We start from the raw sequence: 113,673 nt of genomic DNA, 5'->3' as shown, positions 1-113,673 counted from the left end.
AACTGCTTTTGAAAAATAAATTGACAAAAAATTCGATAACGTCGATGCTCTGTTTACGGGTGGAGGAGACGATCATCCGCACGCCATGCTCCTCAATGCAGGAGACGGGGCTTTTAGAACGTCCCTTGCGGTGCGCCGCCATGTTGCTGAATTTCTGATCTGGGAGGAGAACGGAATGAAGAAGTCATTGATTGCGGGCGCCCTTGTCTTGGGTTCCCTCAGCGCCGCGGTTTCGCCGGCGCTTGCGGCATCGGGGCCGATCAAGATCGTGCTGGCGGAAGAGGCGGACCTGCTTGAGCCCTGCATGGCCACCCGCTCCAATATCGGCCGTATCATCATGGAAAATGTCAGCGAGACGCTGACCGAGCTCGATGTGCGCGGCAAGAAGGGCGTTCAGCCGCGCCTTGCCGAGAAGTGGGAGCAGAATGCCGACGGAAGTTGGCGTTTCCACCTGCGTGAAGGCGTGAAGTTTTCCGACGGCACGACATTTGACGCCAAGGATGTGAAGCACAGCTTCGAACGCATCATGAGCGACAAGAACGCCTGCGAGTCCCGCCGTTATTTCGGTGGCATGACCGTGACCCCGTCGATCGTCGACGACCACACGATCGACTTCAAGACTGAACCGGCGCAGCCCATTCTGCCGTTGTTGATGTCGCTCGTTACCATCGTTCCCGAAGAAACCAAGATGGAATTCATTCGCGAACCTGTGGGCACCGGGCCCTACAAGCTGACCAACTGGACGCCGGGCCAGCAGATTGTGCTCACCGCACGCGATGATTATTGGGGAGCCAAACCGCAGGTGACGGAAGCGACCTATCTTTTCCGCGCCGATCCTTCGGTTCGCGCCGCCATGGTGCAAACCGGCGAAGCCGATCTTTCGCCTTCCATTTCCCAGCTCGACGCCACCAATGCGAAGACCGACTTTTCCTATCTCGACAGCGAGACGGTCTATATGCGTCTCGATCACAATATAGCGCCGCTGAACGATGTGCGGGTGCGCCGCGCGCTCAACCTTGCCATCGACCGGCAGGCCTTCCTCGGTACACTGGTTCCGGAAGGTGCCGTGCTGGCCACCGCGCTCGTTCCGCCGACCACGCTTGGCTGGAACCCTGACGTCAAGGTCTTCCCTTATGACCCCGATGGCGCAAAGAAGCTGCTCGAGGAAGCCAAGGCTGCCGGCGTCAAGGTGGATACGCCGATCACCATCATCGCGCGCACGGCGAATTTCCCTAATGTCACCGAGATCATGGAGGCGATCCAGCAGCAATTGCAGGAAGTCGGCTTCAAGATAGACCTGAAATTCGTGGAAGTGGCCGAGCACGAAAGCTATTATTCCAAGCCCTTCAAGGAAGGCCGCGGTCCGCAGATTGTCGCCGCCATGCACGACAATTCAAAGGGCGACCCGTCCTTCACCATGTTCTTCAAATATGCCACCAAGGGCACGCAGTCTGGCTTCTCGGACAAGAAGGTGGATGATCTGATCGAACGTGCATCCGCAGCCGTGGGTGACGAACGCGCCAAGCTCTGGTCGGAACTCATCGCTTATCTGCACGACGACGTGGTGGCTGATGTGCTGCTGTTCCACATGGTCGGCTTCTCCCGTGTCTCGGAACGGCTGGACTTCAAGCCCACCATTGCAACGAACTCGATGCTGCAGCTTTCGGAAATTGGCATCAAATAAGACCCCGCGTCTTGTCAATTGAGAAGCGGCGGCGCAGCGAAAGCTACGCCGCCGCATTGAAAAACCGGAGGCAACCATGCTGAGCTTCATCCGAAAACGTTCCGTTGCGAGCCTGATCTCCCTGATCGGCCTCATCGTTATGGTTTTCTTCCTGTCCCGCCTGACGGGGGACCCGGCCGCGCTGTTTCTGCCGGTGGAGGCTTCGGAGGAGTTGAAGCAGCAGTTTCGGGCGCTGCACGGGCTGAATGATCCGCTGATGGTGCAGTTTCTGCGTTATGCGGGCGATGTGATGACGGGGGATCTGGGCGAATCGCTCAGAAAAGCCCGCCCGGCACTGGATGTTGTGCTGGAGGCTTTCGTCTGGACGCTGTGGCTTGCGGTCATCACCATGTCGCTGGTCACAACCGCCGCAATCGTCGTGGGTTCGCTTGCGGCTTTCCGCTCCGGCGGCTTTTTCGACCGCATGGCCTCGAGCATCTCGCTCATCGGTGCATCCGTGCCGGATTTCTGGCTGGCGATCGTTGCCATCGTCGTCTTCTCCGTTAATCTTGCCTGGCTGCCCACGTCAGGCACGGGCTCCGTGCTGCACTGGATATTGCCGATCGCGGTCCTGTTCGTGCGCCCCTTCGGTATTATCGTGCAGGTGGTGCGCGGCTCGATGATCGGCGCTTTGTCCTCGGCCTATGTCAAAACGGCGCGCGCCAAGGGCGTGAAGTCGGGTCCGATCATTTTCATCCATGCCTTGCGAAACGCCATGCTGCCGGTCATCACCGTCATTGGCGACCAGGCGGCAAGCCTTCTCAACGGTGCGGTCATCGTCGAAACCATCTTCGGCTTTCCCGGTGTCGGCAAGCTGATGATCGATTCCATTCTTCAACGCGATTTCAACGTCGTTTTGGCCGCCATTCTCGTGACCGCGCTGGCGATCTTCCTGATGAATCTTCTGATCGATATCGCCTATGCGCTCCTCGATCCGCGTATCCGGCACTGAGGAGGCCCTTCAGCCATGAGCCTTTCCAACGCCGACACCGAGATCATAGCCGAACCCTCCTTCGCAACGCGCATGCTGCGCATGTTGTGGGCGGATAAATTCGCGCTCTGTGCCGCGGTCTTCCTTATCATCGTCGTTATCCTCGCTTTTGTCGGCCCGGCATGGCTCGGTGATCTCGCGACGAAACAGAACCTGCGCGGACGCAATCTCGCCCCGTTCGACTGGCAGCGCGAGTGGTATTTCTGGCTGGGGGCGGATGCGCTCGGCCGTTCGCTTCTCGCGCGCATCGTCGCCGCTACGCAAAATACGATGATGATTGCGGCCGGCGCAGTGCTTCTTTCCGCCATAACCGGCACCGTGCTCGGCCTGATTGCCGGTTTTTCCTCAAACCGTGTCGGCCAGATCATCATGCGGCTCGCGGATGTGATCATGTCGTTCCCGTCGCTCTTGATCGCGGTCATCGTGCTTTATCTGCTCGGCTCCTCCATCCTCAATCTGATGCTGGTTCTCGCCATCACCCGCATTCCCGTTTACATCCGCACCACAAGGGCCGAGGTTTTGGAAGTGCGCGAACGCATGTTCGTGCAGGCAGCGCGCGTGATGGGCGCATCGGGCAAACGCATTCTGTTCCGCCACATATTGCCCGTGGTGCTGCCAACACTGACGACTCTTGCGACACTCGATTTTGCCTATGTGATGCTGGCGGAAAGCGCGTTGTCTTTTCTCGGCATTGGCATTCAGCCGCCGGAAATCACCTGGGGCCTGATGATTTCGCAGGGGCGGCAATATCTCACCAATGCCTGGTGGCTCTCTTTCTGGCCGGGGCTCGCCATCATCCTCACCACCTTGTCGCTCAACCTGCTTTCCAACTGGCTGCGCATCGCGCTTGATCCCGTGCAGCGCTGGCGGCTGGAAATGAAAGGCCGCAAACATGGCTGACCATCTTCTCGACGTGCGCAACCTTTCCGTGGAGTTCCACACCGCAAGCGGTATCGTCCATGCGGTGAAGGATGTCTCCTACCATATCGACCGCGGCGAAACGCTGGCTATCCTCGGCGAAAGCGGTTCGGGCAAGTCGGTATCATCGTCGGCCATCATGAACCTTATCGACATGCCGCCCGGGCATATCAGCAGCGGCCAGATACTGCTCGACGGTCAGGACCTTCTGACAATGCCGGTTGAAGCGCGCCGCGAGATTAACGGCCGGCGTATCGCCATGATCTTTCAGGACCCGCTCAGCCATCTCAATCCCGTCTATACCGTCGGCTGGCAGATCCGCGAGGCGATGACCACCCATGGCATGGACAAGGCAAAGGCCGAAGCGGAGGCGAGGCGGCTGGTCGCGCGCGTCGGCATTCCCGATCCCGACCGGGCGCTCAAGAAATATCCGCACGAATTTTCCGGCGGCCAGCGCCAGCGTGTGATGATCGCCATGGCGCTTGCGCTTCGGCCTGATCTCCTGATCGCCGACGAGCCGACCACCGCGCTTGACGTGACGGTGCAGGCAGAAGTGCTTTCGCTGCTCAAGGAATTGCAGCGGGAGACCGGCATGGCCGTGCTCATCATCACCCATGATCTCGGCGTTGTCGCCGAAATCGCCGACCGGGTGGTGGTGATGGAAAAGGGCGTTCTGGTTGAGGCCGGCACGGTTCGTGAGGTCTATCGCAATCCGCAGCACCCCTATACCCGCAAGCTCATCAGCGCCGCACCCGGCAGAGGCGAAATGCACGAGCCGCAGGCGGCGGGCGAAGCGCTGCTCAGCGTGCGCGACGTGCGCAAGCGTTACGGCGCCTTCGAGGCGCTGAAGGGTGTTTCCTTCGATCTCATGGCCGGGGAAACCATTGCCGTTGTCGGCGAAAGCGGTTCTGGCAAATCGACGCTCGCGCGCATTCTCCTTCGGCTCGACGAGCCGGATGCGGGCAGTGCTTTGTGGAAGGGGCGGGACCTCTTCCAGCTCTCGCCTGCGGAACTCTTCGCGCTCAGGCGCGATCTGCAGATGGTGTTTCAGGACCCCACCCAGTCGCTCAATCCCCGAATGACGGTGTTCCAGCTTATTTCCGAAGCCTGGGTCATCCATCCCGATATATTGCCCAAAGCGAAATGGCGCGAACGGGTCGCGGAATTGCTGCATCAGGTCGGCCTTTCGCCGGAACATATGCGCCGCTATCCGCATCAGTTCTCCGGCGGCCAGCGGCAGAGGATTGCCATTGCCCGTGCGCTGGCGCTGGAGCCGAAGCTCATCATCTGCGACGAGGCGGTCTCGGCGCTCGACGTTTCGGTTCAGGCGCAGGTTATTGCGCTTCTGGACAAGCTTCGCCGCGAGATGGGCCTTTCTTTCATCTTCATCGCTCATGACCTGCCCGTGGTCCGGGATTTTGCCGATCACGTCATGGTCATGCAGCGGGGAGAGGTGGTGGAGTTCGGCACGGTTCGGCAGGTTTTCGAGGCGCCGCGCGAAGCCTATACGCGTGCGCTCCTTTCGGCCAGCCTCGATCCCGACCCCGATATGCAGCCTACGCGTCGTCCGGCCGGCGCCGATCACACTATTGGAAATCCAAGCGGAGTTCTTTCATGACCAAACAAGCCTTCGTCGCGCTCGTCACCTGTTTCAACGAAGACGAAACCATCAATTACGAGGCGACACGCGCGCAGGTGCGCCGCCAGGTGGCGGCCGGCAACAACATCATGTGCGCCGGTACCAATGGCGATTTCACCGCGCTGACGCACGAGGAGAAGGTCCGGCTGACCGAAGAGGTGGTGGACGAAGTGGCAGGCCGCGCCCGGGTTATTGTCAATGCCGGCATGCCCGCCACTTACGAAACCCTGCAGCTCGCCGAGGCCTTCGACCGCATCGGCGTCGATGGCATCGCCGTCATCACACCCTTCTTCATCGCCTGTACGCAGGACGGGCTGATCCGCCATTTTTCGACGGTGGCCGACGCCGTTGAAACGCCGATCTATCTCTACGACATTCCCGCCCGAACCCAGAACCACATAGAGCCGGAAACCGCCCGCAAACTCGCGGCCCATGGCAATATCGCCGGTATCAAGGATTCCGGCGGCGCACAGCAGACGCTGGAGGCCTATCTTCAGGTGGCAAAGGAGATGCCCGGTTTCGAGGTCTATTCCGGCCCGGACCACCTCGTTCTCTGGTCGTTGCAGAACGGTGCCGCAGGCTGCATTTCCGGCCTCGGCAACGCATTGCCGGATGTGCTCGCCGGCATTCTCAGTGCTTTCAACGCCGGTGACATCGCTGAGGCCGAACGCCAGCAGGCAATCTACGCCGACTTCCGCACTGATCTCTACGCACTCGGTTTCGCACCGGCCATGGTCAAACGCTCGCTTTATCTTCAGGACTCTTCCGTCGGCGCCAGCCGCCAACCGGCTCTTCTGCCGGATAAAGAGCAGGATGACAGAATCGTGGAAATCTTGCGGCGTTATCAACGGCTCTAACGCCGCTGCCGAATATGACGCGCACCGTCGCGGTTCGTGCGCGTCACGTCAAAATATCCGCCAAAAACAGCCAGAAGCCGAAGCATTTCCCCAGCCTCATCCATGACGAATAATTTGTGACACAAACACGAAATTCCCCTTGTCAGTCACGCCATTGATGTTTAAGAGGAGCGCGCAACGCAAGCGTTCGCGCATGCGGAGAGGTGGCAGAGTGGTCGAATGCACCGCACTCGAAATGCGGCATACCTGCAAGGGTATCGTGGGTTCGAATCCCACCCTCTCCGCCATAGGACGCTTCGTTTCGAAGGTCTTTCACTGAGAAAACAAGCTCGCCAGTTATTGCTGGCTCGCCGCACCGGGATAATCATTGGGACAGCTCAACGGTCTATCTTGTGTCCGTTTCAGAACCCATTCTCAGCGAGAAACGCCCTGCTGGCCGCCAGATCATCCAGAACGCCGCCGGCATTGCGCGGATCGCGCTCCTGTTCGATGGTGATATAGCCGCCATAGCCGAGTTCCGTCAAAAGGCTGCGGATGGCCGGATAATCGATTGAGCCGCGACCGATCGGGCACATGACGCCTTTGGCGCAGGCGTCGAAGAAGCGGATACGTTCTCCCATAACCGCATCAAAAACCGTGGCGTCGATATCCTTGAAATGAATATAGTCGACACGATCCCAATAGCGGCGAAGCGTGGCGACGGGATCCATGCCGGAATAGGCCATATGGCCGGTATCGAGGCAGAGGCCAGCCAGATCTGCGGGAATGTCCTCAACGATCTGCTGCAACTCATCGGCAAATTCGATGTAGCCGCCGGCATGGGGATGGATGGTGGCGCGCACGCCGTATTTTTCACGGGCGAGCGTTGCGATGGCGCGGATGTTTTCCACCATGCCGTTCCAGGCGTTTCCATCGAGGCGCGGCGCGCGGTCGGAATGGCCGGCGGCATAGTCCCGCTCGTCATGTCCCCAGTCCATCACCGTCAGATAGGGGGCGGGAAAACGCTGGCCGGCATGGGTTTCGGGTTTTGGCAGGCGGGTGATCAACGCACAGATCTCGTCGGTCTGGCGCAACAGGTTGCGGCGGTTTTCCGGTGAGACCAGATCGTCGAAGATCGTACCGGCGACGATCTTCAGGCCGCGCTCATTGAGCGCCTGTGAAACCCGCTTGAGATCGAGCGGCAGATAACCGTAGGGGCCGAGTTCCAGACCGCCGAAACCGGCGGCCTTCGCCTCGCCCAGCACCTTTTCCCAATGGGGTAGATGGGGATTTTTGACGTCGTCGACGCCCCAGCAGCAGGGAGCGGTGGTGATGGTGATCTGGTTGGTCATGGCATCCTCGTGGCGCAATTGACGCCGGGCCGCCTTCTGCGGCCCGGAGCAGGTTTCAGCGGCTGATGGTGGCTTGCAGGGCGTCGATGGAGGACTGGATGCCCGCCTCGGTGGACATGGTGAAATCTTCCATTTCGAGGCTCACCCAGCTATTGTAACCGGCCATGCGCACGACGGAGAAGAACTCCTTCCACCATTGCAGGTCGCGGCCGGCGCCTACCGCCACATAGTTCCAGCTGCGATTGGCGACGTCAGTCACCTCCTTCAGCTCCAGCAGACCGTTCACATCCGCCAGTCCGCGTTCGATGCGGGTGTCCTTGCCATGGCAATGGTGGATTGCGCCGCCCAGTGCGCGGGCCGACGCGATGGGATCGGCCCCCATCCACATCAGATGCGACGGATCGAGATTCATGCCCACCGTCGGGCCGACTTCGTTGCGCAGGCGGAACAGGGTTCCCGGGTTCCAGACGAGCATGGCCGAAAAATTCTCGAGCGCATATTTTTCGACGCCCGCTTCTTTCGCGAGCTTCACGAGCCCATGCCAGAGGGGGAAAGCGCGATCTTCCCACTGGTAACGGTCGCGCTCTGGCATCTCGTTCGGCCAGCTCTTGGTGTAGACGAGCCAGTTCGGCACGGTATCGCCGGGCGCCGCCTCCGGCAGGCCGGACATGGTGACGATCTTCGTCACGCCGATTTCACCGGCGAGCCGAACGGTGTCCTGCATTTCCTTCAGGTGGCGCTTGCCCATATCGCCGGGATCGAGCGGGTTGGCGGAGCAATTGAGGGCGGCGATTTCGAGGCCGCGGGCCTCGATTTCCTTGAGCTTGGATTTGAGGAGCCCCTTGTTCGCCAGAAGTTCGTCCGCCCGGAAATGCGGGCCACTGGACCAGCCGCCTCCGGTCATCTCGATGCCTTCGACGCCAAGCGCGACGCATTTGTCGAGCATATCTGTGAAGGACAAGTTCGCCATGACATCAGTACAAATCGCGAGTTTCATCGTGTTGTCTTTCCGAAAAATATGGGGACGCGCGTGAGGAGGAGGACGGGAGAGTGGTCCGGCGCGCCCCCGAACTGGTTATGCGAAGTCGACCCAGGCGGCGCCGGCATCGGCCGAGCGGACGCAGTTTTCCAGCCAGCGAACCCCTTCGGTGCCGGCCGTGATGCCGGGATAATGGTGGGTTTTCAGAAAGGCCCTGTCACCGCGATTTGCTGCGTCGATCGCCTGGGCGATCCAGAGGTAGATGTTCGACCAGCTGTCACCGAGGCCTTCGGTATGCAGCGCCCCCATACGATCGATGGCGAGGCTTTCCTGTTCCAGATAAGGCATGCCGTGGTGTAGGATGCGGCCGGGTTCGCCCTGAACCTCGTAGATCAGTTGGTCGGGGTGGGAATCAGACCATTCGAGCGAGGCCTTGGAGCCAACGAAGCGGTAACGCTGCGATCCCATATTGCCGGCATTGACGGAGGAGACCCAGAGGCGGCCGCGTGCGCCATTGTCATAGTGCATCAGAACGGTGGCGTGGTCTTCCAGCGGGGCGCGGGTGGGGATGAAGGCCTTACGGTCGCAGAGCAGCCGTTCCACCTTCATATGCGGCAGCACGACTTCCGAGAGATAATAAAGATGCGTGCCGATATCGCCCAGCACGAAGGTCGGGCCGGCGGTACGGGGATTGGTGCGCCATTTGACGGCCTCGCCCGCGCCCACATCGTCACCGGCATTGAAGCCGTGGGTATATTGCAGGTCAACGATACGGATGTCGCCCAGCATTCCCTTTTTGACCATGGCCGCCATCTGGTGGACGAGTGGATGGCCGGTAAAGCCATAGGTGACGCCGACGATCAGGCCCTTCTGTTCGGCGAGCCGCGCCACTTCATCGCATTCCGCCACGGTGAAGAACAGCGGTTTCTCGCAGACGACATGCAGCCCGGCTTCGAGGCAGGCCTTGGTGATCTCATAATGGGTGAAATTGGGGGTGGCGATGGAGACGACGTCCACGCCGTCTTCACGGGCGGTTTCACCCGCGATCAGCGCCTTGTAATCCGCATAGCAGCGCTCCGCCGCCACGCCGAGATTGACGCCGAAATCGCGGCCCCTTTCGGCATCGAGATCGAAGGCGCCCGCGACGAGCTGGTAGTTGCCGTCGCGCAATGCGCCGGTGCGGTGTTTGTAACCTACCTGTCCCGTGCGTCCGCCGCCCACCATGGCCCAGCGCAGCGGGCGTGAAATCAGTCTTTCTCCGTTGATCATGTCAATCGCCTTTCAATTTGATGTTCCGAATGGTCTGTCGCGTGAGGCAAGGCCTGCCTCGTCATCAGCGCCGGTTTGCCGCGTTATTTCTTGAAATAGAGGTCGATATAGTCCTGCATCTTGGCTCGCATGAACTTGCTCGATTCATCCGCCCTGTCCTCCCAGGCGAAGACGCAGGAGGTCATGATGCCGTCGAAACCGATTTCGGAGAGCGTGCCGAAGAAGTCGTCCCACGGCACTTCGCCCTGGCCGATATTCAGATGCTGATGCACTCGCGCCTGCGTGCCGGGCGGGTTGAGAATGTAGCGAAGCCCGGAACTGGCCTTGTGGTTGAAGGTATCGCCAACATGCACATGCGCCAGCACATCCCTGGCTTCCCGCAGCATCGCCTTGGTGTCGTCACCGAAATAGAAGGTGTGCGGCGCGCAATAGAGGAATTTCACATTCTTCGAATTGACGGTGCGGATGATGTCGAGCGCCGGCTGCAGGGTCTCGCACCAGTCTTCCGGATGCGGCTCGACATGCAGGTTGATGTTTTCGCGCTCGAAGATCGGCACCAGCTCTTCCATCGAGCGCCACCAGGCATCCTCGCAGGCCTCGATCATCGAGCCGGTATGGCAGCAATAACAGGAGCCCTTGTCGGGATGCGGACCGCGGCCGAATTCGGAGTTCATCGTGTCGACCTCCAGTTCGATGGCGATCTCGATGGCGCGTTTCCAGTGTTTGACCGCCGCCTGCCGTTCGGTCTCGTCATTGGAGGCCCAGCGATACATTGGCAGCAGCGAGGCGATGCCGACATCGGCCTCCTTCAAAGCCTTCTTGAAGGACCGGATGCGCTCGGGAAACACACGCGGCGCCTTGAACCATTCGAGGAAATCGGCGCGCGGGCTGAGCTCGATCCAGTCGAAGCCGAGTTCCTTCACTTTGGCCGGGAGGGCTTCGAGGCTGCTAAAACGGTGCATGTGGGGGTCGATGGCGATTTTCATCGGTCTTGATCCTTCTCAATGTTTCAATTGGATGGCGGCGGCGGATGGTCGTCATGACCGGCCATGTAATTTTCCACCTCTGCGCTTAGATCGGCGAGCGCTTCACCACCGGCCATCAGATCAGTGATTTCCTCGCGGGATTTCTCGCCCTTGCGGAAGTTGGCGGCGACCGCGCCACGGATAAGCACGGCGAAATGGTCGCCGACGGCGATGGCATGGGTGACCTGATGGGTGATGAAGATCACCGCTATCCCGCGCTTGCGCGCTGCCAGCACAATGCGCAGAACGTGGGACGCCTGTTTCACGCCCAGCGCTGCCGTCGGCTCGTCAAGGATGAGAACACGTGCGCCAAAATGCACCGCGCGGGCGATGGCGAGCGATTGCCGTTCGCCGCCGGAGAGCCCGCCGATTAGGCGGTCGCCGTCATCGATGCGGGTGATACCGAATTCCTGCACGGCCTTGACGGCGATTTCATTGGCTTTCTTGCGGTCGTAAATCCGGAAGGGCCAGAAACCTTTGGTCGGTTCGGCGCCAACGAAGAAGGAGCGGCCGATGCTCATCAACGGAAAGGTTCCGCCGAACTGATGAACAGTGGAAATCCCCATGCGCTGTGCGTCGCGCGGCCCGTCGAAATTGATCGGCTTTCCATCCATCAACAATTCGCCTGAGCTGGGCTGGTATACGCCAGCCAGCGTCTTGATCAGCGTGGATTTTCCAGCGCCATTGTCTCCCAGCAGGCACAGCACCTCGCCCGCGCGCACCTTCAGCGAGATATCGTGCAGAACATCGATGGGGCCGAAGGATTTATTGACACTCTTAAGTTCGAGAATGGGTGTCGTCATCGTCCGTCCTCACTTCTTCTTCGGTGAATAGGTGAGCGCCATGACGCGGAAGGTGTTGTTCATCAGCACCGCCAAGAGCAGCATGACGCCGATGATGAGGCTTGACCAGTTGCGGTCGAAGGCGGTGAAATAAATGCCCTGATTGACGATGGCGAAGGTGATGGTGCCGAGAAAAATGCCAATCACCGAACCGAAGCCGCCGGTCAGCAACACCCCGCCCACGACGACCGCGATGATGGAGTTGAAGATGAAGGTCATGCCCGCCGAGACTTGGGCGACATTGAACAATATGGCCTGACAGACGCCGACGAAGGAGGCGCTGACAGAGGAAAGGACGAAAAGCGTCACCGTCAACTTGTCGGTGGGAATGCCGGCGTTGCGAGCGCTCACCCGGTCTCCGCCCATGGCGAAAATCCAGTTTCCGAAAGGCGAATAATGGACATAGAAGACATAGATCGCCGTCAGCAGCAGCCACCAGATGATACTGACCTGAAAACTGCCGCCGATGAACTGTCCGAACAGGAATTTGGCGATTGGGCCGGATTGGGCCGGACTTAGCGCCACACTGGTCGTTCCAGTCAGCAGCACCGAAAAACCGAGGATCAGACCCTGCACGGCAAAGAGCGTGCCGAGCGTCACGATCAAGGATGGCACCACGGTTCTTATGACCAGAAAGCCATTGATCAGCCCGACAAGTACACCAAGGCAAAGCGCGCCGATGATGCCGAGCCAGATCGGCATGCCGTAATAACCGGAGATAATGGCGACCGTCAGCGCGCCGGCCGGGATCATTGCGCCGATGGAAATATCCAGCTCGCCGGAAATCATCAGCAACCCGACGGGAATGGCGACGATACCAAGATTGGCAGCGACATTCAGCCAGCTTGCGGCGCCGGCGGGTTTCAGAAATTCGATGCTGCCGAAGACAACAAAGAAGGCAAGAACAAAAACAAGGCCGAGAAAGGCGCCCGATTCCGGACGGCGCAAAAGGTCGCCCAACGAGAGATTTTTCACGTCGTTCACTCCACTATTAGTCAAAGGTTTCGAGGCGGTGTCCTTTGCCCGTCAGGTCCCGATCCCCGGTACGGCGGGGGTCGGGGCAGGGCGTGTCTCACCGCTCAGCGCGCACCCTTGGCGACGCCGGCAAGCGTGGCTTCGATGTTGGATTTGTCGACGATGCTCGGTCCGGTCAGCAGTGGGGCGGTCGGCAGATCGGTGCCGAAATCGATGGCCGAGGCCAGAAGCGTCACCGCCAGCAGCGATTGCAGGTAGGGCTGCTGGTCGATTGCGAAACCCTGCGTTCCGTCCTTGATCCGGTCGAGGCCGGACTGGTTGAGATCGAAAGTGCCGAGCAGGGCGGTTTCGGTTTTGCCGGCCTGCATGACGCCGATGGCGGCCGAATCCGCGTCACCTGCCGAAATGGTAAGGACGCCGTCGATCTTGCCGTCCTGAAGCAGCGTGGCCTTGATCGCTTCGGCGACGGCGGTGGCATCGCCGAAGCTGGTGGCGGGAAGCGGCAGCTGCTTGCCGGTGCCGCCGGCCTTGGTGATGCCGTCAAGGACCCCTTTGCATCGTGCTTCGAGATTGGCGGCGCCAGGAACGGTGTTGACACAGATAACGTTCTTTTTGCCCTGCCTGGCGAAATATTCGCCGCCGGCCACACCGGCCAGATATTCATCGGAGCCGACATAATTGATCGCGCCAAGTTCCCTGGCCTTCTCGTGCCCCCCGGCATTCATGAGAATGACCTTGATGCCGGCATTGATGGCTTCCCGGATCGCTGGGTCCTCGCCTTCCGGAACCCAGTTCGGAATGACGAGGCCGTCGACCTTCTGACTGATGGCGGTCTGGATCAGCTGCACCACATCGGGTGCAAAGTTGTCGTAGGTTTGCAGGCGGAGATAGTTGACCTTGCCACCATTCGCCTCGACCACGAGGCGTGCGTCGTCGACACCTTTTTTGATGAGGTTCCAGAACGCATCGTCATTCTTGCCGCCGACAACGGCGATATTGGCCGCAAACGCACCGGATGCCATCACAAGCGACGCAGCGCCCGCGACCAGAAATTTCCTGAAAAATGCCATTGTTTCCTCCCTGCCCATTCTCCCAACGGGCTCTCATGATGGGATGATTTATACCTTTCATTTTCATAAAAATGGAATTTATATTTCATTTAATGTTGCATTTCGTATCATTATATGTCATTCAGGAATGATAGGATTGTGAGGCGCCATGAACCGACCGACCATCACCGATCTTGCGAAGGCCGCGGGCGTCAGCATCTCCACGGTGAACCGGCTGCTGCACGGTTCGACCGCCGTGCGACAGGATACGATCGACCAGATTCTCAAGGCGGCGGAGGAAATCGGTTTTTATGGTCTCGGCACCATCAAGGACCGTCGTCGCGAGGCTATGCCTCACCACAGGCTCGGCTTTCTGATGCAGCAATCCCACCGGCCGCTCTATCGGCTTTGGGCGGAAGGGATCATTGCCGCCGCACGCCAGCGGCCGGATAGCATTATCGAGCCGGACGTTGTTTTCGAGGACGATCTTTCGCCGGAGGCCGTCTCCGCCAATCTCCTGAAGATGGGGCAATCCTGCAGCGCAATCGCGGTGGTGACGGCCGACCACCCGCTTGTCAGCCAGGCGATCGACGAACTGCGGGGCAGGGGCGTTCCCGTGGTGACTTATGTGTCCGATCTGTCCGCGGCGAGCCGGGCGGGCTTTGTCGGGACCGATAGCTGGAAACGCGGCCGCACGGCGGCGTGGTTCCTTAGCCAGACGGTGAAGGGCGAGGGAACGGTCGTGCCGCTGATTGGCAGCAATCGTTACCAGTGTCAGGATGTTTCTGATGCGAGTTTTCGCTCCTATATGCGGGAGAACACCCCCGAACTTCAGGTCGCGGAAACGCTGCTGACCCACGAGGAGCCGGAAAATGCCTATGTCATCGTTCGGGACATGATTGCTGCCGAACACGGGCTCAGGGGGATTTATGTCAATGGCGGCGGCATATCTGGTGTTCTGCGCGCACTTCGAGAACTGCCTGTCGAGCGGCAGCGCGGCATAAAAATCATCTGTAACGATATCGGCCCGGAAACGCGCAAGGGCCTCAACGAAGGGCTGATCACCGCATCGCTGCCGCTTCCCCTCGACAGGATGCCGCAGCAGTTGATCGACGTAATGTTACGGCGCATCGAAAACGGTGGTTCGTCCTCCGTCGAACAGCGGATTGTGCCCTTCGAAATCCTGACACCCGAAAGCATCTGGACCTAGCTCGGCATGCTCACCGGAATTTGGAGGCTCATCCGGGCAAGATCGTCCACGGGCTTTCGGCAAAAGCGCACAGCATGATGACTGGACGGAGCGTCGCCTCGAGGCGGCTCCGCACCATGTCGCCAGCGCGATTGCGGAAACCGTTCTCATCGCCCACAAGACCGGCAGAGAGTAACCTCTTCCACATCCTGTTCAGCCAGATTTCTACCGCAGCAGTCAACCCGCGTCGGCGCGTATCCCTGCATGCGTGGTCTGCAGTATTTCCCGCGCAGCAGCCACCAAGTTGTTGAGCGGCCGGTCGTCACGGTAAAAGGGCACTGTCGTCCGGATACGCTGGTGGAGCGTATCGGTGCCGGGTGCACGGCCGGCTTTGTCTGGTTGCATGTCGTAAGCCTGCGCCGCGCTCATGATCTCGATCGCCAGAATGGTTTCCAGATTGCCGATAATCGAAAGTGTCTTGTCGGCAGCGGCGGTGGCATGAGTGAGTATGTCCTCCTGCAGAGCGGAGGTGATGCCGCCATCGAGGCTGGCGGGAACGGCAAGGCGGCGATTTTCTGCGGCAAGCGCTGCGGCCGTGTACTGGATGATCATGAAACCGGAACAGACACCGTCACTTTCTGCCAGAAAGGCAGGCAGCCCGCTGACAAGCGGGTTGACGAGCCGGTCGATACGGCGCTCGGAAATCGCGGCAAGTTCGGCTGCGGCCGTTGCCAGCCCATCCATGGCAAGCCCGAGTGCCGCGCCAACTGCATGGGCCTGGGAATGGACCTCGGGCGCCTGCGGCGTGCCGGTGACAACAGGATTATCCGTGACGCTCGCAAGCTCGCGGTTCACGACGTCGGCGATCTGCGCGACGCTATCCCGAACGGCGCCATGCACCTGCGGCACGGCGCGCAGGCTGAGCGGATCCTGCGTGCGCGATCCGGCCGACCGGGCAAGAAGCGGGCTTCCGGCCAGGAGTTGGCGCAGGTTTTTACCGACGGTCTGGATGCCGGGCGAGGCGCGTAGCGCAAGCGGCTCTGCGGCGAAGGGGTCCGCCTGTGCGCCAAGATTTTCATAGCTCATAGCAGCTGCCGCATCGGCCCAGTCGATAAGGGAAGTGGTGCGGGCAAGTGCGAGGCTGGCGAGACCGGTGGCGCAGGGTGTGCCGTTGACGAGGCTCAGCCCTTCCTTTGCCTGCAGGACCATGGGTTCGAGGCCGAGCTTTTCCAGCCCTTGTCTGCCGCTGATCAATTCGCTCCCGTGGCGGGCCTCGCCCTCGCCGATCAGCAGGAGGCCTATGGCCGCGGCATGGGTGAGGTAACCCACCGACCCCTTCGAGGGAATGACGGGAAGAATATCGCCATTCAGCAGGGCCAGCAGCGCTTCAACCGTTTTGACCTGCACGCCGGAGTAACCATGCGCGAAGTTGTTGATCTGGGCAGCCATGATGGCGCGCGTTTCTTCGCGCCCGAGCGGTTCTCCGACGCCGCAGGAATGGCTGAGCAGGATGTTTCGGGAGAGGGCCTGCTGTTGCGGAATATCCACGATCACATCGCAGAGCGCACCGACACCCGTGTTGATGCCGTAACCGCGCACGCGTTTTTCGACGAGTGCATCGACGATGGCGCGCGCCTTGGCAATACGCTGCCACGCCGCATCCGACAGGGAAAGCGTCGCACCCTTTGCGACAGCGGCGATCTCTTGCCAGGTAAGGGGACGATCGATGGTGATCGTATCAGCCATGCTGGGCTTCCCCCGCACCTGCGCGGCGCTCCACGAAACGGGCGACATAGTCGTTTGCGGGGCTGTTGAGGATCTGGTCCGGTGTTCCCACCTGCACCAGTTTTCCGTCCTTCAGAATCGCGATCTGCGCACCGATGCGGAGCGCCTCGTCAAGATCGTGGGTGATGAAGACGATGGTCTTGTGCAGGTTCTTTTCGAGCTGGAGCAACTGGTCCTGCATGTCGGCGCGTATCAGCGGGTCGAGCGCTGAAAAGGCCTCGTCCATCAGGATGACATCTGTATCGGCCGCCAGCGCGCGGGCGAGACCCACACGCTGTTTCATGCCGCCGGAAAGCTGGTGGGGAAACTTGTCCTCGTAGCCTGAAAGGCCGACAGTCTCGATCCACTTCATGCCGATGGGCCGTGCGTCGGCCTTGGTCAGCCCGCGCACGCGCTGGCCATAAATGACGTTCTGCAAGACGGTGCGGTGCGGCATCAGGCCGAAATTCTGGAACACCATGCTGACGCGCCGGTTGCGGAAATCCCGCAGCTCCTTCGCCTTAAGGGCGAGAACATTGTCGTCTCCGACGAGAATCTCGCCGCTCGTCGGCTCGATAAGACGGTTGATGTGGCGCACCAGCGTCGACTTACCGGAGCCGGAGAGGCCCATGATCACGAAAATGCGGCCGCCCGCTATATCGAGGCTGACATTGTCGAGGCCGACGCTGCATCCCGTCTTCGCCAGGATTTCGCTCTTTTCCGCGCCCTGCTGCGCCATGGCGAGCGCAGCCTTCCAGTTGCCGCCGAAAATCTTGGACACGTTACGGATATGGATATCAGTCATTGCCCATTTCCTTCCGGCTGGATCGGCCAAAACCCTGGGTGATACGATCGAGCACGATTGCGAGAATAACGATGCCGAGACCCGCTTCGAGGCCCTTGCCGACATCAAGCGTCTGGATGCCGTTCAGCACCTGTTCGCCAAGACCGCGCGCACCGATCATCGAGGCGACGACGACCATGGAAAGCGCCATCATGATCGTCTGGTTGAGACCGGCCATGATCGTGGGTGTGGCAAGCGGCAATTCGACGCCGAAAAGGATCTGTCTCGGACTGCCGCCAAAGGCGGTCGCCGCCTCCACCACTTCCCGGTCCACCTGCCGGATGCCGAGATCGGTCAGGCGGATCAACGGCGGCACGGCATAGACGATGGTGGCAAGTACGGCCGGGACTTTGCCGAGGCCGAACAGCATGATGGCGGGGATGAGATACACGAAGCTCGGCATGGTCTGCATGACATCGAGGATCGGCAGGGTGATACGCCGGGCCCATTCGCTTTTGGCAAGCAGGATACCCATTGGCACGCCGATGACGATGGAGATGAGGCTGGCAATCAGCATCAGCGCCAGCGTCTGCATCGTCAGGTCCCAGAGACCGAGCGCACCGACGATGAAAAGCATCACCGCCACCATGATGACGAGCGAAATCTTTTTCGCCGCGAACCAGGCGAGCACCAGGAAGACCAGAAAAATGACCCACCACGGCAGACCGCGCAGCGCCCATTCCACGAAGAGGATCGCCTGCAGGATCGTCTGTGAGATCGCCTTGAAAAGGTAGCCGTAGTTTACCACCAGCGAGCGCACGATCTCATTGATCGGGCCGCGGATGGAAATATGGAAAACTTCAGGAAACATTGGTGTCGTCCTCGCGCCTGCCGACCCCATTTCCGGGAGGCCGGCCCCTGTCCTGACGGGAAAATGCGCGCCGGAAGTCCGGCGCGCCTGCGATGTTTACTTGACGGCGGCTTCGATACGCGCCTTGGCGTCCGCAGAAACCCAGCTGCCCCAGATATCGGCCTTGGTCTGAAGGAAGGTCTTGGCGGCGGCTGTCGCATCGACCTGCTTGTCCGTCATGTAGGCGAGGCTGGCGTTGATTTCCGTCAGTGGGAAGGTCGCTTTTTCAAGGATCGCGATGATCTCAGGCGCTTCCTTGGCAAAGGTGCTGTTCACGCCATAGGCCACCTCGACGGAGGGGAAGGCGCAACCGGCGTCGCGCTTTCCATCCGCGCTTGTCAGCTCCTTCCAGCAGGCATCGCTATAGGTCGGCTCCTGTAGCTGGACGAGCTTGTATTTGCCCATGATTGCCGTGGGGCTCCAGTAGTAGAACAGCATCGGCTCACCCTGGAGATAGGCGGCGGCAATTGCGGCATCGAGCGCAGTGCCGGTGCCGGGGCGGAAGTTCACATAGTTTGCTTCCAGTTTGTAGGCCTGCAGCTTGGCGGTGTTGACGCCTTCACAGGTCCAGCCCGACGGGCAATTGAGGAAGCGGCCCTTGGTGGGCTCTTCCGGGTCCTTGAACAATTCGACGATCTTCGGATCGGAAAGCTGGTCGACGCTCTTCAGGTCCGGAGCCTTGGCTTCGATGCCTTTTGCGGGGTCGCCCTTGATCAGATATTCCGGCACGAACCAGCCTTCGGCGGCGCCGACGAAGGTCTTGCCAACTGACGTGACCTGGCCTGCTTCCGCAGCCTTGTTCCAGACGTCGGAGCGGCCGATCCATTCTTCAGCGAAGATCTGCACGTCATTATTGGCGGTTGCCTGTTCCAGCGTCACGGAGTTGCCGGGAATGGAATCGACCTTGCAATCATAGCCCTTGGAAAGGATTTCCTTCATGACTTCGGTGATGAAAGCGCCGCTTTCCCAGTCGATGCCGGCGAAGGTGATGGTCTTTCCTGCGCTGCAATAGCCTTCCGCCTTGGCCGCGCCTGCGGATGCTCCCATGATGAGCGCGGTGGTGGCCAGCGCGATTTTCAGTTTTGAATTCAGCATTGCATTCCCCTTTTGGTTTGATGATTGGCAATTTGCTGGCATGCGTGAGACGGGCGCGCCCTGGGCAGGTGTTTGCCCCTGAGCCCGGCGGTCATTGGTGCATTTCATATCCCGTCGAAATCGGCGGCCGGGCGCTCATCGAATCAATATGGAATTCGATGTCCACCTCGAAGCGGTGTGTCGGAAGTTCACTATACAACTTTGGGAAATTCGTATGGGGTGCGCGTATCGGCGACTTTGGGTCGAACGCGCCTGCGGCTGGCCGGTTCTGAAAAGGATGAGCTTTCAGCGCATATTGCCCAAGCGAGCCTTCAAATACAGCTTTAGCTCCGGCATGGCAGCTGCTGCCCTTGCGCTGAGCGGGCATTTGAATATCGCTCCGACCGTCGGCGGGAGACTTGCGGCTGCCAGAGATCGAGTCTTCGCTCGCCATTATTTTCCCCTCAAGTTGTATATGTAACTTCACATATTTGCGAAAGACAAGCAAGATAGGATGTGATAATTTTGTGCTTGCGCGGATTCTGGCTGCGTTTTGTGCAGTCGCCCGATTTTTAGGAGTTTTAATGCTGCCCGTCATCGAAAGCGAGTTTTCTGTCTCGGGCGATCGTTCCTCCCTGCCGCTGTATGAGCGGGTGAAGGAACAGATCAAGGAAAAGATCGCCAGCGGAGAGTGGTTGACGAACCACAGGATACCCTCAGAAAACGAGATGGTCGACATGCTGGGTGTCAGCCGCATGACGGCAAACCGCGCCTTGCGGGAGCTGGCAACCGAGGGGGTGATTGTTCGCGTGCAGGGGCGCGGGTCTTTCGTCGCTCCTAAAAAGCGCAGCGCCGGCATGATGGGCGTGCGCAACATCGCCGACGAGATCAAGGAGCGCGGTTCAACCCATCGGCCAAGCCTGATCCTCGCCCAGACGGAAGTTTGCGGTCCGGATCTCGCAACGGCGCTCGAGATCACCGTGGGAGCGAAAGTTTTTCACTCCATCATCGTGCACCATGAAGATGACGTGCCGATCCAGCTCGAAGATCGCTTCGTCAATGCGGAGATCGCTCCGGATTATCTGATGCAGGATTTCAATACGCTCACGCCGAATGCCTATCTGACGGCGGCGGCACCCATTTCCCGGACCGAGCAATTCATCGAGGCGGCGTCGCCCCAGCCGTGGGAATGCAAGCTGATGGCCATCAGCCGAAACGAGCCCTGCCTTCTCGTGCGCCGCAGAACCTGGTCGTCGAGCCGTGCCGTCACCTCCGTGCGGCTGCTCTATCCCGGTTCCCGATACCGGCTTGAAAGTCAGGAATAGAGGTCCGCGGCCGCGTGCAGTGATGCCTATGCCAGCAGCCCGCGCATGATCAGTTCGAGATGAATCTTCAGAACGGCCTGCCTGTCCAGAATGCGCCGGTCGTTGAAAATCAGCCGAAACACCAATGTTCCAACCATGGGCGACATCACGACCTTGGCGAGTTCTGGGGGATTGGCCCTGAACCTTTTTTTCGCCACGCCTTCCTCGAGGATCGTATTGATGCGCTCGAAGACCGGCGCCATCAACGTGTCATGATGTTGGTCGATGAGATCGGGGAATTTTGCGCCTTCCGCAAGGATGAGGCGGAACAGTTCGCGCATTTTCTTGTTGTCGACGAGTGCGTCGAACATGAATTCCAGTAACAGGCGCAGCTCCTCGACGGGGTCGTCGGATGTATGCGCATAGGCCTTGAACGCTTCCTGGAATGGCTGGGAGGCGTGCTTGACCATTGCCTCGAAGAGCGCCTCCTTGGTTTCGAAATAGACGTAAACCGTCCCTTTCGTCACACCCACCCGTTCCGCGATGTCTTCTACCCGTGTCGCGGTAAATCCCCTTTTGGTGAATTCCTCGAATGCGGCATCGAGAATTTGCAACGGACGTTGTATCTTCTGTTCAGCACGTGTCAGTTTTGCTTTCGCCATGGCCCCGGATCCCTTTGTTTTTTCGGCGCGTGCCCTTCTGTCCGTCGCGATAGGCGGAAATGAGAGATGGTTTGCCTATAGCACCGGCGCAAAAACCGGAATGGATTTTTGTGAAGGCGCGCATGCTTCAATATGCCGGAACATTGCCGATGCGCCCGCAAGGATATGCCGGACGAAGTGGAATGATCATTCGGGAGGCTGGCCCGATGTTCCGGACAGATCCCCGATCGGCGGCATAAGAATTTCATTGACTATTCAGTCAGTCAAATATTATAGGATGAGGCGAAGATCAAGAGGTCACCATGAAAACCATCCTTATCGCGGCGGCGCTTGGCGGCATTTTCGCCCTGTCGTCCTGCAGCAATGAAGAGCCGCCTGCCGAAAAGCCGCTGCGCACCGTCGGCGTGGTCGCGGCTGAGAAGAAGCCCGTCGATCGCGGCAGCGTCATAACGGGTGAAGTGAGGGCAAGGGTCCAGACGGACCTGTCTTTCCGAGTCAGCGGCAAGATCACCGAGCGGCTGGTGGATGTGGGTACACGGGTCAAGACCGGGCAATTGCTTGCCCGCATGGATCCTGAAGAGCAAAAGGCCGATCTCGATGTTGCGCTCGCCAACCTGCAATCCGCAGAAGCGCAGCAGACGCAGGCGCAATTGACGTTCGACCGTCAGCAAAGCCTGTTCAGGACGCAGGTGACCTCGCGTTCGGCAGTCGACAAGGCCCAGGAAACCCTGCTCACCACGCAGGGCGCGGTGAGATCGGCGCAGGCGCAGCTCGACACGGCGCGGGATGCCCTGTCCTACACCGAACTCAGGGCCGATGCGGACGGCGTGATCACGGCGCGCAATGTCGAAGTCGGCCAGGTGGCGCAGGCCGCCCAGCTTGTCTTCACGCTGGCGCATGACGGGCCGCGCGATGCGGTCTTCGATGTCTATGAATCCCTGTTTCTCGAGCGCGACATCGACAATCTCGTCAATGTCAGCCTCCTGTCGGATCCCACCCGCAGCGTTGCGGCGCCGGTGCGGGAGATTTCTCCGACGATCGACCCCGACAATGGAACGATCAGGGTCAAGGTGGGTCTGAACGGTGATCTGACCATGCCGCTCGGGGCGCCTGTATCCGGCCATTTCCGCTTCAAGCAGGTCGATGCGATTGAGCTTCCGTGGTCGGCGATGACGTCGCAGGACGGCTTTCCCGCCGTCTGGGTGGTCGATCCGCAATCCTCGGAAATCGCCATGCGGCGCGTCGAGGTCGCTGACTACGAGACCGGTCAGTTCGTCATCGCGCAAGGACTTAATCCCGGCGATCTCGTTGTCACCGTCGGGACCAAATTTCTCCGCACCGGTGAAAAAGTCGCCTATGAAAAGGGGCAGGCACAATAATGTCCAGTATATACAGAAGCTTGTTTTTGGTGGCTGTGGCGATTGCGGTCTCCTCCTGCGAGGAGAAGCAGGAAGCCGCCGCCGAGGCGCCGCGTCCGGTACTTTCCGTCGTCGTGGAAGAGAAGCCCGCCGATGCGCTGCGGCTGACCGGCACGGTGGAATCGCGTATTCAGACCGATCTCGGTTTTCGTGTTCTCGGTCGGATCATCGCCCGCAATGTCGATGTGGCCGATCTGGTCAAGAAAGGCGATGTGGTCGCGTCGATCGATCCGCTGGCGCTCGAGCTTGCGGTGAAGAGTGCGCAATCCGATCTTTCCAATGCGGAAGCGCAGCTGGCCAACGCGGTCACGACGGAACAGCGTCAGCGCGTGCTGGCTGAAGCCCGCAGCGGCACGGAAGCCGCACTGGAAGAAGCCGAACAGGCAACACGCACCGCCAACGCCGCCGTCGCCAAGGCCCGCGCCAATCTGGACAAGGCCGAGGAGCAGCTGGGTTATGCGCAGCTGCATGCGGAATTTGACGGCGTGGTGACGGCAACCTCAGGCGAAATCGGTCAGGTTGTTTCGGCCGGCCAAACGGTCGTGACGATTGCCCGGCCGGAAGTGCGCGATGTGGTGGTCGATGTTCCGCAATTTGCGGCGCAGCGGCTCGAGATCGGTTCCGCCTTCGAGATCGCCCTGCAGCTTGACCCGAAAATCCGCACCACCGGCGTGGTGCGCGAGATCGCTCCGGAAGCCGAAACGGCAACGCGCACGCGCCGCACGAAGATCAGCCTGCAGGATGCGCCGCCGGCATTCAGGCTGGGTTCCGTCGTCACGGCCTCGGTGCTTGCCGCATCCGAACCGCAGATCATGCTTCCCGCATCAGCCCTGCTGAAAACAGATAGTGGGTGGGGTGTCTGGATCGTCAATGCCGACAAGGCAACGGTGACGTTGCGCCCTGTCACGATAGAAGGTGAGCCGACTGAGGGCGGCAGCGTGCGTATCACCGACGGCGTCAAGCCCGGCGAGCGCGTCGCTAGCGCCGGTGTTCACAAGCTCAAGGATGGACAGGCCATCAGGATCGATCAGGAGGTCCGTCAGTGAAGAAATTCAATCTCTCCGACTGGGCGCTCGAACACCGTTCGCTCGTCTGGTACTTCATGCTGGTCTTCGTTCTCGCCGGCGTTTTCTCCTATCTCAACCTCGGCCGTGAGGAAGATCCGAACTTCACCATCAAGACGATGGTGATCAGCGCGCAATGGCCCGGTGCTTCCGCGGAGGAAGTGGCCCGGCAGGTGACCGACCGGATCGAGAAGAAGCTCGAGGAGCTCGACAATCTCGACCATCTGCGCAGCCAGACGGTGGCTGGCCGCACCACAATCTTCGTGGAACTGGTGCCGGAAACCAAGGCACGCAATGTCGAACCGACCTGGGTGCGGGTGCGCAACATGATCGGCGACATCAAAGGGGAGTTTCCCTCCGGCGTGGTCGGCCCCTTCTTCAATGACCGTTTCGGAGATGTCTATGGCAATATCTACGCCTTCACCAGCGATGGTCTCAGCCAGCGGCAATTGCGCGACTTGGTGGAGGATGCCCGTGCAAAGGTGCTGACCGTCGACAATATCGGCAAGGTCGATGTCATCGGCGCGCAGGACGAGACGATCTATCTGGAGTTCTCCACGCGGCAGATCGCAGCCCTCGGCATCGATCAACAGTCGATCATCAAGACGCTGCAATCCCAGAACGCCGTCACGCAATCCGGCTTCGTTAATGCCGGGCCTGAGCGTGTGGCGCTGCGCGTCAGCGGCCAGTTCACCTCTGAAGACAGCCTGCGGTCCATCAATCTGCGGGTCAACAACCGGTTCTTCCCGCTGACGGAAGTGGCGACGATCAGGCGCGGTTATGTCGATCCGCCGTCATCGCTGTTCCGTTTTAACGGCCAGCCGGCTATCGGCCTTGCGATCGGCATGAAAACCGGCGCGAACCTGCTGCATTTCGGCGAGGCGCTGGATGCACAGATGAAGCGTGTGGTGGCGGATCTGCCTGTTGGTGTCGATGTGCATCGTGTGTCCGATCAGCCGGCCGTGGTCGATGAAGCGGTCTCCGGCTTCACCTCGGCGCTGTTCGAGGCGATTGCAATCGTTCTCGTCATAAGCTTCATCAGCCTTGGCCTCAGAGCTGGCATGGTGGTTGCCGTTTCCATTCCGCTCGTGCTGGCGATCACCTTCGTCTACATGGAATACACAGGCATTTCGCTGCAACGTATCTCGCTCGGCGCCCTTATCATTGCGCTCGGGCTTCTCGTCGACGATGCGATGATTGCCGTCGAGATGATGGTCGCGCGGCTCGAGGTCGGAGACGATCTCAGAAAAGCGGCGACCTATGTTTACACCTCCACCGCTTTCCCGATGCTGACGGGCACGCTGGTCACCGTGGCAGGCTTCATTCCGGTCGGTCTCAACAACTCCGCGGCGGGTGAATTCACCTTCACGCTTTTTGTGGTGATCGCCGTTTCGCTCATCGTATCGTGGATCGTCGCCGTCCTGTTCACGCCGCTTCTCGGCGTCACGATCCTGCCGAAGACGATGAAATCGCACCATGAAAAGAAGGGCCGGTTCGCCTCCGCCTTTTCCTGGCTCCTCGGGCGGGCGCTGCGCTGGCGCTGGGTGACGATCATCCTCACCATTGCCCTCTTCGGCCTTTCCGTCGGCGGCATGAGCCTCGTGCAGCAGCAGTTCTTCCCGTCATCCGACCGTGTGGAGTTGATCGTCGACTGGAACCTGCCGCAGAACAGCTCGATTGCCGAAACCAACCGGCAGATGGCGCAGTTCGAGCAGGAAATGCTGGCGAAAAATACGGATATCGACCATTGGACGACCTATGTCGGCGAAGGCGCACCGCGTTTCATCCTGTCCTTCGACGTGCAGACACCTGACGTCACCTTCGGCCAGACGGTCATCGTCACCAAGGGGCTGGATGTGCGCGACAAGGTGCGTGCCGAGCTGCAGGATTATCTGGACCGGACATTCATCGGCACCGACGCCTTCGTGAAATTGCTCGATATCGGTCCTCCCGTCGGGAAACCGGTCCAATATCGCCTGAGCGGTCCTGATATCCAGAAGGTCCGCGAACTCGGTCAGCAATTGTCCGGTATCGTCGGTGAACATCAGCTGCTCTCGAACCTCGTGATGGACTGGAACGAGCCGACGCGCGTGGTGAAGGTCGATGTCATCCAGGACAAGGCCCGGCAGCTCGGCGTCTCCTCGGAAGATATCGCCAATGCCATGAACAGCATTGTCGAGGGTTCTACCGTGACCCAGGTCAGGGACGATATTTACCTCGTCAACGTGGTGGCGCGCGCGCAACTGGCAGAGCGGGGGTCCATCGAGACATTACAGAACCTGCAACTGCCGGCGACAAACGGCAAGGCCGTGCCGCTCTCGGCGATTGCCAATTTCCGCTACGAACTGGAGCAGCCGACCATCTGGCGTCGTGACAGGATCCCGACAGTCACCGTCAAGGCCGCGATTATCGGCCCAACACAGCCAGCCACGATCGTGGAGCAGCTGAAGCCGAAACTCGAGGCTTTCGAGAAAACGCTTCCCGTCGGTTACAAGATGGAAGTCGGTGGCTCCGTGGAATCCAGCGCGGATTCGCAGGCTCCGATCGTTGCCGTGGTGCCCTTGATGCTGTTTGCGATGGCGACGATCCTGATGGTTCAGCTGCAAAGCTTCAGCCGGCTGTTCCTGGTCTTCGCCGTCGCGCCGACGGCCTTGATCGGCGTCGTGGTGGCGCTGCTCTTCTCCAATGCGCCGATGGGCTTCGTTGCCATTCTCGGCGTGCTGGCGCTGATCGGTATCCTGATCCGCAACTCGGTCATTCTGGTGGTGCAGATCGAGCATCTGAGAAGCGAAGGGGTCTCGGCATGGCATGCCGTCATCGAGGCGACCGAGCACCGCATGCGGCCGATCATGCTGACGGCGGCTGCCGCCACCCTTGCCCTCATCCCCATCTCCCGGGAGATATTCTGGGGTCCGATGGCCTATGCGATGATGGGCGGCATCGTGGTGGGTACGGCGCTCACGCTGCTTTTCCTCCCCGCGCTCTATGTCGCTTGGTTCCGCATTCCGCGTGAGGATGACAAGCCGGAGGGAACAGAAATCAAGGCGTGACATCGGTGCGGGGCGAGGGTACGGCGTCGTTGTCCCCTCGCTCCAACAAAAATATCCACCGTCGTTGTTCCCGCGGTCAGGATAATGTTAGGAAGGTCGGCTTAGCTGCGAGAGCGGCGGCCGTCCTTTTGCGTTTGGACGGTTGTCTGGTTTTGCGTTGATATTGCGGACATATTGAGAGTGCGGAGGGTTTAAAGATGGGCGGGTTGTCGGATTGGCTTGCGGATGGGCAGCCGATCAATCGCAAGAATGCCGCAGAAGCGGTGTTCGATGATATCCGTTCCGCCATCACCTCGGGGCAGCTTGCGGTCGGCATCCGGCTGCCTTCGGAAGCCCATCTGGCAGCGCGATATGGCGTCAGCCGGCCGATCATTCGCGAGGCGCTGCGCTCGCTCCAGACCCTGGGGTTGACGCAGACCCGCACTGGAAGCGGCACCTATGTGATGACGCCGACGCCACCTTCCGAATTAAATTACGGCGCCTATTCCGCCCGCGATCTGATCGAGGCCCGCCCCTTCATCGAGGTGCCGGCGGCCGGTTGGGCGGCGTTGAGGCGGACCGATGCCCAGCTGGAGGTCTTGCTTGACCTCTGTGATCGGATGGAAGCCGAAGAAAGGCCGCATCCCTGGGTGCTGCTGGATGGGCAGTTTCATTGCGCCATTGCGGAAGCTTCGGCCAACAGGCTGTTCGCCAAGGTGGTGGCCGATGCCCGTGAGGCCCTATCCCAGCAATCCGAGATGGTGAACCTGATGGCCGGCCGCCGCGTCGCGTCGAATTTCGAGCACCGCCGGATCGTCGAGGCGATCCGACGGGGTTCAGCGCCAGAGGCGCGGGAGGCGATGGAGCTTCACCTTGGGCAGGTGAAGCAGGTGGTGACGACGATCATTGGCGAAGATCGGCTTCGCCAGCCGTGACGGCAGGCAGGTTGGCAAGGTGTCGCGGGCTCAGCGCCTGCTGCAATTGCGCATCGGTGAGATAACCGCGCTCCAGAACCACCTGTGGCACCGTGCGGCCGCTGGCAAGCGCTTCCTTGGCTACTTCCGTTGCCGCATAATAACCGATCAGCGGGTTGAGCGCGGTGGCGAGACCGATCGATTCTTCCACACGCTGCGCCATGATGGCGGGATTGGCCACGATGCCGTCGACGCAGCGTTCCGCCAAGGTGCGGCAGGCGGCGCTGAGCTGGCTGATGCTCTGTGAAAGTGCGCGCACGATGATCGGCTCGAAGGCGTTCAGCTGCAGCTGCCCGGCTTCGGCGGCCATGGTGATGGTGATGTCGTTGCCGATCACCGCATAGGCCACCTGATTGACCACTTCGGGAATGACCGGATTGATCTTGCCCGGCATGATGCTGGAACCGGCCTGAACCGAAGGCAGGGTGATTTCGCCGATCCCGGCGCGCGGGCCGGAAGAGAGCAGGCGAAGGTCGTTGCAGGTTTTCGACAGCTTCACGGCGACGCGCTTCAGCACGCCGGAGAGATGCACGAAGGCGCCGGGGTCCTGTGTGGCCTCGATCAGGTCGGCGGCCGTTACCAACGGTCGTCCGGTCAGTTCCGCCAGATGCTGGCAGGCGAGCGCCGCATAACCGCGCGGTGCATTCAGCCCGGTGCCGATGGCGGTGGCACCGAGATTGATCTCGTGCAGCAATGCCGCGGATTCGATCAGGCGCGCCTGATCTTCGCCGAGCATCACCACGAAAGTGCGGAACTCCTGGCCGAGCGTCATCGGCACGGCATCCTGCAATTGCGTGCGTCCGATCTTGATGAAGCCGGCAAATTCCTGCGCCTTGCGGTCGAAAGCGTCCTTGAGAACGCCCATGGAAGCCGCTAGATCGTCGATCGCCTCGATCAGTCCGACATTGATTGCGGTCGGATAGGCGTCGTTGGTCGATTGGCTGAGATTGACATGATCATTCGGGTGAAGGCGGGCATAATCGCCTTTTTCGTGGCCAAGCAGTTCCAACGCGCGGTTGGCGATGACCTCATTGGCATTCATGTTGGTAGAGGTGCCGGCTCCGCCCTGAATTTCATCCACCACGAATTGCTCACGCAACGCGCCGGCGCGGATTTCGCGGCAGGCCTCGGCGATGGCTTCCATTCGTTCGGTGTCGAGCAGGCCGAGCTCGTGATTTGCGCGTGCCGCCGCCTCCTTCACATAGGCCAGTCCCTGGACGAGATAGGGGTTGTGGCCAATGGTCACCCCGGTGATCTTGAAGTTTTCCACAGCGCGCGCGGTGTGCACGCCCCAATAGACATCCGCGGGAATTTCCTTCGTTCCGAGCAAATCATGCTCCCTGCGCGTCACGCTCACTGTGTCCTCCACTGGCTTTAAGCGTTGCAAAATCTGTAAAGCTGTCTTACAGATTTGATGACCATATTCCCAAGGAGGGGGAAGGTCAATATTGCCCGGTGGCTCTTGACGAAAGCCAGTCTCTGCAATTAAGAGGGCAAAATCTGTCATGCAGCTTTACAGCATGCGCGCATTCGCTGGCCATATTTCCAGCCTTGGGGACGACGCCAGTTCCACTTTGATTTCCGGCTTATTGCCGATTACAAGCGTTTTATCGGGAGGATAAATCCATGCATTCTGGAAAAACGGCACCCGCCGAACGTGAGGTCTTCATCGAAGAGGACCTCGGTTACCATAAGGCCCTGAAGCCGCGCCAGATCCAGATGATCGCCATCGGTGGCGCTATCGGCACGGGCCTCTTTCTGGGTGCGGGCGGGCGTCTAGCGCAGGCCGGTCCGGCGCTGGTGTTCGTTTACGCGCTCTGCGGTTTCTTCGCATTTCTGGTGCTGCGTGCGCTCGGCGAGCTTATCATGCATCGCCCGAGTTCCGGTTCCTTCGTCTCCTACGCCCGCGAGTTCTACGGCGAGAAGATGGCCTTCGCGGCCGGCTGGATGTATTGGCTGAACTGGGCCATGACCTCGGTGGCTGATGTGACCGCCGTCGCCCTCTACATGAATTTCTTCAAGCAATACGTGCCGTGGCTGGCGGGTATCGATCAGTGGGTGTTCGCGATGACGGCACTGGTCGTCGTGCTGGCGATGAACATGCTGTCGGTGAAGGTCTTCGGCGAGCTGGAATTCTGGTTCAGCCTGATCAAGGTGCTCGCGCTCGCCATTTTCCTCGTCGTTGGCGTCTATTTCGTCATTTTCGGCACGCCCATCGAAGGCCACGTTACCGGCTTCAGCCTCATTACGGATAATGGCGGCTTCTTCCCGAATGGCATTCTTCCAGCCTTCGTCATCATACAGGGCGTGGTGTTCGCCTATGCCTCGATTGAGCTGATCGGCACGGCGGCGGGCGAAACTGAAGACCCGCGCAAGGTCATGCCGCGCGCCATCCGCGCCGTGGTCCTGCGTCTCGTCGTGTTTTATGTCGGCTCGGTACTGCTGTTCACGCTGCTTCTGCCCTACACCGCTTACAAGGCCGGCGAGAGCCCGTTCGTCACCTTCTTCGGTTCCATCGGCGTTGAGGGTGCCGATGTGATCATGAACCTCGTCGTTCTGACCGCCGTGCTGTCCTCGCTCAATGCCGGTCTTTATTCCACCGGCCGCATCCTGCATTCCATGGCGGTTTCCGGCTCTGCTCCGGCGGCGCTGGCGAAGATGAACAAGAATGGCGTGCCCTATGGCGGCATTGCGGTCACGGCCGTCGTCACCGTTCTCGGCGTGGCCCTGAATGCGGTCGTTCCCTCCGCCGCTTTCGAAATCGCGCTCAACCTGTCGGCGCTCGGCATCATCTGCGCATGGGCGGTCATCGTGCTTTGCCAGCTGAAGCTCTGGCAGCTTTCCAGGCGTGGCGAGCTTGCACGTCCGGATTTCCGCATGTTCGGCGCGCCCTACACCGGCATTCTCACGCTCATCTTCCTGTTCGGCGTGCTGGTTCTGATGGCCTTCGACTATCCCGTCGGCTCCTGGACCATCGCCTCGCTGCTCGTCATCATCCCGGCGCTCGTCATTGGCTGGTATCTCTTGCGTGAGCGCATCCACCGTCTGGCGGCCGAGCGTGCCGGTGCAGGAGCGTCGCATTGAGCGGGCAGGGCGCAACGCCTCTGGTGGCGGTCATCGCCACCGGCGGCACCATCGCCAGCCGGCGTAGCGCCGATGGCGTCAGCACGCCCAGCCTTTCGGGTGAGGACCTGCTGACGCTGGTTCCGCAAATCAGCGCCCGGCTGAAGCCGGTCGATCTGATGGCGAAGGATTCCTCCAGCCTGACATTGGCAGACATGCAGCGCATCAGCGATGCGGTGGGGGCAGAGCTTGATGATCCCGCCGTTGCCGGCATCGTGGTTCTGCATGGCACCGACGCCATGGAAGAATCCTCGCTGCTCGTGCATTTGCAGCAGGCCATCACAAAGCCGGTGGTCTTCACCGGCGCGCAGTTTACGGCAGACCATAAGGACGCGGACGGGCCGGCCAATCTGGCCCGGGCCATAGAAACAGCGCTCGATCAGGCGAATGCCGGGAAGGGCGTGCTTCTCTCCTTCGGCGGCCGCTGTCTGCCTGCCTGGGGGCTTTACAAGCTGAGCGCGGACGAGGCGGACGCCTTCCGCTCGGCCCGGCCGCTGGCTGCTGCCGCAACGCTGCGGCTTGCCGCCCCGGTAACCGATCAGCGCGTCGATATCGTCGCCATTCATCCCGGCTGTGATGCCACCCATATTGATGCAAGCCTGCAGGCGGGCGCGAAAGGTATCGTTCTTGCGGCGCTTGGTTCCGGCAACGCCAATCCGCGTATCGCCGAAGCCGTGAAGCGCTGCGCCGAACGCAACGTTCCCGTCATCGTTTCCAGCCGCGTGCCCGAAGGGCGGCTCGTGGCAAGTTACGGCGGCGGCGGCGGCGGGCATGATCTTGTCGCGGCGGGCGCCGTACATTCATCCACGCTTCGTCCGGGACAGGCCCGCATTTTGCTGGCCGCGCTGCTGGCCGATAAAAGTCCGGCGGAAACCATCATGTCCGCTTTCAGCGACAGCCCGCTCTCTTAAGTAGCGGCAGCGATGTCCGCGACCGGCGGGCGTCGAAATTCCTATAGGATTCCTATTTTATTGCCTCTGTGGCCGTCTCGAACCTTTATGCGGTTCGGGTGCATTCTTCTGTGCGGGAAGGGATGGTGTTCCCTTCTCAGCCAGAAAGATTGAAAAGCGACGTCCCACATGACGGCGCTTTTCTTCCTGTCCGGCTCCTCGAATAAAAAGGAGTCCCATCGATGATGGATGTTGTTCTGATCGGTGCAGCCACGGTGTTTTTCGCCCTCTGCTTTGCCTATACGCGCGCCTGCGACCGGCTTTAGACGGGAGGCTGCGATGACATTCGACTATATCTTGAGCGGCGCCGTCACGGTCTTTATCGCCGCCTATCTCACCTATGCTCTCATTCGCCCCGAACGTTTCTGATCGGGAAACGACGGCTATTGAAAGTTCAATACCATGACCCTCAATGGATGGTTTCAGGTCCTGCTTTTCTGCGGGATCATTTTTGCGCTGGTGAAGCCGCTCGGCTTCTATATGGCGCGTGTTTTTAATGGCGAACGCACCCTGTTGTCGCCGGTTCTCGCACCCGTCGAGCGCGGCCTTTATGCCCTTGCCGGGACAAGCGAGCGCGAGGAGCAGCACTGGACGACCTATGCCTTCTCCATGCTTCTCTTCAACCTCCTCGGTTTTGCCCTGCTCTATGCCCTGATGCGTTTTCAGGCCGTGCTGCCTTATAATCCGCAGGGAATGGCGGCGGTTGGGCCGGAACTCTCCTTCAATACGGCGGTCAGCTTCGTCACCAACACCAACTGGCAGAATTATGGCGGCGAAAGCACGCTGTCCTATCTGACCCAGATGGCCGGTCTCACCGTGCAGAACTTCGTTTCCGCGGCGACAGGCATGGCAATCGCCATCGGCCTCATCCGCGCTTTTTCACGCGCCTCCGGCAAGGCGATCGGCAATTTCTGGGTGGATATGGTCCGCTCAACGCTCTACGTGCTTTTGCCCCTCTGCATCGTGCTGACCCTCATCTATGTGTGGCTCGGCGTGCCGCAGACCCTTGGCGCCTATGTGAATGCGCAGACGCTGGAAGGCGTGCAGCAGACGATTGCCGTCGGTCCCGTGGCGTCGCAGCTGGCGATCAAGATGCTGGGCACCAATGGCGGTGGTTTCTTCAACGCCAATTCCGCGCATCCCTTTGAAAACCCCGACGCCATTTCCAACATGATCCAGATGGTGTCGATCTTCGCGATCGGCGCCGCCTTCACCAATGTTTTCGGCCGCATGGTTGGCAACCAGCGCCAGGGCTGGGCGATCCTCGCCGCCATGGGCGTTCTGTTCATCGCCGGCGTCGCCGTTACCTATTGGGCGGAAGCGGCCGGAAATCCGCTGATGCACAGCTTCGGCCTTGCTGGCGGCAATATGGAAGGCAAGGAAGTCCGTTTCGGCGTGGCGCTCTCGTCGCTCTTCGCGGTCATCACCACCGCTGCGTCCTGCGGCGCGGTCAATGCCATGCATGGCAGCTTCACGGCGCTGGGCGGTCTTGTTCCCCTCATCAACATGCAGTTGGGTGAGGTGATCGTCGGCGGTGTCGGCGCGGGCTTTTACGGCATCCTGCTCTTCATCGTCATCGCCATCTTCGTGGCGGGTCTGATGGTCGGACGCACGCCGGAATATCTCGGCAAGAAGATCGAGGCCAAGGAAATGAAAATGGCGGTTCTGGCCATTCTCTGCCTGCCGCTCGCCATGCTGGCTTTCACGGCAACGGCCACCGTCCTTCCCTCGGCCGCGGCGTCGATCGGTACGGCGGGACCGCACGGCTTCTCCGAAATCCTCTATGCCTATACCTCCGCGGCCGCCAATAACGGCTCCGCCTTCGGCGGGCTGACGGGCAATACCACCTGGTACAACATCACGCTTGGCCTTGGCATGCTGATGGGTCGTTTTCTGGTGATCATTCCGGCGCTTGCCATTGCCGGTTCGCTGGTCGCCAAGAAGACCGTCCCGGCCTCAGCCGGCACCTTCCCGACGGATGGTCCGCTCTTCGTCGGCCTGCTTGCCGGCACGATCCTGATTGTCGGTGGTCTCACCTTCCTGCCAGCGCTCGCGCTCGGCCCCGTTGCTGAACATCTTGTCATGGCGGCGGGCCAGCTCTTCTGAGGTGATGCCATGAATGACGAAAAGTCCCGAAGTAACCGCATCGTCTCCGCCCGCAAGGGCGCTCCCGGCAAGGGGAGCGCCACGCCCGGCGGCTGGTGCGCCTCCAATCTCATTCTTGCGATGATGGCGGCTCTGTTCGCCGCCGTCGTCGCTCTCGAAGTTATCACGGGCTGATCGATCCTTATCGGTCGCCCTGTTTCAAACGCTGGAGCCTCTTCATGAGCCAGTCCAAACAAGCGAGCATCCTTGATTCTCGCATTCTCGTGCCGGCCATTGCCGCCGCATTCAAAAAGCTCAACCCGCGCACATTGGCGCGCAACCCGGTCATGTTCGTGGTGGCGACAGTGTCGGTGCTGACGACAGTGCTGTTCATCCGCGATCTCATCACCGGTGGCGCCAATCTCGGCTTTTCCTTCCAGATCAATCTCTGGCTCTGGTTCACCGTGTTGTTCGCCAATTTCGCGGAAGCCGTCGCCGAAGGGCGCGGCAAGGCGCAGGCGGATTCGTTGCGCCGGACCCGCACGGAGACCCAGGCGAAACTGCTGACCGGCGATGACCGCAGCCAATATAAAATGGTGGCGGGCACCAGCCTGAAGGTGAACGATGTCGTTCTCGTCGAGGCGGGCGATATCATCCCCTCCGACGGTGAGGTCATCGAAGGTGTCGCCTCCGTCAACGAGGCTGCCATCACCGGCGAATCCGCCCCCGTCATCCGCGAATCCGGTGGCGACCGCTCGGCGGTCACCGGCGGCACGCAGGTGCTGTCGGACTGGATCAGGGTTCGCATCACTGCCGCTGCCGGTTCCACCTTTCTCGACCGGATGATTTCGCTCGTCGAAGGTGCGGAACGCCAGAAGACGCCGAACGAGATCGCGCTCAATATCCTGCTGGCCGGCATGACGCTGATCTTCGTTCTGGCCACAGCCACCATTCCGAGTTTCGCGGCCTATGCCGGAGGTTCGATCCCGATTATCGTGCTGGTGGCACTGTTCGTGACGCTCATCCCGACCACCATCGGTGCACTTCTGTCCGCCATCGGCATCGCCGGCATGGACAGGCTGGTGCGTTTCAATGTGCTGGCCATGTCCGGCCGCGCCGTCGAGGCGGCCGGCGATGTGGATACGCTGCTGCTCGACAAGACCGGCACCATCACCCTTGGCAACCGTCAGGCGACCGAGTTTCGTCCCGTTGCCGGCGTTTCCGAGCAGGAACTGGCCGATGCGGCGCAGCTTGCCTCCCTTGCCGACGAAACGCCGGAAGGCCGCTCGATCGTGGTTCTGGCCAAGGAAAAATACGGTATCCGCGCCCGCGACATGCAGAAACTCCATGCGAATTTCGTACCTTTCACCGCCCAGACCCGCATGAGCGGTGTCGATTTCGAAGGTGCTTCCATTCGCAAGGGCGCGGTCGACGCCGTTCTTGCCTATGTTGATGGCGGCGCTCCGCAACAGGGCAATGTGGCGCTTGCCGTTAAAACTGAAACGGACGCCACGCGCGGCATCCGGACAATTGCCGAAGAGATCGCCAAGACCGGCGGCACGCCGCTCGCCGTCGTTCGCGATGGCAAGCTGCTCGGCGTTGTGCAGCTGAAGGACATCGTCAAGGGCGGCATTCGCGAGCGTTTTGCGGAGCTTCGTCGCATGGGCATCCGCACCGTCATGATCACCGGCGATAATCCCATGACGGCCGCGGCAATAGCGGCGGAAGCAGGCGTCGATGATTTCCTCGCCCAGGCGACACCGGAAAACAAGCTGGATCTGATCCGCGAGGAACAGGCTAAGGGCAAGCTTGTCGCGATGTGCGGCGACGGCACCAATGACGCTCCCGCGCTGGCCCAGGCCGATGTCGGCGTTGCCATGAACACCGGCACGGTGGCGGCCCGCGAGGCCGGCAATATGGTCGATCTCGACAGCGATCCGACCAAGCTCATAGAGATCGTCGAAATCGGCAAGCAATTGCTGATGACGCGCGGTGCGCTGACGACGTTCTCCATTGCCAACGACATCGCCAAATATTTCGCCATCATCCCGGCAATGTTCCTGGCGCTCTATCCGCAGCTTGGCGTTCTGAACGTGATGGGGCTTTCGACACCGCAGAGCGCCATCCTGTCGGCCATCATCTTCAACGCGCTCATCATCATCGCGCTCATCCCGCTGTCGCTGAAGGGCGTCAAATATCGTCCGATCGGCGCGGGTGCGCTGCTGTCGCGCAATCTGGTCATCTATGGCCTCGGCGGCATCATCGTTCCCTTCATCGGCATCAAGGCCATCGACCTCGCTATTACGGCGCTTGGTCTCGCCTGAGGAGTAAAGACAATGTTTAGACAGCTTCGTCCCGCACTGGTGCTCATCCTCGCCACCACCGCCATCACCGGCCTTGCCTATCCCTTGGGCATGACAGGTCTCGCGCAGGCGATCTTCCCCTTTCAGGCAAATGGCAGCCTGGTAGAAAAAGGTGGTGCCGTGGTGGGTTCGCAATTGATCGGGCAGGCCTTCACCGGTGAGAAATATTTCCACGGAAGGCCGTCCGCTGCCGGCGATGGTTATAATGCCGCTTCGTCTTCCGGCTCCAATCTCGGGCCGACGAGCGCCAAGCTCATCGACCGGGTGAAACAGGATTACGAGGCCGCAAAAGCCGAAAATCCGGCGGCCGAGGTTCCCGCCGATCTGGTGACGGCTTCGGGGAGCGGCCTTGATCCACATGTTTCGCCTGAAGCCGCCTATTTTCAGGTTCCCCGCGTCGCCAAGGCGAGGGGCATGGATGAGGCGTCCCTGCGTAGCATCGTCGAGCGCCATGTCGAAGGACCGGAACTCGGCTTCATGGGAGAGCCTGTCGTGAATGTGCTGGCACTCAACATGGCCCTTGACGCAGCCGGCTCATGAATTGAAATGGCTATGGCTTGTTCGCAAGCCATAGCCTCGACCACTGGTGGGTTAAATGCCTGACGACAATCGTGATATGCCGAGCCGACCATCGCCCGATGCGCTGCTGGAAAACGCCCGGCGCGAGGCGCGGGGCCGGTTGAAGATTTTTCTGGGCGCAGCGCCCGGCGTCGGCAAGACCTATGAAATGCTGATGTCCGGCCGGGCGAAGCTGGCGGATGGTGTGGATGCCGTCATCGGCGTCGTTGAAACCCATGGCCGGCGGGAAACCGAAACGCTGGTGCAGGGTTTCGAGATCATCCACCGCCGTCGCATCGATTATCGCGGTCAGGTGCTGGAGGAGATGGATCTCGATGCCATTCTGGCCCGTCGTCCCGCTCTGGTTCTGGTCGATGAACTGGCTCACACCAATGCCACTGGCAGCCGCCATCCCAAGCGTTATATGGATGTTCAGGAGATTCTGGCGCAGGGCATCAACGTCTATACGACGCTGAATATCCAGCATGTCGAAAGCCTGAATGACATCGTTGCGCAGATCACCCGCATCCGTGTTCGTGAAACGGTGCCTGACAGCATCATCGACCGGGCCGACGATGTCGAAATCATCGATATTACTCCGGACGATCTGATCAAGCGTCTTCAGGATGGCAAGGTTTACCTGCCCCGCACCGCCCGGCGCGCCATCGAGAATTATTTTTCGCGCGGTAACCTCACGGCCCTGCGAGAGCTTGCGCTCCGGCGCACTGCCCAACGGGTGGATGAGCAATTGCTCAACCACATGCAGTCCCATGCCATTTCCGGCCCCTGGGCGGCGGGAGACAGGGTTCTGGTCTGTCTCGATCATGGCGGCAATGGTCCGGGGCTGGTGCGTTACGCCCGCCGACAGGCGGATCGCCTGCGTGCACCCTGGACGGCGCTGCATCTCGATACCCCGCGTTCGCAGCAATTATCGGAGGCGGAAAAAGACCGGCTGGCGGGCACCATGCGGCTCGCGCAGCAGCTTGGCGGCGAGACGGTGACCCTGCCGGCACTGGACCTGACCCGTGAGATCATCTCCTACGCCAATGCCAATAATTTCACGCACATCATCATCGGCCGCCCGCGAAAATCCTGGTGGCAGCGAATTTTCCAGCGTTCGCTGACGCATGATCTGATCGACCACGCGGGCGATATCAGCGTGCATGTCATTTCCGGCGACAAGAGGGAAGAAAAGCAGGGTCAAGCCGTAAAGCCCGCACCGGCGCGGTCACGCCAGTCCTTCCGGTCCTATCTCAACAGCACCCTGTTTGTTGGGCTGGCGATCGTGGTCGGCATCGTGCTCGATCAGACGCTCGATGTGCAGAACCTCGCGCTTGTTTTCCTGATGGCCGTTCTGGCGGCCGCCGTGCGCGGCGGTTTGGGCCCGGCGCTTTATGCTTCGCTGCTTGGCGCGGTCGCCTTCAACTTCTTCTTTCTGGAGCCCCGTTACACGCTGACGGTCAGTTCTCCGGACAGCCTTGTCGCTCTTTTGTTTTATTTTGGCGTGGCGCTCGTCGCCTCCAACCTCACCGTCGCGGTGCAGCGGCAGGCGGCCTCCGCGCGGGCAAGGGCACGAACGACGGAAGATTTGTATCTGTTCTCCAAGAAGCTTTCGGTGACCGGAACGCTGGACGACGTGTTGTGGGCAGCCGCTTTCCAGATGGCCTCGATGCTGAAGGTTCGGATCGTTCTGCTTCTGCCGGAAAACAATACGATAGCGGTCAAGGCGGGATATCCGCCTGATGATACGCTTGTCGATGCCGATATTGCTGCCGCCCAGTGGGCCTGGGAACACAACAAGGCTGCGGGCAGGGGCGCAGATACGCTTCCCGGCGCCAAACGTCTTTATCTGCCCTTGCGCACTGGCAGTGGCGCCGTCGGCGTGGTGGGGCTGGACGATGACCGGCTCGGCCCGCTTCTGACGCCGGAGCAGCAACGGCTGTTTGACGCATTGGCGGATCAGGCGGCACTCGCCATCGAGCGGATTCAGCTCGTCTCTGACGTCGACCGGGCAAGGCTTGCTGCGGAAACCGACCGGCTGCGCACCGCGCTGCTGACATCCATTTCACATGACCTCAAGACGCCGCTTGCGGCCATCCTGGGTTCGGCCGGAACACTGAAGGATTTCGCCGAGGACATCCCGCCGGATGCGCGTGCCGAACTGCTTTCAACGATTGTCGAGGAATCCGAGCGGCTGAACCGTTTCATCTCCAATCTTCTTGATATGACGCGGATCGGTTCGGGCGCGATGGAGCCGAACTATGGTCTGCATTTCCTGGGCGATATGGTCGGAACCGCGCTGTCGCGCGCAGCTAAAATCGTCGTCAGGCATGAGATCGTTCTGGATATTCCATCCGACCTGCCGATGCTGAAGGTCGATCCCGTGCTTTTCGAACAGGTTCTGTTCAATCTCATCGACAATGCCGCCAAATACGCCCCCGAACATACGACCATCGAGATTCGCGGCTGGCGACATGGCAAGAATATCTTCCTGTCTGTGGCCGATGCGGGGCCGGGTATTCCACCCGATGATACCGAGCGGGTGTTTGACAGTTTCTACCGGGTGCGCAAGGCGGATCATGTGCAGGCCGGAACGGGTCTCGGGCTGTCCATCTGCAAGGGGTTTATCGAGGCCATGGGCGGGTCGATCCGCGCGGAAAACAGGCCGGGTCGCACCGGTGCGCAGTTTACCGTCAGTCTGCCGGTTCCTGCCGATGCGCCTGTGATAGATCATGATTAAGGCACGATTGCCGGCGACAAGCGGCTATGCCGCTGAAGGAGATCGGGAATGACCAATTCCGCCGTTCGTATTCTGATCATCGACGACGAACCGCCGATCCGCAAGCTTTTGCGCGTGGGGCTGTCGACTCAGGGATATTCGGTGAGCGAAGCGATGAATGCGAAGGTCGCCATGGAGCTGGTCAGTGAGGACAAGCCCGATCTCGTCGTTCTCGATCTCGGCCTGCCGGACATGTCGGGGCATGATCTCTTGGCGAAATGGCGCGGCGAGGGCCTGGCGCTACCGGTTATCATTCTCTCCAGCCGCACGGATGAGGCGGGTATCGTCAAGGCGCTGGAACTGGGGGCGGATGACTATATCACCAAGCCTTTCGGCATGAACGAACTCGTCGCCCGTATCCGCGTCGCTCTGCGCCATCGTCTGCAAAGCCAGGGAGAGAGGCCGGTGTTTCAGACCGGCGACCTTTCCGTCGATCTGGTCAGACGCATCGTCCGGGTGGAGGACCGGGAGGTGAAGCTCTCGCCGAAGGAATATGACATCCTGCGGGTTCTCGTGCAGCATGCCGGCAAGGTTCTGACCCACCGTTTCCTGCTGGAGCATGTGTGGGACGAACTGACCGACGTGCAATATTTGCGGGTTTATGTGCGCCAGCTTCGCCAGAAGATCGAAAAAATTCCGGATCAGCCCCGTTATATCCTGACGGAAACCGGTGTCGGTTACCGGCTGCAGGAGGTGTGAGGGCGTCGCGATGCGACGCCCTGATATTTCAGACGGCAGCGCAGATCGACAGGAATTCGTCCACATCGGCCTCGGTTGTCGCGAAGCTGGTGACCATGCGGATTAGCACCTCGTCCTTGCCGACTTCTTCCGGCATGTCGCGCGGCTCCAGCCAGTCATAGAACTTCGCACCCTTTGCCGTGGCAGCTTCGGCGGCGGCCTTCGGCAGAATAGCGAAAACCTCGTTCGCCGTGGTCGGCCAGGCAAGGCGGGCGCTGTTTAGCGAAGCGAAACCGGCGCGGAGCCGGTTGGCCATGGCATTGGCGTGGCCGGCGAGACCGAGCCACAGGTCGTCCTGCAGATAGGCCTCGAATTGTGCGGCAATGAAGCGTGATTTCGAAAAAAGCTGGGCGGTGCGTTTGCGCAGGAAGGAAAAGTCCCGGGCGAGCGAGGGATCGAAGAAGACGATTGCCTCCGCGCACCAGCAGCCGTTTTTCGTGCCGCCGAAAGACAGGACGTCGACGCCGCGTTTCCACGTCATTTCGGCGGGCGTGGTGCCGAGTGCGGAAAGCGCATTGGCGAAACGCGCGCCGTCCATATGCAGCGGCAGGCCGTTGTCTTTTGCGATTTTGGCGATGGCGTCGATTTCATCGAGCGTATAGACGGTGCCGGCTTCGGTTGCCTGCGTCATGGTGATGGCTGCGGCGCGGCCGTGGTGCACGGCATCCTGCGGATAACGGGCAATGCGTTCGATCAGGTTTTCCGGCAGCATCTTGCCGTTCGGTCCCTCGACTGCGACCATGCGCATGCCGGAAAAGAAATCCGGCGCACCGCACTCGTCCTCGATCACATGCGCTTCGGAATGACAGAAGGTCAGGCCGCCGGCGCGGGCAATGCTGGCCAGTGAAAGCGAATTGGCCGCCGTGCCGGTCGCGACGAAAAACACCGCGACTTCGCGTTCGAAAATCTCGTTGAAGCGCTTTTCGATGGAGAGATCAAGTTCGCTGGTGCCATAAGCGGCGGCAAAGCGTGTGGATTCCCGCGAAAGCCGTTCGTTGACGGCCGGATGGGCGCCAGCCCAATTGTCTGAAGCAAAAAACATCTCTGAAGGCTTTCCGATAGCTGAGGTTCTGTTCGGGCTGTTCGAAGCGATAACGGGAAAGTTCTAGGTCGGAACATTGAGATTGGCAAATCCGGTAATGAAAGCAACGGGTCGGGCTGCTTTGCGACAAGAAAGTTTCGCACAATAGGTCAGTATCGAAACTTCGCTGCAAAATGGGGCTTTCACTAATTGGATTCGCACCCTTGCAAAATTCGCCCGTTTCTGTCAAAATCCTCGTGAATTGAGACAGCTTTGCTGTCCTAAATTTGATCGAGCCGGGTTGAATACGGGTTTTGCGGGAAGCGAAAATTCGTGTCGAGCCGGATCTTCGCATGAAACCATGCAAGTAATTTTGCAGGAGGGACAAAAATGACGAACAAGCCGCAGGCAGAGATCGCCGCTGCCACCATGACCACAGACTGTCCCACCGCGGCTGCGGCCGCACCCGTTTCTGCGAAAGCGCGTTTCGCGGGCGGCTTGCCGGAAAGGCAGGGTCTTTACGATCCCGCCAATGAACATGATGCCTGCGGCGTCGGCTTCGTTGCCCATATGAAGGGCGTCAAGTCGCACCAGATCGTCAAGGACGGCCTGTTCATTCTCGAAAACCTGACGCATCGTGGTGCCGTCGGTGCCGATCCCTTGATGGGCGATGGTGCGGGCATTCTCGTGCAGATCCCCGATCGGTTCTTCCGCGAGGAAATGGCCGGACAGGGCGTGACGTTGCCAAAGGCTGGCGAATACGCCGTCGGGCACATTTTCATGCCGCGCGATCCTTCCCGCATCGAGCACTACAAGAAGGTGATCGTTGACGTCATCGGTGAGGAGGAGCAGCAGTTCCTTGGCTTCCGTGATGTGCCTGTCGATAATTCCTCGCTCTCCAAGGCGCCGGATATCGCAGCGACCGAACCGCACCATGTTCAGGTCTTCATTGGTGCCGGGCGCGACGCTGCCACCAATGCCGATTTCGAGCGCAAGCTGTTCCTGATCCGCAAGGTTCTCTCCAACCGCATCTATGATGAGGGCGGCGGCAAGGAAACGCAGGATTTCTACCCTGTCTCGCTGTCCTCCTCGACCATCGTCTACAAGGGCATGTTCCTCGCCTATCAGGTTGGCGCCTATTACAAGGATCTGGCGGACCCGCGTTTCGAATCCGCGGTTGCGCTGGTGCATCAGCGTTTCTCCACCAACACCTTCCCTTCGTGGAAGCTGGCGCACCCCTACCGCATGGTCGCCCATAACGGTGAAATCAACACGCTGCGCGGCAACGTCAACTGGATGGCGGCGCGTCAGGCGTCTGTTTCCTCCGTGCTGTTCGGCGACGACATCTCCAAGCTCTGGCCGATCTCCTATGAAGGTCAGTCGGACACCGCCTGCTTCGACAACGCGCTCGAATTCCTCGTGCGCGGCGGTTACTCCATGGCGCATGCCGTGATGATGCTGATTCCGGAAGCTTGGTCGGGCAACCTGTCCATGTCGGCGGAACGCAAGGCGTTTTACGAATATCATGCCGCGCTGATGGAGCCGTGGGACGGCCCCGCCGCCGTCGCCTTCACCGACGGCAAGCAGATCGGCGCGACGCTCGACCGTAACGGTTTGCGCCCGGCGCGTTATCTCGTCACCGATGATGATCGCGTCATCATGGCGTCCGAAGCCGGCACATTGCCGGTGCCGGAGGAGCGCATCATCAAGAAGTGGCGTTTGCAGCCGGGCAAGATGCTGCTGATCGACATGGAAAAGGGCTCTATCATTTCCGATGAGGATGTGAAGCACGAGCTTGCCGCCAAGCATCCTTACCGCACCTGGCTCGACCGCACCCAGCTCATTCTTGAGGATCTGAAGCCCGTGGAGCCGCGTGCGCTGCGTCGCGACGTGTCACTGCTCGACCGTCAGCAGGCCTTCGGTTACACCAGCGAAGATACGAAACTGCTGATGTCGCCGATGGCGACGACGGGTCAGGAAGCTATCGGCTCGATGGGCACCGATACGCCGATTTCGGCCATGTCGGACAAGTCGAAGCTGCTTTACACCTATTTCAAGCAGAACTTCGCACAGGTCACCAACCCGCCGATCGACCCGATCCGCGAAGAGCTGGTGATGAGCCTCGTTTCCTTCATCGGTCCGCGCCCGAACCTTCTCGATCACGAAGGTGCGGCCCGCGCCAAGCGTCTGGAAGTTCGCCAGCCGATCCTGACCAATGGCGATCTGGAAAAGATCCGCTCCATCGGCCACACGGAAGACCGTTTCGACACCAAGACGCTCGACTTCACCTATGATGTGGAGCGCGGTGCGGAAGGCATGCCTGAAATGCTCGACCGCCTGTGCGAGCGGGCGGAATCCGCCGTTCGCGGCGGCTACAACATCATCGTTCTCTCCGACCGTCAACTCGGCCCGGACCGCATCGCGATCCCGGCGCTTCTGGCGACGGCCGCCGTGCACCATCACCTGATCCGCAAGGGTCTGCGCACCTCGGTCGGTCTCGTCGTGGAAACCGGTGAACCGCGCGAAATCCACCATTTCTGTCTGCTCGCCGGTTATGGCGCGGAGGCGATCAACCCCTATCTCGCCTTCGATACGCTTCTCGACATGCACAAGCACGGTGCATTCCCGAAGGAAGTGTCCGATGATGAAGTCGTTTATCGCTACATCAAGGCAGTTGGTAAGGGCATCCTCAAGGTCATGTCCAAGATGGGCATTTCCACCTACCAGTCCTATTGCGGCGCGCAGATCTTCGACGCCATCGGCCTGTCTTCGGAATTCGTCGAGAAATATTTCTTCGGCACCGCCACCTCCATCGAGGGCGTCGGTCTGACTGAAATCGCCGAAGAAACCGTAACGCGCCACACGGCTGCCTTCGGCAAGGATCCGATCCTTGCCAACACGCTCGATATTGGCGGCGAATATGCCTATCGCATGCGCGGCGAAAGCCACGCCTGGACGCCGGATGCCGTTGCCTCGCTGCAGCATGCCGTGCGCGGCAACAGCCAGGATCGCTACCGCGAATTCGCCGGCATGGTGAATGAGACGGCGCTGCGCATGAACACCATCAGAGGTCTGTTCAAGGTCAAGTCTGCGGAAGCGCTCGGCCGCAAGCCGGTTTCCATTGATGACGTCGAACCGGCGGCTGACATCGTCAAGCGCTTCTCGACCGGCGCCATGTCCTTCGGCTCCATCAGCCGCGAGGCGCATACGACGCTTGCCATCGCCATGAACCGCATCGGCGGCAAGTCCAACACCGGCGAAGGCGGCGAAGAATCCGACCGTTACATGCCGCTGTTGAACGGCCAGCCGAACCCGGAACGCTCGGCCATCAAGCAGATCGCATCCGGCCGTTTTGGCGTCACGACCGAATATCTGGTCAATGCCGACATGCTGCAGATCAAGGTGGCGCAGGGTGCGAAGCCCGGCGAGGGCGGACAATTGCCCGGCCACAAGGTGGATGCGACGGTCGCCAAGACCCGTCACTCCACACCGGGCGTCGGCCTCATCTCGCCGCCGCCGCATCATGACATCTATTCCATCGAAGATCTGGCGCAGCTGATCTACGATCTGAAGAACGTCAATCCGGAAGCTGATGTTTCGGTGAAGCTGGTATCGGAAGTGGGTGTCGGCACGGTTGCGGCCGGTGTCGCCAAGGCACGCGCCGACCATATCACCGTTGCTGGTTTTGATGGCGGTACGGGCGCTTCGCCGCTCACCTCCCTCAAACATGCGGGTTCGCCCTGGGAAATCGGCCTTGCCGAAACCCAGCAGACCCTGGTGCTGAACGGCCTTCGCTCGCGCGTTGCGCTGCAGGTGGATGGTGGCCTGAAGACCGGCCGTGACGTCATCATCGGCGCGTTGCTCGGTGCTGATGAATTCGGCTTTGCCACCGCACCGCTGATTGCGGCCGGCTGCATCATGATGCGCAAGTGTCACCTCAACACCTGCCCAGTGGGCGTCGCCACGCAGGACCCGGTTCTGCGCAAGCGCTTCAAGGGCACGCCGGAACACGTCATCAACTACTTCTTCTTCGTTGCCGAAGAAGTGCGCGAAATCCTTGCATCGCTTGGTGTTACCAGGCTGGACGAGATCATCGGCGCTTCCGAACTGCTGGAAAAGGATGAGATGCTGGCGCACTGGAAGGCCAAGGGGCTGGATTTCAGCCGCATCTTCCACAAGGTCGAGGCTCCCAAGGAAGCGACCTTCTGGACCGAGCGCCAGAAGCACCCGATCGACGATATTCTCGATCGCAAGCTGATCGAGAAGTCGCTGCCATCGCTGGAAAACCGTGAGCCTGTCGTGTTCGAAGTGCCGATCAAGAACGTCGACCGTTCCGCCGGCGCCATGTTATCAGGCGCGCTTGCCAAGCGCTGGGGCCACAAGGGCCTGAAGGATGACACGATCCACGTGACGCTGCGCGGCACGGCGGGCCAGTCTTTCGGTGCGTTCCTGGCTCGCGGCATCACCTTCGATCTGGTGGGTGACGGCAACGACTATGTCGGCAAGGGGCTTTCGGGTGGCCGCATCATCGTGCGTCCGCCGGAAAACACCCGGATTGTTGCGGAAAACTCGATCATCGTCGGCAACACCGTTCTCTATGGTGCGATCACCGGCGAGTGCTATTTCCGCGGTGTTGCGGGTGAGCGCTTTGCGGTGCGCAACTCCGGCGCCGTCGCGGTTGTCGAAGGCGTCGGCGATCATGGTTGCGAATATATGACGGGCGGCATCGTGGTCGTTCTCGGTGAAACGGGTCGTAACTTCGCGGCCGGCATGTCCGGTGGTGTGGCTTACGTTCTCGATGAGAAGGGCGATTTCGCCACCCGCTGCAACATGGCCATGGTCGAGCTGGAGCCGGTTCCGGAAGAGGACGACATGCTGGAGAAGCTGCACCATCACGGCGGCGACCTCATGCACAAGGGACGTGTCGACGTTTCCGAGGACATGACGCGTCACGACGAGGAGCGTCTCTACCAGCTCATCTCCAACCACTTCCACTACACGAATTCGTCGCGTGCCAAGGATATACTCGACCGCTGGAGCGAGTTCCGTCCGAAGTTCCGCAAGGTCATGCCGGTCGAATACCGTCGTGCGCTTGAGGAAATGGAACGTATGCGCATGGGCGTGGCGGCGGAGTAATCCGCCGCGTGAGGACACTACACCAACTGGTCTCGCTGATGATCGCGGTCGCCGTTCCCACGGCGATCTATTGGACAAGCGGCGAGACCGGATTTGAATTCATCGTATTGGGGGCGGTTTTCGGTTTCGCCACCTGGTACTGGGGCCCGACAGGCGCTCCGCTTTGATGTGAGGACATATACGTGGGCAAGGTAACAGGTTTTCTGGAAATCGACCGGCAGGTGGGCAAGTATCAGCCCGCATCGGATCGTATCCGCCATTTCCGCGAATTCACCATTCCGATGTCGGATGCCGAGGTGCAGAAGCAGGCGGCACGCTGCATGGATTGCGGCATTCCCTATTGTCATGGTCCGACGGGCTGTCCCGTGCACAACCAGATCCCCGACTGGAACGATCTGGTCTATAACAACAACTGGGAAGAGGCGATCCGCAACCTCCATTCCACCAACAACTTCCCGGAATTCACCGGCCGCGTCTGTCCCGCACCCTGCGAGGAGGCCTGCACGCTGAACCTCGAGGATGCGCCGGTCGCCATCAAGACCGTCGAGCAGGCGATTGCCGACAAGGCTTACGAGCTGGGCTTCATCGTTCCGAAGCCGGCGACGATCCACACCGGCAAGAAGGTTGCCATCATCGGCTCCGGTCCCTCGGGCATGGCCGCTGCGCAGCAGCTTGGCCGCGCCGGTCACGAGGTTCACGTCTATGAGCGTGAATCCAAGCCCGGCGGATTGCTGCGTTACGGTATTCCGGATTTCAAGATGGAGAAGAACTTCATCGATCGCCGTGTCGAGCAGATCAAGGGCGAAGGCGTCACCTTCCATTGCGGCGTTAATGTCGGCGTGGATGTAACGGTCGAAGCGCTTCTGGCCGATCACGATGCGGTTCTTTATTGCGGCGGTTCGGAAACCCCGCGTCCGGCCGGTATCGGCGGTGCCGATTTTAATGGCGTTTATGATGCCATGCCTTATCTCGTGCAGCAGAACCGCCGTGTCGGCCGTGAAAACATCGACAGCATCGGCTGGCCGGCCGATCCGATCCTCGCCGGCGGCAAGCATGTCGTCGTTGTTGGTGGTGGTGATACGGCCTCTGACTGCGTCGGCACGGCTTTCCGTCAGGGTGCAGTGAAAGTCACGCAGCTCGACATCCGCCCGATGCCGCCGGAAAAGGAAGACAAGCTCGCGGTCTGGCCCTTCTGGGCAACCAAGATGCGCACCTCGTCCTCGCAGGCCGAAGGTGCCGTTCGCGAGTTCCAGGTCGCCACGCTTGAATTTGTTGGCGAAGATGGTGTTCTGACTGGCGTAAAGTGCTGTCAGGTGGATGATCGTCGCAAGCCCATCGCCGGGACGGAATTCATCATCAAGGCCGATCTCGCCTTCATCGCCATCGGTTTCTCCGGTCCTTTCACGGACAGCGTGCTGAAGGAAATGGACGGCAAGCTGTCGCTCAACACCGATCGTCGCGGTTCCACCAACGTGATCGCCAACGAAACGGACTACAAGACCTCGGTCGATAAGCTGTGGGCGGCGGGCGACGTTCGTCGTGGCCAGTCGCTGGTGGTCTGGGCGATCCGCGAAGGCCGTCAGGCGGCGCGTGCGATCGATGAGGCGCTGATGGGGGCGACCGTTCTTCCGCGCTAAGCACCGAAGGTAGTACGAACGGAAAAGGCCTGTTTGCGTCTGCAACAGGCCTTTTCTTTTGTCTTCGAAAATGAGGGATTCTTCGTCAGCAATAGGGAAGGGTGATACGGAAGCAGGCGCCACCGGTGGAAGCATCGCTGATGGTAATCTCTCCGCCATGATAGCGGATGATCTCCTGCACGAGGTTGAGCCCGAGCCCGGTGCCGCGATCTTTAGGCCGCAGGCGGTGGAAGGCATCGAAAATCAGCTCCCGTTCCTCTTCGGGAATGCCATTGCCTTCGTCAGCTATCTCGATCACCCGGTTTGCCGCGACCCGCATCGTGATCGTTCCGCGATTGCCGCCATGTTCGATGGCATTCTGCACGATGTTCATCAGGGCGCGCTGCAACGAGGCGTCGTCGGCAAGGGCGAGGATCGGCTCTTCCTCCGGCTCAAAGGAGAGCGCATATCCCTGTGATATGGCGAGCGGGGCCATATCGGCGACGACCGACCTGCAAAGGCCGACAAGATCAAGCGGCACCAGAGGCGCTTTCTGCCCGCCGAGACGTTGTAGATCCAGCAATTGTTCGGCCAGCACGGCAATGCGGCTGGCATCCGCCAAAATTCTGTTTCTGGCCGGGCCGTCCAGCAGCGTTTCAACGCGGGTCTGGAGAATGGCGACGGGGGTCCGCAATTCATGGGCGGCATCGAGAATGAAGCGCTTGTGCCGTTCGTAGCCGTCATCCAGCCGTTTCAGCGCGCCGTTGACGGCATGCACGAGCGGTTGCACCTCTCGTGGAATATCGCCATCCGGCAATCGATATCCACGTCTGTCGATATCTATGGTTTCCGCTGTCCGGGCAATGGCGGAAAGGGCGCGAAATTCCCTGCGGATGAGCCAGGGAATGGCGACGATCGTCACAATGGACATGAGAATGAGGACCGGCATGATCAGTATGTTTGAGAACAGCAGGACGGGGAAAGTCATGCTGAACGGGCCGCCCTTGCCGATCATGACGAATTCTCCCGCTGGCCCGGAGGCGCGACGAACGACGGCGATGCGCACCACGGCAAGATAGGAATAGGAAAGCGCCGCGTCGCGTACGTCCGAGATCCTGACGTCGCTAAGCTGTTGATCCATGTTGCTGAAGGCCTCAGGCACCTGCCCGCCCTGAACGATCTCGCCTTTTTCGCTGACGGCGACAAACCAGAAATCAGAGGTGCCGTTGCGCAGGTCGATGAACTCAGGTGTTTCCCTGAGAACCAGCCGATTATCCTTATCCCGCACGATCGCATTGGCGGTTATCTGGGCTGCCTCAGGGCTGAGCAGTGCGCTGCCCGCACCGCCACTCGACATATAGGTGATGATGGCCGCGGTAACGATGAAAAGGCTGCCGATCTGGAACAGCAGCAATTGAATGGTGAGGCGACGTTTGAGGGATTTTCTTTTGGCCGGCTTCATGCGGTCGCCCTCAGCAGATAACCGACGCCACGAATGCCGTGGACTTCGAGACCCGCATTTGCGGCTGCCAGTTTGCGGCGCAAGCGGGAAATATGGGAATCGAGCGCATTGGACTGGATCTCATCATCGAAATTATAGACAGCGTCCTCGAGCAATGAGCGCAGCACCGTTCTGCCCTGCCGCCGCAACAGGGCTTCGAGGATCAGCAGTTCCCGTCTTGTCAGTGGGAGAAATTCACCCATGATACGGACTTCACGGGTTTCGAAGCAGAATTCCAGCCTGCCGAGCTTTGCTGTCATCGTGACCGCACCCGCCGGCCGGCGCATCAGGGCCCGGATGCGGGCAAGCAATTCCTCGACGGCGAATGGCTTGGCCAGATAATCGTCCGCGCCGAGATTGAGGCCATTGACCCGATCCGCAAGTGAACCCTGCGCCGTCAGCACGATGACGGGCGGGGTGACGGGCAGGAGGCGCAAATCTTCAATCAGCTGGATGCCATCGCCGTCAGGCAATTGCCGATCAAGCACAACGAGGTCGTGAACACCATCCATGATGGCGTGACGGGCAAGATCGAGCGTGCCGACGGTATCCACGATAATATCGAACCGGTGGAGCGCGGCGGACAGGGCTGCTGCCATTTCGCGTTCGTCTTCAACAAGCAGCAGGCGCATGAATTCATCTCGGCATTGTCCGGCGTACCTTCCGGGAAGAAGGGGCGCGGGCGAAAGGCAAAAAAAGACGGCGCCGCTGACGCTACGGACGAGCGAGGCGTCGCCGTCAAATAAATATCGCCATGCAAAAGGGGGACCGGGGGTGGTGGATGGCCAACCCCGCATTCCTGCAAAGCTGTACCTACCCTGTCATGCGCGGATTGCCTAAACATTACGCCCGCTGCGGGGCGGTCAGGCCGCTGCGAAAGTGCTTATTGTTTGGCCTGTGTGGTATCCGGCGCCACACGATAATCATCGATGCGGCCTGCCGGTGCATCGGCCATCTCGCCGCGCTTGCTCAGCCTTTCGCGCGGCGATTCCACAACGGATACGCGTGTCGGTCCGGCGGTCAAAGGGGCGTCGCCAAGCAGCTTGTCGCCGCCATCGAGATTGGGATCGGTCAGGCTGATCGGCTGGGTCCGCACCTGCCCCGCATCGATGCCAAGTGCGGGCAGGGAGGTGAGCGCCGGCAGATTGCTGCCGTCCAGTTTCACGAGGTCCGGTCCGGCGCTATCAAGGTGCCGGCGCACGAATTTTTCGACGTAAAATGCAAGCTTGCGCTTGCCGGCCTGTGTCATGCCGATGCCATCTGCCTCACGCAGACGGGCCTGCTGGCCGTTCATGTCGTAGCCGGTTATGACAAATTTTCCCGCCTCATCGACGAAACCGTCCCAGACATCCACGAATTCACCGCCATATTTTTCGACATGGCTGCGATAAAGCCGGTTGAAGCCGACGAGATCGGCCGAAAGCGATGGCGACTGGAAGGCCGGAACGCCAACCCAGAGCAGCGGCACCTTCTGGCGTCCGGCAAGGGTCAAAAGTTCGTCGATCCGCCGTTCATATTCCTTGAACCAGGCCTCCGTGCCGAATTTCTCCCTGATATCGCCGATCTGCATCTGCTGGCGATCATTCGATCCCATCATGATGACGATGGTGGCCGGATTGGTCTCGCTGATGAATTGCGGCAGGTTTTTGAACCAGTCATAATAATCGGTGCGGACGAGGCCGGAAGAGCCGTTGGCACGCACATCGACGGTGATTGCCGGCGAGCTGGCAAAGGCATTGACCAACTCTTCCCCCATGCCGCCGGCGAGAAAATCGCCGATGACCAGGACGCGCCTTGCATTTTCAAGCTTGGCTGCCGGTTCCGGTTTTGCGGTCCGCATCTGCACCACCGAGGGCGCTTTTCTGGCGGGTTGCGGGCGGGTGACCGATCGTTCACGCGGAGCAGAGGGAAAATCCCGGCGGTTGCGGGGCTGGTATTCACGGCCGGATCCGCCATCGCGGCCCACAGGTTTGCCAAAGAGCATTTCAAACAGGGTGCGCCGTTGCTCTTGTGCGAAGCTTTCGGAAGGAACGAGCGGCAGTGTAAGCACAGCGGAAAGAAGGACGGCGCAGAAACGCCAGCCGGTTCTTCCGTTTTTTTCCGCAGGTTTCCTACTCATGACATCAACCTTTCCGGATGCATCGACGGCGCCCATGACGCCGCCGAATTCGCCGGCACATTATCAATTGCGCAGGGCTCTCAGCAACCGCTGCGACGGCTGACCGTCGGTTTCCATACCCATGCGCGACTGGATGGCGCTGATGGCGGCTTTCGAACCGGAGCCGAAGTTCCCGTCAACCTCGCCATCATAATAGCCGAGTTCCTTCATGCGGGTCTGGAGTTCGAATTTTTCACGAATATCCAGCGTCCCGTCGGGACGCGGCCATTTCTGTTGCATGCCGCCATAACCGGCAATCTCATCCGCAAGCAGGCCGACAGCCAGCGCATAGCTGTCGGAAGCGTTGTATTTCTTGATGGTGAAGAAGTTCTTCATCACCAGGAAACCGGGGCCGTTTGCGCCGCCCTGCAATTTCAGCATGGCGCGATCGGAACCGCGGGTAAAGTTCTTGCCGTTCGGACGGGTGAAGCCAAGCTTTGCCCATTCCGCAATGGTCTTCGTCTGCCCTTCATAACGGGCGCCGCCACGCGGAACGGCGGTTTCGTAACCCCAGGTGCGGCCGGGCTCCCAGCCGTTCTTGGAAAGAAGATTGGCAGCGGTTGCCAGGGCGTCGGGAACGGAATGCCAGATATCGCGCTTGCCGTTGCCATCCGCATCGACGGCATAAAGCAGGTAGCTGGTGGGGATGAACTGGGTGTGACCCATCGCGCCCGCCCAGGAACCCGTCAGCTGTTTCGGTGTCACGTCGCCCGCCTGAAGAATCTTCAAAGCGGCGATCAATTGCGTGCGCGCGAATTTGGCGCGCTTGGGATCGGAGTAGGCGAGCGTTGCCAGCGCCTGCGGAATATTGTGCAGCCGCTCCGGCTTTTCGAGAACCGCGCCGTAATTCGATTCCATCGACCAGATGGCGAGAATGATGTGCTTGTCGACATTGAAGTTACGCTCGATCCAGTTGAGCGTCGTCGCGTGCTTCATCTTCATTTCGCGGCCGATCCGCACCGTGTACGGATTGACGCGGGAATCGAGATAATCCCAGATCTGCGTGGTGAATTCCGGCTGGAAGGTGGCCTTGCGCAGCGCATCCGGATCCGGCTCGCTGACACCGGCAAAGGCCTTCTGATAGGTCGCCTTGCTAATGCCTTCTTTCGCGGCTGTTGCATAGAACTGGTTGATCCACTGACGGAATCCCTGATCGGCGCGGGCTGAAACGGGCGCCAGCGAGATTGCCAGGCCTGCAACCACCATGCAGCCGAATTTGCGGACATCTGAAAGGATCATCTTTGTCATCGTCTGTCTTTCGTTCTCTCGAATGTCATTTCGATTGCGAAAACGCATCGGGCGTCATCATGGATAACAAAAGAACGTCAACAAATTCTTTACCATTAATAGATGGTAGCGTCACCCTTTACAAAACGTTGTTATTTTTGAAATAACAACAGCGTGCGGGGATTGTGATCAAGTTTTATCTCTCAGGAGGGATATGTGGTAGAACAGAAGAAAATTCGGAAGGCTGTATTTCCGGTCGCAGGTCTCGGTACACGTTTCCTGCCCGCCACCAAGGCGGTTCCGAAAGAAATGCTCACCGTCGTCGACAAGCCGGTCATTCAATACGTCGTTGATGAGGCGGCGGAAGCGGGCATCGAGCATTTTGTATTTGTCACCGGCCGCGGCAAGGCTGTGATTGAAGATTATTTTGATATTCAATTTGAACTCGAACAGATGCTGCGCGAGCGCAACAAGAATGCCGAGCTGACATTGCTGGCCGGCCTTCTGCCCAAGGCGGGCACGGCAAGCTTCACGCGCCAGCAGGTGCCGCTTGGTCTTGGCCATGCGGTCTGGTGCGCACGTGATATCGTCGGCGACGAGCCTTTCGCCGTGCTCTTGCCCGACATGATCATGCATTCGCAGAAAAGCTGCCTTAAGGGCATGGTCGAACTTTACGACCAGACCCAGGGCAATGTCATCGCGGTGCAGGAATGCGCCCCTGATCAGACGCATAAATATGGCATCGTCGGCGTGGGCGACGCCGTCGGCGAAGGTTTCAAGATCACTGAAATGGTCGAAAAGCCTGCCAAGGGTACGGCGCCGTCGAATTTCTACATCAACGGCCGTTATATTCTTCAGCCCGAGATTTTCGACATTCTCGAAAATCAGGAGCGTGGTGCCGGCAATGAAATCCAGCTGACGGACGGCATGCTGTCGCTTGCCAAGTCGCAACAGTTCGCCGGCTATCATTTCCGTGGCCAGACCTTCGATTGCGGCGCCAAGGATGGTTTCATTCTTGCCAATGTCGCCTTCGCGCTTGAGCGTGGCGATATTCGCCCTGCGATCGAAGCGCCGATCAAGGCTCTGATCGACGGTCTGAAATAATCGACCGAGCATATAAGGAAATCCCGGCCTTTGCGCCGGGATTTTCGTTTGTGGCCATTATCGCTTCAGGACAAGTCCTGCGCCGACGCGCAGCTCGCTGCTGTCATAAACCGGCGTCCACTGGTAGCTGACGTCCGCGGTCAGGTCGAGATAGCGGTTGAGACCCCAGGTCAGGCCGGCACCCGCGGTATATTCCACGGCATTTTCTGTGTCGGAAGAGGGGAAGGTGCGGTGCACGATCTGTCCCGTCAGGCGGGCGACAAGGTTGTTGCGCAATTCGTGGGTCAGGCCGGCATCCAGCCGGTAGGAAATCCAGCCACCCTGCGGCCCGCCGGCAAAGTCCTCTATCGTCGTGCGCAGGCCGAGATTGACATTCGTGCCGCGCTGGGGTGACCAGTTGAGTTCGCCATCCAGTGTCAATGCGCCGATCGAGGCGAGGCGATCGTCATCATATTGCTTGCGCAGATAACCGATGGCGGCCTCGCCGCGTGTCTTCTCGCCAAGATCGACTTCCGCGCCGATCTTTGCCCCATAGGCATTGGAGGAACGGGCATAGCCCGAATTGTCGAGACGCCTGTCATATTTGGTCGTCCCGGCGTTCAGTTCGAGGAAGGGGATGAGCGCCGGTGACAATTCATAGCCGATGCGTCCGCGCAGGTTGGCACCGTTCTGGTCGCGGTCGCTGAGGCTGATCGGCCGTCCGTCTATGCCTTTTGCATCCGTATAGACCGTGCGCGAGAGATCGAGCGCCGCCAGGCCGCGCAGCTTGCCGAAATCCCGCTCTATCGACGCGCTCGTGGTGAAGCGGTGTTCGCCGCCCTGTACGGCAGCGCCAGTCAGAGCGTTGGGGTCCGTCGTGTCCTCACGGCTGAATTCGTAACCGGCCTTGAGATTGGCTGTCGTTTCTTCGCCGAGATCAAGGCGCAGATCGGCCTCTATTCTTGCCCGGGGCTCTTCGCCATCCTTGTCGCTGCCGAAGTTTCTCTCCCAGGCACCGTCGCCTGTCACCGTCAAAGCGTGGCGGGACCAGTCGCTGGTGAGCGTGCCGCGTATGCCCGTCGTCAGATAGTTGCGTCTGGAAGGGCCGCCGGTATTCGTTTGTTTTTCCGTGTTGATCGTCTGGCTGATCGAAGGCCGCAGCAGGAATGTACCGAGCCGGATGCCGGGCGTCTGTCCGGGCTGAGTCGCTATCCGTGGATTTTCGCCGCCGTCCATCGTCGGCTCATAGGGGTTTTCGGCGTCGGCATAGGGTTGGCCCGCGTCGTCCTGCTGTTCGTAAATCGGGTCGCCGGGATTGTTGGACGGACGCCAGAGTTGTGGTGCGGGCGCCGGCGTGGCTGTGGCCTGAGCCGTGCCTGTGTTCACCCCTCCATCCGTCGCCAGCGGGGGTGAGGTTCCTCCGTCTCCGGCAGAAGCGGCGCCCGGTAATACGGGCGTGGCCGTCGTTGCAGTCTGCGCGAAAGCACTTCCCTGCGGGCAAAAAATCGTACAGGCGAGCAGCAGGGTTGCTGCTTTCCGCGACGTCGGCAGACGTGTGGCGGTGCCCTTCACATTCATTCCTTTTCACCCGGCGAGTTTGGCCGATGCCGGATCGAAGGCCCGCCAGGGCATCTCCTCGGACCCGATGAGTGACAGGCCGATGAAATGACATGAAGAAACCAGGGACCAGACAGGCGACGCAAGTTTTAACATCGCTTTAACAATAGGTTTTTTATGGTTAACAGTTGATAAAGATCGCCGGGATTTCAGCGTTATGGCGGGCGGCGGAAAAGCAGCGGCATCCATCACCGAAACCGACGGCTCGATTTCGTCCGCTCCGATGACTGGAGAAAAATAGTCATAAATGCAAAAAAATTCTAATATGAGAAGATTAAAACGTTTCAATTTGGCACGGAATCGCCCTATGATCTAACAGGGCTGATCTTCTATTGCTCAGCAAGCCGTATTAAATTTATTTTGTGTGACAGCGTCGTTTCATGAATCCCGTTTTGAACATCAAGCAGGTTGGCTTTTATTGTTGGGATATTACCAATGACCGTTTCTATTTAGATGAAGTATGTGCTGATCTCTTCGGGATTCCACTAAGACAGGCGATGCAGGGCATCAGCATTTTTCAGATGCTCGAAAAAGTGGACCTGGATCATCGAAACCGTGTGATCGAAACGGCGTTGATCACCCTGAAGGCCGCGAGTTTTTATAATCAGGAATATGCCGTACGCCGTAGCGACGGCTCGGTCTCATGGGTAAGGACGCTCGGGCGATATCTGGTCGATGAGGAAAACATCCCTTTCAAGCGGCTGGGAACGATCGAGGAGATTTCTCCACCGGACCGGCGTCATTAACGACATGCCGTCGTACCGAAACCGCTGAACATTTTCGGGTGGCATCTACTAAAACTCGGTGCTTGCCGGCTGAAGAGTGGACTTATTCCGGCTGAAAGAGTAACAGTCGGCCATGATTACGCGCGCCGTCAAACTGGTCGAAGACAATGCCATCGAATCCGCCGTGCGGACGATTTCGATGGAGCGGGCTGGCCTTGCCGCCCTTGAGGACGCTCTCCAGAACGGTCTTTCCGAGCCCTTCTGCAAGGCGATCGAGACCATCGGCCAGTCGAACGGCCGCCTCATCATCACCGGGGTCGGTAAAAGCGGCCACATAGGCGCGAAGCTTGCGGCCACCTTCGCCTCCACCGGCACGCCTGCCTTTTTTGTGCATGCGGCGGAAGCCAACCATGGCGATCTCGGCATGATCGGCGGCGATGACGTGGTGCTGGCGATCTCCAAAGGCGGCGAAAGCGCGGAATTGCGCAGCATCATCAATTATTCGCGCCGTTTTTCCATTCCGCTGATCGCGCTCACCTGCTCGGAAAATTCATCGCTGGCCCAGGCTTCAGATATTGTGCTGCTGGTTCCCAATGAGCAGGAAGCCTGCCCGCTCGGACTTGCACCGACGACCTCCACATTGATGCAGCTGGCGCTGGGCGATGCCCTTGCCGTTGCGCTTCTCGAGGCGCGCAATTTCACAGCGGGCGATTTCAAGGTGTTTCATCCCGGCGGCAAGCTGGGGGCTAGCCTGACACTGGTCAGCGATATCATGCATACCGGTGATCGCGTGCCGCTGGTCAATAAGGGAACGGCCATGCCGGAAGCGGTTGGTGTTCTCTCGCGCAAGCATTTCGGCTGTGTTGGCATTCTGGATGAGGATGGCCGTCTGTGCGGCATCGTCACCGAGGGTGACATGGCGCGCAACCTGTCGCGCAACCTCGCCGAAATGACGGTCGACGACATCATGACCCGCTCGCCGAAGACCGTCAAAAAATCGGTGCTGGCAACCAGCGCACTGGCGACGCTGGAAAAATTCCACATCGGCGCGCTGATTGTCATTGATGACGACAATCGACCGATCGGGTTGGTGCATTTCCACGATCTCTTGAGGATCGGCGTGGCTTGACGCTACCGCCGATCCTGAAAACCTATCGGTCAATCGGCTCGACTGTCAGCGTGCGTCCGCGCGCAGAAGCGATCCTCACGCGGGTTCCGGCCGGCATGTCTTCGCCGTTTACCGGCCACCATGTATCGTCCAGCCTGATCCGGCCACGCCCTTCGACAATCGGTTCCTGAAGGGTCGCGGTGCGGCCGACAAGGCTTGCCTCCCGCTGATTAAGGAATGGCTCGTCGCTTGCGCCGCGGTTTCGGCCGAAATATTTACGGCCGAGCAGGGCGAAGACGACGGAGAGCGCGGCAAACAGCACCAGCTGCAATTGCCAGGCCCAGATTGCGGCATCCCATAAGAACAGCGAAAAGACGCCGATGACCAGCGCAGCAATGCCGATCCAGATCAGGAAGACGCCGGGCGCGATGAGTTCTGCGGCGAGCAGCACGAAGCCGACGATCCACCAGCTCCAGGGTCCCAGCTCAGTGGCAAGCCGTTGCAACATCGTCACTTCTCCGATGAAGAACCGAAGGGATTACCCGGGATGGTAACATTGATGCTTTGGCCGGAGGGCCGGGTCGGCGGCACGGAGCGGGATGACGTGGGGGCGGCGGGCGCGCTCGGTGCATCGCCCTTGTCGCCGAATACCTCCCGCGCAATCGTGCCGATGCCACCGAGGGAGCCGATCAGCGCTGAGGCTTCCATCGGCATCAGCACGATCTTGGAATTCTTGGCCGTGCCGATTTCGGCAAGCGCTTCGGTGTATTTCTGGGCGACGAAATAGTTGATGGCGTGGACGTTGCCGGAGGCAATGGCTTCCGACACCATGCGGGTGGCGTTGGCTTCGGCCTCGGCCAGACGTTCGCGTGCTTCGGCATCGCGGAACGCCGCTTCGCGCTGGCCTTCCGCTTCCAGAATGGCGGATTGCTTGGCGCCTTCCGCGCGAAGGATCTGGGCGTTGCGGGCGCCTTCTGCTTCCAGCACCTGCGCGCGCTTTTCGCGCTCCGCCTTCATCTGCCGCGCCATGGAATCGACGAGGTCCTTCGGCGGCGCGATATCCTTGATTTCGATACGGGTGACCTTGATGCCCCAGGGGCCTACTGCCTCATCGACCACGCGCAGCAGGCGGTCATTGATGGCGTCGCGGTTTGACAGCAGCTCGTCGAGGTCCATCGAGCCCATCACCGAGCGGATATTGGTCATGGTGAGGTTTTCGATCGCCATTTCCAGATTGGCGATCTGGTAAGCCGCCTGTGCGGCGTTCAGCACCTGATAGAAGGTGACGGCATCGGCAGAAACACTCGCATTGTCGCGGGTAATGACTTCCTGCGTCGGTATGTGGAGCACCTGCTCCATCACATTCATTTTCGAGCCGATTTTCTCGAAGAACGGCACGATGAGGTTCAGGCCCGGTTCGAGCGTGCGGGTATAACGCCCGAACCGTTCAACCGTGTAACGATGCCCCTGCGGCACGGTCTTGATGCCGGCAAACAGCACCAGAATAACCAGAACAACCGCCGCTATGACGACGATGTCGAAACCGCCCAATGCAATCATCACTTTCCCTCCAAATCGGAACTATCGGGGATTTATCCCAACAACCTTATGGCAAGATTACACCCAGCCTTGCAACTCCCGTCTTACAACCGTTTCGAGAACATTCATGCCCTCGACGCTGTCGTTGAGACACGGAATATGGGTAAATTTCTCACCGCCATTATGCAGGAATATCTCCCCGGCTTCACCGGCAATTTCTTCCAGTGTTTCAAGACAATCCGAAACGAAGCCGGGATTCATGACGGCGATGCGCTTCACGCCCTCGGAAGCCAGTTTTTCCACTGTTTTGTCGGTATAGGGCTGCAGCCATTCTTCCGGCCCGAAACGCGACTGGAAGGTGATCATGAAGTTCTTTTCGGTCCGCCCCAGCGCTTGCCGCAGCAGGCGGGCGGTTTTCTGGCAATGACAATAATAGGGGTCGCCCTTTTTGAAATAGGATTGCGGAATGCCGTGGAACGAGGTGATGAGCATTTCCGGCTCCCAGTCCAGCGTCGCCAGATGGTTTCTGACGGAGGCCGCGAGCGCCTCGATATAGGCGGGGTCGTCATGATAGGGCGGCACGGTGCGAATGGCGGGCTGCCAGCGCAGCTTCATCAGATGCTCGAAAGCCTTGTCGTTCACGGTTGCGGTGGTCGATGCGGCATATTGCGGATAAAGCGGGAAAAGCAGGATTTTTTCGCAGCCCTGTTCCTTCAGCGCGTCGATCTTCGAGGCGATTGAGGGCTGACCGTAACGCATGCCCCAGTCGACCACGACATTAGGCAGATCTTTCAACGCTGCCGCCATCAACTCGCCCTGGCTGCGTGTATAAGTGCGCAGGTAGCTTTCATTGCGCTCGTGGTTCCAGATTTCCTCATAGGCCTTGCCGACCTTCTGCGGGCGCTTGTTGAGGACGATACCGTAGAGAATGGGATACCAGTAAAGGCGCGACCATTCGATTACGCGCTTGTCGCTCAGAAACTCCGCCAGATAACGGCGCATCGGCCAATAGTCCGTGCCGTCGGGCGTACCCAGATTGACGAGCAGGACGCCCACCTTGCCAAAAGTTACGCGGGGATGGTTTGTGGGGAGTGGGGATAGTTCTGTCGCCATGAATGATACCCTGAAACTCGGACTGGTTGTATAAGGAGCGGCCCGCCGCGGAAAAAGGCCGGAAACGCTCCATCTTCTGTTTATCTGCCCGAACGCAAACCGATGAGGTTTGGCCGGAATGCCCGAGCTATACGCTCGGGTCGTCATTTTGTTCACCGTGTTCTAGACGAAATTCTTCAGGATTGAACCATCGGCGGCGGCAATTTCCGGGGTGAGGGGAGGCGAAGGCTGTCCCTTGGCAAATCTTTATCCTTAGCGCTTTGTTTTTAAATAGAAAATAAGAAGCCGGCCCCGATGTCCCGGGGCCGGCTCTGTGTCTGCGGCAAATTGCCCTGTTCGTTCCCGCCCGGCTTATTGGGCCGGCAGTTCCAGCTCCTCGCCAATTTCAATGTGGTTCGGCTGCTTCAGCGTGTTTGCCTTGGCAATTCTGTGCCAGAGAGCGCCGTCGCCATATTTCTCCGCTGCGATCTTCCAGAGCGAATCGCCCTTTTCGACGACGTATTTGCTGACGGCGGCAGCGGCGGCAGCAGGTGCCGGGGATGCCGGCGCGGTTGCAGCCGGTGCTGTGGCAGCAGGCGCCGGAGCAGCAGCTGGGGCAGGCGCGGTTGCGGCTGGCGCTGGTGCCGCAGGCTTTGCCGGAGCGACATAACCGGCAGGCGTCACTTCGCTGATACGGCCGTCGGTATAGGGCTTATAGGGGCTGTTGGCGGTGATATAGGCCGCAACTGCCTCTTCAAGGTTAGGGCCGAAGTCATAGGCATTGATCGCCTTGGTCGCGAAAACCTTGAAGCCATCACCGCCGGTGCGCACGTAATTATTGGCCGCCACGATATAGGTCTTGGCGGGATCGAGAGGCACGAAGGCGTCGCCTTCCTTGACGTCGACCGAAACGATGCGGCTGCCGGCCGGCTTGGAACGGTCGAAGGAATATTTCATGCCGGAAACCTGCATGAAGCGGCCCGCGCCGTCGTCAATCTGGCTGACGCCGTTTTCCAGGGCGGCGCGAATATCTTCGCCCTTGAGCTGGAAGGTTGCAACGGTGTTCTGGAACGGCAGAACCGTCAGCACTTCACCCATCGAGACATCACCGCCATCGATGGAGGAACGCAGGCCGCCGCTGTTTGCAAAAGCGATGGTGACACCCTGATCCTTGACGCGGGCCAGCGTCGCATCGGCCACCAGATTGCCCATGGAGCATTCCTTCACGCGGCAAACCTTGCGGTCGCCCTCGATCGGGCCTTCCGAAGTGCCGACGACCTTTGCTTTCAGGGCTTCGATCGGCGCCTTCAGCTCGTCGATGCGCTTCAGCGTGGCTTCATCGGGTTTGAACGAGGAATCGACGAGGATCGGGTCGCCCTTGCTTTCCTTCACGACGCCGCTGTCATCGAAGACCACTTTGAGGTCGCCGAGATATTTGCTGTACTGCCCGGCCTGCACGACCGGAACCTTGTAACCGCCGGGATTGTCGACGAGCGTCGGATAAGGGCCTTCGGCCTTCTGGTCGGTGTTGGACAGCAGCGTGTGGGTATGGCCGCCAACCACGACGTCGACGTCAGGAATTTTGGCGATGAATTCGAGATCGCGCGGATAGCCGACATGGGTCAGCGCGATGATCTTGTTGACGCCGTCCTGCTTCAGCTTCTGCACCTGTTCGCTGATTTTCGCGACATCTTCGGCGATGGTGATATTGGGACCGGGCGTTGCCAGTTCTGCCGTGTCATTGGCGACGGCGCCGACGATGCCGATTTTCTGTCCGCCGACTTCGAGCACGATGGACGGCTTGACGCGGTCGCCGATTTTCGAGGCGGCGGTGGCTACCACATTGGCGGTCACGACCGGGAACTGCACCTTGTCGAGGAAGCCGGCAAGGCCGTCTTCGCTATCGTCGAATTCATGATTGCCGACGGTCATGGCATCGAACTTCATGGCGTTGAGCACTTCCGCTTCCACCGTGCCTTTATAGGTGGTGTAGAACAGCGATCCCTGGAAATTGTCGCCGGCATTCAGCAGCAGGACATTTTTCCCTTCCGCCTTCAGCGCATCACGGGTCTGGTTGATTGCGGTCAGCAGGCGCGCGGCGCCGCCGAAGCATTCGTTCTTGCCTTCTTCTTCCGCCGAGCAGGTCGAGTCGAATTTGTTGATCGATTCGATACGGGAGTGAAAATCGTTGATGTGAAGAATGTTGAGCTCGTAATCGGCCAGAGCCGCTCCAGCTGAAAGCGTTATTGCCGAAACGCTCAGCATGCCCAGTCCCAAAATTTTCTTCATGGTCCCTCTCTCCTGTTCAAAGCGGAAGTCAGGCCGGCTGATCATTCTCCGACCGAGCTCATTCTTTATTCCGAAAACATGTCAGTCTTTCGAAAACCGGATGTTTCCATTTAGCGGCAGCCGCCGCAAGCGAAATTATGACAGGTGGGCAATAAAGAAAAACGCACGCCGAAGGCGTGCGTTTCAGAAAGCCATCTCACTGAAAAGACTAGATTATCAGCCCTGGCGCGTCAGCGAGAACTGGCTGTTCGTGTCGGTCGTGCAGTTCAATTGTGACGGGGAGACCAGGGCGCAGTTGACGCGTGACTGCGTGTTGCGCACCAACGACGTCATGTTGATTTCATAAAGCGTCGGCGAAATCGTCACGTAGGTGCCGGAGGCCAGAAGCGTGTTGGTGTCTGTCGAACGCGTGGAGAAAGCGCCGTTCTGGAACGTGGATACGATGCCGTTGCGGTCGATCCAGCGGCCGTCGACTGCCGGGCCGCGGGAAAGCGAAGGCGCCATCGAGGTCTGCTGGGAGGGGCCCGGCGCGACGCATGAAGACACCGCGATGGCGGCTGAAAGCAAAGCAGCGCTTGTCTTGAAGTTCATGAGCCTGTTCTCCTGCGATTCGATGAAACCTTCTGTGCTTCGACCATGCCGTGAAGCGTTCTTTATTTCAAGGCAACGTTGTTCGCTCTCCCCGGTTCCTGACGTCGTTCAGGAAAGCCCCGGCGTGGCAAATATGAGACTCTGCCGCGTCAGCGCACAAGGATGTTGCGGAACTGCCAGGGATCGGACGTGTCGATATTGTCGGGGAACAGTCCCGGGCGACCGTCGAGCGGCGTCCAGTCGGTATAATGTCCCTCGACGGGTCCGAGATAGGGGCGTTGCACCTCGAGGCAGCGGCGGTAATCCACCTCGTCCGCCTCGACGATGCCGGCCTGCGGATTTTCAATCGCCCAGACCATGCCGGCCAATACCGCGGAACTGACCTGCAATCCGGTGGCATTCTGGCTGGGGGCAAGCGAACGCGCCTCCTGCAGGGTGAGACGCGAACCATACCAATAAGCGTTCTTGTCATGACCATAAAGCAGGACACCAAGCTCGTCGGCGCCGTCGACAAGCTCGTCTTCACCGAGCACATGCTGGATCGGCTGAGGGTTGCCGCCATTGCCGAACAGCTCATGCAGGGACAAAATGGCGTCGTTGCAGGGGTGGTAGGCGTAATGGCAGGTGGGCCGGTAGGTCACATCGCCATCATCGTTGCGGACGGTGAAATAGTCCGAAATCGAAATCGCTTCATTATGGGTGACGAGAAATCCATATTGCGGTCCGAGCCCCGGGCACCAGGTGCGCACCCGCGTATTGGCACCGGGCTGATCGAGATAGATCGCCGACTTGCTTCCCTTTTTCTGCTTTTTCGCGTTTTTCGGCATCCAGTTTTCATGCGTTCCCCAGCCGAGTTCGGCGGGCTGGAAACCTTCGGCGATAAAACCTTCCACGGACCATGTGTTCCAGAAAGCCCCGAAGGGCTTCGGCTCTTTCGCCCGCTGGGTATCGCGCTCGGCCACATGCACGCCCTTGACGCCAAGCTGCTTCATCAGCTTCGCCCAGCCTTCCCGGTCATGTGATTGCGGCTCCTCGATGTCGAGACGGGTATCCTTGGCGAGATTGACGAGTGCCTGCTTCACGAACCAGGACACCATGCCGGGATTGGCGCCGCAGGTGGAAACCGCGGTCGTGCCGCCGGGCCTGCGCGCTCTTTCCTTCAGCATGGTTTCGCGCAGCGAATAATTGGTTCTGGCCGCATTGTCGGCATCGGCATCGAAATAAAAACCGGGCCACGGTTCCACCACGGTGTCTATGTAAAGCATGCCGTGCTTGCGACAGATCCGCATCAGGTCGACGGAGGCGGCATCAACCGAAAGATTGACGCAGAAGCCCTGGCCCTGCACGCCTTTGAGAAGCGGCTTGAGAACTTCCTTATAGTTCTCCTTGGTCAGATGTTTCTGGACGTGGCGGATGTTTCTCTCGGCCAGAAAGGCGGCGATATCCTCGCGCGGGTCGATGACGACGAGCCGGGTCCTGTCGAAATTGAAATGACGTTCGATCAACGGAAGAGTGCCGCGCCCGATGGAGCCGAAGCCGATCATGATGATGGGGCCGTCAATATCGCCGTAAATCGGGTGGTTTGCGTCCGTCATTCGTCAATTTTCCTTTTTCAGCCAATAAGTAAGCTAGATCATAAAAGCGTGCCACAATAAAGGGCAGGTGGATGACGGACATATGACGATAATGACGGCGAGACGGGCGAACGCATTGTTTCCACCATTTCTGCCTCTTCGCATTTTAGAGAGTGCGTTTATAATTAAATTCTTCTTTTCGTTTTGTGCGTCCAGAGGCGTGGGGGCTTTGGCCGGATGACGACAGGGGAGTTTTTCGCCATCGCAGGGGAGTTGCCTGTTGAATGATCTTTTAGAGCGTGTCGCAGCTCTTCAGAGTGCCACCCCCGTCCTTATTGCCCTTTACGATTCCGAGGACCGGTTGCGCCATGCCAATCCGTCGTTTCGGGAAAGCTTTCAGCTTGCCGCCGGTGATTTGCCAACCTGGGCGGATATCATGCGGCTGAACCATCGGCTGCGCACCGGGGTCGTCATTCGCAACAATGATTTCGAGGGATGGCTGCTCTCGGCGCAGTCCCGGCGCGGCAAGCTGCCCTATCGCGCCTTTGAGATGGACCTGTATGACGGCCGCTGGTTCTGGATGACCGAGACGGTGCAGCAGGATGGCTGGATGCTGTGCGTCGCAAGCGACGTCACTGAACTGCGCCAGGGTTATAGAACCCTGCGGCAGGACAGGGATCTGGCGGTACGCGCCTCGCAGACGGATGAATTGACGGGAACAGCAAACCGCCGTTTCGTCTTCGCCAAGCTCGCTCTGCAGGTGGAGCAGGTCGCCAAGGGGCTTGAGGCGCCCTTTTGCCTCTGCACGCTCGACATCGATTTTTTCAAGCAGATCAACGATCGTTTCGGTCACAAATGTGGTGATGCGGTATTGCGCGATTTTGTCACCATCGCCCACTCCGTCATCCGGCGGGTGGATTGTTTCGGCAGGATCGGCGGTGAAGAATTCATGCTGATTTTGCCGCGCAGTTCGGTTGCCGAAGGCCAGGAGATTGTTGAGCGGCTGCTGCAGAAAGTGCGCCTTTCCAGACCTCTTTCCGAATTCCCGGATTTTTCCTATAGCTGCTCGGCGGGCATGACCGCCTATCAGGTGGCGGAAAGCGCCGACGATGTTTTCCTGCGTGCCGATCAGGCCCTTTATGCGGCCAAGGAGAGAGGACGGGACCGGCTTCTGGCGGTGACGGTTTAAACAAGCTCCGCCGCAATCAGCCCATGCAGCGAATTACCGACGAACAGCTTCCGGCCGGCGATGTCTTCCGGTTTCAGCGCCTGTCCGCGCGCCCTGCGTTCGCGGATCAGATCGGCGCGCAGCACACCCGGCAGGATGCCGCTGTCGAGCGGCGGCGTCAGCAATTGCCCATCCGGCATTTCGACGAAAATGCTGGTCGATGAGCCCTCGCACAATTCGCCACGCTCGTTGAGCAGCAGCACCTCGTCTGCCTCCCCGGCTGAAAATTCGGCTCGGGCGGCATCATAGGGCTCCCGGCGGGAGGACTTGTGGCGATAGAAGGTGTCGGAGGAATCGAGCCTGGTCTGCCGGGCGATGCGAACCCGCCAGACCGCATCCTGCTGCAAGGGCTGGAAATCGGCCGTTTCGATATCGAGTTCGCCCTTGTAGTTCATCACCAGCCTGACGCAGAGCGGATTTTCGCCGCCCACCTTCTTTTCCAGCACCTGCACTGCGTTGACCGGCGCGCGAAAACCGAGCGCGTCGGCGGAGCGCAACAATCGGCGCATATGCTGGTCGATGCGCTGAAAGCCGGTCTGCGGCTCCCAGCGCAGGGTTTCCCTCAAGGTCAGATCGGCGGGTTTGCGTTTCATTGCCTTTGCTCGTCGCCTGAATTGTCAACCGGTGTCTTCTGCCGGCAATATCAACCGGCAAAGCTTGTCCGAAATAGGATAGCCCTGCCGGCGGAAGAGATTAAGCCTGTTTGTTATCCAGCGCTTCCAACTCGTCGATCAGTCCTTCGATCATCGAAAGTCCCTTGTCCCAGAAGGAGGGATCGGTCGCATCGAGGCCGAAGGGTTTGAGAAGCTCCGAATGGTGCTTGGTGCCGCCCGCCTTCAGAAGCTCGAAATATTTCTCCTGAAAGCCGGTCTCGGCCTTCTGGTAGACCGCATAAAGCGAGTTCACCAGGCAATCGCCGAAGGCATAGGCATACACGTAGAAGGGCGAATGGATGAAATGGGGGATATAGGTCCACCAGGTCTCATAGCCCTCGGAAATCCGGATCGCCGGACCCAGGCTCTCGGCCTGAACGGAAAGCCACAATTCGCCGATCTGTTCGGAGGTCAGCTCTCCCTGTTTGCGGGCAGTGTGCAGCTTTCGCTCGAATTCGTAGAAAGCGATCTGGCGCACGACCGTATTGATCATATCCTCGACCTTGCGGGCGAGCATGGCCTTGCGTTCCCTGATATCCTTGGTGTCATCAAGCAGCTTGCGGAAGGTCAACATTTCCCCGAAAACGGAGGCTGTCTCGGCCAGCGTCAGCGGCGTGGCGCACATCAGGGCGCCCTGTTCGCCAGCCAGAACCTGATGAACGCCATGACCAAGCTCATGAGCAAGTGTCATCACGTCGCGCGGTTTGCCGAGATAGTTGACGAGCACATAAGGATGAGCCGAGGGTACGGTTGGATGCGCGAATGCGCCCGGCGCCTTGCCGGGACGGGCTGGCGCGTCGATCCACTCTTCATCGAAGAAACGGCGGGCAATATCGGCCATCTCGGGGGCAAAATTGCCATAGGCGGAAAGCACGGTATCCTTGGCCTCAACCCAGGGGATGATCGTGTTCGACGTATCGGGAAGCGGCGCATTGCGGTCCCAATAATTCATCTGCTCCATGCCGAGCCATTTCGCCTTCATGGCGTAATATCGGTGCGAAAGGCGCGGATAGGCCTTTTTGACCGCTGCCGCCAAGGCATCGACCACTTCCCGCTCGACGCGGTTCGCCAGATGGCGGCTATCGGCAATATCCTCGAACTTGCGCCAGCGGTCGGAAATATCCTTGTCTTTGGCAAGCGTGTTGGTGATGAGGGTGAAGACCCGCAGATTGTCCTTGAAAGTGGCGCTCAGCGCTTCCGCCGCTTTCTTTCGGGTTTCCGGCTCCGGCTCCTGCAGCATGTTTAGCGTCACTTCCAGCGGAAGGCTCGCGCCGTCTATATCGAAACGCAGATCGGCCATCGTCTCATCGAACAGGCGGTTGAAGGCCGCTGCGCTGGTCATGGATTTTTCGAGGAACAGCTGCTCCAGCTGGTCGTCGAGCTGGTGCGGTTTGTCCTTGCGCAAATCCACCAGCCAGGGACGGTAATGGCCCGCCGCGGCGTCATTGGCCATGCAGGCGTCCATCGTGGCGTCGTCGATGCGGTTGAGTTCAAGCGTGAAAAACAGGAGATGCGCGGAAATATCCGTCAGCTTTGCCTGGGCATCGCCATAAAGCTTGCCGTTTGCCGGGTTCGACGTATCGGAAAAATATGTGAGCCCGGCAAAGGAGCCGATGCGGCCGATGAGATCGTCCAGCGCTTCATATTCCTTCAGCGCAGCCCCGATGCCCTTTTCGCCCGTGGCCTTCGCGGCGGCTTCGAGCTTTCCCTTCCACTTCTCCTCGAAAGCCGCCGCCATCGATGCTGCCTTCTCGAGATCACCCTTATATTCCGGCGAATCCCCCGACGGATAGAGATCCGAGAGCTTCCAGCCGGGCAGATCGCCAAGCGCCGGGCCGGAGGTTTCGGCAAGGGAGAATACGGGTTGCGGGGTAGCGCGGTTGAGGGTCATCCAACGTGTCCTTCTGATTATGCGTGCGAAGCATATGGGGACCTTGTTTCCCGCGGCAATGGATAAAATGCAAGCAATTCTCAAAACTGGATGTTCAAGTCTCCCATGCCAGAGTGCGGAATAAGGGACCGCATGAAGCAGGTCCATAAACCGGAAACCGGAGCTAAAAATGACCGCGCATGTTCTCGTGATAGACGATGATCCCGTCCAGCGCCGCCTGCTCAAAAATGCGGTGGAACGTTATGGGCATCTCGCCTTGCTTGCCGAAAACGGCAAGGCGGGGCTGGAACTGCTCAAGCAATATAGTGGCGAGATCAATGTCGTCGTCCTTGATCTGATGATGCCGGAAATGGACGGGCTTACCTTTCTGAAGGCCGTCGGCGAACTCGGCACCGATGTTCCCGTCATTGTACAGACGGGGCAGGGCGGCATCGATACCGTCGTGCAGGCCATGCGCGCCGGCGCCTTCGATTTCGTTGTGAAGCCGGTCTCGCCGGAAAGGATCGGCGCCGCCATCTCCAATGCGCTCAAGCTCGACAGGAGAGAGGCAAAAGCCCGCACGGGAAGGCGCGGACGGAGCAATGCAGTGAATTTTACCGATATCGTTTCCGCAAGCCCCGCAATGCTGAGGGTCATTGAGCTCGCGCAGCGTGCCGCCCAGTCGAGCATCCCCGTGGTGCTGGAAGGTGAATCCGGCGTGGGCAAGGAAATGGTCGCCCGGGCCATCCAGTCGGCCGGCGACAGGGCGAACAAGCCCTTCATAACAGTCAATTGCGGCGCCATTCCCCATAATCTGGTGGAAAGCATTCTCTTCGGCCATGAGAAGGGAGCCTTCACGGGTGCTACGGAAAAACATGTAGGCAAGTTCATGGAGGCGGATGGCGGCACGCTGTTCCTCGATGAAATCGGCGATCTGCCGCTAGACGTGCAGGTAAAGCTGCTCCGCGCGGTCCAGCAGGGCGAAATCGAAACCGTCGGCTCCGCACGGGTGCAGAAGGTGAATGTCCGGCTGATCTCCGCCACCAACAAGAACCTCATCGAGGAGGTGAAGGAAGGCCGCTTCCGCGAAGACCTTTATTATCGCCTCAACGTCTTTCCGATCACCATTCCGGCGCTGCGCCGCCGCAAGGAAGACATTCCCCATCTGGCGCGGGTTTTCGCCGAGCGCTTTTCGGCGGAGCAGAAATTGCCCAATCCCGTCGGCCTCAATGCCAGCGCGCTGGCACTGCTGACGGCCTATGACTGGCCGGGCAATATCCGCCAGCTTGAAAACGCCGTTTTCCGCGCCGTGGTGTTGTCGCAGGGCGAGGAACTGTCAGATTCCGATTTTCCGCAGATCGCGCTGCAGCTGCCGGAATTTTCAACCGGCGATGATGCGGATGATCTCATCCGTGCGCCTTCAGGGGCGTCGCTGAAGCTAGCGGCCTATTCACCGCCCTCCGCGGCGGCTGCCGAAAGCCATGCCGTCATCGAGGAGCCGTCGGATATTTCCACCACCATCTATCGGGGCGGAAACCTGATCTCCAGCATGGATGATTCGGGCAATATCCGCAAACTGGCAGAAATCGAGGAAGAACTCATCCGTTTCGCTTTGCGCTTCTATCGCGGGCAGATGAGCCAGGTCGCCAGAAAGCTCGGCATCGGCCGCTCAACGCTTTATCGCAAGCTGAAGGATTATGGCATCGATCCCGACGATCCCCTTCGAGATGCAGCCTGAAGGCAGAGACCGCGTATTCGAAGGCAGATCGCAAATTCGTTAACTTCTGAGCAAGGATATCCGCTTACCGTCTATAAACCTCTTGTTAGTGGCTGATTCACTATGTAGAGGAAGGTTGTATGTGTGTGGCAATTTTGCCATCGTGTCACCGTATTTGACGTTCATTTGAGGCAATGTGACAGAAATTGTCTTCCAGGCGGGGATCGAATTGCCATATCTGCATCGGAATAACGCGCTTTCGACCAGGATCGCGCGCGGCTTGATCAAGGATATATGCACGAAGCTGTCGGCGCGCGCTGTCACCTTTGCCTGCCTGATGCTCGCCGCAATGCCCTTCGTAGGTGTTTCGGCGACGGAAGCCGCCGCCGAGACGCGCAGCCTCAAACTGTATTATATCCATACACGCGAGAAGGCGGTCATCACCTTCAAGCGCAATGGAAAATATGACCAGAAGGGCCTGCAGGAGCTGAACCGATTCCTGCGCGACTGGCGTCGCAACCAGCCGACACGCATGGACCCGCGCCTTTTCGATCTCGTCTGGGAAGTTTATCGCCGCAGTGGCGCGACTGATTACATCAACGTCGTTTCGGCCTTCCGCTCGCCGGAGACCAACGGTCTGCTGCGGACGCGCACCAAGGGTGTCGCGGAAAAAAGCCAGCACATGCTCGGCAAGGCCATGGATTTTTATATCCCCGGTGTGAAGCTTGCCCGCCTTCGTGAAATCGGCATGCAGATGCAGATCGGCGGTGTCGGCTTCTATCCGACCTCGGGATCTCCCTTCGTGCACATGGATGTCGGTGGCGTTCGCGCCTGGCCGCGCATGAGCCGCCAGGAACTCGTCCGCATCTTCCCGAACGGCAATACGCTGCACCTTCCGTCCGACGGCAAGCCGCTTCCCGGTTATGAGCAGGCGCTCGCCGATTACAAGAAGCGCGTCAACTCCTCCTCCGTTCAGGTTGCTTCCAGCGCCGGTGCCGGCCCTGCCTCTTCCGGCGGCGGCAAGCGCAAGACCCTGTTGCAGGCCCTCTTTGGCGGTGGCGACGAGGATGAAGATCCCGATAGCATCGCAGCGCCGGAGCCCGCAGAACGCCCGGCTGTCGCTCGCCCGGCGGCTCCGCAGCAGGCTGCTCCCGAGCCTGAACCCACCATTGCAGTTGCTTCGGCACAGGCACTTCCCGGCGTGAATGATGCGCCGCTGCCGACGGCTCGTCCTGCATTCGGCAACCAGCCGCCTGCCAATACCGGCCTTGCGACGGCCCTTTATTCTCCGGCCCGCAATGCTGCGCAGGATGCTCTGCAGGCAGCGACCACGCCGACGCCGACGTCAGCTCCGGCCGAGCGCCAGCAATTTGCCGATCTCGCTGAGGTTTCCGTGCCCGTGCCCACACTTCTCGGCCCGCGTGGCATGAAGGGTGATGCGGAAGGGTCTATCCTGACGGCTTCCGCCGACGGTGCGACACCGGCTGCGACCGGCGAGCTTGCTTCCGTTCCGGTTCCCGCCAACCGTCCGGCCGTGGCAGAAGCCCTGCTCGCGGCTGCAAATGCCGATCCGGAAGGTGAAGACGATCTCGCCGAGGCGCAGCAGGATACGCTTTCGCCGACGGTGGTTGCCGCTCTTGAACAGAGCGGTCAGGCTGCCCGGTCGCAGGTCCAGTCGGCTGCCATGCCGACAGCCGCGCCATTCCCGGCTGCCGTCAACCACAAGGTTACCGTCGCACCCGCCGAAACGGCCAAGGCCGAACCGCAGGCTGGCTTCGGTGATGCTTTTGATCTGAAGCCCGCCATCAATGGCGGCCTCAGCGCCGGCATGCCGACCAAGGGTTCGCGTCCAAGCAGGCAGGATGCCGCCGTTTCCCAGCAGGCCATGGTGGGTGGTGGACGCCTCACGCAGGACCTTATTTCGGACTGGGCGCTCAACCAGAACAAGGGCACGACCGGACGCTCGGTAAAGGCACCGCGTGTTGTCGCCAACCGCATGCTCAGCAACGACATGTCGGCTTCCGCCACTTCGGCGAGCTTCAAGCCGGGTGCCGTGGCCATCGAATCCAGCCGCTTCAGCACGCCGGTGAAGATGCACTGAGCCAGTTCTATCAGATGACCAATAAAAAACCCGCCGGCGACGGCGGGTTTTTTCATGCTGTATATTGCGCGGTGTCAGACGCCGCTCTGGCCGTCCGAGCCGATATAGGCAATGCGCACCATATTGGTCGCGCCGGGGGTGCCGAGCGGCACACCTGCGGAGATGATGATGCGATCGCCCGGCTTGCCGAAGCCTTCGGAAACCACGATGCGACAAGCGCGGTTCACCATGTCGTCCAGATCGCTGGCATCACCGGTGACGACGCAGTGCAGGCCCCAGACGACCGACAGGCGGCGTGCGGTCTGGATGATCGGCGACAGCGCAATGATCGGAACCTGCGGCCGTTCGCGCGCGGCGCGCAGGCCGGTCGTGCCCGAGGACGTATAGGTGACGATCGCCGCAAGCTTCAGCGTTTCGGCGATCTGGCGGGCGGCAAGCGAAATGGCGTCGGCACCTGTCGGTTCCGGCTGGGCGCGCTGCGCATAGATGATATTGGAATAATAGGGGTCTTGCTCCACCGTGCTGGCGATGGAGGCCATGGTGGAAACCGCTTCGACCGGGTAGTCGCCGGAGGCGGATTCAGCCGACAGCATGATGGCATCAGCGCCTTCGAAGACGGCGGTCGCGACGTCGGAGACTTCGGCGCGTGTCGGTACAGGCGCGGTGATCATCGATTCCAGCATCTGTGTGGCGACCACGACCGGCTTGCCGGCGCGGCGGCAGGCGCGGGTCAACTGCTTCTGGATGCCGGGAACGGCTTCCAGCGGCATTTCGACACCCAGATCGCCACGGGCAACCATCAATGCATCGGAAAGCTCGATGATTTCTTCGATACGCTCGACAGCCTGGGGCTTTTCGATCTTGGACATCAGGCCGACGCGGCCACGTGCGATCTTGCGCACTTCGGCCAGGTCTTCCGGACGCTGGACGAAGGAAAGCGCCACCCAGTCGACTTCACCGGTTTCGAGGACTGCATCGAGGTCGACGCGGTCCTTGTCGGTCAGAACGCCGACGCCGAGCAGCGTATCCGGCAGGCTGATGCCCTTGCGGTCGGAAATGCGGGTGCCGGAAATGACTGTCGTGACGATGCTCTTGCCGTCGCTCTTTTCAGCGCGCAGATGGAGCTTGCCGTCATCGATCAGCAGGCGGTGGCCGGGCTTGACCGCTTCAAGAATTTCAGGGTGCGGCAGGAAAACACGGGTGTTGTCGCCGGGGGTGTCGTTGTTATCAAGCGTGAAGGTCTGGCCCGGAACCAGATCGACCTTCGTCTCGGCGAATTTTCCGACGCGCAGCTTGGGACCCTGCAGGTCGGCCAGAATGCCGATGGGACGACCGGTACGGCTCTCGACGGAGCGGATGCGCTGAATGAGCGTCCGCATCACGTCGTGGCTCGCATGGCTCATGTTGATCCGGAAAAGATCAGCGCCAGCAAGATGCAGCTTCTCGATCATGGCCTCTTCGGAAGAGGCCGGGCCGAGAGTTGCAAGAATTTTGACTTTGCGGTTACGCTTCATCAGTTTTGATTTCCCTGTGTGCCTGGCGTATCGGAAAGCTGGACCATCCAGCTGCCCTGTCTGCCCGTGTCATATTCCTTGAAACCCATTCTCTGGAAGCTGCGGGCAAAACAATCGTCCACGCCGTTGATCTTGAACTCGTTCTCCGCCACGCACATGTTGACGTCACCGGTCCAGCGGCCGCCATGAGCGGCATCTTCGGCATAGAGATAATAATAACGTGACTGCAGCTCGCCCTCGATCAGCGTCGCGCAGGTCGAAGAGGGGACCTGCCACCAGCCTTCGCTGACCCAGCCCTCCTGTGCCCGGTAGCCGATTGCGACCCCCACGAGGTTCTGCGTGCTGTTGCACACGCGAAAATCCGCATGCGCGGGTGCCGCGATCATGAACGGGGTCAAAAACAATGCCGCTGCGGAAAAAAGACGGGCGATATGCCTGAAGTGGCGAGGAAGAGCGAGAGATGACTGAGTCACGGCTTCCATCCGGATTCCATGGTTATAATGAACACACTTCTTGGCGTGGCCGCCCAAGAAAGTCAACGCGAGTTTAATCGATTATATTGTTCGTGGGATCATGAGTGCGATAAGGTAGATGGCTGTTCTTTCGCCGTAACTTGCGCCCGGCCTCAAGCCATGCCATCAAGCTTCTCTCCTCAATCCTGCCCCAGAAAATCATCGATGAACGACTTCATACCCTATGAAATCATAGAAGGCGAATATGACAAAGGCATGGTTCTTCTGGCGGACCATGCCATGAACCTCCTGCCGGCACACTACGGCAAACTTGGCCTTCCGCAAACCGCTTTTCATCGCCATATCGCATTTGATATCGGTATAGAGGGGTTGACGCGCTCGCTTGCCGTGCGCCTGGGCGTACCGGCGGTGCTCGGGCGGTTTTCGCGGCTCCTGATCGATCCGAATCGCGGCGAGGATGATCCCACTCTCATCATGAAGATCTCGGACGGGGCGATCATCCCCGGTAACCATCCGATTTCGGACGAGGAATGGCAAAGGCGAATCGAGATTTTTCACCGGCCCTATCACAATGCCGTGGACCGTGTGCTGACCGGCGTGGCCGAGGCCTCGGAAGAAGCGCCGCTCGTCCTGTCGCTGCATTCCTACACGCCGTTCTGGAAGGAAACGCCGCGGCCATGGCATGCGGCGGTTCTGTGGGACACGGATCATCGTGCGGTCGATCCGCTTCTGGCGCATCTGCGTGCCACCGGCGATATCCTTGTGGGTGACAACGAACCCTATGACGGGGCGCTGAAGGGCGACACCATGTATCGTCATTGCATGATGAAGGGCCTGCCGCATGCGCTTCTCGAGGTTCGGCAGGACCTGATCGCGGATGAGAAGGGGATCGCCGAATGGTCGGATCGGCTCGCTCCCATTTTCGCCGCAATGAATGACGATCCCGTTTTGCATGAATATCAGATGTTCTCCTCCCGCACCGGTCCCTATTGAGCCTGGAGTTTTGCCATGACGAAAGAGAACGACAACAGGCAGATCGAGTTTGAAGCGGCCGCCTTCCGCCGCCTCGTCAGGCACCTTCGTGAACGTCACGACGTGCAGAATATCGACCTGATGAATCTCGCGGGCTTTTGCCGCAACTGCCTTTCCAACTGGTATCGGGAAGCGGCCGAAGAGGCTGGCGTTCCGCTCAGCAAGGATGAATCCCGCGAAATCGTCTACGGCATGCCATATGAGGATTGGAAAGAGAAATATCAGGCGGAGGCGAGTGATACCCAGAAAGCCGCCTTTGAACAGAACCGGCCGAGGGAATAACCTCTGATCGACGGAAACGACTTGACGGGACGCCTTTCAGTGGGCAGTTCACAGGCCTGAATTTTGCTGCCCGCTGGCAGCGGCCGGCGAAGGCTTCGCCCGGAATGATGAACAAGGCTCGCATGCGGGCCGCCAATAAAGGATGATATGATGGACGATACCAGCACCACCGAAACCGTCGCCGCCGCAGAACTGCGCCAGTTCATCGAGCGCGTTGAGCGCCTCGAAGAGGAAAAGGCCGCCATTCAGGGCGATATCAAGGATGTCATGGGCGAGGCCAAGGGTCGTGGTTACGACACCAAGGCGATCCGCACCATCATCCGTCTGCGCAAGAAGGATGCCAATGAGCGCATCGAAGAAGAAACGATTCTCCAGACCTATATGGCCGCGCTCGGTATGGAATGATCGGTTGAGAACGTCTCAATGAAAAATCGCCGCTTCTGCGGCGATTTTTGTTTGGGCCTCTGCCCAATTCAGCCGCGCGTACCCGCCAGCTTTTCCGAAAGATCGGCAGCTTCCTTGCGGGCGTCCTTGTCCGCGGGATAAAGCGCCAGATAACGCTCCCAGGCCTTCAGCGCCAACTCGTCGCGGCCCGAGGCTTCGAGGATGTTGGCAAGGCTTGCGAGTGCCGGGAAATAGCGCGGCTCCCTTTCCAGCGTCAGATTGATATCCGCCATCGCCTTGCGGGTATCACCATCGGCGAAATGGACCATGGCGCGGCGATACGGCGCCTGCACATAGTCAGGATCGAGCAAAACAATCTGGTCGAGAAAATCGTAAGCGGCGGCGTTGCGCTTTTCGTCGGCGGCTTCGCCCGCCCATTGCATCAGGAGATTGATTGTCGCGCTGCCGGAATCATTCCATTCGGAGGCGATCTGGTTGGCAATGCTACGTGCCTTGACCGCATTCCGTTCTTTTTTCAGCGATGCAAAAAGAGTGTCGATGGTTTTGGCGGGTGAAGGCGCGGATTCCGCAACAGCAGGTGCCTGCCCGTCCGCCGCATGGGCAATCGCAGCCATTCCCGGAAACGGGAGGCTTGAAAACAGGAAGCCCTGAGCGAGAATGATAGCCGTGCAAAAACGATTTGGGCGCATGGGTTAAAGCTTAACCCGGCTGCGCCCAATATCAAATGCAAACTTCTGCACTGTCAACAAAGTGATCCGCGAAACCATCGCGAACCGCAGTCAATCAGCCCTGACGAGCCTTGAAGCGCGGGTTCTGCTTGTTGATGATGTAGACGCGGCCCTTGCGGCGAACCAGGCGGTTATCGCGATGACGGGCCTTAAGCGCTTTAAGCGAATTCTTGATCTTCATTTTACTGGTCCGCAGTTTTGCACGGATTTTGCCGTGCTATTCAAACAATCAAAAGCGCGCAACGGGGCGCGCTCTTTTCGGTTGGCAGGCAGATACCCGTTTGAGCCCTGCCTGTCAACACTTGGCCGTGCCTTTGCCTTAAAAGACTAGGCTTTTCCTGTGTGCAGAAGCTCGGTCACATGGCCCATCTTGCGGCCCGGCCGTGCTTCCGTCTTGCCGTAGAGATGCACGAGACAGTCTTTTTTCGACAGCCATGCCGGCACATCGTCGATGTCGTCGCCGATCAGGTTGGTCATGACGCAATCGGAGTGGCGCTCCGTGCTGCCGGGGGCGAGGCCCGACACGGCCCGGATATGCTGTTCAAACTGCGAGATCACGCAGGCCGCTTCCGTCCAGTGGCCGGTATTGTGAACGCGTGGCGCCATTTCATTGGCAACCAGCGAACCATCCGGCAGGACGAAGAATTCGATGCCGATGACGCCGACATATTCGAGCGCGGCCAGAAGCTTCTCTGCTGACTCCACGGCAGCGGCCTTCGCGGCATCGGAGAGCGCTGCCGGAACAGTGGACGTGTGCAGAATGCCGTTCAGATGGACATTCTCGGCGGGATCATAACAGGTGACAGTACCGTCCTGGAAACGGGCGGCGATGATCGAAATCTCCCGCTCGAAGGCGACAAAGCTCTCGAGAATGAGCGGCACGCCGCCGAGCGCTGCAAAGGCACCCGCGAGGTCTTCGCCGCCCCGGAAGAGACGCTGGCCCTTGCCGTCATAACCCATGCGACGGGTCTTCAGTACGCCCTTGCCGCCGAAAGCGGCCAGAGCAGTTTCCAGCTCTTCCTGACTGTCCACTGCACGAAAATCGGCGGTCGGGATGCCGCAACCATTGAGGAAGCGTTTTTCAGTCAACCGGTCCTGCGAGGCGCTGAGCGCCTGCGCCGGTGGATAGACGGGAACGGAGAGGCTGAGCTTTTCGGCGGCCGCGACAGGCACGTTTTCAAATTCGTAGGTCACGACATCGCAGCGGTTTGCGAGTTCCGCAAGCGCTTTTTCGTCATCATATTCCGCGACGATCTGGTCGTTGCAGACCTGCGCAGCCGGGCAATCGGCCTGCGGTTCCAGCACGATGGTTCGGTGGTTGAGACGGGCAGCGGCCATCGCCAGCATGCGCCCGAGCTGCCCGCCGCCGATGATGCCGATGGTCAGGTTGGTCGTCTTTGCCATCACTTCGGTCGTCACTGGGTGCTGTCCATGGGATATTCGGCGACGGCTGCCGACTGGCGTGCACGCCAGGCATCCAGCCGGTCAGCGAGGTCCTCGTCGCTCAGCGCCAGAACCGCAGCGGCGAGAAGTGCCGCATTGATCGCGCCGGCCTTGCCGATGGCGAGCGTGCCGACGGGGATGCCGGCGGGCATCTGCACGATGGAATAGAGGCTGTCCTGACCGGACATGGTCTTTGACTGAACCGGAACGCCGAACACCGGAAGCGGCGTCATTGAGGCCGTCATGCCGGGCAGATGGGCAGCGCCGCCGGCGCCCGCGATAATGACCTTGAAGCCTTCGTCCTTCGCGCCATTGGCGAAGTCATAAAGCCGGTCCGGGGTGCGGTGGGCGGAAATGATGCGGGCTTCGTATTCGATGTCGAGCGCATCCAGCGTATCGGCGGCGTTCTTCATGGTCTCCCAGTCGGACTGGCTGCCCATGATGATTGCGACGGGGGGCGTTTCTGCTGTCACGTAATCTCTCCGGCTCAGGCGATGATATCGGGAATGACCTGGTCTTCGAGCTGGGTCATCTTGTCCTTGACGGCCAGCTTCTTCTTTTTCATGCGCTGTATTCTCAGCGCATCGCAGCTGGTCTGGATCATCGCGTTGATCGCCGCGTCATAATCCTCATGCTCCTGGCGCAGCCGCGCCAGCGTGAGCCTGATGTCCGCCTGGTCCTGATCGGGCATCTCGTCATCCCCATTTTATGCTAGCCGGATCGGCTCCGGCGCGTCTGTGATCGTTCACGAGCCTCTATCATCAAATCGCGGTAACGGGAAGTTATCCCTTGCGACCAAATTGCCCACTTATTGCCTTCATTTCGCCTTCGACAAGACCAACGATCCGTGTCACATTGTCGTCGCAAACCTGAAACTCCAGCGATGGAGAGCTGGAGGTAGGCTTAAAAATGGAAGGACGTGCCGCATGACCATTCAGGCTCATATTGCATCGCTCGAAAAGAAACACGGTGCTCTGGAGGAGGAGCTCGAAAGTATTCTTGCTTCCCCGTCCTCTGACGATAGAGAGATCGCCGACCTCAAACGCCGTAAACTGCGCCTGAAGGATGAACTGCAGAGGCTTAAAGCCTCCACAAGGCACTAATTGATGCCAAACCGCAGCCTTCAATGAAGGACTGACGGATTCCTTTTCGGCCCTGACGGCACCTGCGTGCTGCCAGGGCCTTTTAGTGGCTGCCTGAGCTTAGAAAGGCAACCCGTCCCAAAGCAGTTTCAGCGCGGCAATCAGCGCCATGGAATACATCAGCGGGTAAAACACTGATGGTTTCAGATATTTCACCACCCTTGCACCGGCAAGCGTCGCCAGCATCGCCACCGGCAGCAGGCTGGCCGAGGTTTTGAGGTTGGTGGCATCAAGCGCGCCGAGCGCGAAATAGGGAATGAGCTTGATCGCATTCATGATGGCGAAGAAGCGTACGCTCATGCCGGTATAGGTCTTCGGATCGAGCTTCAGCGGCAGAACATAGATCTGAAAGGGCGGTCCACCCGCATGGGCCACGAAGCTCGCATAACCGGAAAGGCTGGACCAGAGCGTCGCGGCTGCCGGTCTTTGCGGTTTGGCCGGAATTTCCTGTCCCTTACGGCTTTTGAAACTCTCCTGAAAATAACGCAGCACGAACAGGATCGTCACCGAGGCGACGACGAGACGCATGGCATCCGCGGAGATGAGGCTTGAGGTCGCCCAGCCGAGCGTGATGCCGGCGATTGCGCCGGGCAGCATGATGAGGAGCGTTTCCCGGTGGTTGTGGTGCCGCCAGGCCCAAAGCGCCACGAGATCCATCACGATCAGGATCGGCAGAAAGATTGCGGCGGCCTGCACAGGCGATACGGCAAGCGCCATCAGCGGCACGCCCATTAGGGCCAGTGCGCCGCCCAGCCCGCCCTTGGAAAGGCCGACGAGCACGACTGCGGGGATGGCGACGAGATAAAAATGAAAATCGGTCAGCATGGATGGACAGTTGATCCTTTCGCCGGTCCGGTTTATCGGATTTGTCATATGAAAACGAGTGCAGATTGCGCGGCAAGCGTCTTCTGTCTGAAATGGACGAACCGATGACCCTAGTTGAAGATCGTTGCCGCCTTGTCCTGATCGTTCCGGAATCGGACGACGCGCAAAAGCAGGCAACAGAAGTGGAAGAAGCATTGCGGGGCGGCGATGTCGCTTCCGTCATCATTCCGCAATATGGTCTGGATGACGCCGCTTTCCAGAAACGCGCCGAATTGATCGTGCCTGTCGTGCAAAAGGCCGGTGCGGCGGCGCTCATTGCCGGAGACAGCCGCGTTGCCGGTCGCGTGAAGGCGGATGGCCTTCATGTGGCTGGCAATGCCGAGGCGCTTGCCGAGGCCGTGGAAAAGTTCACGCCGAAGCTGATCGTCGGCGGCGGTAATGCGGATGACCGTCACAAGGCTCTGGAGCAGGGCGAGTCCAATCCGGATTATGTGTTTTTCGGAAAGCTGGAAGGCGACATCAAGCCTGAGGCGCACCCCAAAAACCTGGCTCTCGGTGAGTGGTGGGCGTCGATGATCGAAATTCCGGCCATCGTCATGGGTGGCACGGATGTGTCTTCGGTTGTTGCCGTAGCTGAAACCGGCGTGGAGTTCGTGGCGATGCGCAGCGGCGTCTTTGACAATGCCGGTGGCGCTGCCCAGGCGGTTTCTGAAATCAACGCCCTGCTTGACGAAAAAGCGCCACGGTTTGGCGGTTGATACAGGCGATGATCATGCGCTCGGTTCACCTCTGCTTTTCCGTTTCGCTGCTGACGCTTGCTTTCGGCGCGCCGGCGGGTGTCGCTTTTGCTCAATCCGGGCCGCAGAGCGAAAGCAATGCGCTTTCCCGCCAGCTGGAAAATGAGGCTCAGCCGACCCGTCAGGGCAGGGTGCAATCCGAAGAGCAGAAGGACTTGCAGCCGTCCGCAGGCGTCAATGTCTATCAGCGCATGGGTGCGGAGCTGCCCGCCCTGCCGCCTGAAAAGGAATTCAAGGGCCGGGTGGACGAAGCCTATGGGCATTTCCAGCGCGGTGAATATGTGCAGGCGCTCGACAAGGCGCTGAACCGTGCGCAGAACGGTGACGCATCCGCCCAGACGCTGGTGGCGGAAATGATGTCGCGTGGTCTGGGCATTGCCCGTGACGAAAAAACCGCGGCTTTCTGGTATCAGCAGGCTGCACAGGGTGGCGATCCCGTCGCCATGTTCAAATTCGCCCTGATCCTGATGGAAGGCAAATTCGTCACCCGCGATAAGGCGAAAGCTGACGATTTCATGCGCCGCGCCGCGGAAGCCGGTAATGCCTCTGCCCAGTTCAACTGGGGCCAGATACTGGTTTCGGAAAATCCCGGCGCCAAGGGCCTGCTGATGGCATTGCCTTTCTACGAAAAATCCGCTGACCAGGGCATTGCAGATGCTCAATATGCGGTGTCGCAGATTTACTGGTCGGTGAAGGACGTGCCGGCCGAAAAGAAGGCCAAGGCGCGGGACTGGCTGATGCGGGCCGCAAAGGCGGGTTACGACACCGCGCAGGTCGATCTTGGCATCTGGCTGGTGAATGGTTTCGGCGGCGAGCGCAATCTGGATGAGGGCTTCCGCTGGCTATACGGTGCGGCACAGCGTGGTAATGTCGTGGCGCAGAACAAGGTGGCGCATCTTTATATTCAGGCGCTTGGCACCCGGCCCGATGCGGTCGAAGCGGCCAAATGGTATGTGCTTTCCCGTCGCGCGGGGCTCAAGGATCCCTCCCTCGAGGACTTTTATCTCGGGATCACCGACGAGCAGCAGAAGAAGGCGATTGAGGCCGCAAATCGTTTCCGCCCGACGTGATGGCAGACGGGCCTAACCACGCCGGCGCAGCCCCATGGGCTTTTTGCCTTGAATTTCCGCGCGTTTTGTGGTCTTGAACCGCAAACTTTCAATTCAAGAAAATAATGACGTGCCTGCCCGGTGAACTTCCGGGCGGTTCGCAAGCTTTCCAGGAAACAAATTCGATGGCCCGTTCAGCCCTTCTCAATGTCATGGTTCAGGCCGCCATCAAGGCGGGTAAGTCTTTGTCGCGTGACTTCGGTGAAGTGCAGAACCTTCAGGTCTCGGTCAAGGGACCGAGCGATTTCGTCTCGCAGGCGGATCTGAAAGCCGAAAAGATCGTGCGCGATGAATTGATGAAGGCCCGCCCGACCTATGACTTCCTGGGTGAAGAAGGTGGCGAGGAAAAGGGTAGCGATGGCGCACATCGCTGGATCGTGGATCCGCTTGATGGCACCACTAACTTCCTGCACGGCATTCCGCATTTTGCGGTTTCCATCGCGCTGGAGCGTAACGGTGAAGTCGTTGCCGGCGTGATCTTCAATCCGGCCACCGACGAACTCTACACCGCCGAGCGTGGCGGCGGCGCGTTCCTCAACGATCGCCGCATCCGTGTTGCCGCGCGCAAGGCGCTGACCGATTGCGTCATCGGCTGCGGCGTGCCGCATCTCGGTCGCGGCAATCACGGCAAGTTCCTGGTCGAGCTTCGCCATGTCATGGGTGAGGCTGCCGGCATCCGTCGCATGGGCGCGGCTTCGCTCGATCTGGCTTATGTCGCCGCGGGCCGTCTCGACGGTTACTGGGAAGCCGATCTTTCGCCATGGGATATGGCGGCCGGTCTGGTGCTGATTCGTGAAGCCGGCGGCTTCGCATCCGACATCAAGGGCGGCACGGATATCTTCGGCAGCGGCACCGTTGCTGCCGGAAATGAATATATCCACAAGGCGCTCGTTGAGGTCGCCAACCGTCCCATCCCGGGCCGCTGATCGGTTTTCGGCGGAAAACCTGTCGTTTTCTACAAGTTTTAGACGCCCGGCGAATGTTCGCCGGGTGTTTTTGTTTTCCATTGCCGGGTGCTCACACATTTTCCTAAAACGCCTGTGACGAAAGACCGGCTTTTCGCTTCAAATCGTCGCAATTTTCAAATAGCTTCCGCTGGATACCTGACCAGAGGGAATGCGAACGTTATGGCGGATTCGGAGCTGCTCGATCTTGGCGTCGAGAAACCGGTGACCACACGGCAATACAGCCACAAGCTGTCCAGCCCCACACCGTTTCTCTGGACGATGGTTCTGTTTCTGATCCTCGTCGGCTTTCTGGCGGCCATTCTCTATCGGCAGGCGCACACCGCCTTCATGACCAATCCGGGGCTCAACGGCTTCATTCTCGGCGTGTTGGCCATCGGCATCATTCTGGTGTTTACGCAGACGATGAGCCTGCGCTCGGAAGTCCGCTGGTTCAATGCCTTTCGTGCTGCCGGCAGCGTCGAAAAGGTCGGCCGTGCGCCAAAACTGCTTGCGCCGATGAGCACGCTGATCGGCAAGCGCGGCGAAGTCCGGCTTTCCACGGTCACGCAGCGGACCATCCTCGATTCCATCGCAACACGACTCGACGAATCGCGTGATACCTCGCGTTATCTCGTCGGCCTGCTGGTGTTTCTCGGTCTGCTCGGCACCTTCTGGGGCCTGATCGGCACCATCGGCGCCATCAGCAATGTCATCCAGTCGCTCGATCCGAGCGCCGGTGACAGCAACGATATTCTGAGCTCGCTCAAGGCCGGTCTCACCGCGCCGCTGGCGGGCATGGGAACGGCCTTCTCCTCGTCGCTGCTCGGTCTTTCAGGTTCGCTGATCCTCGGTTTTCTCGATCTTCAGGCCGGTCGCGCGCAGAACCGTTTTTACACCCAACTCGAAAACTGGCTGTCATCGGTAACTGACACCTCGGCGGAAGGGCCGAGGGAGTTCAAGGCCGTTGAGCCGGGCGCCATGGTCAGCACCGAGCGTTCGCTTGCGGCCATGACCAGCCTTGCCGAGGGCATTCAGGGTCTGGTCAAGAACATGCGCAGCGAACAGCAGATGCTGCGTGACTGGATCGAGGCGCAGCAGGAGGAATCGAAATCACTCCGCCGCACGCTCGACCGGCTGTCGGCACGGATCGATAGCGACACGAAATCATCCGGACGCACCCGGCACGATAACGGGAGCGAGTAGCCATGGCGCTTGCGCGCAACCGCCGCCGCGACAGGGGTGTGGATTATTGGCCGGGTTTCGTCGATGCGCTTTCGACGCTGCTGATGGCCATCATGTTTTTGCTGACGGTCTTCGTGCTGGCGCAATTCGTACTGTCGCGCGAAATTACCGGCAAGGACGAAGTGCTGACGCGCCTCAACAGCCAGATTGCCGAACTGACCGAACTTCTGGCCATGGAAAAAGGCAACAAGCAGGATATTGAGGACGCGCTCGCAAGCCTGCAATCGACGCTCGCAGCTTCAGAAAACGAGCGTTCCCGACTGCAGGCGCTTCTCGATGCGGGATCGGGCAACAATGCGAACGCCAATGCCCGGATTGGCAGCCTGACCGGCGAGCTGGACGACCAGCGGCAGGCCAATTCCCGCGCCTCCGCGCAGATCGAATTGCTGAACCAGCAGATTGCGGCGCTGAGAGCGCAGATCGCTTCGGTGGAAGCCGCCCTGCAGGCTTCGGAAGCCAAGGATACCTCGTCTCAGGTCAAGATCGCCGATCTCGGCCGTCGCCTCAATGTCGCGCTGGCGCAGCGGGTGCAGGAACTGAACCGCTATCGGTCTGATTTCTTCGGGCGGCTGCGTGAAATCCTGTCGGACCGCGAAAACATCCGCATCGTCGGTGACCGGTTCGTCTTCCAGTCCGAAGTGCTCTTCCCTTCCGGCGGCAATGAACTCAATCCGGAAGGGCAGACGGAGATGGAGAAGCTGGCGGTCGCGCTGCTCGATCTCGCCAAGGAAATTCCGGCGGAAATCAACTGGGTCCTGCGCGTGGATGGCCACACGGATAATGTCCAGCTTTCCGGTTCCGGACGTTACCGGGACAATTGGGAACTCTCCTCGGCCCGTGCCACCTCGGTGGTGAAATTCCTGATCTCCAAGGGCGTCCCGGCAAACCGGCTGGTTGCCGCTGGTTTCGGTGAATATCAGCCGATTGCCGAAGGCGATACCCCGGAAGCACGGCAGCAGAACCGCCGTATCGAACTCAAGCTCACCGAGCGCTGAAATCGCGGACCGCATCAGCGCGGTTGCCTTCCGGCGAAAGTAAATTTACGTTCGCGTAAAAGTAATTCCGTCATATCTGGGAGGGGCTGATGGAACGCTATGATGTGATCGTTGTCGGCGCTGGGCTTGCCGGGCTGGTGGCGGCAACCGAGGCTGCTGAGCGAGGTTTCAGCGTCTATGTCGTGGATCAGGAGGGCGAGCAGAACCTTGGCGGCCAGGCCTTCTGGTCGCTGGGCGGTCTGTTTTTCGTCGATAGCCCCGAACAGCGCCGGATGCGGGTGCGAGACAGTATCGATCTTGCAAGGCAAGACTGGTTCGGTTCAGCCGGTTTCGACCGTCCGGAGGATTATTGGCCGCGCCGTTGGGCGGAGGCCTATCTCGATTTCGCTGCCGGTGAAAAACGCGAATGGCTGCACCGTATGGGCATGCGCTGGTTTCCTGTGGTCGGCTGGGCCGAGCGCGGCGGCAGCCTCGCCCATGGTCATGGCAATTCTGTTCCGCGTTTCCATGTCACATGGGGCACGGGTCCGGGCGTACTCGCACCCTTCGTTAAAAAGGCGAAGGCCATGGCGGCAACCGGCCGGCTGACCTTCCGTTTTCGCCACCGGGTTGATCGTCTGGAGGTCGCCGACGGCCGGGTGACCGGCATTTCAGGCGCTGTTCTTGCAGCCGACCCCGTGCAACGCGGGCAGGAGAGCAGCCGGGAAGAGCAGGGCGATTTTACTTTCTCCGCTGCGACGGTCATCGTCAGTTCCGGCGGCATCGGCGGCAATCAGGAACTGGTGCGGCGCAACTGGCCGGTGGAACGGTTGGGCGAGCCTCCTGCCAACATGGTCTGCGGTGTTCCCGCGCATGTGGATGGCCGCATGATCGCCATTACGGAAACGGCCGGCGGAGCCGTCATCAATCGTGACCGTATGTGGCATTATACCGAGGGCGTGAAAAACCATGATCCGATCTGGCCGGGTCACGGTATCCGCATCCTGCCCGGTCCCTCGTCCTTCTGGTGCGATGCGGATGGAAACCGCCTCGCCGCTCCCGCCATGCCAGGTTTCGATACGCTCGGCACGCTTAAAATGCTGGGCGAACGCGGCAGCGGCCATAGCTGGTTCATTCTGACCAAGGCGATCATCAAGAAGGAATTTGCGCTTTCAGGCTCGGAGCAGAATCCTGATCTGACCGGCAAGGATATACCGCTGCTGCTCAAAAGGTTGGGCAAGGAGCCGCCGGGACCAGTGTGTGCCTTCATGGAGCGGGGTGAAGATTTCGCCGTTCGAGATACGCTGGAAGAACTCGTGGCGGCGATGAACGCCATCAGTGGCGATAACCGGCTGCATATAGACCATATCCGCCGGCAGATCGAAGCGCGCGACCGCGAAATCGAAAATGGTTTCAGCAAGGATGCCCAGGTAACGGCCATCCATGGCGCACGTCGTTATCTTGGCGACCGGCTGATGCGGACGGCAAAACCGCACCGGCTGCTCGACCCGGCGATGGGGCCGCTGATTGCCGTGCGGCTGCACGTGCTGACGCGCAAGACGCTTGGCGGCCTTCATACCGATCTTGAAGCCCGGGTGCTGGATGCTGCCGGTGAGCCGGTGCCGGGGCTTTATGCCGCCGGCGAAGTGGCGGGTTTCGGTGGCGGTGGCATGCATGGCTACAACGCGCTGGAGGGCACATTCCTTGGCGGCTGCCTGTTTTCGGGCCGCATTGCCGGACGCAGCGTGCTGGCGTGAGCCGTTGAGAGCGGAATGGCGAAACGCCAGCGGTTTTGCCTGAAATTCCGCTCCGATCGCGTGAACTAAGCCTGGGCGCGCAATTCGTCCGGTCCGGTCTGGAATTGCAGCCGGGCAAGCCGCGCATAAAGGCCGTTCTGGCGAATGAGGCTCTGATGCGTGCCTTCCTCGATGATGCGGCCTTCATCCATCACCAGAATACGGTCGGCCTTCAGCACGGTGGCAAGGCGGTGAGCGATGACGATGGTGGTGCGGGTTTTCATCAGCTCATCAAGCGCCTTTTGAACCAGCGTTTCGCTTTCCGCATCGAGTGCCGAAGTCGCTTCGTCGAGCAGCAGGATCGGCGCATTGCGCAGGATGGCGCGGGCAATGGCGATGCGCTGGCGCTGGCCGCCGGAAAGCGTCACGCCGCGTTCACCCACCTGGGTATCATATCCATCGGTGAGACGTTCGATGAAGCTGTCAGCCTGTGCGGCGATGGCGGCGGCGCGCACCTCCTCGCGTGTCGCGTCAGGTCGGCCAAAGGCGATATTGTCGTGGATGGAGGAGGCGAATATCGCCACATCCTGCGGAACGATGGACAGGCGCGCGCGCAGATCGGCGAGGGTGACGTCGCGGATATCCGTGCCATCGACGGTGATGCGGCCCTGTTGCGGATCGTAAAAGCGCATCAGCAGCGAAAAGACCGTGCTCTTGCCCGCACCTGAAGGCCCGACGATTGCGACGGTTTCGCCGGCGCTGACCTTGAAGGAGAGGCCGGAGACGATCGGCCGCCCTGTCGCGAGCGGGTAGACAAAATCGACATTTTCGAATTCGGCTTCGCCGCGCGGCGGCTGCGGCATGGCGACAGGGGTTGCGGGTTCTGCGACGGGCGAGCGCTCGTTCAGCAATTCGGAAAGCCGTTCGGCCGCACCACCCGCCTGCGCCAGTTCACCCCAGACTTCCGAGAGCTGGCCGAGACCGCTTGCCGCGATGACCGAATAAAGCACGAACTGACCGAGCGTGCCTGCCGTCATGCCGCCAGACAGGACGCTTTGCGCGCCATACCAGAGAATGCCGACGACGCTGCCGAAGACCAGCGCGATGGCGACGGCGGTGAGAATGGAGCGTGCGCCGATCGCTGCCCGAGCGCCCTGATAGGCGGCTTCCACGGAAGCGCCATAACGGGCATTTGCCAGCACCTCGGCGTTAAAGGACTGCACGGTGCGGCTCGCAGCAATCGTCTCGGAAGCATAGGCGGCGGAATTGGCCAATGTATCCTGCGTGGTGCGGGAGCGGGCGCGAACCGAGCGCCCGAAGGCGATCAACGGAAAAACGATGAAGGGAATGGCAAGCAGCGCAAGGCCCGAAAGACCGGGGCTGGTATAGATCATCATCGCCACGGCACCACAGCACATGATGATGTTGCGCAAAGCCACGGAGGCGGAAGACCCGAATGCCGAGCGGATCTGCACCGTATCGGCGGTCAGTCGCGAGGTCAGTTCGCCGGATCGATTGCTATCGAAAAACTGCTGCGAGAGCGTGGTGAGATGGGCAAAGACATCGCGGCGCAGATCGGCAACGACCCTTTCACCAATGGTCATGACGTAATAATAGCGCATGGCGCTGGCAAGCGCGAGGAGCACGGCAATCGCCAGAAGCACGGCGAAATAGCTGTTGATCATGCCGCCATCCGGCGTCTGGAAACCGTGGTCGATGATGCGGCGAACGGCAAGCGGCAGGGCCAATGTCGTGGCAGAGGAAAGCACAAGCGCGAAAAGGGCTGCCGCCATCAGGCCGCGATAACGGCTGAGATAGGGGAAGAGGCCAAGAAGCGGCTTCAGGCTTCTCTGTTTCGCAGCTTTCTGCTCGTCAATATCTGCCACGTCCTCTATGCTCCTTGTTCAATGCCGTTTTTGGGCCTTTTGCGGGTGAATTTCCGGCGCGCGGTAAAATTCCAGCCCCTGCGGCCATCTCCTTTCACAAGGGGATAGCAGGCTCTTGTTATCTGGGCGACCTTCATGTATAGGCTCCGCATCGAATTGGGAAGCCATAGCCCATCTGGTCTATGGCTTCATTTATTGAAATGGCTCAGTTGACGCAATTGCGGCAAATGGACCGCACGTCACTTAACCAGGAAGATTGTCATGAAGGCTGATATCCATCCCGCTTATCACACGATCAAGGTCGTCATGACCGATGGCACCGAATACGAAACCCGCTCTACCTGGGGTTCGGAAGGCGCAGTCATGAACCTTGAAATCGACCCCAAGTCCCATCCGGCATGGACGGGCGGCAACCAGCAGCTTATGGACCGCGGTGGTCGCGTTTCCAAGTTCAACAAGCGTTTCGGCGGCCTCGGCCTCTGATCCACTTGCGGACGGATTGTATAAAAAAGCCCGGTTTTTCCGGGCTTTTTTGTTGTCTGCTTTTCGCGGCCGTACATATGGGTGTAACGACCAAAACAAAAAAGCAGGCTTTTCAGCCTGCTTTTCAAATTGTCCGGATAAGGTCGTCTTTTCTCAGTTGATCGAGAAAGCTGTGCGCAGAAGATTGAGCTGCGCCTGCACGCTGTTTTCATTGTCCGGCACCTTGGCGGCTTCGGACGGGCGATAGATTTCGCGGTCGAGCAGGGCGATGCGGTTCTGGAGACGCAGCGAGCGCTCGATGAGGTCGCGGAAGGATTCGGGCAGGTCGTTCCAGCCGGGCGCGTTACGGTCGACATTAAAGCTGTCGAGCCGCACCTTGTTCTTTTCGCTCAGAACCTGATCGCGCGTCATTTCGCCATTGTTGACGGCGCGCTGCAGAAGCAGCCAGGAGGCCATCTGCATCAGGCGGGTGGTGAGGCGCATCGATTCCGCCGCATAAAGTACCGAGGCCATGCGCGGCAGCACCTTGGAGGCGGCGCGGCCGGCACCGTCGAGATAACTTGCCGTTTCCTCAACCAAGGTCATGCCTTCGGTATAGAGGGTCTTGAACTGGTTGGAAGCAGCCGCGCGACCCGCAAAGCTTATGGTATTTAAAACCTGTTCCGACATTTTCTTTAAATCCCTGCTCACGCACCACACTGTCAGGCAACGACGACCCGGATATTTTGTTCCGGCCTTTAGTGTTTTCAGGATGGTATCTTTACCTGAAATGCGCAAGGCAATTATTAAAGAAGGGTTAATACCCACAGTTTTACGGAATCCGGCAAGCGGCAAAAAAAGAGCCGCGAAAGCGGCTCTCAAGGTAAAACAGGGAGAAAAATCAGACCAATTCGCCGTATGGAGAAGATGCCTGAGGTCCAGAAGAACTGGACATGTATAGTAATCTCTCAGAAAGCTTAATTTTTGGTTAATGGTAAACGAAAGACTGCCCCGGAATATTCATTTCCAGATACCGCCTGAGCCGCAGCTCTAGGCATTGGAAGTGCAGTCCCATGTCTATTCTCAACTGCGCGTCAGGACCGGAAGAGATTCTCCGCCGCCTGCCTGCCGGCGGATTTCCGTGTCCTCTCCTCTTCCAGCCGGGTGATTTCGGCTTGCAGAAGATCGATACGGCTGCTCAGTTCGTCCACCGAAAGAAGGCTGAGATCGCCGCCGATCTCGTGCGCTGCCGGTTTTTGCGGACGGTCATCGTCAAAGAGACTCATATGCCTGCTCCTTTTTCCACATAGTCGCCATCGTCCCCGGGATATTGCTGCGCGCGCGGGTCAAGCGCAATACTTTCCGGCGTGACGAGCGTTGAGGGCGTCGTCGGCATCATGGTCGAGAAATTGTCTTTTTCCTCGGTCGAAAGTGCTGCGCGCTGGCGGCTTCTGATGATGGCATAGGCGGTGATGAGCAGATGCGCCACAGCCGTCACCAGAAACAGCGCATAGGGGCCGAAATGGGTCATGATCGCGCCGCCGAGCGTCGGGCCGATGATGGTGCCGATGCCGTAAAGCAAAAGCAGGCCACCCGAGACCTTGACGAAGTCTTCCGAGGCGGCGAAGTCGTTGGCATGCGCCACGGCGATGGGATAAAGCGCGTTGGCGGCGGCGCCGTAAATGGCGATCATGAAAATCAGCACATAGACGTCATGCGGTTGCACCACCGCGACAGCGAGGCCCGCGACCGCGCCAACCCCGGCAAGTCCCGCCAGCACGTATCGGCGGTCTATCCGGTCTGAAAGCCTTCCCGCCGGAAATTGCGCCAGCGCACCGACGAAAATCGTGACCGAAACCATGATGGCGATCATGGTCGGGTCCAGACCTGCGCGCGCGCCGAAGACGGCACCGAGCGTACCGTAAGCGCCGTTGGCAATGCCGATCATCAGGATGCCGACGAAGGAGACCGGCGAGTTGCGGTAAAGGGCCGGCAGATCCAGCTTCACCTTCTGTAACGGCTGCGGACTGGCCGCTTTCGAAAGCGTGGCCGGCAGAATGGCGATGCAATAGATGATGCCGCAGATCATGAACAGCGACGTATTGCTGATATCGCCCATCGGCACGATCATCTGCCCCGCCACGACCCCGAGCAGCGTGATGGCGATATAGAGCGAGAAGATCATGCCACGGCTTTCATTGGTGGCGCGCTCGTTCAGCCAGCTTTCAATGATCATCGAGGTGCCGGCCGTGCAGAAGCCGGTAAGCGCGCGCAGTGCAATCCACGACGTGTCGTCGATGATAAGGCCGGTCATCAGCACCGTCAGGCACACCAGCGCCACGAAGGAGCCGAATGCCCGCACATGCCCCGCACGGCGCACGATGGCAGGCGCGACAAAGCAGCCGACGACGAAGCCCGCCGCCCACGAAGTGCCCAGAAAGCCCAGAATTTCATTGGAGTAACCTTCCGCCGAACCACGGACGGGCAGGATGAGACCCTGAAGGCCGTTGCCGAGAAAAAGAAACAGAGTGCTGGATAAAAGAGCGAATACGGGTAGAAGATTTCTGCTCATGAAAACACTCTCATGCGTTCGGACGGACGGTCGGACAGGCCATAGACGGGCGTTACCCGAATGAGTTGCACTCTTCTGGTGAACGGTAAAAATGTCCAGCCTGTGACGATGCAGAAATAAAGAAAAGGCTCAATAAATGACGAAGGCGATCGGCCTTTTTTTACTGCTGGCCATGGCGATCCAGATCATCCGGCCGCTAGGTCTGCCGGGCCTGAAGAAAAGAGGCGATTGCTGGAAGATCGCGGTTGCCGCCTTTGTCATCTGGTCGGCGACGCTGCTTCTGCGTCCGTAACGAAAAAGCCGCCCCAGAGGGCGGCTTTTGTTTGACTAAATGCCTGCCGGTGAGGGCCTCAGGCTGCCTTTTCGAGTTCCTGCTTCCAGTTACCCTTGGCGGCGAGGCTGTTCATCGCGGCGCGGTGCGTGAAGGCGCGCTGGCCGGCGGCGACATTTTCCTGCTTGCCGCCCCAGGTCTTGAGGGCCGTATCCTGAAGCGCGCGGCCGTAGGAATAGGTCAGTGACCAGGGCAGGTCGTAGCCGGCATTCATGGCGGAGAGATGCGCGGTTGCCTCTTCGGAAGACTGGCCGCCGGAAAGGAAGGCAATGCCCGGAACGGCTGACGGCACGGTCGCCTTCAGAACCTTCACGGTCTTTTCCGCCACTTCCTCGACCGAAGCCTTGCGGGCATTCTTGCCGTCGATGATCATGTTCGGTTTGAGGATCATGCCTTCGAGGTTCACGCGGGCGTCGAACAGATCCGCGAAAACGGTCTGGAGAACCCATTGCGTGACTTCCGCACAGCGGTCGATGTCATGCGTGCCCGGTTCGCCGTCCATCAGCACTTCGGGTTCCACGATCGGCACGATATCCGCCTGCTGGCAGAGAGCGGCGTAACGGGCGAGCGACTGGGAGTTTGCCTTGATAGAACCCCAGCTCGGACGCTGTTCACCGATGGTGATGACGCCGCGCCACTTGGCGAAGCGGGCACCGGCGTCATGATATTTGCGCAGGCGCTCGTAAAGACCGTCGAGGCCTTCGGTGATGAATTCGTGCGGGTGGAAAGCCATCGGCTTGGCGCCGATATCCACCTTGATGCCGGGCAGGCTGCCGGCCGCCTTGATGATATCAACGAAAGGCGTGCCATCGGCGGCCTTCTGGAACAGGGTCTCTTCATAAAGGATGACGCCGGAGATGTATTTCTTCATAGCGTCGTCGGAGCGGAACAGCATTTCGCGGTAGTCGCGGCGGGCGGTCTCGGTGGACTCCAGATTGATGCTGTCGAAACGCTTCTTGATCGTTCCTGTGGATTCGTCGGCTGCGAGCAGGCCCTTGCCGTCGGCAACCATTTTGATGGCGATGTCTTCGAGACGTTCGGTCATTTGCTATTCTCCCAAGGCACAATAAATTTCCGATAACAGAAGTTCCAGGGCAGGGAAATGGCACGCTAACTCATTGAAACGATTGAAATCATTTCAATCGTTTGAAACTTTTCCTCAAGGTGCCGCTTACCAAAAGACAAGGCCGGACAAGCATGGCTTGTCCGGCCTTGTGTCAGGCAAGTGGGGTAAGTTTACTTGGCGGCGGTCAGGATGGCAACGCCCGGCAATTCCTTGCCTTCCATCCATTCGAGGAAGGCGCCGCCTGCCGTCGAGATATAGGTGAAATCGTCCGAAACGCCGGCATGGTTGAGTGCGGCCACGGTGTCACCGCCGCCGGCGACGGAGACGAGCTTGCCGGCCTTCGTGCATTCCGCTGCGTGTTTTGCAGCAGCCACAGTCGCCGCGTCGAAGGGTTCGATTTCGAAAGCGCCGAGCGGGCCGTTCCAGACCAGCGTTTCCGCGCGGGAAATCCAGGCCTTGATGCTTTCAACCGATTTCGGGCCGACGTCGAGAACCATCGCGTCGGCGGGAATGGCGTTGATATCGACGGTTTCATTGGCCGCACCGGCCTTGAATTCGCGGGCGACCACGCCGTCTTCCGGCAGAACAATCGCACAGCCGGATGTCGCGGCCTCGATCATGATCTGCTTTGCGGTCTCGGCAAGATCGTGTTCGCAGAGCGATTTGCCGACTTGTGCGCCGCGTGCGGCAAGGAAGGTGTTGGCCATGCCGCCGCCGATGACGAGGGCATCGACTTTCTTGACGAGGTTCATCAAGAGATCGATCTTGCTCGAAACCTTGGCGCCTCCGACGATGGCGACCACCGGACGGACCGGCTGGCCGAGGCCCTTTTCCAGCGCCTCAAGCTCGGCCTGCATGGTGCGGCCGGCATAGGCGGGCAGGTGGCGCGCAAGACCTTCGGTGGAGGCGTGGGCGCGGTGGGCGGCGGAGAAAGCGTCGTTCACATAGATATCGCCGTTGGCCGCCAGAGCCTCGACGAAGGCGGGATCGTTCTTTTCTTCGCCCTTGTGGAAGCGGGTGTTTTCCAGAAGCAGGATATCGCCGTCGTTCAGTTTCGCGACGGCATCCGCCGCAGGCGCACCGACGCAGTCGGTCGCGAAGGAAACGGCGTGATCCAGCACTTCCTCGACGGCGGGCACGATCTGGGAAAGCGACATGTCGGCGACCGGTTCGCCCTTCGGGCGGCCGAAATGTGCGAGCAGGATGACTTTCGCGCCCTTTGAGGACAATTCCAGAATGGTCGGCGCAACACGTTCGATACGGGTTGCGTCCGTCACCTTGCCATCCGCGACCGGCACGTTGAGATCAACGCGGACGAGAACGCGCTTTCCGGCAATGTCGTTGAGGTCGTTGAGGGTCTTGAAAGCGGGCATAGGTCGATCCTGATTTGTTGCGAGTTCGGCACGGACCATACTATGCCTGATTGACGACGCAAGCCGGTCAGGCCTCATTTTCTCTCACTGTATTGGCCGGGGCGGGGGCACTTTCTTCAACGCCGGCGGCGCGCGGCTGACGCTTCTGCGCCAGATAATCGCGCACACGGTTGAGGATTTCCGAAAAGCTGATGAAGATCGGCAGGTTGGTGGCCGGCTCCACCGGTTCGAGCGAGATTCCGACGCCGGTGATTTCCTCATGCTCGTCCAGTGTGCGGACGATCAGGACGATGGAGCCGAGGCGCACACGGTCGGCATAATCGGCCTTTCCGGCAAGGCGCGCCTCTATCAGTTCCGCGACGCTCATCGCCTGCTCGGCGGGCGAAAGCAGGCCGGGGCCATAGGCCGCGTCCAGCTCCTTCGCCGGGCGGGCGGGTGAGATCGCGAAGGTGCCGAAGAAATCGGCGTCGTCATCAGCAACCGGCAGGGCGCTGGCGAACAGCCGGTCGATCAGGCGGGAATAGCCGGGTGCGATGAAGAGATAGACGAGATCGTTTTCACGCAGCCGCCCGGCATATTGGTAGCGGATCGACTTGCCGTCGCGCACCACCAGCGAGGGCATGGCCCAGCGGGGAATACGTTCACCCTGCATGATGGCGCTGCCCTTGGCGACCCGGTAGGAAATCAGTTCATGATTGGCGGTGCCGGGAAGGTCCACCTCGAGCTTGTCCACCTCGCCCATGCGCGGCGGCACGATCAGCCCGAGCCTTGTTGCCACAGGCTTGATGGTCCAGCCCTGCACAAGCAGCGAGACCAGAACGATGATGAAGGCGGCGTTGAAATAGATTTGCGCATTATCAAGCCCGCCGAGAATGGGCATGATGGCCAGCAGGATGGAGACCGCGCCACGCAGGCCCACCCACGCCACGAAGGATGTTTCCTGCTGGGTATAGTTGAAGGGCATAAGGCTCAGCCACACCGCGAGCGGGCGGGCGACGAAAATCAGGAACAGCGCAAGCAGGACGGCGGGGATGGCGATCGCCGGAAATTGCGACGGCGTGGCGAGAAGGCCGAGCATCAGGAACATGATGATCTGGGCAAGCCAGGTCAGCCCCTCATGGAAACGGCGTATGGTTTCCTTGGCGAAAATCCGGCGGTTGCCGGCGACGATGCCCGCCACATAGACCGCCAGAAAACCGCTGCCGCCAATGGTGCCGGTGAAGGAAAAGACGAGCAGCGCCAGCGCCAGCACGAAGATCGGCGCGAGCCCGCGGTCGGCGGCGAACCGATTGACGACGGTGGCGATCATGATCCCGCCGAGCAGGCCGAAAATCACGCCAAGGCCCATCTGCTCGATGAAAAGCAGCAGAAAGCCGCTGTCGATGCCGGCAAGCCCCTGACCTTTGGCGATGATTTCGACCAGGGCGATGGTGAGGAAGATCGCCATGGGATCGTTGGTGCCGGATTCGACTTCCAGCGTGGAGCGCACCTGATCGCGGATATGAATGCCGCCGATGCGCAGCAGGAAGAAAACGGCGGCCGCATCCGTGGAGGCGACGATGGCGCCAAGCAGCAGGCCCTCCAGCCAGGAAAGCCCGAGCAGCAGGGCGGCCGCGCCCGCGAAAAAGACGGATGTGAGAATGACGCCGACCGTGGCGAGAGCGACAGCCGGGGCTGCCGAAAGCCGGAAGGATTGTATCGACGTACCGAAACCGGAATCGAAAAGAATGACGGCAAGCACGAGCGAACCGAGCATATAGGCCAGTGGATTGTTGGTGAATTCAATGCCGAGGCCATCCACACCCGCCGCAAGGCCGATCATCAGGAAGAGTAACAGGAGAGGTGCGCCGAAGCGGAAGGCGATGAGGCTCGAAAACGCCGCGACGAGAACCAGAACAGTTGCGACCAGCAACAGAAGATAAAATGATTCCACGTCCACCGCCTCATTCAAACCGCCTTGACCGCCGCAATGAATGCTCTGCGCGTCTGCAGTCAATGCGCCACGGGTTGCGGTCTGTCAGCGCTGTTTCGGGTGGCGTTGAAAGGCGACGCAAGGCGGGGTGTATCGAATGATACGGCAGGGCCGAAGTGCATTGCGCACGACCGTTATCCCTGTGTCTCTTGTCCGTCTCAAAGTGGACCAGACAAAGGCAGGAAAAGGGAATTTTCTCGGCCTGCGGACGAAAAAATACATGGCGTGGATAGCGGCAGACCCCCCACAGAAACAATTCATCTTCCGTCGTCTCGACGTAACATAGAGACAATGCAGCTGCGTTAGTTCTCTCGTCCGAATTGCTTTTCAACATTACCGGAGCGATCGGATGAAACGGATAAATATTACTGGAATTATTATAGTATTGGCGGCGGGCGTGATCGTTTCGGGTTGCTCCAGTACGGAACAGACGGCTGAAAACATGGCCGCGCAACGCGAGCGTTGCCGCTCCTTTGGTTACCCTGAAGGCTCGCGGGATGCTGCCGACTGCATGATGAAACTTTCCATGCAGCAAAGTGAGTTGAGGCAACAGACTTTCGATACGATCTGGAGCAATGCCGGCTCGCGGGACCCAATCATCATCAACAACAGAAGGTGACGGTTGCGCGCCGGCGCTGGCTCCGGGTTGGCCCGTCTTGCCTCAACGATGGTTTCGATCCGAAGCGCCCCGCCTTGCTTCCGGATCGATGCCGACGGGTTTCCTCGTTCCCGTCGGCATTTTTACAAATAAAAAGCCGGCAGGATTGCTCCTGCCGGCTTTTTGATCGAACTGAGTTCCGCTTAGATGGTCTTCGCGAATGCGACGGCCGTGTCCGACATGCGGTTGGAGAAGCCCCACTCGTTGTCGTACCAGGACAGGACGCGCACGAACTTGCCTTCCATGACCTTGGTCTGGTCGATCGCGAAGATCGAGGAATGGCTGTCATGGTTGAAGTCGCGGGAGACCAGCGGCTCTTCGGTGTAGCCGAGGATGCCCTTCAGCTTGCCATTGGCGGCGGACTTGATCGCTTCGTTGATTTCCTCAACCGTCGTGTCGCGCTTGGCGATGAACTTGAAGTCGACGACCGAAACGTTGGGGGTCGGAACGCGGATCGACGTGCCGTCCAGCTTGCCCTTGAGGTGCGGCAGAACGAGGCCAACGGCCTTGGCTGCGCCCGTCGAGGTCGGGATCATGGACAGGGCTGCGGCGCGGGCGCGGTACAGATCCTTGTGCATGGTGTCCAGCGTCGGCTGGTCGCCGGTGTAGGAGTGGATCGTCGTCATGAAGCCATGATCGATGCCAACGACGTCATCGAGAACCTTAACGACCGGCACGAGGCAATTGGTGGTGCAGGATGCGTTGGAAATGACCAGATGGTCCTTCGTCAGCTGGTCGTCGTTGACGCCGAAGACGACGGTGAGGTCAGCGCCGTCAGCCGGAGCGGAAACGATAACGCGCTTGGCGCCTGCCGTCAGGTGTGCTGCGGCCTTGTCGCGGGCGGTGAAGATGCCGGTGCATTCGAGCGCGATATCGACGCCGAGTTCCTTGTGCGGCAGCGTCGCCGGATCGCGAACGGCCGTCACCTTGATCGGCTTGCCGCCGCCAACGATGATCGTGTCGCCTTCGACCTTTACGTCGGCAGGGAACTTGCCGTGGATCGAATCGTAGCGAAGCAGATGGGCGTTGGTTTCAACCGGGCCGAGGTCGTTGATGGCAACAACTTCGATATCGGTACGGCCGGATTCGACGATGGCGCGCAGGACGTTGCGGCCGATGCGGCCGAAGCCGTTAATGGCAACTTTTACAGTCATTTACAGTCTCCCGAACAAGATATGTGCTTGGTCTTTGCGGAAATGTGAGGGCTTGGGAAGCCCTCACGCAAGTTTTGCCTCGACTGCGGCGACGACGGCTTCCGCCGTGATGCCGAAGTGCTTGAAGAGATCCTTCGCCGGGGCAGATGCTCCGAAGGAATGCATGCCGACGAAAGCGCCATCGTTACCGATGAAATAGTCCCAGCCCTGACGAATGGCGGCTTCGACCGCGATCTTGACCGGAGCCTTGCCGATGATGGCGTTGCGATAGGTTTCCGGCTGTTCCTTGAAGAGCTCGAAGCAGGGAACGGAAACGACGCGGACGGAAACGCCGTTGTCCTTCAGCGTTGCAGCGGCCTTGAGCGCCACTTCGACTTCCGAACCGGATGCGAAGATCGAAACCTTGGCGTCGCTGGCGGATACGAGTTCGTAAGCGCCGTAAGCGGAAAGGTTCTTCTCTTCATATTCCTTGCGCGAGGGTGCAAGGTTCTGGCGGGTGAGTGCCAGGGCAGACGGACGATGCTTCTGCTCAAGCGCCAGCTGCCAGCATTCCGCCGTCTCGGTTTCATCCGCCGGGCGGAAAAGGAGGAGGTTCGGAATGGCGCGCAGCGCTGCAATCTGCTCCACCGGCTGGTGGGTCGGGCCGTCTTCGCCGACGCCGATGGAATCATGCGTCAGAACGTGGACGACGCGGATGCCCATGAGCGCGGCAAGGCGGATCGACGGACGGCAATAGTCCGAGAAGATCAGGAAGCCGCCGGCGTAGGGTATGAGACCGCCATGGAGCGCGATGCCGTTCATCGCGGCCGCCATGCCGTGCTCGCGGATGCCGTAATGCAGATAACGGCCGGAGAAATCCGTCGGGGTGATGGACTTCATCTGGCTGGTCTTGGTGTTGTTGGACGGCGTCAGGTCAGCCGAGCCGCCGACCATTTCCGGCAGGATGCCGTTGATGACTTCAAGCGAGTCTTCAGAAGCCTTGCGGGTGGCGACAGTCGGGTTGTTCTCGATGATCTTCTTCTTGAAGGCATCGATCGAACTGTCGAAATTGCCGGGCAGATCGCCGGCGAAGCGGCGCTTGAACTCGGCCTTTTTGCCGGCTTCAGCGGCCTCGAGACGGGCTTCCCAGTCCTGACGGGTCTTGGTGGAGCGCAGGCCGGCGAGACGCCATGCATCGAGCACATCTTCCGGAATGACGAAAGCTTCGGCCTCCCAGTTGAGGCTCTTGCGCGCAGCGGCGATTTCTTCGGCGCCGAGCGGGTTGCCGTGTACCTTGTGGGTGCCCTGCTTGTTGGGCGCGCCGAAACCGATGACGGTCTTGCAGGCGATGAAGGTCGGGCGGTCGGATTTCTGCGCGGCCTCGATGGCGGCAGCAATCGCATCCGGATCATGGCCATCGACGCGGATGGTGTTCCAGTGAACGGCCTGGAAGCGGGCGATCTGGTCGGTGCTGTCGGAGAGGCCAACTTCACCGTCGATGGTGATGTTGTTGTCATCCCAGAACAGAACGAGCTTGTTGAGCTTCAGGTGGCCGGCAAGCGCGATGGCTTCGTGGCTGATGCCTTCCATGAGGCAGCCGTCGCCGCACAGCACATAGGTGAAGTGGCTCTGCAGGTCGGAGCCGAATTCCTCTTCCAGCTTGCGTTCGGCAATAGCCATGCCGACGGCGTTGGCGATGCCCTGGCCGAGCGGGCCGGTGGTCGTTTCGATGCCGGTCGCATGGCCATATTCGGGATGGCCGGCGGTCTTGGAGCCGAACTGACGGAAACGCTTGATCTCGTCGATCGTCATGTCCTCGTAGCCCGTCAGATAGAGCAGCGAGTAAAGCAGCATCGAACCATGGCCTGCCGACAGCACGAAGCGGTCGCGGTCAGCCCAGAGCGGCGCCTTGGGATCGAATTTCAGGTAACGGGTGAAAAGAACGGTGGCGACATCAGCGGCGCCCATCGGCAGACCGGGGTGGCCTGAATTGGCCTTCTCCACTGCATCCATGGCAAGAAAGCGGATCGCGTTTGCCATCCGGTTGTGTTTGTCGCGAGAAATCATGGCTTTTCCGTCTGTTTCCGGGTGAAAGGAGATAGTTTTACGCAACTATCCAAAAAGCGGGTTGATCCATAGCAGGTGAGGCAGGCAAGTCAATAAATCCACGGGCGTTTGCGGTTCCCTTAGGGAGAAAAAATCGTTTAGAAAATCGGGTGTCCTGACAAAATCCGTGCGATATGTGTCGCCGCCTCTTCGTTCATCCACAGAGCAAAACGCCTCAATGCACTGGTTTGATTGACGGGATGGTAAATCGGGTAATAACCTCGTGATTGTTGAAAAGGCCTGAAACCGGACGATTCGCCCGGTGGCGTGCGAGTTGGAAAAAACGATGTCGGCTGAGAAGACCGTACAATCTGCGCTGACGGAGCTGAATGCTGCCATCACAAATCTCGAAAATGCCATCGATATGCGTATCGAGCGGCAAAGGGAGACGGGCGAGATCGATAATGAGGTCAAGCGGGTCCATGTCGACCGCGCAAGGCTCGCACATGAGCTGGATCAGGCCGAATTTCGCGCCAATCGTCTTGAAGAAGTCAACCGCGAGGTTTCCCGCCGGCTGGTAACGGCCATGGAGACGATCCGCGCGGTGCTGGATCGATAGGAGCGGGTTCATGGCGCAAGTCACAGTTATGATCGACGGCAAGGCCTATCGCATGGCGTGCGAGGCAGGGCAGGAAGACCATCTGACCGATCTCGCAACCAGGTTCGACCGGTATGTCGGGCACCTCAAGAGCCAGTTCGGTGAAATAGGCGACCTTCGCCTGACCGTCATGGCCGGCATCATGGTGATGGACGAGCTTTCCGAACTCAACCGCAAGATCGAGAAGCTGGAAGGAGAGGTCGCATCCCTTTCCCGCAACCGTGACGGCATGGCCGAGCACAGGGCGAAATCGGATGAAGTGGTGGCGCTCGCCATCGGCGATCTGGCCGACCGGTTGAACGGCATTACCGAAAAACTGCTGGCGCGGCCGAAGCCCGCGGCGCATTGACTGCGCAAAGAGTTCTGAGGCGGCAAAATTTCGCTCGGTGCCCTCTGGTGGTTTCCCCCGATCCGTCCTATATCTTGGATGCGTTCTGCGCTTCCCGACAGGAACCACAATCCCTGGGGCCATACTCGATCCAAAGGGAGCTGTCCCTGGCCAGTCCCGTGGGACTGGACACACGGCGCCCACCTACTTTTGTAGGCACCCAGGATCGTAAATCTCCATCGGTCGCCGTGGATCGCGCTTGAAGTTTCGGATCAACCCCGATGCTTCACCATATCCTTGATATATTCGACAGTGATTTTTCATAACTGCCGGACGCGGCTTTTTTATATTGCCGTCATTGCAATGGCGGAACAATTCCCTATTATTCGGATTGGTATGTCTGTCATGCCCTTTAAAAAAGGGCGCTGCGGCCAAAACCGCGACGTGCCGTTCAACAGCCCAAAGAGCTAAACTTGTTTACTGAAATTATGATCGTGGTCCTGCTCACCGTATTGAACGGTGTGCTTGCCATGTCCGAGCTTGCCGTTGTCTCCTCCAGACCGGCGAGGCTCAAGGTGCTTGCCGCGCAAGGCAGCAAGGGCGCCACCATGGCGCTCGGCCTTTCCGAAAATCCCGGACGCTTTCTTTCCACAGTGCAGATCGGCATCACGCTGGTCGGCGTCCTTTCCGGCGCTTTTTCCGGTGCCACGCTCGGTGCCCGCTTCACGGCGTGGCTTCTGGAACAGGGTGTTCCCGACCGTGCCGCCGATGCGCTTGGCGTCGGCTCGGTGGTCGTCGCCATTACCTATCTGTCGCTGATCGTCGGCGAACTTGTGCCCAAGCAGATTGCGCTGCGCGATCCCGAAAAGGTCGCCGCCCGCGTCGCACCCACCATGATGCTGCTGTCCAAGGTCGGCGCGCCGCTGGTATGGCTGCTCGACAAGTCGGGCAAGACGGTTCTTGCCCTTCTCGGCCACAGCGGCGAGTCCAACGCATCGGTCACCGATGATGAAATCCGCACGGTTCTGGCCGAAGCCCATAGCGCTGGCGTGATCGAGACCGAGGAATCGGCGATGATCACCAGCGTCATGCGCCTTGCCGACCGCAATGCGCGTGGCCTGATGACGCCGCGTCGTGATGTCGAAGTGGTCGATATCGAAGACAGCGCCGAGGAAATCCGAGAGCAGCTTCGCCAGACGCAGCGTTCGCGCCTTCCGGTACGCAACGGCGCTTCTGATGAAATTCTCGGCGTGCTTTTCGCCAAGGATGCCTTCGATGCGCTGGCCTCCGGCAAGGAGCTCAACATTCGCGAGCTTCTGCGCGAAGTTCCTGTCGTGTCGGATCTGACGAGCGCTGTGGACGTCATCCAGTCGCTGCGTCGCTCCACCGTACACATGGTACTGGTCTACGACGAATATGGCCATTTCGAAGGTATCGTCAGCTCTGGCGACGTTCTGGAGGCCATCACCGGCGCCTTCCAGGAAGATAATGACGAGGAGCCGGCCATAGTCGAGCGCGAGGACGGTTCGTTCCTCGTCGCCGGCTGGATGCCCGCCGATGAGTTCGCTTATCGCATGGGCTTCAAGATCGACGAGGATGCCGAGTTCGAAACCGTTGCCGGTCTGGTTCTGGACGAGTTCCGTCGCCTGCCGGAACTGGGCGAACATGTGACCCGCAACGGCTGGCGTTTTGAAGTCATCGACCTCGACGGCCACCGCATCGACAAGGTTCTCGTGAGCCGGGCTGCCTGATGTCCGGCGACGTTGCCGAAAAAGCGAGACTGCGCGGCGAAAGGCTCGCCGCGCGCGATGCGCTGACGCCGACGGAGCGGCAGCAGAAGAGCCAGTCTATAACGGCCCATGGCGCCTCCGACATTGCCTTTGCGCGTGGCACCGTGATTTCCGGCTTCATGCCTATCCGCTCCGAGGCCGATACACGGCCGCTGATGGAAGCATTGCGGACAAGGGGCGGGCGTCTCGTTCTTCCCGTTGTGCTGGATCGTGAAACCATCGTCTTCCGTCGCTTCGAGGCGGATACGCCGCTGGTGAAAACCGGCTTCGGCACGACTGGCCCGGGCGAGGATGCGGAGGTTGTCGATCCGGATATTCTGCTCGTGCCTCTCTCGGTCTTCGATGGGCGAGGGCAGCGGGTCGGTTATGGCGCGGGCCATTATGACCGCGCCATTGCGCGGTTACACGCGAGGGGCAAACAGCCAGTTCTCATCGGCGTCGCCTTTGATTGTCAGGAAGTGCCATCCGTACCGGCGGAGCCGCATGATGTGTCGCTTCACGCCATTCTGACGGAAAGTGGCCTGCGCTGGTTTTCCGCTCCGTTGTCTATCTCCGATAGTGGGCAAAAGGCGCTTTAGCACTTTTTAAAAGATGGATTACCCGCTAGAGGGGACGAAATATAGAAACATGCGCAAGATCGGGGCGGGTGAATGAGGCTTCTTTTTCTCGGAGATATGGTTGGCAAGACCGGACGAACGGCTGTCTGGGAACGATTGCCGGGGCTGATTTCCGATCTGAAGCTCGATTTTGTGATCGTCAACGGTGAAAACGCCGCCGGCGGCTTCGGCATCACCGAAGATATCTATCTCGAGACCATCAATGCCGGCGCCGATGTTGTCACGACCGGCAACCATGTCTGGGACCAGAAGGAAGCGGTTTCCTTCTGCGAGCGCCACGACCAGTTCCTGCGGCCCGCCAATTATCCTGACGGTACGCCGGGCAAGGGCTCGGGCCTTTTTTATGCCCGCAACGGCGCACGCATATTGGTCGCCAACATCATGGGGCGGGTCTTCATGCATCCGGAACTGGACGATCCCTTCAAGTCTGCGGAAAACATTCTTGCCGCCTGCCCGCTGAAGGAACAGGCCGACGCCATCATCTTCGATTTCCATGCGGAAGCGACGAGTGAAAAACAGTGTTTCGGCCATTTTGTGGATGGCCGCGCGAGTTTCGTTGTCGGCACCCACACCCATGTCCCGACGGCGGATGCGCAGATCCTTAATGGCGGCACGGCCTATATGTCGGATGCCGGCATGTGCGGCGATTATGACAGTTCGCTCGGAATGGAAAAGGAAGAGCCGATCAACCGCTTCATTTCCAAGATGCCGAAGGGCCGTTTTGAGGCTGCCAGCGGACCGGCGACGATCTGCGGCGTCGGCGTCGAAATCTCCGACCGCACCGGGCTTGCAGAAAAGATCGCGCCGCTGCGCATCGGTCCCCGGCTCTCGGAAACCCTGCCCTCCTTCTGGGCGTAATCTCTCCCTGAAGCGTTCACAATGACGAGAGTGTGGGCCTTCCTGCTCTCTTGTAACTGGACGCTCCGCAAAACCTGCCTCATCCTCCCAACCTTCGCAAGTTCAGGGAGTGGCATGATGCTGCGCGTGCTAATGCTTGCAATATCGGGGCTGATCGCCTCATCGGGAGCGGCCTTCTCCCAGACGGAAAGCCGCCCGCCCGTCAGTCAATGCCAGGCGATCGCCAGCAACATTCCCGGCGTCATGTTTGCGAGCTTCAATCCGCCGGGTGTTCAGCTGGCTCAAGCGGCGAAGGAAGAGGTGAAGATCAGCTTCATCGGCCATTCCACCTATCTGATCGAAAGCCCAGGCGGGGTAACGATCGCCACGGACTATAACGGCGTCTATCGCCCGCCGGTCATGCCGACGGTAGTAACGATGAACCGGGCGCATTCGACCCACTTCACCCTTAGTCCGGACCCTGCCATTCAATATGTGCTGCATGGCTGGAGCGATACGCCGGGAGAAAAGGCCGAACACAAGGTTCTGGTAGGCGATGTCTATATTCGCAATGTCGCAACCGATATCCGCAACCGCTGGGGCGATTACGAATCCTTTCAGGAAAACGGCAATTCCATCTTCATCTTCGAAGTTGCGGGCCTGTGCATCGGTCATCTCGGCCATCTGCATCATGAGTTGACGGATACGCATTATGCAGAGATCGGCCGTCTGGATGTGCTGATGGTGCCGGTGGATGGCGGCTTGACCATGGGCGCTGACAGCATGAGCCGGGTGGTCAAGCGCCTGCGCTCGGCGCTGATCCTGCCGATGCACCGTACCGGCCCGCCGCTGGAGCAGTTTCTGACAATGTTTGGCGAAAGTTTTCGCATTGCCTATGCGACCGACCCGGTGATCCGGGTTTCGATGAGAAATCTTCCCCGCCAGCCGCAGATACTCGTGCCGAAAGGCATGTAGCATGGCGGTGGGCGAGGAAAGGCCGTAGGAGATGTTGATCAGGCAAAGTTGAGATGCTGGCGAACGCCGACATCTGGCGTCTTGTCATCCGACATGTTCGCCTTGGCGATTTCCCAGCCGAATTTAAGCGTGCTGTCCGTCGAAGCCCAGATATCGGCATCGTCGACATGCAACGCCAGCATTGTCAGCTGTGGATCGCTCTTGCCATGTTCATACCAGGCGGCCGTGACGGAATTCCAATATTCCTCGATCTTGGTTTTGTCGTCGCGCACTTCAAGAATGCCTGAAAGGCAGGCATGGTAGTCATGGTCCTTCCCCACCACGCAGAAATGCGCCCGGGAACCGGATTTCAGCGACTTCACCAGATCGGTGTCTTTTTTGGAGAAGAACCAGATCGTGTTGGTCTTGGGATCAGCGTGAGGCGCCATGGGCTGCATGTGATTATGCAGGCCTTCAAGACCGAGCATGCCGGCGTGGACGGAGTTGATCTCGTCCCAGAGCTGACGGGCCGGGGCTTCTCTTGCTTCAGTCAGGCTGACCATTTGTTTTCTCCTTCCGGTCTGATGCTGCGATGGAGAGAAATCAGGTGCCCTTCCGTCGCGTTCATGATCAGAACGAAGAGCGGATAAATCAGTTCCTTCTGTTGTTGCGGCAAGAGAAAGCGCTTGCGGGGTTGAACGGCGGGCGTATCGCACTTATAAGGCCCGCAATCTCCAAATTAAGACAATCAGGTTTTCCATGGCTGGTCATTCACAGTTCAAGAACATCATGCACCGCAAGGGCAAGCAGGACTCCGTACGGTCCAAAATGTTTTCCAAGCTTGCGCGCGAAATCACCGTTGCGGCAAAGGCGGGCATGCCCGACCCGAACATGAACGCGCGCCTGCGTCTGGCGATCCAGAACGCCAAGGCCCAGTCCATGCCGAAGGACAATATTGAGCGCGCCATCAAGAAAGCTTCCGGTGCAGACAGCGAAAACTACGATGAGGTCCGTTACGAGGGTTACGGCCCGGGTGGCGTCGCCGTCGTCGTCGAGGCCCTGACCGACAACCGCAACCGCACCGCCTCAAACGTCCGCTCCATCTTCACCAAGGCTGGTGGCGCACTCGGCGAAACCGGCTCGGTCTCCTTCTCCTTCGACCGCGTAGGCGAAATCACCTACAAGGCGGAAGTGGGCGACGCCGACAAGGTCATGGAAGCGGCCATCGAAGCGGGCGCTGACGATGTCGAATCTTCCGAAGATGGCCACACCATCATCTGCGGTTTCGAAGCGATGAACGAGGTTTCCAAGGCGCTGGAAGGCGTGCTCGGCGAAGCCGAAAGCGTCAAGGCCATCTGGAAGCCGCAGAATACGGTGCCGGTGGATGAAGAAAAGGCGCAGTCGCTGATGAAGCTCATCGACAATCTCGAAGACGATGACGACGTGCAGAGCGTCTATTCCAACTTCGAGGTTTCCGAAGAAATTCTCGCCAAGCTTTCCGCCTGACGTTTCATGTTTCAAAAAAGCCCCGGCAGCGATCCGCTCCGGGGCCTTTTGTTTACGCGGCCTTCTTTATGGAGGTTCGCACATCGGCAAAAATCTCGACCGACCGCAGCCGCTTTTCGATGTCATGGATCGGCATCGAGACAATCAGCTCATCCGCCTGCGTTTCCGCCAGGAAGCCATCGAGATGGCGTTCGATCGTCTCAGGCGAACCGACGGCGGCGAAACGCAGCGTGTGTTCGACAGAGAAACGCTCCATTTCGTTCCAGTAATCGTCCATGCTGTGCACCGGCTTCGGAAACTGCGTGCGCACATTGCGGCGCAGGTTGACGAATTGTTGCTGCGAGGAGGTGAAGAGATGTTGCGCCTCCTCGTCCGTATCTGCGCCGACACCCATTACACCCACCATCACATAGGGCTTGTCCAGCACTTCAGAAGGCTGGAACCGCTCGCGATAGATATGGATCGCTTCCATCAGCATATCGGGCGCGAAATGCGAAGCGAAGGAATAGGGCAGGCCAAGCGCTGCGGCGAGATGCGCGCTGTAGGTACTGGAGCCGAGCAGCCAGAGCGGCACGTTGGAATTCATGCCCGGTACGGCAAGGATTGCCTGATCCGGTTGCGGCGGACCAAGATAACGCTGGAGTTCGACGATATCGTGCGGGAAGTTTTCCGCGCCGGCATCGAGATTGCGGCGCAGGGCTCGCGCTGTGCGCATATCAGTTCCCGGAGCGCGGCCTAGACCGAGATCAACGCGGCCGGGAAGGAGCGCTGCAAGCGTGCCGAACTGCTCGGCGATAACGAGCGGGGAATGGTTGGGCAGCATGATACCGCCGGAACCGACGCGAATATGTTTCGTGGCCGCGCCCACATGGGCAATGACGAGGGACGTTGCCGCGCTGGCAATGCCGGGCATGCCGTGATGCTCTGCCAGCCAGATGCGGTTATAGCCGTGTTCTTCGGCCTTGATCGCCATTCGGCGGGAATTTTCGAGCGCCTCACTGACGCTCTCGCCTTCGCCGATCGGCGAAAGGTCGAGAATGGAAAAAGGTATCATCCGACGCTCCTGCGAAATTTAAATCTTTGCTGCGGATGTAAGGCGCGTGTCCCGATTTACCAGTGAAGTCGCGCAGAATTGAAGGATGGTTCAAAAAAATTGGGGCCTCCGAAGAGGCCCCGGTATTTCGCCGGCTGGCCTGTCTCAACCCACCCGCCTGAATTGCCTGTCCTCGCAATGCCCCGCGGCCTCGTTCTCCGGAGCCAATACGAACTGTCCGAGCCTGCCGTCCATTTCACCCGCTTCGGAAGCGAGATTGTGAATGGCGGCCGTCGTTTCCTCCACCATGGCGGCGTTCTGCTGGGTCATGGTGTCGAGGCTGGTGACGGTACTGTTGATTTCCGAAAGCGTGTGCGCCTCCTCGCGGGTAGACTCCATGATCTCTTCGATACGCGTGCTGATGGTCTGCACGTGTTTGCCGATGCCGGTCAGCGAAGCACCTGCCTTTTCCACCAGCACCACGCCCGAGGATACCTCGTCGGTGGAGCGCTTCAGCAGGCTGGTGATTTCCTTTGCGGCGGCGGCCGAGCGCTGCGCCAGTTCGCGCACTTCCTGGGCCACGACCGCAAAACCCTTGCCTGCGTCGCCTGCTCGCGCCGCCTCCACGCCGGCATTCAGCGCCAGAAGGTTGGTCTGGAAGGCGATTTCGTCGATGACGCCGATGATCTGGTTGATCTGGCGTGATGAGGTCTGGATCGCCTCCATGGCGGCGATTGTCTGCTCCATGACGCGGCTGGATGCCGTTGCCTCCGTGCTGGCGTCGCGGGCGATCCGCGTTGCCTGTTCGGCGCGTTCGATCTGGTCGCGGACGGCTTCGGTGATCGCCTTGATGGCGCTTGCCGTTTCGGTGATGGAGGCTGCCTGCCGTTCGGTACGTTCGGCGAGCTGGTCGGCCCCCACCCGCATTTCCTCGGAACCGCCACGAATGGCAGCGGAATTGCCGCCGATGGCCTGCATGGTTTCGCTGAGCCGGGCAAGCGCCGTGTTGAAGTTATGGCGCAGGCTTTCGAGATCGTCGGGGAAAGCGGTCTCGATACGATAGGCGAGGTTGCCATTCGCCAGCCGGTCGAGCCCCTCATCCAGAGATTGCACGACCATTTGCAGGGTGCCTGCCTCGGCCTCCCGTTCCGCAAGATGCGCGCGCCGGGCTGTTTCGGCTTCTTCCCGTGTGCGTGATGCGGTCTCTTCCATGTCCCGCTGCAGGATAAGTTTTTCACGGAAACTGCCGAGCGCACGCGCCATGCGGCCGATCTCGTCCTTTCGATCCTGATTGCCGATTTCCGCATCGAGACGGCCTGCGGCCACTTCGCCGGTCAGTCCGGCAAGCTTTTCCAGCGGGGCGAAGAGACGCCGCGCGAAAAAGGCCGTCGCTGCACACATGGCGGCCAGAACGCAAAGGCCGATCACGGCAAGCGTGCCGGCAATCGAGATGGAGCCAGCGTTCAACTCGCTGCGCAGCATGCTTTCCACCGCGAGATATTTTTCGTCGGCGAAAGAGAAGGGGCGGGCATAGGCATTGGCTTCGCCATCCGCGCGGTCGATCTTGGCAATGGTCATGCCCGCCGCGTTCAGGGCCTCGCCGTGGAAATCGTAGATGGCTGGGTCAAGGCTGACCAGCCTGTCGCCCTCAACACCGATAACCTTGCCATCGGCTGATATGATTGCGGATTGTTCCGAACTGCCCGCCGCGATGCCTTTCGTCAGAATCTGGCTGAAAACGCCTTCCTTGACCTGGAAGAGGACGATGCCCTTGAACGCGCCGAATTTGACAACCGGAACGCCGAAATAAATACCAGCCTCTTTCGTAGCCGCATCGATCCGCAGGCCGGAGAAACTGGTCTGCGCCACGTCGTTGACCGCCTTTTCGGCGTTCGCCGCGCCGCGCGCGAAGGCCGTACCAAGGCCGCTTTCCGCCCAGGTGCCGCCCTTGACGGTTTCCCCGAAGGCCGGTCCCTTCAGATAGGAATAATAGACCGTACCGGCGGGGTCGATGAAGAGAACATCGCTGAACGGCGTTCCCTTGATATAAGCGCCGATATCCGTCTGGGTCTTCTCATGGGTGGAGTAATAAAAGCCGCTGGGGCTTTCCGGCTTGATCAGCTTTTCCTTTTCGCCGAAGGGGTTTTCCTTGACGAAGACGCGCTGCAGTTCCGCCTTCGCGTCGCCTGCGTTTTTCTGCACGGTGGCCCAGCCGCTGCGCATGGAGACAACAGCCATCTGCAGGGATTCGATCTTGGCAATGGAATCCGCCTGCGTTTTCAGCTGCTCAAGGCGTTCCTGAAGCATATCGCCGCGGAAAACCAGAATGCTCTCCATGGATCTCGACGCCTGCTCCTCAAGAACGCCGCTGCTGCTTTGATAGCCGAGAAGTGTCAGAGCCCCGGTCGAGATCGCCATCAGCGCCAGGAAAATCGCGAGCACTTTGGTGGATATGGAATGAAAACGGTTCAGCATGGCCGATGCAGCCCTCAATGCCGGATCAGTTCCCGCGCCATGCATGGATGGCGCCATTGGACGGCTGATATGGCGAACATATTGTGCTGCGGATCATCATGTCCGCAGCTCCCCTTTTTTGATTTTGTGGAGAACAATGCGGTACGCGGTTTAAGCAGAGGTAAATGCTGCACTGCAAATTTGATCAATGTTGTCGTTTTGTTCACTTATCGCTGGCAGGGTCGCAGCCGGAAAGATAAGGTGCCTCATGCAAAAGACGATTCGAATCATCGGCATTGACCCCGGATTGCGGCGCACCGGATGGGGTGTCATCGACACCCTTGGCAACAGCCTGCGGTTTGTCGCCTCCGGTACCGTGACCTCGGATGGCGATATGGATCTCGCCTCCCGGCTGTGCCAGCTGCATGACGGGCTGGCTGACGTCGTGCACAGCTACCAGCCCGACGAGGCGGCGGTGGAGCAGACTTTCGTGAACAAGGATGCGGTTGCAACATTGAAACTTGGTCAGGCGCGCGGCATCGCCATGCTGGTTCCGGCGCGGGCAGGACTGCCGGTGTTTGAATATGCGCCGAATGCGGTGAAAAAAGCCGTCATCGGCGTCGGGCACGGCGAAAAGCAGCAAATTCACATGATGCTGAAAATCCTGATGCCGAAGGCCGAATTCAAGGGTAACGATGCGGCGGACGCTCTCGCCATCGCAATCTGCCACGCGCATAATCGCGGCGGCGACAGGATGGCGCGGCTTTTGGCGGCCGGTTGAATATTTAAAGTCTCATTGCAGCGGGCGGCATCATGATCGGAAAACTGAAGGGCAGCATCGAGGAAATCGGCGCGGACTATGTGCTGGTGGATGTGCATGGCGTCTGTTACGTCGCTTATTGTTCGGCGCGCACGCTGTCGAAAATCGGCTCCGTCGGGGAGGCGGTGGTGCTGTTCATCGAAACCTATGTGCGTGAAGACCAGCTGAAGCTTTTCGGCTTTCTCTCGGCACTGGAGCGGGAATGGTTTAACCTGCTGCAGAGCGTGCAGGGCGTGGGTTCGAAAGTGGCCCTGGCCGTCCTTTCCACGCTCTCGCCCTCCGAACTCGCCAATGCCATCGCGCTTCAGGACAAGGTGATGATTTCGCGTGCGCCAGGCGTTGGGCCGAAGGTGGCGGTGCGTCTTGTGACCGAACTTCGCAACAAGGCGCCTGCCTTTGCGGGAGAGGCTTCCGCCTCGATCGGGCTCAAGCAGGAGCTTGGTGAAGGCGTTGCATCCGCGCCGGTGGCGGATGCCGTTTCCGCGCTCACCAATCTCGGCTATTCGCGCGACCAGGCCGCCAATGCGGTTGCTGCCGCGCTGAAGAATGGCGGGGAGGGCGGTGACAGCGCCAAGCTTATCCGGCTCGGGCTGAAGGAGCTTTCGCGGTAAGGACGCCTGGCATGCGGACGTGGAGCCCCGGTTATCCTGAATTTCGTGAAGCGCGTTGATGCGATAGTCGTGATATAGGGGCGGCGACCACCTGATGAATTCGGTTAGAACAATGGAATGCCCTGAATGAGCGATGCGGAGAGACTGATTACCCCGGAAAAGCGTGGCGAGGATATCGACACCACGCTGCGCCCGCAGTCGCTGGATGATTTTACCGGCCAGGCGGAGGCCCGTGCCAATCTCAAGGTGTTCATCGAGGCCGCCAAGAACCGCGGCGAGGCGCTGGATCATGTGCTGTTCGTCGGCCCGCCCGGCCTCGGCAAGACCACGCTGGCGCAGATCATGGCCAAGGAACTTGGCGTCAACTTCAAATCCACTTCCGGGCCTGTCATCGCCAAGGCGGGTGATCTCGCCGCACTTCTCACCAATCTGGAAGAGCGCGATGTGCTCTTCATCGATGAAATCCACCGCCTCAATCCGGCAGTGGAAGAAATCCTTTATCCTGCCATGGAGGATTTCCAGCTCGATCTCATCATCGGCGAGGGGCCGGCGGCGCGCTCGGTGAAGATCGATCTTTCCAAATTCACCCTCGTTGCCGCCACCACCCGCCTCGGCCTCTTGACGACACCGCTGCGCGATCGTTTCGGCATTCCCGTCCGGTTGGCTTTCTACACCGTTGACGAGCTGGAACTGATCGTCCGGCGCGGCGCGCGGCTGATGGGGCTGAATATGACCGATGAGGGCGCGCGTGAGGTGGCAAGGCGCGCGCGCGGCACGCCGCGTATCGCCGGGCGGCTGTTGCGCCGTGTGCGCGATTTCGCCGAGGTGGCGCGGGCGGAAGCCGTCACCCGTGAGATCGCCGACGAGGCTTTGACGCGGCTGCTGGTCGACAAAATGGGTCTCGACCAGCTCGACATGCGTTATCTCACCATGATCGCCGTCAATTTCGGCGGCGGCCCGGTTGGCATCGAAACCATCGCCGCCGGCCTCTCGGAGCCGCGCGATGCGATCGAGGACATCATCGAGCCCTATATGATCCAGCAGGGTTTCATCCAGCGCACACCGCGCGGGCGCATTCTGACTGCAACAGCCTGGAAACATCTGGGCATGCAGCCGCCCAAGGATATCGAGGCGGCGCAGTTCCGTCTGACGCTTGAGGATGATTGAAGGAACAATCCCGGCTTGCCGGCTTTGATCGTCTTTGGCACGGAGATGGTCATGTCTGGATATCGAAAGGGTACCAAGGTCCGGTGGAACTGGGGCAGTGGCACCGGTGAAGGTAAAATCGTCGAGACTTTCACTGACGATGTCGAACGCACCATTGCCGGCTCCAGAATAAAACGGAAAGCGAGCAGGCAGGAGCCTGCCTATCTGATCGAACAGGAAGACGGTGCGAAGGTTCTGAAAAGCAGATCGGAGCTGGAACACGTCGATTGAACGACGCCGTCCTCTGGCGTCAAGGGAGGTACCCTCATGCCTTACGATCCGCTGCGGGTTTTCCGCAAACTCGCGCGCAACAACCGGCTGGCCAATTTCCGGCTGCATCAGGCCTGTCTTCAGCTTTCGCAGGAGGCGTTTGTCGCTTCCCGTGTCAGTTTCTTTCCCACGCTCAGGGCGACGCTGAACCACATCTACACCGTCGACCGGTTTTATATCGATGCCCTCCAGGGCGGCACGCTCGGCCTTGCCGCTTTTGCCGAAGAGG

General features: G+C 59.7%; 104 protein-coding genes, 1 tRNA gene and 1 other RNA gene (2 of these 106 running past the window's edge). 56 read left to right on the top strand and 50 right to left on the bottom strand.

What is annotated here, in order from left to right; translation table 11 throughout:
• A protein-coding gene (locus V6S97_RS15835; protein WP_174014772.1) for a hypothetical protein crosses the window boundary here: on the bottom strand, positions 1-142 show its 5' portion. Its footprint begins 23 nt before the window's first position; 142 of the gene's 165 nt are visible here — the first part of the coding sequence; the start codon lies at positions 140-142; its stop codon lies off the left edge, out of view.
• A gap of 33 nt (positions 143-175) precedes the next feature.
• Between V6S97_RS15835 and V6S97_RS15830 the strand changes: the two genes are divergently transcribed.
• The 6 genes from V6S97_RS15830 (at position 176) to V6S97_RS15805 (ending at position 6,415) form a co-directional block, all read left to right on the top strand.
• Positions 176-1,684 (top strand): ABC transporter substrate-binding protein, encoded by a 1,509-nt coding sequence (locus V6S97_RS15830; RefSeq protein ID WP_060723109.1) that lies wholly within the window; start codon positions 176-178, stop codon positions 1,682-1,684.
• Positions 1,685-1,760: 76 nt separating this feature from the next.
• Complete coding sequence (locus V6S97_RS15825) at positions 1,761-2,675, top strand: ABC transporter permease (protein ID WP_003506052.1); 915 nt, start codon at positions 1,761-1,763, stop codon at positions 2,673-2,675.
• 15 nt (positions 2,676-2,690) lie between these two features.
• A complete protein-coding gene (locus tag V6S97_RS15820; RefSeq protein WP_003506054.1) occupies positions 2,691-3,614 on the top strand; it encodes an ABC transporter permease in 924 nt (307 codons plus the stop codon).
• Positions 3,607-5,250 (top strand): ABC transporter ATP-binding protein, encoded by a 1,644-nt coding sequence (locus V6S97_RS15815; protein WP_111792395.1) that lies wholly within the window; start codon positions 3,607-3,609, stop codon positions 5,248-5,250. Before V6S97_RS15820 ends, V6S97_RS15815 begins: the two co-directional genes overlap by 8 nt.
• Positions 5,247-6,128 (top strand): dihydrodipicolinate synthase family protein, encoded by an 882-nt coding sequence (locus V6S97_RS15810; RefSeq protein WP_111792394.1) that lies wholly within the window; start codon positions 5,247-5,249, stop codon positions 6,126-6,128. The genes V6S97_RS15815 and V6S97_RS15810 overlap by 4 nt, the downstream gene beginning before the upstream one ends.
• Positions 6,129-6,325: 197 nt before the next feature.
• Positions 6,326-6,415 (top strand) — tRNA-Ser (locus V6S97_RS15805).
• Positions 6,416-6,529: 114 nt separating this feature from the next.
• On the opposite strand, the gene V6S97_RS15800 is transcribed toward V6S97_RS15805, so the two are convergent.
• From V6S97_RS15800 to V6S97_RS15770, 7 genes are all read right to left on the bottom strand, one after another.
• Positions 6,530-7,459 carry a sugar phosphate isomerase/epimerase family protein gene (locus V6S97_RS15800; RefSeq protein WP_111792410.1) on the bottom strand — a complete coding sequence of 310 codons (930 nt, stop codon included), beginning with the start codon at positions 7,457-7,459 and terminating at the stop codon, positions 6,530-6,532.
• A gap of 55 nt (positions 7,460-7,514) precedes the next feature.
• Positions 7,515-8,456, bottom strand: a complete 942-nt coding sequence (locus V6S97_RS15795; RefSeq protein ID WP_087746098.1) for a sugar phosphate isomerase/epimerase family protein — start codon at positions 8,454-8,456, stop codon at positions 7,515-7,517.
• A 78-nt stretch (positions 8,457-8,534) separates the two neighbouring features.
• Positions 8,535-9,707, bottom strand: a complete 1,173-nt coding sequence (locus V6S97_RS15790) for a Gfo/Idh/MocA family protein (RefSeq protein WP_080864716.1) — start codon at positions 9,705-9,707, stop codon at positions 8,535-8,537.
• Between the two features lie 83 nt (positions 9,708-9,790).
• Positions 9,791-10,693: a sugar phosphate isomerase/epimerase family protein gene (locus V6S97_RS15785; protein ID WP_112207165.1), complete on the bottom strand. Its 903-nt coding sequence runs from the start codon at positions 10,691-10,693 to the stop codon at positions 9,791-9,793.
• 23 nt (positions 10,694-10,716) lie between these two features.
• Positions 10,717-11,535: an ATP-binding cassette domain-containing protein gene (locus tag V6S97_RS15780; RefSeq protein WP_111792222.1), complete on the bottom strand. Its 819-nt coding sequence runs from the start codon at positions 11,533-11,535 to the stop codon at positions 10,717-10,719.
• A gap of 9 nt (positions 11,536-11,544) precedes the next feature.
• Entirely contained in the window at positions 11,545-12,549 is a 1,005-nt protein-coding gene (locus V6S97_RS15775; RefSeq protein WP_003506066.1) for an ABC transporter permease, read from the bottom strand.
• Between the two features lie 104 nt (positions 12,550-12,653).
• Positions 12,654-13,619 carry a substrate-binding domain-containing protein gene (locus tag V6S97_RS15770; RefSeq protein ID WP_060723116.1) on the bottom strand — a complete coding sequence of 322 codons (966 nt, stop codon included), beginning with the start codon at positions 13,617-13,619 and terminating at the stop codon, positions 12,654-12,656.
• 148 nt (positions 13,620-13,767) lie between these two features.
• Here V6S97_RS15770 and V6S97_RS15765 point away from each other — a divergent pair, with 148 nt between their 5' ends.
• Positions 13,768-14,808: a LacI family DNA-binding transcriptional regulator gene (locus tag V6S97_RS15765; RefSeq protein ID WP_003506068.1), complete on the top strand. Its 1,041-nt coding sequence runs from the start codon at positions 13,768-13,770 to the stop codon at positions 14,806-14,808.
• 216 nt (positions 14,809-15,024) lie between these two features.
• On the opposite strand, the gene V6S97_RS15760 is transcribed toward V6S97_RS15765, so the two are convergent.
• The 5 genes from V6S97_RS15760 to V6S97_RS15740 form a co-directional block, all read right to left on the bottom strand.
• Entirely contained in the window at positions 15,025-16,533 is a 1,509-nt protein-coding gene (locus tag V6S97_RS15760) for an HAL/PAL/TAL family ammonia-lyase (RefSeq protein WP_111792225.1), read from the bottom strand.
• A complete protein-coding gene (locus V6S97_RS15755) occupies positions 16,526-17,356 on the bottom strand; it encodes a quaternary amine ABC transporter ATP-binding protein (protein ID WP_334427409.1) in 831 nt (276 codons plus the stop codon). Before V6S97_RS15755 ends, V6S97_RS15760 begins: the two co-directional genes overlap by 8 nt.
• On the bottom strand, positions 17,349-18,206 hold the full coding sequence (locus V6S97_RS15750) for an ABC transporter permease (protein ID WP_003506072.1): 858 nt from the start codon (positions 18,204-18,206) through the stop codon (positions 17,349-17,351). Before V6S97_RS15750 ends, V6S97_RS15755 begins: the two co-directional genes overlap by 8 nt.
• 96 nt (positions 18,207-18,302) lie before the next feature.
• Complete coding sequence (locus V6S97_RS15745; RefSeq protein WP_111792227.1) at positions 18,303-19,340, bottom strand: ABC transporter substrate-binding protein; 1,038 nt, start codon at positions 19,338-19,340, stop codon at positions 18,303-18,305.
• A 91-nt stretch (positions 19,341-19,431) separates the two neighbouring features.
• Positions 19,432-19,917: a hypothetical protein gene (locus tag V6S97_RS15740; RefSeq protein WP_236775525.1), complete on the bottom strand. Its 486-nt coding sequence runs from the start codon at positions 19,915-19,917 to the stop codon at positions 19,432-19,434.
• Between V6S97_RS15740 and hutC the strand changes: the two genes are divergently transcribed.
• A complete protein-coding gene (gene hutC / locus V6S97_RS15735; protein WP_099087351.1) occupies positions 19,904-20,644 on the top strand; it encodes a histidine utilization repressor in 741 nt (246 codons plus the stop codon). The two genes, V6S97_RS15740 and hutC, sit on opposite strands and share 14 nt — an antisense overlap.
• 26 nt (positions 20,645-20,670) lie before the next feature.
• Here the strand turns inward: hutC and V6S97_RS15730 are convergent, their stop codons facing one another.
• Positions 20,671-21,285 carry a TetR/AcrR family transcriptional regulator gene (locus V6S97_RS15730; RefSeq protein ID WP_003506076.1) on the bottom strand — a complete coding sequence of 205 codons (615 nt, stop codon included), beginning with the start codon at positions 21,283-21,285 and terminating at the stop codon, positions 20,671-20,673.
• Between the two features lie 302 nt (positions 21,286-21,587).
• On the opposite strand from V6S97_RS15730, the gene V6S97_RS15725 reads away from it, so the two are divergent.
• From V6S97_RS15725 to V6S97_RS15710, 4 genes are all read left to right on the top strand, one after another.
• Complete coding sequence (locus V6S97_RS15725) at positions 21,588-22,664, top strand: efflux RND transporter periplasmic adaptor subunit (protein ID WP_003506077.1); 1,077 nt, start codon at positions 21,588-21,590, stop codon at positions 22,662-22,664.
• Entirely contained in the window at positions 22,664-23,749 is a 1,086-nt protein-coding gene (locus V6S97_RS15720; RefSeq protein WP_020808556.1) for an efflux RND transporter periplasmic adaptor subunit, read from the top strand. The genes V6S97_RS15725 and V6S97_RS15720 overlap by 1 nt, the downstream gene beginning before the upstream one ends.
• Positions 23,746-26,817, top strand: a complete 3,072-nt coding sequence (locus tag V6S97_RS15715; protein WP_020808555.1) for an efflux RND transporter permease subunit — start codon at positions 23,746-23,748, stop codon at positions 26,815-26,817. The genes V6S97_RS15720 and V6S97_RS15715 overlap by 4 nt, the downstream gene beginning before the upstream one ends.
• 197 nt (positions 26,818-27,014) lie before the next feature.
• Positions 27,015-27,731, top strand: coding sequence for a FadR/GntR family transcriptional regulator (locus V6S97_RS15710; protein ID WP_003506080.1), 717 nt, complete (start codon positions 27,015-27,017; stop codon positions 27,729-27,731).
• Here the strand turns inward: V6S97_RS15710 and V6S97_RS15705 are convergent.
• Positions 27,700-29,127 carry an aspartate ammonia-lyase gene (locus V6S97_RS15705; RefSeq protein WP_233282799.1) on the bottom strand — a complete coding sequence of 476 codons (1,428 nt, stop codon included), beginning with the start codon at positions 29,125-29,127 and terminating at the stop codon, positions 27,700-27,702. The two genes, V6S97_RS15710 and V6S97_RS15705, sit on opposite strands and share 32 nt — an antisense overlap.
• Before the next feature lie 269 nt (positions 29,128-29,396).
• Here V6S97_RS15705 and V6S97_RS15700 point away from each other — a divergent pair, with 269 nt between their 5' ends.
• The 9 genes from V6S97_RS15700 (at position 29,397) to V6S97_RS15660 (ending at position 40,327) form a co-directional block, all read left to right on the top strand.
• On the top strand, positions 29,397-30,854 hold the full coding sequence (locus V6S97_RS15700; RefSeq protein ID WP_003506083.1) for an amino acid permease: 1,458 nt from the start codon (positions 29,397-29,399) through the stop codon (positions 30,852-30,854).
• A complete protein-coding gene (locus tag V6S97_RS15695) occupies positions 30,851-31,804 on the top strand; it encodes an asparaginase (protein ID WP_003506085.1) in 954 nt (317 codons plus the stop codon). Before V6S97_RS15700 ends, V6S97_RS15695 begins: the two co-directional genes overlap by 4 nt.
• Before the next feature lie 318 nt (positions 31,805-32,122).
• Positions 32,123-32,212, top strand: coding sequence for a K(+)-transporting ATPase subunit F (kdpF, locus tag V6S97_RS15690; RefSeq protein ID WP_003506089.1), 90 nt, complete (start codon positions 32,123-32,125; stop codon positions 32,210-32,212).
• 33 nt (positions 32,213-32,245) lie between these two features.
• The gene (gene kdpA / locus V6S97_RS15685; protein ID WP_334427397.1) at positions 32,246-33,949 is read left to right on the top strand and encodes a potassium-transporting ATPase subunit KdpA; all 1,704 of its coding nucleotides are present in this window, start codon (positions 32,246-32,248) and stop codon (positions 33,947-33,949) included.
• A gap of 9 nt (positions 33,950-33,958) precedes the next feature.
• Positions 33,959-34,123, top strand: coding sequence for a hypothetical protein (locus V6S97_RS15680; protein ID WP_020012266.1), 165 nt, complete (start codon positions 33,959-33,961; stop codon positions 34,121-34,123).
• 44 nt (positions 34,124-34,167) lie between these two features.
• Complete coding sequence (kdpB, locus tag V6S97_RS15675; protein WP_003506095.1) at positions 34,168-36,252, top strand: potassium-transporting ATPase subunit KdpB; 2,085 nt, start codon at positions 34,168-34,170, stop codon at positions 36,250-36,252.
• 12 nt (positions 36,253-36,264) lie between these two features.
• Positions 36,265-36,831 (top strand): potassium-transporting ATPase subunit KdpC, encoded by a 567-nt coding sequence (gene kdpC, locus V6S97_RS15670; protein ID WP_111794500.1) that lies wholly within the window; start codon positions 36,265-36,267, stop codon positions 36,829-36,831.
• A gap of 55 nt (positions 36,832-36,886) precedes the next feature.
• Positions 36,887-39,589, top strand: a complete 2,703-nt coding sequence (locus V6S97_RS15665; RefSeq protein ID WP_003506098.1) for a sensor histidine kinase — start codon at positions 36,887-36,889, stop codon at positions 39,587-39,589.
• 48 nt (positions 39,590-39,637) lie between these two features.
• Positions 39,638-40,327, top strand: coding sequence for a response regulator transcription factor (locus tag V6S97_RS15660; RefSeq protein WP_003506100.1), 690 nt, complete (start codon positions 39,638-39,640; stop codon positions 40,325-40,327).
• Positions 40,328-40,355: 28 nt separating this feature from the next.
• Here V6S97_RS15660 and V6S97_RS15655 read toward each other — a convergent pair whose 3' ends face one another.
• Positions 40,356-41,408, bottom strand: a complete 1,053-nt coding sequence (locus tag V6S97_RS15655) for a threonine aldolase family protein (protein WP_003506102.1) — start codon at positions 41,406-41,408, stop codon at positions 40,356-40,358.
• Positions 41,409-41,777: 369 nt separating this feature from the next.
• Between V6S97_RS15655 and gltB the strand changes: the two genes are divergently transcribed.
• Genes gltB through V6S97_RS15640 form a run of 3 tightly spaced genes read left to right on the top strand, consistent with a single transcriptional unit; the run spans position 41,778 to position 48,160 of the window.
• Complete coding sequence (gene gltB, locus V6S97_RS15650) at positions 41,778-46,523, top strand: glutamate synthase large subunit (RefSeq protein WP_003506103.1); 4,746 nt, start codon at positions 41,778-41,780, stop codon at positions 46,521-46,523.
• 8 nt (positions 46,524-46,531) lie between these two features.
• Complete coding sequence (locus tag V6S97_RS15645) at positions 46,532-46,690, top strand: hypothetical protein (protein ID WP_154073954.1); 159 nt, start codon at positions 46,532-46,534, stop codon at positions 46,688-46,690.
• Between the two features lie 15 nt (positions 46,691-46,705).
• Positions 46,706-48,160, top strand: coding sequence for a glutamate synthase subunit beta (locus V6S97_RS15640; protein ID WP_003506105.1), 1,455 nt, complete (start codon positions 46,706-46,708; stop codon positions 48,158-48,160).
• An 85-nt stretch (positions 48,161-48,245) separates the two neighbouring features.
• On the opposite strand, the gene V6S97_RS15635 is transcribed toward V6S97_RS15640, so the two are convergent.
• The 4 genes from V6S97_RS15635 to V6S97_RS15620 all read right to left on the bottom strand — a co-directional run bounded on the left by V6S97_RS15635 (position 48,246) and on the right by V6S97_RS15620 (position 53,046).
• Entirely contained in the window at positions 48,246-49,601 is a 1,356-nt protein-coding gene (locus tag V6S97_RS15635) for a sensor histidine kinase (RefSeq protein ID WP_080866996.1), read from the bottom strand.
• The gene (locus tag V6S97_RS15630) at positions 49,598-50,272 is read right to left on the bottom strand and encodes a response regulator transcription factor (RefSeq protein WP_003506112.1); all 675 of its coding nucleotides are present in this window, start codon (positions 50,270-50,272) and stop codon (positions 49,598-49,600) included. The genes V6S97_RS15635 and V6S97_RS15630 overlap by 4 nt, the downstream gene beginning before the upstream one ends.
• Before the next feature lie 251 nt (positions 50,273-50,523).
• A complete protein-coding gene (locus V6S97_RS15625) occupies positions 50,524-51,759 on the bottom strand; it encodes an SGNH/GDSL hydrolase family protein (protein ID WP_111794509.1) in 1,236 nt (411 codons plus the stop codon).
• A 63-nt stretch (positions 51,760-51,822) separates the two neighbouring features.
• A complete protein-coding gene (locus V6S97_RS15620) occupies positions 51,823-53,046 on the bottom strand; it encodes a lytic murein transglycosylase (RefSeq protein ID WP_080864733.1) in 1,224 nt (407 codons plus the stop codon).
• Between the two features lie 195 nt (positions 53,047-53,241).
• Between V6S97_RS15620 and galU the strand changes: the two genes are divergently transcribed.
• Entirely contained in the window at positions 53,242-54,129 is an 888-nt protein-coding gene (galU, locus tag V6S97_RS15615) for a UTP--glucose-1-phosphate uridylyltransferase GalU (RefSeq protein ID WP_031233583.1), read from the top strand.
• Positions 54,130-54,186: 57 nt separating this feature from the next.
• Here the strand turns inward: galU and uppP are convergent, their stop codons facing one another.
• Positions 54,187-55,686 (bottom strand): polysaccharide biosynthesis protein UppP, encoded by a 1,500-nt coding sequence (uppP, locus tag V6S97_RS15610; protein WP_099087342.1) that lies wholly within the window; start codon positions 55,684-55,686, stop codon positions 54,187-54,189.
• Positions 55,687-55,692: 6 nt separating this feature from the next.
• The gene (locus V6S97_RS15605) at positions 55,693-56,013 is read right to left on the bottom strand and encodes a hypothetical protein (protein ID WP_153315100.1); all 321 of its coding nucleotides are present in this window, start codon (positions 56,011-56,013) and stop codon (positions 55,693-55,695) included.
• Between the two features lie 92 nt (positions 56,014-56,105).
• On the opposite strand from V6S97_RS15605, the gene V6S97_RS15600 reads away from it, so the two are divergent.
• The gene (locus V6S97_RS15600) at positions 56,106-56,471 is read left to right on the top strand and encodes a PAS domain-containing protein (protein WP_020809342.1); all 366 of its coding nucleotides are present in this window, start codon (positions 56,106-56,108) and stop codon (positions 56,469-56,471) included.
• 112 nt (positions 56,472-56,583) lie between these two features.
• Entirely contained in the window at positions 56,584-57,579 is a 996-nt protein-coding gene (locus V6S97_RS15595; RefSeq protein ID WP_003506123.1) for a KpsF/GutQ family sugar-phosphate isomerase, read from the top strand.
• 22 nt (positions 57,580-57,601) lie between these two features.
• On the opposite strand, the gene V6S97_RS15590 is transcribed toward V6S97_RS15595, so the two are convergent.
• From V6S97_RS15590 to V6S97_RS15565, 6 genes are all read right to left on the bottom strand, one after another.
• Complete coding sequence (locus V6S97_RS15590) at positions 57,602-58,066, bottom strand: NfeD family protein (RefSeq protein WP_003506125.1); 465 nt, start codon at positions 58,064-58,066, stop codon at positions 57,602-57,604.
• A 2-nt stretch (positions 58,067-58,068) separates the two neighbouring features.
• Positions 58,069-59,118 carry an SPFH domain-containing protein gene (locus V6S97_RS15585; RefSeq protein WP_003506126.1) on the bottom strand — a complete coding sequence of 350 codons (1,050 nt, stop codon included), beginning with the start codon at positions 59,116-59,118 and terminating at the stop codon, positions 58,069-58,071.
• A 57-nt stretch (positions 59,119-59,175) separates the two neighbouring features.
• Positions 59,176-60,210, bottom strand: coding sequence for a ferrochelatase (gene hemH / locus V6S97_RS15580; RefSeq protein WP_003506127.1), 1,035 nt, complete (start codon positions 60,208-60,210; stop codon positions 59,176-59,178).
• Between the two features lie 351 nt (positions 60,211-60,561).
• A complete protein-coding gene (locus V6S97_RS15575; protein ID WP_003506128.1) occupies positions 60,562-62,478 on the bottom strand; it encodes a 5'-nucleotidase C-terminal domain-containing protein in 1,917 nt (638 codons plus the stop codon).
• 216 nt (positions 62,479-62,694) lie between these two features.
• The gene (gene omp10 / locus V6S97_RS15570) at positions 62,695-63,069 is read right to left on the bottom strand and encodes an outer membrane lipoprotein Omp10 (RefSeq protein WP_003506132.1); all 375 of its coding nucleotides are present in this window, start codon (positions 63,067-63,069) and stop codon (positions 62,695-62,697) included.
• Between the two features lie 149 nt (positions 63,070-63,218).
• The gene (locus V6S97_RS15565) at positions 63,219-64,664 is read right to left on the bottom strand and encodes a homospermidine synthase (protein WP_003506133.1); all 1,446 of its coding nucleotides are present in this window, start codon (positions 64,662-64,664) and stop codon (positions 63,219-63,221) included.
• A 259-nt stretch (positions 64,665-64,923) separates the two neighbouring features.
• Here V6S97_RS15565 and V6S97_RS15560 point away from each other — a divergent pair, with 259 nt between their 5' ends.
• Positions 64,924-65,832, top strand: a complete 909-nt coding sequence (locus V6S97_RS15560) for a sensor domain-containing diguanylate cyclase (RefSeq protein ID WP_003506135.1) — start codon at positions 64,924-64,926, stop codon at positions 65,830-65,832.
• Here V6S97_RS15560 and V6S97_RS15555 read toward each other — a convergent pair.
• On the bottom strand, positions 65,829-66,464 hold the full coding sequence (locus tag V6S97_RS15555) for an aminotransferase class IV family protein (RefSeq protein WP_003506137.1): 636 nt from the start codon (positions 66,462-66,464) through the stop codon (positions 65,829-65,831). The two genes, V6S97_RS15560 and V6S97_RS15555, sit on opposite strands and share 4 nt — an antisense overlap.
• Before the next feature lie 100 nt (positions 66,465-66,564).
• A complete protein-coding gene (locus V6S97_RS15550; protein WP_087746062.1) occupies positions 66,565-68,415 on the bottom strand; it encodes a M3 family oligoendopeptidase in 1,851 nt (616 codons plus the stop codon).
• A gap of 169 nt (positions 68,416-68,584) precedes the next feature.
• Here V6S97_RS15550 and V6S97_RS15545 point away from each other — a divergent pair, with 169 nt between their 5' ends.
• Together V6S97_RS15545 and V6S97_RS15540 are read left to right on the top strand one after the other, a co-directional pair.
• Complete coding sequence (locus V6S97_RS15545) at positions 68,585-70,132, top strand: sigma-54-dependent transcriptional regulator (protein ID WP_087746059.1); 1,548 nt, start codon at positions 68,585-68,587, stop codon at positions 70,130-70,132.
• A gap of 175 nt (positions 70,133-70,307) precedes the next feature.
• A complete protein-coding gene (locus V6S97_RS15540) occupies positions 70,308-72,212 on the top strand; it encodes a DUF882 domain-containing protein (RefSeq protein ID WP_334427377.1) in 1,905 nt (634 codons plus the stop codon).
• A gap of 74 nt (positions 72,213-72,286) precedes the next feature.
• On the opposite strand, the gene pyk is transcribed toward V6S97_RS15540, so the two are convergent.
• The gene (gene pyk / locus V6S97_RS15535) at positions 72,287-73,726 is read right to left on the bottom strand and encodes a pyruvate kinase (RefSeq protein ID WP_003506145.1); all 1,440 of its coding nucleotides are present in this window, start codon (positions 73,724-73,726) and stop codon (positions 72,287-72,289) included.
• Positions 73,726-74,112, bottom strand: a complete 387-nt coding sequence (locus V6S97_RS15530) for a DUF1036 domain-containing protein (RefSeq protein WP_020012242.1) — start codon at positions 74,110-74,112, stop codon at positions 73,726-73,728. The genes pyk and V6S97_RS15530 overlap by 1 nt, the downstream gene beginning before the upstream one ends.
• A 291-nt stretch (positions 74,113-74,403) precedes the next feature.
• On the opposite strand from V6S97_RS15530, the gene V6S97_RS15525 reads away from it, so the two are divergent.
• From V6S97_RS15525 to V6S97_RS15515, 3 genes are all read left to right on the top strand, one after another.
• Positions 74,404-75,192: an N-formylglutamate amidohydrolase gene (locus V6S97_RS15525; protein ID WP_003506149.1), complete on the top strand. Its 789-nt coding sequence runs from the start codon at positions 74,404-74,406 to the stop codon at positions 75,190-75,192.
• Between the two features lie 15 nt (positions 75,193-75,207).
• Positions 75,208-75,513, top strand: a complete 306-nt coding sequence (locus tag V6S97_RS15520; protein ID WP_003506151.1) for a DUF1244 domain-containing protein — start codon at positions 75,208-75,210, stop codon at positions 75,511-75,513.
• Between the two features lie 147 nt (positions 75,514-75,660).
• Positions 75,661-75,918, top strand: coding sequence for a DUF2312 domain-containing protein (locus V6S97_RS15515; RefSeq protein ID WP_020812069.1), 258 nt, complete (start codon positions 75,661-75,663; stop codon positions 75,916-75,918).
• A gap of 68 nt (positions 75,919-75,986) precedes the next feature.
• Here V6S97_RS15515 and V6S97_RS15510 read toward each other — a convergent pair whose 3' ends face one another.
• The 5 genes from V6S97_RS15510 to V6S97_RS15490 all read right to left on the bottom strand — a co-directional run bounded on the left by V6S97_RS15510 (position 75,987) and on the right by V6S97_RS15490 (position 78,780).
• Positions 75,987-76,607 (bottom strand): tetratricopeptide repeat protein, encoded by a 621-nt coding sequence (locus tag V6S97_RS15510; RefSeq protein WP_060723140.1) that lies wholly within the window; start codon positions 76,605-76,607, stop codon positions 75,987-75,989.
• 94 nt (positions 76,608-76,701) lie between these two features.
• The gene (ykgO, locus tag V6S97_RS15505) at positions 76,702-76,827 is read right to left on the bottom strand and encodes a type B 50S ribosomal protein L36 (RefSeq protein ID WP_003497670.1); all 126 of its coding nucleotides are present in this window, start codon (positions 76,825-76,827) and stop codon (positions 76,702-76,704) included.
• A gap of 146 nt (positions 76,828-76,973) precedes the next feature.
• Complete coding sequence (locus V6S97_RS15500; RefSeq protein WP_035212971.1) at positions 76,974-78,050, bottom strand: 5-(carboxyamino)imidazole ribonucleotide synthase; 1,077 nt, start codon at positions 78,048-78,050, stop codon at positions 76,974-76,976.
• A gap of 11 nt (positions 78,051-78,061) precedes the next feature.
• Positions 78,062-78,529, bottom strand: coding sequence for a 5-(carboxyamino)imidazole ribonucleotide mutase (gene purE, locus V6S97_RS15495; protein ID WP_334427546.1), 468 nt, complete (start codon positions 78,527-78,529; stop codon positions 78,062-78,064).
• A gap of 47 nt (positions 78,530-78,576) precedes the next feature.
• On the bottom strand, positions 78,577-78,780 hold the full coding sequence (locus V6S97_RS15490) for a YdcH family protein (RefSeq protein ID WP_003497661.1): 204 nt from the start codon (positions 78,778-78,780) through the stop codon (positions 78,577-78,579).
• A gap of 235 nt (positions 78,781-79,015) precedes the next feature.
• On the opposite strand from V6S97_RS15490, the gene V6S97_RS15485 reads away from it, so the two are divergent.
• The gene (locus V6S97_RS15485; protein WP_003506164.1) at positions 79,016-79,192 is read left to right on the top strand and encodes a YdcH family protein; all 177 of its coding nucleotides are present in this window, start codon (positions 79,016-79,018) and stop codon (positions 79,190-79,192) included.
• Positions 79,193-79,291: 99 nt separating this feature from the next.
• On the opposite strand, the gene V6S97_RS15480 is transcribed toward V6S97_RS15485, so the two are convergent.
• Entirely contained in the window at positions 79,292-80,056 is a 765-nt protein-coding gene (locus V6S97_RS15480; RefSeq protein ID WP_003506166.1) for a sulfite exporter TauE/SafE family protein, read from the bottom strand.
• Between the two features lie 104 nt (positions 80,057-80,160).
• On the opposite strand from V6S97_RS15480, the gene V6S97_RS15475 reads away from it, so the two are divergent.
• The 6 genes from V6S97_RS15475 to V6S97_RS15450 all read left to right on the top strand — a co-directional run bounded on the left by V6S97_RS15475 (position 80,161) and on the right by V6S97_RS15450 (position 86,882).
• Positions 80,161-80,814 carry a thiamine phosphate synthase gene (locus V6S97_RS15475; protein WP_003506168.1) on the top strand — a complete coding sequence of 218 codons (654 nt, stop codon included), beginning with the start codon at positions 80,161-80,163 and terminating at the stop codon, positions 80,812-80,814.
• Between the two features lie 8 nt (positions 80,815-80,822).
• Entirely contained in the window at positions 80,823-81,923 is a 1,101-nt protein-coding gene (locus tag V6S97_RS15470) for a tetratricopeptide repeat protein (RefSeq protein WP_003506169.1), read from the top strand.
• 164 nt (positions 81,924-82,087) lie between these two features.
• Complete coding sequence (locus V6S97_RS15465; protein WP_003506172.1) at positions 82,088-82,888, top strand: inositol monophosphatase family protein; 801 nt, start codon at positions 82,088-82,090, stop codon at positions 82,886-82,888.
• Positions 82,889-83,089: 201 nt separating this feature from the next.
• Positions 83,090-84,112 (top strand): hypothetical protein, encoded by a 1,023-nt coding sequence (locus tag V6S97_RS15460; protein WP_003506173.1) that lies wholly within the window; start codon positions 83,090-83,092, stop codon positions 84,110-84,112.
• A 2-nt stretch (positions 84,113-84,114) separates the two neighbouring features.
• Entirely contained in the window at positions 84,115-85,146 is a 1,032-nt protein-coding gene (locus V6S97_RS15455) for a peptidoglycan -binding protein (RefSeq protein ID WP_003506175.1), read from the top strand.
• Positions 85,147-85,235: 89 nt separating this feature from the next.
• Positions 85,236-86,882, top strand: coding sequence for an FAD-binding dehydrogenase (locus V6S97_RS15450; RefSeq protein WP_334427368.1), 1,647 nt, complete (start codon positions 85,236-85,238; stop codon positions 86,880-86,882).
• A gap of 65 nt (positions 86,883-86,947) precedes the next feature.
• Here V6S97_RS15450 and V6S97_RS15445 read toward each other — a convergent pair whose 3' ends face one another.
• Entirely contained in the window at positions 86,948-88,747 is a 1,800-nt protein-coding gene (locus V6S97_RS15445; RefSeq protein ID WP_003506179.1) for an ABC transporter transmembrane domain-containing protein, read from the bottom strand.
• A 261-nt stretch (positions 88,748-89,008) separates the two neighbouring features.
• On the opposite strand from V6S97_RS15445, the gene rpmE reads away from it, so the two are divergent.
• Entirely contained in the window at positions 89,009-89,230 is a 222-nt protein-coding gene (gene rpmE / locus V6S97_RS15440; RefSeq protein WP_003506183.1) for a 50S ribosomal protein L31, read from the top strand.
• 153 nt (positions 89,231-89,383) lie between these two features.
• Here rpmE and rcdA read toward each other — a convergent pair whose 3' ends face one another.
• The 3 genes from rcdA to V6S97_RS15425 form a co-directional block, all read right to left on the bottom strand.
• Positions 89,384-89,899, bottom strand: a complete 516-nt coding sequence (rcdA, locus tag V6S97_RS15435; protein ID WP_003506184.1) for a protease adaptor protein RcdA — start codon at positions 89,897-89,899, stop codon at positions 89,384-89,386.
• Positions 89,900-90,303: 404 nt separating this feature from the next.
• Entirely contained in the window at positions 90,304-90,495 is a 192-nt protein-coding gene (locus V6S97_RS15430; RefSeq protein WP_003506186.1) for a DUF1192 domain-containing protein, read from the bottom strand.
• Entirely contained in the window at positions 90,492-91,781 is a 1,290-nt protein-coding gene (locus tag V6S97_RS15425) for an MFS transporter (RefSeq protein ID WP_060723145.1), read from the bottom strand. Before V6S97_RS15425 ends, V6S97_RS15430 begins: the two co-directional genes overlap by 4 nt.
• Positions 91,782-91,917: 136 nt before the next feature.
• Here V6S97_RS15425 and V6S97_RS15420 point away from each other — a divergent pair, with 136 nt between their 5' ends.
• Positions 91,918-92,073, top strand: coding sequence for a hypothetical protein (locus V6S97_RS15420; RefSeq protein ID WP_003506189.1), 156 nt, complete (start codon positions 91,918-91,920; stop codon positions 92,071-92,073).
• Positions 92,074-92,131: 58 nt separating this feature from the next.
• Here the strand turns inward: V6S97_RS15420 and V6S97_RS15415 are convergent, their stop codons facing one another.
• The 3 genes from V6S97_RS15415 to V6S97_RS15405 all read right to left on the bottom strand — a co-directional run bounded on the left by V6S97_RS15415 (position 92,132) and on the right by V6S97_RS15405 (position 96,484).
• Entirely contained in the window at positions 92,132-93,157 is a 1,026-nt protein-coding gene (locus tag V6S97_RS15415; RefSeq protein ID WP_003506191.1) for a class I fructose-bisphosphate aldolase, read from the bottom strand.
• 191 nt (positions 93,158-93,348) lie between these two features.
• Complete coding sequence (locus V6S97_RS15410; RefSeq protein ID WP_003506193.1) at positions 93,349-94,551, bottom strand: phosphoglycerate kinase; 1,203 nt, start codon at positions 94,549-94,551, stop codon at positions 93,349-93,351.
• 67 nt (positions 94,552-94,618) lie between these two features.
• Positions 94,619-96,484, bottom strand: a complete 1,866-nt coding sequence (locus V6S97_RS15405) for a potassium/proton antiporter (protein WP_334427362.1) — start codon at positions 96,482-96,484, stop codon at positions 94,619-94,621.
• 388 nt (positions 96,485-96,872) lie between these two features.
• Here V6S97_RS15405 and V6S97_RS15400 point away from each other — a divergent pair, with 388 nt between their 5' ends.
• Positions 96,873-97,142, top strand: coding sequence for a hypothetical protein (locus tag V6S97_RS15400; RefSeq protein WP_334427360.1), 270 nt, complete (start codon positions 96,873-96,875; stop codon positions 97,140-97,142).
• A 182-nt stretch (positions 97,143-97,324) separates the two neighbouring features.
• Here the strand turns inward: V6S97_RS15400 and gap are convergent, their stop codons facing one another.
• Entirely contained in the window at positions 97,325-98,335 is a 1,011-nt protein-coding gene (gene gap / locus V6S97_RS15395) for a type I glyceraldehyde-3-phosphate dehydrogenase (RefSeq protein WP_003506200.1), read from the bottom strand.
• 63 nt (positions 98,336-98,398) lie between these two features.
• Entirely contained in the window at positions 98,399-100,381 is a 1,983-nt protein-coding gene (gene tkt, locus V6S97_RS15390) for a transketolase (RefSeq protein WP_111792183.1), read from the bottom strand.
• A gap of 325 nt (positions 100,382-100,706) precedes the next feature.
• Between tkt and V6S97_RS15385 the strand changes: the two genes are divergently transcribed.
• From V6S97_RS15385 to V6S97_RS15355, 7 genes are all read left to right on the top strand, one after another.
• Positions 100,707-100,979, top strand: coding sequence for a DUF4164 domain-containing protein (locus V6S97_RS15385; RefSeq protein ID WP_003506205.1), 273 nt, complete (start codon positions 100,707-100,709; stop codon positions 100,977-100,979).
• 10 nt (positions 100,980-100,989) lie between these two features.
• On the top strand, positions 100,990-101,367 hold the full coding sequence (locus tag V6S97_RS15380) for a cell division protein ZapA (protein ID WP_003506206.1): 378 nt from the start codon (positions 100,990-100,992) through the stop codon (positions 101,365-101,367).
• Between the two features lie 79 nt (positions 101,368-101,446).
• Positions 101,447-101,605: non-coding RNA, 6S RNA (gene ssrS, locus V6S97_RS15375), on the top strand.
• Positions 101,606-101,834: 229 nt separating this feature from the next.
• The gene (locus V6S97_RS15370) at positions 101,835-103,097 is read left to right on the top strand and encodes a hemolysin family protein (protein ID WP_003506208.1); all 1,263 of its coding nucleotides are present in this window, start codon (positions 101,835-101,837) and stop codon (positions 103,095-103,097) included.
• A complete protein-coding gene (locus V6S97_RS15365; protein ID WP_111794489.1) occupies positions 103,097-103,714 on the top strand; it encodes a 5-formyltetrahydrofolate cyclo-ligase in 618 nt (205 codons plus the stop codon). Before V6S97_RS15370 ends, V6S97_RS15365 begins: the two co-directional genes overlap by 1 nt.
• Before the next feature lie 72 nt (positions 103,715-103,786).
• Positions 103,787-104,611 carry a TIGR00282 family metallophosphoesterase gene (locus V6S97_RS15360; protein ID WP_003506212.1) on the top strand — a complete coding sequence of 275 codons (825 nt, stop codon included), beginning with the start codon at positions 103,787-103,789 and terminating at the stop codon, positions 104,609-104,611.
• A gap of 114 nt (positions 104,612-104,725) precedes the next feature.
• Positions 104,726-105,565, top strand: a complete 840-nt coding sequence (locus tag V6S97_RS15355) for an MBL fold metallo-hydrolase (protein ID WP_111797611.1) — start codon at positions 104,726-104,728, stop codon at positions 105,563-105,565.
• 38 nt (positions 105,566-105,603) lie between these two features.
• Here the strand turns inward: V6S97_RS15355 and V6S97_RS15350 are convergent, their stop codons facing one another.
• On the bottom strand, positions 105,604-106,107 hold the full coding sequence (locus tag V6S97_RS15350) for a pyridoxamine 5'-phosphate oxidase family protein (protein WP_003506216.1): 504 nt from the start codon (positions 106,105-106,107) through the stop codon (positions 105,604-105,606).
• A gap of 196 nt (positions 106,108-106,303) precedes the next feature.
• Here V6S97_RS15350 and V6S97_RS15345 point away from each other — a divergent pair, with 196 nt between their 5' ends.
• A complete protein-coding gene (locus V6S97_RS15345; RefSeq protein WP_003497595.1) occupies positions 106,304-107,050 on the top strand; it encodes a YebC/PmpR family DNA-binding transcriptional regulator in 747 nt (248 codons plus the stop codon).
• 52 nt (positions 107,051-107,102) lie between these two features.
• Here the strand turns inward: V6S97_RS15345 and V6S97_RS15340 are convergent, their stop codons facing one another.
• Together V6S97_RS15340 and V6S97_RS15335 are read right to left on the bottom strand one after the other, a co-directional pair.
• Positions 107,103-108,104: an LLM class flavin-dependent oxidoreductase gene (locus V6S97_RS15340; RefSeq protein WP_031233679.1), complete on the bottom strand. Its 1,002-nt coding sequence runs from the start codon at positions 108,102-108,104 to the stop codon at positions 107,103-107,105.
• 144 nt (positions 108,105-108,248) lie between these two features.
• On the bottom strand, positions 108,249-110,558 hold the full coding sequence (locus V6S97_RS15335; RefSeq protein WP_334427544.1) for a methyl-accepting chemotaxis protein: 2,310 nt from the start codon (positions 110,556-110,558) through the stop codon (positions 108,249-108,251).
• A 247-nt stretch (positions 110,559-110,805) separates the two neighbouring features.
• Between V6S97_RS15335 and ruvC the strand changes: the two genes are divergently transcribed.
• The 5 genes from ruvC to V6S97_RS15310 form a co-directional block, all read left to right on the top strand.
• Positions 110,806-111,318 (top strand): crossover junction endodeoxyribonuclease RuvC, encoded by a 513-nt coding sequence (gene ruvC / locus V6S97_RS15330; RefSeq protein WP_020809619.1) that lies wholly within the window; start codon positions 110,806-110,808, stop codon positions 111,316-111,318.
• 32 nt (positions 111,319-111,350) lie between these two features.
• Positions 111,351-111,968, top strand: coding sequence for a Holliday junction branch migration protein RuvA (ruvA, locus tag V6S97_RS15325; protein ID WP_003506224.1), 618 nt, complete (start codon positions 111,351-111,353; stop codon positions 111,966-111,968).
• Positions 111,969-112,094: 126 nt separating this feature from the next.
• Positions 112,095-113,135: a Holliday junction branch migration DNA helicase RuvB gene (gene ruvB, locus V6S97_RS15320; RefSeq protein ID WP_003506226.1), complete on the top strand. Its 1,041-nt coding sequence runs from the start codon at positions 112,095-112,097 to the stop codon at positions 113,133-113,135.
• A 51-nt stretch (positions 113,136-113,186) separates the two neighbouring features.
• The gene (locus V6S97_RS15315) at positions 113,187-113,405 is read left to right on the top strand and encodes a DUF2945 domain-containing protein (protein WP_077998660.1); all 219 of its coding nucleotides are present in this window, start codon (positions 113,187-113,189) and stop codon (positions 113,403-113,405) included.
• Positions 113,406-113,441: 36 nt separating this feature from the next.
• A protein-coding gene (locus V6S97_RS15310; RefSeq protein ID WP_003506229.1) for a DinB family protein crosses the window boundary here: on the top strand, positions 113,442-113,673 show its 5' portion. It continues 350 nt past the right edge of the window; only the first 232 of its 582 coding nucleotides appear in the window; it begins with the start codon at positions 113,442-113,444; its stop codon lies beyond the right edge, outside the window.

Source organism: Agrobacterium sp. CCNWLW155 (assembly GCF_036888815.1).
Lineage (GTDB): Bacteria > Pseudomonadota > Alphaproteobacteria > Rhizobiales > Rhizobiaceae > Agrobacterium > Agrobacterium radiobacter.
This window is presented reverse-complemented; position numbering and strand designations above follow the sequence as displayed.

What these genes read in the sequence shown, in the direction of transcription:
- V6S97_RS15630 (WP_003506112.1), bottom strand. Translation starts at nt 50,272, where the DNA reads ATGCGCCTGCTGCTTGTTGAAGACGAACGCGAAATGGCAGCAGCCCTG.
- V6S97_RS15365 (WP_111794489.1), top strand. Translation starts at nt 103,097, where the DNA reads ATGTCCGGCGACGTTGCCGAAAAAGCGAGACTGCGCGGCGAAAGGCTC.
- V6S97_RS15795 (WP_087746098.1), bottom strand. Translation starts at nt 8,456, where the DNA reads ATGAAACTCGCGATTTGTACTGATGTCATGGCGAACTTGTCCTTCACA.
- V6S97_RS15710 (WP_003506080.1), top strand. Translation starts at nt 27,015, where the DNA reads ATGGGCGGGTTGTCGGATTGGCTTGCGGATGGGCAGCCGATCAATCGC.
- tkt (WP_111792183.1), bottom strand. Translation starts at nt 100,381, where the DNA reads ATGATTTCTCGCGACAAACACAACCGGATGGCAAACGCGATCCGCTTT.
- V6S97_RS15830 (WP_060723109.1), top strand. Translation starts at nt 176, where the DNA reads ATGAAGAAGTCATTGATTGCGGGCGCCCTTGTCTTGGGTTCCCTCAGC.
- hemH (WP_003506127.1), bottom strand. Translation starts at nt 60,210, where the DNA reads ATGGCGACAGAACTATCCCCACTCCCCACAAACCATCCCCGCGTAACT.
- omp10 (WP_003506132.1), bottom strand. Translation starts at nt 63,069, where the DNA reads ATGAACTTCAAGACAAGCGCTGCTTTGCTTTCAGCCGCCATCGCGGTG.
- pyk (WP_003506145.1), bottom strand. Translation starts at nt 73,726, where the DNA reads ATGAAGCGTAACCGCAAAGTCAAAATTCTTGCAACTCTCGGCCCGGCC.
- V6S97_RS15665 (WP_003506098.1), top strand. Translation starts at nt 36,887, where the DNA reads ATGCCTGACGACAATCGTGATATGCCGAGCCGACCATCGCCCGATGCG.
- purE (WP_334427546.1), bottom strand. Translation starts at nt 78,529, where the DNA reads ATGGGCAGCCAGTCCGACTGGGAGACCATGAAGAACGCCGCCGATACG.
- V6S97_RS15370 (WP_003506208.1), top strand. Translation starts at nt 101,835, where the DNA reads ATGATCGTGGTCCTGCTCACCGTATTGAACGGTGTGCTTGCCATGTCC.
- V6S97_RS15340 (WP_031233679.1), bottom strand. Translation starts at nt 108,104, where the DNA reads ATGATACCTTTTTCCATTCTCGACCTTTCGCCGATCGGCGAAGGCGAG.
- V6S97_RS15620 (WP_080864733.1), bottom strand. Translation starts at nt 53,046, where the DNA reads ATGACAAAGATGATCCTTTCAGATGTCCGCAAATTCGGCTGCATGGTG.
- V6S97_RS15520 (WP_003506151.1), top strand. Translation starts at nt 75,208, where the DNA reads ATGACGAAAGAGAACGACAACAGGCAGATCGAGTTTGAAGCGGCCGCC.
- V6S97_RS15725 (WP_003506077.1), top strand. Translation starts at nt 21,588, where the DNA reads ATGAAAACCATCCTTATCGCGGCGGCGCTTGGCGGCATTTTCGCCCTG.
- V6S97_RS15730 (WP_003506076.1), bottom strand. Translation starts at nt 21,285, where the DNA reads ATGGCGAAAGCAAAACTGACACGTGCTGAACAGAAGATACAACGTCCG.
- kdpA (WP_334427397.1), top strand. Translation starts at nt 32,246, where the DNA reads ATGACCCTCAATGGATGGTTTCAGGTCCTGCTTTTCTGCGGGATCATT.
- ruvA (WP_003506224.1), top strand. Translation starts at nt 111,351, where the DNA reads ATGATCGGAAAACTGAAGGGCAGCATCGAGGAAATCGGCGCGGACTAT.
- V6S97_RS15600 (WP_020809342.1), top strand. Translation starts at nt 56,106, where the DNA reads ATGAATCCCGTTTTGAACATCAAGCAGGTTGGCTTTTATTGTTGGGAT.
- V6S97_RS15425 (WP_060723145.1), bottom strand. Translation starts at nt 91,781, where the DNA reads ATGAGCAGAAATCTTCTACCCGTATTCGCTCTTTTATCCAGCACTCTG.
- V6S97_RS15355 (WP_111797611.1), top strand. Translation starts at nt 104,726, where the DNA reads ATGATGCTGCGCGTGCTAATGCTTGCAATATCGGGGCTGATCGCCTCA.
- V6S97_RS15490 (WP_003497661.1), bottom strand. Translation starts at nt 78,780, where the DNA reads ATGCCCGATCAGGACCAGGCGGACATCAGGCTCACGCTGGCGCGGCTG.
- uppP (WP_099087342.1), bottom strand. Translation starts at nt 55,686, where the DNA reads ATGAATGTGAAGGGCACCGCCACACGTCTGCCGACGTCGCGGAAAGCA.
- V6S97_RS15335 (WP_334427544.1), bottom strand. Translation starts at nt 110,558, where the DNA reads ATGCTGAACCGTTTTCATTCCATATCCACCAAAGTGCTCGCGATTTTC.
- kdpB (WP_003506095.1), top strand. Translation starts at nt 34,168, where the DNA reads ATGAGCCAGTCCAAACAAGCGAGCATCCTTGATTCTCGCATTCTCGTG.
- V6S97_RS15680 (WP_020012266.1), top strand. Translation starts at nt 33,959, where the DNA reads ATGAATGACGAAAAGTCCCGAAGTAACCGCATCGTCTCCGCCCGCAAG.
- V6S97_RS15770 (WP_060723116.1), bottom strand. Translation starts at nt 13,619, where the DNA reads ATGGCATTTTTCAGGAAATTTCTGGTCGCGGGCGCTGCGTCGCTTGTG.
- V6S97_RS15480 (WP_003506166.1), bottom strand. Translation starts at nt 80,056, where the DNA reads ATGCTGACCGATTTTCATTTTTATCTCGTCGCCATCCCCGCAGTCGTG.
- V6S97_RS15800 (WP_111792410.1), bottom strand. Translation starts at nt 7,459, where the DNA reads ATGACCAACCAGATCACCATCACCACCGCTCCCTGCTGCTGGGGCGTC.
- ruvB (WP_003506226.1), top strand. Translation starts at nt 112,095, where the DNA reads ATGAGCGATGCGGAGAGACTGATTACCCCGGAAAAGCGTGGCGAGGAT.
- V6S97_RS15515 (WP_020812069.1), top strand. Translation starts at nt 75,661, where the DNA reads ATGATGGACGATACCAGCACCACCGAAACCGTCGCCGCCGCAGAACTG.
- hutC (WP_099087351.1), top strand. Translation starts at nt 19,904, where the DNA reads ATGCTGCCCGTCATCGAAAGCGAGTTTTCTGTCTCGGGCGATCGTTCC.
- V6S97_RS15700 (WP_003506083.1), top strand. Translation starts at nt 29,397, where the DNA reads ATGCATTCTGGAAAAACGGCACCCGCCGAACGTGAGGTCTTCATCGAA.
- V6S97_RS15450 (WP_334427368.1), top strand. Translation starts at nt 85,236, where the DNA reads ATGGAACGCTATGATGTGATCGTTGTCGGCGCTGGGCTTGCCGGGCTG.
- V6S97_RS15545 (WP_087746059.1), top strand. Translation starts at nt 68,585, where the DNA reads ATGACCGCGCATGTTCTCGTGATAGACGATGATCCCGTCCAGCGCCGC.
- V6S97_RS15625 (WP_111794509.1), bottom strand. Translation starts at nt 51,759, where the DNA reads ATGAGTAGGAAACCTGCGGAAAAAAACGGAAGAACCGGCTGGCGTTTC.
- V6S97_RS15555 (WP_003506137.1), bottom strand. Translation starts at nt 66,464, where the DNA reads ATGAAACGCAAACCCGCCGATCTGACCTTGAGGGAAACCCTGCGCTGG.
- V6S97_RS15485 (WP_003506164.1), top strand. Translation starts at nt 79,016, where the DNA reads ATGACCATTCAGGCTCATATTGCATCGCTCGAAAAGAAACACGGTGCT.
- V6S97_RS15420 (WP_003506189.1), top strand. Translation starts at nt 91,918, where the DNA reads ATGACGAAGGCGATCGGCCTTTTTTTACTGCTGGCCATGGCGATCCAG.
- ruvC (WP_020809619.1), top strand. Translation starts at nt 110,806, where the DNA reads ATGCAAAAGACGATTCGAATCATCGGCATTGACCCCGGATTGCGGCGC.
- V6S97_RS15345 (WP_003497595.1), top strand. Translation starts at nt 106,304, where the DNA reads ATGGCTGGTCATTCACAGTTCAAGAACATCATGCACCGCAAGGGCAAG.
- V6S97_RS15790 (WP_080864716.1), bottom strand. Translation starts at nt 9,707, where the DNA reads ATGATCAACGGAGAAAGACTGATTTCACGCCCGCTGCGCTGGGCCATG.
- V6S97_RS15400 (WP_334427360.1), top strand. Translation starts at nt 96,873, where the DNA reads ATGAAACGGATAAATATTACTGGAATTATTATAGTATTGGCGGCGGGC.
- V6S97_RS15510 (WP_060723140.1), bottom strand. Translation starts at nt 76,607, where the DNA reads ATGCGCCCAAATCGTTTTTGCACGGCTATCATTCTCGCTCAGGGCTTC.
- V6S97_RS15820 (WP_003506054.1), top strand. Translation starts at nt 2,691, where the DNA reads ATGAGCCTTTCCAACGCCGACACCGAGATCATAGCCGAACCCTCCTTC.
- V6S97_RS15380 (WP_003506206.1), top strand. Translation starts at nt 100,990, where the DNA reads ATGGCGCAAGTCACAGTTATGATCGACGGCAAGGCCTATCGCATGGCG.
- V6S97_RS15760 (WP_111792225.1), bottom strand. Translation starts at nt 16,533, where the DNA reads ATGGCTGATACGATCACCATCGATCGTCCCCTTACCTGGCAAGAGATC.
- V6S97_RS15815 (WP_111792395.1), top strand. Translation starts at nt 3,607, where the DNA reads ATGGCTGACCATCTTCTCGACGTGCGCAACCTTTCCGTGGAGTTCCAC.
- V6S97_RS15350 (WP_003506216.1), bottom strand. Translation starts at nt 106,107, where the DNA reads ATGGTCAGCCTGACTGAAGCAAGAGAAGCCCCGGCCCGTCAGCTCTGG.
- V6S97_RS15475 (WP_003506168.1), top strand. Translation starts at nt 80,161, where the DNA reads ATGACCCTAGTTGAAGATCGTTGCCGCCTTGTCCTGATCGTTCCGGAA.
- V6S97_RS15720 (WP_020808556.1), top strand. Translation starts at nt 22,664, where the DNA reads ATGTCCAGTATATACAGAAGCTTGTTTTTGGTGGCTGTGGCGATTGCG.
- ykgO (WP_003497670.1), bottom strand. Translation starts at nt 76,827, where the DNA reads ATGAAGATCAAGAATTCGCTTAAAGCGCTTAAGGCCCGTCATCGCGAT.
- V6S97_RS15590 (WP_003506125.1), bottom strand. Translation starts at nt 58,066, where the DNA reads ATGTTGCAACGGCTTGCCACTGAGCTGGGACCCTGGAGCTGGTGGATC.
- V6S97_RS15740 (WP_236775525.1), bottom strand. Translation starts at nt 19,917, where the DNA reads ATGACGGGCAGCATTAAAACTCCTAAAAATCGGGCGACTGCACAAAAC.
- V6S97_RS15765 (WP_003506068.1), top strand. Translation starts at nt 13,768, where the DNA reads ATGAACCGACCGACCATCACCGATCTTGCGAAGGCCGCGGGCGTCAGC.
- V6S97_RS15755 (WP_334427409.1), bottom strand. Translation starts at nt 17,356, where the DNA reads ATGACTGATATCCATATCCGTAACGTGTCCAAGATTTTCGGCGGCAAC.
- V6S97_RS15585 (WP_003506126.1), bottom strand. Translation starts at nt 59,118, where the DNA reads ATGATTGCATTGGGCGGTTTCGACATCGTCGTCATAGCGGCGGTTGTT.
- V6S97_RS15785 (WP_112207165.1), bottom strand. Translation starts at nt 10,693, where the DNA reads ATGAAAATCGCCATCGACCCCCACATGCACCGTTTTAGCAGCCTCGAA.
- V6S97_RS15595 (WP_003506123.1), top strand. Translation starts at nt 56,584, where the DNA reads ATGATTACGCGCGCCGTCAAACTGGTCGAAGACAATGCCATCGAATCC.
- V6S97_RS15460 (WP_003506173.1), top strand. Translation starts at nt 83,090, where the DNA reads ATGGCGGATTCGGAGCTGCTCGATCTTGGCGTCGAGAAACCGGTGACC.
- V6S97_RS15360 (WP_003506212.1), top strand. Translation starts at nt 103,787, where the DNA reads ATGAGGCTTCTTTTTCTCGGAGATATGGTTGGCAAGACCGGACGAACG.
- V6S97_RS15530 (WP_020012242.1), bottom strand. Translation starts at nt 74,112, where the DNA reads ATGATCGCGGCACCCGCGCATGCGGATTTTCGCGTGTGCAACAGCACG.
- V6S97_RS15415 (WP_003506191.1), bottom strand. Translation starts at nt 93,157, where the DNA reads ATGACCGAACGTCTCGAAGACATCGCCATCAAAATGGTTGCCGACGGC.
- V6S97_RS15470 (WP_003506169.1), top strand. Translation starts at nt 80,823, where the DNA reads ATGATCATGCGCTCGGTTCACCTCTGCTTTTCCGTTTCGCTGCTGACG.
- V6S97_RS15750 (WP_003506072.1), bottom strand. Translation starts at nt 18,206, where the DNA reads ATGTTTCCTGAAGTTTTCCATATTTCCATCCGCGGCCCGATCAATGAG.
- V6S97_RS15465 (WP_003506172.1), top strand. Translation starts at nt 82,088, where the DNA reads ATGGCCCGTTCAGCCCTTCTCAATGTCATGGTTCAGGCCGCCATCAAG.
- V6S97_RS15780 (WP_111792222.1), bottom strand. Translation starts at nt 11,535, where the DNA reads ATGACGACACCCATTCTCGAACTTAAGAGTGTCAATAAATCCTTCGGC.
- V6S97_RS15660 (WP_003506100.1), top strand. Translation starts at nt 39,638, where the DNA reads ATGACCAATTCCGCCGTTCGTATTCTGATCATCGACGACGAACCGCCG.
- V6S97_RS15635 (WP_080866996.1), bottom strand. Translation starts at nt 49,601, where the DNA reads ATGAAGCCGGCCAAAAGAAAATCCCTCAAACGTCGCCTCACCATTCAA.
- V6S97_RS15410 (WP_003506193.1), bottom strand. Translation starts at nt 94,551, where the DNA reads ATGCCCGCTTTCAAGACCCTCAACGACCTCAACGACATTGCCGGAAAG.
- kdpF (WP_003506089.1), top strand. Translation starts at nt 32,123, where the DNA reads ATGACATTCGACTATATCTTGAGCGGCGCCGTCACGGTCTTTATCGCC.
- V6S97_RS15525 (WP_003506149.1), top strand. Translation starts at nt 74,404, where the DNA reads ATGAACGACTTCATACCCTATGAAATCATAGAAGGCGAATATGACAAA.
- gltB (WP_003506103.1), top strand. Translation starts at nt 41,778, where the DNA reads ATGACGAACAAGCCGCAGGCAGAGATCGCCGCTGCCACCATGACCACA.
- V6S97_RS15810 (WP_111792394.1), top strand. Translation starts at nt 5,247, where the DNA reads ATGACCAAACAAGCCTTCGTCGCGCTCGTCACCTGTTTCAACGAAGAC.
- kdpC (WP_111794500.1), top strand. Translation starts at nt 36,265, where the DNA reads ATGTTTAGACAGCTTCGTCCCGCACTGGTGCTCATCCTCGCCACCACC.
- V6S97_RS15565 (WP_003506133.1), bottom strand. Translation starts at nt 64,664, where the DNA reads ATGACGGACGCAAACCACCCGATTTACGGCGATATTGACGGCCCCATC.
- V6S97_RS15575 (WP_003506128.1), bottom strand. Translation starts at nt 62,478, where the DNA reads ATGAAGAAAATTTTGGGACTGGGCATGCTGAGCGTTTCGGCAATAACG.
- rcdA (WP_003506184.1), bottom strand. Translation starts at nt 89,899, where the DNA reads ATGTCGGAACAGGTTTTAAATACCATAAGCTTTGCGGGTCGCGCGGCT.
- V6S97_RS15550 (WP_087746062.1), bottom strand. Translation starts at nt 68,415, where the DNA reads ATGACCCTCAACCGCGCTACCCCGCAACCCGTATTCTCCCTTGCCGAA.
- V6S97_RS15825 (WP_003506052.1), top strand. Translation starts at nt 1,761, where the DNA reads ATGCTGAGCTTCATCCGAAAACGTTCCGTTGCGAGCCTGATCTCCCTG.
- rpmE (WP_003506183.1), top strand. Translation starts at nt 89,009, where the DNA reads ATGAAGGCTGATATCCATCCCGCTTATCACACGATCAAGGTCGTCATG.
- gap (WP_003506200.1), bottom strand. Translation starts at nt 98,335, where the DNA reads ATGACTGTAAAAGTTGCCATTAACGGCTTCGGCCGCATCGGCCGCAAC.
- V6S97_RS15430 (WP_003506186.1), bottom strand. Translation starts at nt 90,495, where the DNA reads ATGAGTCTCTTTGACGATGACCGTCCGCAAAAACCGGCAGCGCACGAG.
- V6S97_RS15455 (WP_003506175.1), top strand. Translation starts at nt 84,115, where the DNA reads ATGGCGCTTGCGCGCAACCGCCGCCGCGACAGGGGTGTGGATTATTGG.
- V6S97_RS15745 (WP_111792227.1), bottom strand. Translation starts at nt 19,340, where the DNA reads ATGCTGAATTCAAAACTGAAAATCGCGCTGGCCACCACCGCGCTCATC.
- V6S97_RS15315 (WP_077998660.1), top strand. Translation starts at nt 113,187, where the DNA reads ATGTCTGGATATCGAAAGGGTACCAAGGTCCGGTGGAACTGGGGCAGT.
- V6S97_RS15500 (WP_035212971.1), bottom strand. Translation starts at nt 78,050, where the DNA reads ATGGCAAAGACGACCAACCTGACCATCGGCATCATCGGCGGCGGGCAG.
- V6S97_RS15655 (WP_003506102.1), bottom strand. Translation starts at nt 41,408, where the DNA reads ATGTTTTTTGCTTCAGACAATTGGGCTGGCGCCCATCCGGCCGTCAAC.
- V6S97_RS15385 (WP_003506205.1), top strand. Translation starts at nt 100,707, where the DNA reads ATGTCGGCTGAGAAGACCGTACAATCTGCGCTGACGGAGCTGAATGCT.